At 71.2% G+C, this 115,343-nt stretch carries 101 protein-coding genes and 2 pseudogenes (2 of these 103 cut by a window edge); 62 read left to right on the top strand and 41 right to left on the bottom strand.

Annotation, left to right across the window (positions count from 1 at the left end; genetic code table 11):
• The 3 genes from QRX50_RS41945 to QRX50_RS41935 form a co-directional block, all read left to right on the top strand.
• Positions 1–749, top strand: partial view of a mandelate racemase/muconate lactonizing enzyme family protein gene (locus QRX50_RS41945; RefSeq protein WP_285968630.1) — the 3' portion only. Its footprint begins 361 nt before the window's first position; the window shows 749 of its 1,110 coding nt (coding positions 362–1,110); its start codon lies off the left edge, out of view; the stop codon is at positions 747–749.
• 93 nt (positions 750–842) lie between these two features.
• A complete protein-coding gene (locus QRX50_RS41940) occupies positions 843–977 on the top strand; it encodes an aldehyde dehydrogenase family protein (protein ID WP_285968629.1) in 135 nt (44 codons plus the stop codon).
• Between the two features lie 39 nt (positions 978–1,016).
• Positions 1,017–2,111: an iron-containing alcohol dehydrogenase family protein gene (locus QRX50_RS41935; protein ID WP_285968628.1), complete on the top strand. Its 1,095-nt coding sequence runs from the start codon at positions 1,017–1,019 to the stop codon at positions 2,109–2,111.
• Between the two features lie 446 nt (positions 2,112–2,557).
• On the opposite strand, the gene QRX50_RS41930 is transcribed toward QRX50_RS41935, so the two are convergent.
• Positions 2,558–8,029, bottom strand: coding sequence for an ATP-binding protein (locus tag QRX50_RS41930; RefSeq protein WP_285968627.1), 5,472 nt, complete (start codon positions 8,027–8,029; stop codon positions 2,558–2,560).
• A gap of 260 nt (positions 8,030–8,289) precedes the next feature.
• Here QRX50_RS41930 and QRX50_RS41925 point away from each other — a divergent pair, with 260 nt between their 5' ends.
• The 7 genes and pseudogenes from QRX50_RS41925 to QRX50_RS41900 form a co-directional block, all read left to right on the top strand.
• Complete coding sequence (locus tag QRX50_RS41925) at positions 8,290–8,721, top strand: hypothetical protein (RefSeq protein ID WP_285968626.1); 432 nt, start codon at positions 8,290–8,292, stop codon at positions 8,719–8,721.
• A gap of 585 nt (positions 8,722–9,306) precedes the next feature.
• Positions 9,307–9,885, top strand: a complete 579-nt coding sequence (locus QRX50_RS50155; protein WP_353074056.1) for an ATP-binding cassette domain-containing protein — start codon at positions 9,307–9,309, stop codon at positions 9,883–9,885.
• 50 nt (positions 9,886–9,935) lie between these two features.
• Complete coding sequence (locus tag QRX50_RS50150) at positions 9,936–10,850, top strand: ATP-binding cassette domain-containing protein (RefSeq protein WP_353074055.1); 915 nt, start codon at positions 9,936–9,938, stop codon at positions 10,848–10,850.
• The gene (locus tag QRX50_RS41915; protein WP_285968625.1) at positions 10,847–11,848 is read left to right on the top strand and encodes an ABC transporter permease; all 1,002 of its coding nucleotides are present in this window, start codon (positions 10,847–10,849) and stop codon (positions 11,846–11,848) included. Before QRX50_RS50150 ends, QRX50_RS41915 begins: the two co-directional genes overlap by 4 nt.
• Before the next feature lie 28 nt (positions 11,849–11,876).
• Entirely contained in the window at positions 11,877–12,890 is a 1,014-nt protein-coding gene (locus QRX50_RS41910) for a substrate-binding domain-containing protein (RefSeq protein WP_285968624.1), read from the top strand.
• Complete coding sequence (locus tag QRX50_RS41905; RefSeq protein WP_285968623.1) at positions 12,887–14,293, top strand: L-fucose/L-arabinose isomerase family protein; 1,407 nt, start codon at positions 12,887–12,889, stop codon at positions 14,291–14,293. The genes QRX50_RS41910 and QRX50_RS41905 overlap by 4 nt, the downstream gene beginning before the upstream one ends.
• Before the next feature lie 184 nt (positions 14,294–14,477).
• Positions 14,478–15,203 (top strand): annotated as a pseudogene (locus QRX50_RS41900) (S8 family serine peptidase); the annotation flags it as partial.
• 217 nt (positions 15,204–15,420) lie between these two features.
• On the opposite strand, the gene QRX50_RS41895 reads toward QRX50_RS41900, so the two are convergent.
• Positions 15,421–16,107, bottom strand: a complete 687-nt coding sequence (locus QRX50_RS41895; protein ID WP_285974692.1) for an EsaB/YukD family protein — start codon at positions 16,105–16,107, stop codon at positions 15,421–15,423.
• Between the two features lie 305 nt (positions 16,108–16,412).
• On the opposite strand from QRX50_RS41895, the gene QRX50_RS41890 reads away from it, so the two are divergent.
• Positions 16,413–16,826 (top strand): SsgA family sporulation/cell division regulator, encoded by a 414-nt coding sequence (locus QRX50_RS41890; RefSeq protein ID WP_220238926.1) that lies wholly within the window; start codon positions 16,413–16,415, stop codon positions 16,824–16,826.
• Between the two features lie 205 nt (positions 16,827–17,031).
• On the opposite strand, the gene QRX50_RS41885 is transcribed toward QRX50_RS41890, so the two are convergent.
• A complete protein-coding gene (locus QRX50_RS41885) occupies positions 17,032–18,243 on the bottom strand; it encodes an MFS transporter (protein WP_285968622.1) in 1,212 nt (403 codons plus the stop codon).
• Between the two features lie 82 nt (positions 18,244–18,325).
• Here QRX50_RS41885 and pdxR point away from each other — a divergent pair, with 82 nt between their 5' ends.
• From pdxR to QRX50_RS41845, 8 genes are all read left to right on the top strand, one after another.
• Positions 18,326–19,726 (top strand): MocR-like pyridoxine biosynthesis transcription factor PdxR, encoded by a 1,401-nt coding sequence (pdxR, locus tag QRX50_RS41880; RefSeq protein ID WP_285968621.1) that lies wholly within the window; start codon positions 18,326–18,328, stop codon positions 19,724–19,726.
• Between the two features lie 97 nt (positions 19,727–19,823).
• Complete coding sequence (locus QRX50_RS41875) at positions 19,824–20,192, top strand: STAS domain-containing protein (RefSeq protein WP_285968620.1); 369 nt, start codon at positions 19,824–19,826, stop codon at positions 20,190–20,192.
• A 39-nt stretch (positions 20,193–20,231) separates the two neighbouring features.
• Positions 20,232–21,071 (top strand): aldo/keto reductase, encoded by an 840-nt coding sequence (locus QRX50_RS41870; RefSeq protein WP_285968619.1) that lies wholly within the window; start codon positions 20,232–20,234, stop codon positions 21,069–21,071.
• Between the two features lie 74 nt (positions 21,072–21,145).
• Complete coding sequence (locus QRX50_RS41865) at positions 21,146–21,601, top strand: hypothetical protein (RefSeq protein ID WP_285968618.1); 456 nt, start codon at positions 21,146–21,148, stop codon at positions 21,599–21,601.
• A 46-nt stretch (positions 21,602–21,647) separates the two neighbouring features.
• Entirely contained in the window at positions 21,648–23,150 is a 1,503-nt protein-coding gene (locus tag QRX50_RS41860) for a CYTH and CHAD domain-containing protein (protein ID WP_285968617.1), read from the top strand.
• A gap of 154 nt (positions 23,151–23,304) precedes the next feature.
• Positions 23,305–24,414 carry a glycosyltransferase family 4 protein gene (locus QRX50_RS41855; RefSeq protein WP_285968616.1) on the top strand — a complete coding sequence of 370 codons (1,110 nt, stop codon included), beginning with the start codon at positions 23,305–23,307 and terminating at the stop codon, positions 24,412–24,414.
• Positions 24,414–25,436, top strand: coding sequence for a lysylphosphatidylglycerol synthase transmembrane domain-containing protein (locus QRX50_RS41850; RefSeq protein WP_285968615.1), 1,023 nt, complete (start codon positions 24,414–24,416; stop codon positions 25,434–25,436). Before QRX50_RS41855 ends, QRX50_RS41850 begins: the two co-directional genes overlap by 1 nt.
• A 30-nt stretch (positions 25,437–25,466) precedes the next feature.
• Positions 25,467–25,718 carry an ATP-grasp domain-containing protein gene (locus QRX50_RS41845; protein ID WP_285968614.1) on the top strand — a complete coding sequence of 84 codons (252 nt, stop codon included), beginning with the start codon at positions 25,467–25,469 and terminating at the stop codon, positions 25,716–25,718.
• Between the two features lie 5 nt (positions 25,719–25,723).
• Here QRX50_RS41845 and QRX50_RS41840 read toward each other — a convergent pair whose 3' ends face one another.
• Both QRX50_RS41840 and QRX50_RS41835 read right to left on the bottom strand, forming a co-directional pair.
• Positions 25,724–26,128 carry a VOC family protein gene (locus tag QRX50_RS41840; protein WP_285968613.1) on the bottom strand — a complete coding sequence of 135 codons (405 nt, stop codon included), beginning with the start codon at positions 26,126–26,128 and terminating at the stop codon, positions 25,724–25,726.
• Positions 26,129–26,155: 27 nt separating this feature from the next.
• Positions 26,156–27,115 (bottom strand): helix-turn-helix transcriptional regulator, encoded by a 960-nt coding sequence (locus tag QRX50_RS41835; RefSeq protein ID WP_285968612.1) that lies wholly within the window; start codon positions 27,113–27,115, stop codon positions 26,156–26,158.
• A gap of 148 nt (positions 27,116–27,263) precedes the next feature.
• Here QRX50_RS41835 and QRX50_RS41830 point away from each other — a divergent pair, with 148 nt between their 5' ends.
• Positions 27,264–27,743: a DinB family protein gene (locus QRX50_RS41830; protein WP_285974691.1), complete on the top strand. Its 480-nt coding sequence runs from the start codon at positions 27,264–27,266 to the stop codon at positions 27,741–27,743.
• Positions 27,744–27,788: 45 nt separating this feature from the next.
• Here QRX50_RS41830 and QRX50_RS41825 read toward each other — a convergent pair whose 3' ends face one another.
• The gene (locus QRX50_RS41825; protein WP_285968611.1) at positions 27,789–28,256 is read right to left on the bottom strand and encodes a nuclear transport factor 2 family protein; all 468 of its coding nucleotides are present in this window, start codon (positions 28,254–28,256) and stop codon (positions 27,789–27,791) included.
• Positions 28,253–29,923, bottom strand: coding sequence for an FAD-dependent oxidoreductase (locus tag QRX50_RS41820; RefSeq protein WP_285968610.1), 1,671 nt, complete (start codon positions 29,921–29,923; stop codon positions 28,253–28,255). The genes QRX50_RS41825 and QRX50_RS41820 overlap by 4 nt, the downstream gene beginning before the upstream one ends.
• Positions 29,924–30,058: 135 nt before the next feature.
• Between QRX50_RS41820 and QRX50_RS41815 the strand changes: the two genes are divergently transcribed.
• A complete protein-coding gene (locus tag QRX50_RS41815) occupies positions 30,059–31,753 on the top strand; it encodes a sigma-54-dependent Fis family transcriptional regulator (RefSeq protein ID WP_285968609.1) in 1,695 nt (564 codons plus the stop codon).
• A gap of 69 nt (positions 31,754–31,822) precedes the next feature.
• On the opposite strand, the gene QRX50_RS41810 is transcribed toward QRX50_RS41815, so the two are convergent.
• Together QRX50_RS41810 and QRX50_RS41805 are read right to left on the bottom strand one after the other, a co-directional pair.
• Positions 31,823–32,266 (bottom strand): hypothetical protein, encoded by a 444-nt coding sequence (locus QRX50_RS41810; protein ID WP_285968608.1) that lies wholly within the window; start codon positions 32,264–32,266, stop codon positions 31,823–31,825.
• A 15-nt stretch (positions 32,267–32,281) separates the two neighbouring features.
• Complete coding sequence (locus tag QRX50_RS41805; protein ID WP_285968607.1) at positions 32,282–32,779, bottom strand: MarR family winged helix-turn-helix transcriptional regulator; 498 nt, start codon at positions 32,777–32,779, stop codon at positions 32,282–32,284.
• Positions 32,780–32,957: 178 nt separating this feature from the next.
• Here QRX50_RS41805 and QRX50_RS41800 point away from each other — a divergent pair, with 178 nt between their 5' ends.
• From QRX50_RS41800 to QRX50_RS41760, 9 genes are all read left to right on the top strand, one after another.
• Entirely contained in the window at positions 32,958–34,481 is a 1,524-nt protein-coding gene (locus QRX50_RS41800; RefSeq protein WP_285968606.1) for a carboxylesterase/lipase family protein, read from the top strand.
• Between the two features lie 143 nt (positions 34,482–34,624).
• A complete protein-coding gene (locus tag QRX50_RS41795; protein ID WP_285968605.1) occupies positions 34,625–35,242 on the top strand; it encodes a maleylpyruvate isomerase mycothiol-dependent enzyme family protein in 618 nt (205 codons plus the stop codon).
• Between the two features lie 125 nt (positions 35,243–35,367).
• Complete coding sequence (gene metH, locus QRX50_RS41790) at positions 35,368–38,982, top strand: methionine synthase (RefSeq protein WP_285968604.1); 3,615 nt, start codon at positions 35,368–35,370, stop codon at positions 38,980–38,982.
• A 167-nt stretch (positions 38,983–39,149) separates the two neighbouring features.
• Complete coding sequence (locus QRX50_RS41785; RefSeq protein WP_285968603.1) at positions 39,150–40,730, top strand: FMN-binding glutamate synthase family protein; 1,581 nt, start codon at positions 39,150–39,152, stop codon at positions 40,728–40,730.
• Between the two features lie 219 nt (positions 40,731–40,949).
• Positions 40,950–42,158, top strand: coding sequence for a PP2C family protein-serine/threonine phosphatase (locus QRX50_RS41780; RefSeq protein WP_285968602.1), 1,209 nt, complete (start codon positions 40,950–40,952; stop codon positions 42,156–42,158).
• On the top strand, positions 42,155–43,753 hold the full coding sequence (locus QRX50_RS41775) for a sensor histidine kinase (protein WP_285968601.1): 1,599 nt from the start codon (positions 42,155–42,157) through the stop codon (positions 43,751–43,753). Before QRX50_RS41780 ends, QRX50_RS41775 begins: the two co-directional genes overlap by 4 nt.
• On the top strand, positions 43,750–44,187 hold the full coding sequence (locus QRX50_RS41770; RefSeq protein WP_285968600.1) for a response regulator: 438 nt from the start codon (positions 43,750–43,752) through the stop codon (positions 44,185–44,187). Before QRX50_RS41775 ends, QRX50_RS41770 begins: the two co-directional genes overlap by 4 nt.
• 47 nt (positions 44,188–44,234) lie before the next feature.
• Positions 44,235–44,609: an STAS domain-containing protein gene (locus tag QRX50_RS41765; protein WP_285968599.1), complete on the top strand. Its 375-nt coding sequence runs from the start codon at positions 44,235–44,237 to the stop codon at positions 44,607–44,609.
• Positions 44,610–44,611: 2 nt separating this feature from the next.
• The gene (locus QRX50_RS41760; RefSeq protein ID WP_353074054.1) at positions 44,612–45,064 is read left to right on the top strand and encodes an ATP-binding protein; all 453 of its coding nucleotides are present in this window, start codon (positions 44,612–44,614) and stop codon (positions 45,062–45,064) included.
• A 15-nt stretch (positions 45,065–45,079) separates the two neighbouring features.
• Here QRX50_RS41760 and QRX50_RS41755 read toward each other — a convergent pair whose 3' ends face one another.
• Positions 45,080–46,714 carry an AMP-binding protein gene (locus QRX50_RS41755; RefSeq protein ID WP_285968598.1) on the bottom strand — a complete coding sequence of 545 codons (1,635 nt, stop codon included), beginning with the start codon at positions 46,712–46,714 and terminating at the stop codon, positions 45,080–45,082.
• A gap of 99 nt (positions 46,715–46,813) precedes the next feature.
• Between QRX50_RS41755 and QRX50_RS41750 the strand changes: the two genes are divergently transcribed.
• Entirely contained in the window at positions 46,814–47,791 is a 978-nt protein-coding gene (locus QRX50_RS41750) for an AraC family transcriptional regulator (RefSeq protein ID WP_285968597.1), read from the top strand.
• 61 nt (positions 47,792–47,852) lie between these two features.
• On the opposite strand, the gene QRX50_RS41745 is transcribed toward QRX50_RS41750, so the two are convergent.
• Genes QRX50_RS41745 through QRX50_RS41715 form a run of 7 tightly spaced genes read right to left on the bottom strand, consistent with a single transcriptional unit; the run spans position 47,853 to position 56,952 of the window.
• Complete coding sequence (locus tag QRX50_RS41745; protein WP_285968596.1) at positions 47,853–48,842, bottom strand: cyclase family protein; 990 nt, start codon at positions 48,840–48,842, stop codon at positions 47,853–47,855.
• On the bottom strand, positions 48,839–50,077 hold the full coding sequence (locus QRX50_RS41740; protein ID WP_285968595.1) for an MFS transporter: 1,239 nt from the start codon (positions 50,075–50,077) through the stop codon (positions 48,839–48,841). The genes QRX50_RS41745 and QRX50_RS41740 overlap by 4 nt, the downstream gene beginning before the upstream one ends.
• Positions 50,078–50,111: 34 nt before the next feature.
• Positions 50,112–52,205 (bottom strand): acetate--CoA ligase family protein, encoded by a 2,094-nt coding sequence (locus QRX50_RS41735; RefSeq protein WP_285968594.1) that lies wholly within the window; start codon positions 52,203–52,205, stop codon positions 50,112–50,114.
• 22 nt (positions 52,206–52,227) lie between these two features.
• Positions 52,228–53,868: an L-lactate permease gene (locus tag QRX50_RS41730; RefSeq protein WP_285968593.1), complete on the bottom strand. Its 1,641-nt coding sequence runs from the start codon at positions 53,866–53,868 to the stop codon at positions 52,228–52,230.
• A gap of 35 nt (positions 53,869–53,903) precedes the next feature.
• A complete protein-coding gene (locus QRX50_RS41725) occupies positions 53,904–54,686 on the bottom strand; it encodes an enoyl-CoA hydratase/isomerase family protein (RefSeq protein WP_285968592.1) in 783 nt (260 codons plus the stop codon).
• 1 nt (position 54,687) lies between these two features.
• On the bottom strand, positions 54,688–55,905 hold the full coding sequence (locus QRX50_RS41720) for an acyl-CoA dehydrogenase family protein (protein WP_285968591.1): 1,218 nt from the start codon (positions 55,903–55,905) through the stop codon (positions 54,688–54,690).
• On the bottom strand, positions 55,906–56,952 hold the full coding sequence (locus QRX50_RS41715; protein WP_285968590.1) for a phosphotransferase family protein: 1,047 nt from the start codon (positions 56,950–56,952) through the stop codon (positions 55,906–55,908).
• A gap of 159 nt (positions 56,953–57,111) precedes the next feature.
• Here QRX50_RS41715 and QRX50_RS41710 point away from each other — a divergent pair, with 159 nt between their 5' ends.
• Together QRX50_RS41710 and QRX50_RS41705 are read left to right on the top strand one after the other, a co-directional pair.
• A complete protein-coding gene (locus QRX50_RS41710; protein ID WP_285968589.1) occupies positions 57,112–58,707 on the top strand; it encodes an IclR family transcriptional regulator in 1,596 nt (531 codons plus the stop codon).
• A gap of 143 nt (positions 58,708–58,850) precedes the next feature.
• Entirely contained in the window at positions 58,851–60,329 is a 1,479-nt protein-coding gene (locus tag QRX50_RS41705; RefSeq protein ID WP_285968588.1) for an aldehyde dehydrogenase family protein, read from the top strand.
• An 11-nt stretch (positions 60,330–60,340) separates the two neighbouring features.
• On the opposite strand, the gene QRX50_RS41700 is transcribed toward QRX50_RS41705, so the two are convergent.
• From QRX50_RS41700 to QRX50_RS41670, 7 genes are all read right to left on the bottom strand, one after another.
• Entirely contained in the window at positions 60,341–60,550 is a 210-nt protein-coding gene (locus QRX50_RS41700) for a hypothetical protein (RefSeq protein ID WP_285968587.1), read from the bottom strand.
• 9 nt (positions 60,551–60,559) lie between these two features.
• Positions 60,560–61,216, bottom strand: a complete 657-nt coding sequence (locus QRX50_RS41695; protein ID WP_285968586.1) for a hypothetical protein — start codon at positions 61,214–61,216, stop codon at positions 60,560–60,562.
• A 108-nt stretch (positions 61,217–61,324) separates the two neighbouring features.
• The gene (locus QRX50_RS41690; RefSeq protein WP_285974689.1) at positions 61,325–63,373 is read right to left on the bottom strand and encodes a transglycosylase domain-containing protein; all 2,049 of its coding nucleotides are present in this window, start codon (positions 63,371–63,373) and stop codon (positions 61,325–61,327) included.
• A 126-nt stretch (positions 63,374–63,499) separates the two neighbouring features.
• Positions 63,500–64,321, bottom strand: a complete 822-nt coding sequence (locus QRX50_RS41685; RefSeq protein ID WP_285968585.1) for an ABC transporter permease — start codon at positions 64,319–64,321, stop codon at positions 63,500–63,502.
• Complete coding sequence (locus QRX50_RS41680; protein ID WP_285968584.1) at positions 64,281–65,102, bottom strand: ABC transporter ATP-binding protein; 822 nt, start codon at positions 65,100–65,102, stop codon at positions 64,281–64,283. The genes QRX50_RS41685 and QRX50_RS41680 overlap by 41 nt, the downstream gene beginning before the upstream one ends.
• Positions 65,099–65,548: a MarR family winged helix-turn-helix transcriptional regulator gene (locus tag QRX50_RS41675; RefSeq protein ID WP_285968583.1), complete on the bottom strand. Its 450-nt coding sequence runs from the start codon at positions 65,546–65,548 to the stop codon at positions 65,099–65,101. Before QRX50_RS41675 ends, QRX50_RS41680 begins: the two co-directional genes overlap by 4 nt.
• Before the next feature lie 72 nt (positions 65,549–65,620).
• Positions 65,621–66,229, bottom strand: coding sequence for a LysE/ArgO family amino acid transporter (locus QRX50_RS41670; RefSeq protein WP_285968582.1), 609 nt, complete (start codon positions 66,227–66,229; stop codon positions 65,621–65,623).
• A gap of 70 nt (positions 66,230–66,299) precedes the next feature.
• On the opposite strand from QRX50_RS41670, the gene QRX50_RS41665 reads away from it, so the two are divergent.
• Together QRX50_RS41665 and QRX50_RS41660 are read left to right on the top strand one after the other, a co-directional pair.
• The gene (locus QRX50_RS41665; protein WP_285968581.1) at positions 66,300–67,160 is read left to right on the top strand and encodes a LysR family transcriptional regulator ArgP; all 861 of its coding nucleotides are present in this window, start codon (positions 66,300–66,302) and stop codon (positions 67,158–67,160) included.
• Between the two features lie 79 nt (positions 67,161–67,239).
• Positions 67,240–67,860: a TMEM175 family protein gene (locus tag QRX50_RS41660; RefSeq protein WP_285968580.1), complete on the top strand. Its 621-nt coding sequence runs from the start codon at positions 67,240–67,242 to the stop codon at positions 67,858–67,860.
• A gap of 32 nt (positions 67,861–67,892) precedes the next feature.
• On the opposite strand, the gene QRX50_RS41655 is transcribed toward QRX50_RS41660, so the two are convergent.
• The 3 genes from QRX50_RS41655 to QRX50_RS41645 all read right to left on the bottom strand — a co-directional run bounded on the left by QRX50_RS41655 (position 67,893) and on the right by QRX50_RS41645 (position 72,254).
• Complete coding sequence (locus QRX50_RS41655) at positions 67,893–69,965, bottom strand: AMP-binding protein (RefSeq protein ID WP_285968579.1); 2,073 nt, start codon at positions 69,963–69,965, stop codon at positions 67,893–67,895.
• Between the two features lie 135 nt (positions 69,966–70,100).
• Complete coding sequence (locus QRX50_RS41650; RefSeq protein WP_285968578.1) at positions 70,101–71,006, bottom strand: hydroxymethylglutaryl-CoA lyase; 906 nt, start codon at positions 71,004–71,006, stop codon at positions 70,101–70,103.
• A gap of 36 nt (positions 71,007–71,042) precedes the next feature.
• Positions 71,043–72,254: a CaiB/BaiF CoA transferase family protein gene (locus QRX50_RS41645; protein WP_434533189.1), complete on the bottom strand. Its 1,212-nt coding sequence runs from the start codon at positions 72,252–72,254 to the stop codon at positions 71,043–71,045.
• A 118-nt stretch (positions 72,255–72,372) separates the two neighbouring features.
• On the opposite strand from QRX50_RS41645, the gene QRX50_RS41640 reads away from it, so the two are divergent.
• The 7 genes from QRX50_RS41640 (at position 72,373) to QRX50_RS41610 (ending at position 78,386) form a co-directional block, all read left to right on the top strand.
• On the top strand, positions 72,373–73,164 hold the full coding sequence (locus QRX50_RS41640; RefSeq protein ID WP_285968576.1) for an IclR family transcriptional regulator: 792 nt from the start codon (positions 72,373–72,375) through the stop codon (positions 73,162–73,164).
• Positions 73,165–73,766: 602 nt separating this feature from the next.
• On the top strand, positions 73,767–75,152 hold the full coding sequence (locus QRX50_RS41635) for an MFS transporter (protein WP_285968575.1): 1,386 nt from the start codon (positions 73,767–73,769) through the stop codon (positions 75,150–75,152).
• 23 nt (positions 75,153–75,175) lie between these two features.
• Complete coding sequence (locus QRX50_RS41630; protein ID WP_285968574.1) at positions 75,176–75,661, top strand: universal stress protein; 486 nt, start codon at positions 75,176–75,178, stop codon at positions 75,659–75,661.
• A 79-nt stretch (positions 75,662–75,740) separates the two neighbouring features.
• Positions 75,741–76,865 carry an acyl-CoA dehydrogenase family protein gene (locus QRX50_RS41625; RefSeq protein WP_285968573.1) on the top strand — a complete coding sequence of 375 codons (1,125 nt, stop codon included), beginning with the start codon at positions 75,741–75,743 and terminating at the stop codon, positions 76,863–76,865.
• Positions 76,862–76,990, top strand: coding sequence for a hypothetical protein (locus tag QRX50_RS41620; protein WP_285968572.1), 129 nt, complete (start codon positions 76,862–76,864; stop codon positions 76,988–76,990). Before QRX50_RS41625 ends, QRX50_RS41620 begins: the two co-directional genes overlap by 4 nt.
• Entirely contained in the window at positions 76,987–77,940 is a 954-nt protein-coding gene (locus tag QRX50_RS41615) for an LLM class F420-dependent oxidoreductase (RefSeq protein WP_285968571.1), read from the top strand. Before QRX50_RS41620 ends, QRX50_RS41615 begins: the two co-directional genes overlap by 4 nt.
• Positions 77,937–78,386: a winged helix-turn-helix transcriptional regulator gene (locus QRX50_RS41610; RefSeq protein ID WP_285968570.1), complete on the top strand. Its 450-nt coding sequence runs from the start codon at positions 77,937–77,939 to the stop codon at positions 78,384–78,386. The genes QRX50_RS41615 and QRX50_RS41610 overlap by 4 nt, the downstream gene beginning before the upstream one ends.
• A 19-nt stretch (positions 78,387–78,405) precedes the next feature.
• Here the strand turns inward: QRX50_RS41610 and QRX50_RS41605 are convergent, their stop codons facing one another.
• Positions 78,406–79,791 carry a hypothetical protein gene (locus tag QRX50_RS41605; RefSeq protein WP_285968569.1) on the bottom strand — a complete coding sequence of 462 codons (1,386 nt, stop codon included), beginning with the start codon at positions 79,789–79,791 and terminating at the stop codon, positions 78,406–78,408.
• Between the two features lie 241 nt (positions 79,792–80,032).
• Between QRX50_RS41605 and boxC the strand changes: the two are divergent.
• The 4 genes and pseudogenes from boxC to fdxA all read left to right on the top strand — a co-directional run bounded on the left by boxC (position 80,033) and on the right by fdxA (position 84,556).
• Positions 80,033–81,741, top strand: a pseudogene (gene boxC, locus QRX50_RS41600) (2,3-epoxybenzoyl-CoA dihydrolase).
• Between the two features lie 2 nt (positions 81,742–81,743).
• A complete protein-coding gene (boxB, locus tag QRX50_RS41595) occupies positions 81,744–83,165 on the top strand; it encodes a benzoyl-CoA 2,3-epoxidase subunit BoxB (RefSeq protein WP_285968568.1) in 1,422 nt (473 codons plus the stop codon).
• Between the two features lie 23 nt (positions 83,166–83,188).
• Complete coding sequence (locus QRX50_RS41590) at positions 83,189–84,196, top strand: NAD(P)/FAD-dependent oxidoreductase (RefSeq protein ID WP_285968567.1); 1,008 nt, start codon at positions 83,189–83,191, stop codon at positions 84,194–84,196.
• A 21-nt stretch (positions 84,197–84,217) separates the two neighbouring features.
• Positions 84,218–84,556, top strand: coding sequence for a ferredoxin (gene fdxA / locus QRX50_RS41585; RefSeq protein WP_285968566.1), 339 nt, complete (start codon positions 84,218–84,220; stop codon positions 84,554–84,556).
• On the opposite strand, the gene QRX50_RS41580 is transcribed toward fdxA, so the two are convergent.
• Positions 84,553–85,329, bottom strand: coding sequence for a PaaX family transcriptional regulator (locus QRX50_RS41580; RefSeq protein ID WP_285974688.1), 777 nt, complete (start codon positions 85,327–85,329; stop codon positions 84,553–84,555). The genes fdxA and QRX50_RS41580 overlap by 4 nt on opposite strands.
• Positions 85,330–85,946: 617 nt before the next feature.
• Here QRX50_RS41580 and QRX50_RS41575 point away from each other — a divergent pair.
• The 4 genes from QRX50_RS41575 to glgC all read left to right on the top strand — a co-directional run bounded on the left by QRX50_RS41575 (position 85,947) and on the right by glgC (position 89,880).
• Positions 85,947–86,732, top strand: coding sequence for a putative protein N(5)-glutamine methyltransferase (locus QRX50_RS41575; RefSeq protein WP_285968565.1), 786 nt, complete (start codon positions 85,947–85,949; stop codon positions 86,730–86,732).
• A gap of 61 nt (positions 86,733–86,793) precedes the next feature.
• Complete coding sequence (locus QRX50_RS41570) at positions 86,794–87,438, top strand: hypothetical protein (protein ID WP_285968564.1); 645 nt, start codon at positions 86,794–86,796, stop codon at positions 87,436–87,438.
• Positions 87,439–87,508: 70 nt separating this feature from the next.
• Positions 87,509–88,666 carry a glycogen synthase gene (gene glgA / locus QRX50_RS41565; protein ID WP_285968563.1) on the top strand — a complete coding sequence of 386 codons (1,158 nt, stop codon included), beginning with the start codon at positions 87,509–87,511 and terminating at the stop codon, positions 88,664–88,666.
• The gene (gene glgC / locus QRX50_RS41560) at positions 88,663–89,880 is read left to right on the top strand and encodes a glucose-1-phosphate adenylyltransferase (protein WP_285968562.1); all 1,218 of its coding nucleotides are present in this window, start codon (positions 88,663–88,665) and stop codon (positions 89,878–89,880) included. Before glgA ends, glgC begins: the two co-directional genes overlap by 4 nt.
• Here glgC and QRX50_RS41555 read toward each other — a convergent pair.
• On the bottom strand, positions 89,877–90,971 hold the full coding sequence (locus tag QRX50_RS41555; protein WP_285968561.1) for an LLM class flavin-dependent oxidoreductase: 1,095 nt from the start codon (positions 90,969–90,971) through the stop codon (positions 89,877–89,879). The two genes, glgC and QRX50_RS41555, sit on opposite strands and share 4 nt — an antisense overlap.
• Positions 90,972–91,034: 63 nt before the next feature.
• Entirely contained in the window at positions 91,035–91,907 is an 873-nt protein-coding gene (locus QRX50_RS41550; RefSeq protein ID WP_285968560.1) for a DUF2382 domain-containing protein, read from the bottom strand.
• A gap of 263 nt (positions 91,908–92,170) precedes the next feature.
• Between QRX50_RS41550 and QRX50_RS41545 the strand changes: the two genes are divergently transcribed.
• Positions 92,171–92,950: an SGNH/GDSL hydrolase family protein gene (locus tag QRX50_RS41545; RefSeq protein ID WP_285968559.1), complete on the top strand. Its 780-nt coding sequence runs from the start codon at positions 92,171–92,173 to the stop codon at positions 92,948–92,950.
• On the opposite strand, the gene QRX50_RS41540 is transcribed toward QRX50_RS41545, so the two are convergent.
• Positions 92,874–93,764 (bottom strand): class I SAM-dependent methyltransferase, encoded by an 891-nt coding sequence (locus tag QRX50_RS41540; protein WP_285968558.1) that lies wholly within the window; start codon positions 93,762–93,764, stop codon positions 92,874–92,876. The genes QRX50_RS41545 and QRX50_RS41540 overlap by 77 nt on opposite strands.
• Before the next feature lie 194 nt (positions 93,765–93,958).
• On the opposite strand from QRX50_RS41540, the gene QRX50_RS41535 reads away from it, so the two are divergent.
• Together QRX50_RS41535 and QRX50_RS41530 are read left to right on the top strand one after the other, a co-directional pair.
• On the top strand, positions 93,959–94,693 hold the full coding sequence (locus QRX50_RS41535; RefSeq protein ID WP_285968557.1) for a GntR family transcriptional regulator: 735 nt from the start codon (positions 93,959–93,961) through the stop codon (positions 94,691–94,693).
• The gene (locus QRX50_RS41530; RefSeq protein ID WP_434533188.1) at positions 94,690–95,502 is read left to right on the top strand and encodes a sulfite exporter TauE/SafE family protein; all 813 of its coding nucleotides are present in this window, start codon (positions 94,690–94,692) and stop codon (positions 95,500–95,502) included. The genes QRX50_RS41535 and QRX50_RS41530 overlap by 4 nt, the downstream gene beginning before the upstream one ends.
• A gap of 40 nt (positions 95,503–95,542) precedes the next feature.
• On the opposite strand, the gene QRX50_RS41525 is transcribed toward QRX50_RS41530, so the two are convergent.
• From QRX50_RS41525 to QRX50_RS41495, 7 genes are read right to left on the bottom strand one after another with little or no spacing between them, the layout of a single operon-like run.
• Positions 95,543–97,405 (bottom strand): sialidase family protein, encoded by a 1,863-nt coding sequence (locus tag QRX50_RS41525; RefSeq protein ID WP_285968555.1) that lies wholly within the window; start codon positions 97,403–97,405, stop codon positions 95,543–95,545.
• 19 nt (positions 97,406–97,424) lie between these two features.
• A complete protein-coding gene (locus tag QRX50_RS41520) occupies positions 97,425–99,422 on the bottom strand; it encodes a beta-galactosidase (protein ID WP_285968554.1) in 1,998 nt (665 codons plus the stop codon).
• Positions 99,423–100,352: a dihydrodipicolinate synthase family protein gene (locus QRX50_RS41515; protein ID WP_285968553.1), complete on the bottom strand. Its 930-nt coding sequence runs from the start codon at positions 100,350–100,352 to the stop codon at positions 99,423–99,425.
• Positions 100,349–101,314 (bottom strand): oligopeptide/dipeptide ABC transporter ATP-binding protein, encoded by a 966-nt coding sequence (locus QRX50_RS41510; RefSeq protein ID WP_285968552.1) that lies wholly within the window; start codon positions 101,312–101,314, stop codon positions 100,349–100,351. The genes QRX50_RS41515 and QRX50_RS41510 overlap by 4 nt, the downstream gene beginning before the upstream one ends.
• The gene (locus tag QRX50_RS41505; RefSeq protein WP_285968551.1) at positions 101,311–103,293 is read right to left on the bottom strand and encodes a dipeptide/oligopeptide/nickel ABC transporter permease/ATP-binding protein; all 1,983 of its coding nucleotides are present in this window, start codon (positions 103,291–103,293) and stop codon (positions 101,311–101,313) included. Before QRX50_RS41505 ends, QRX50_RS41510 begins: the two co-directional genes overlap by 4 nt.
• Entirely contained in the window at positions 103,293–104,252 is a 960-nt protein-coding gene (locus QRX50_RS41500; protein ID WP_285968550.1) for an ABC transporter permease, read from the bottom strand. Before QRX50_RS41500 ends, QRX50_RS41505 begins: the two co-directional genes overlap by 1 nt.
• Positions 104,253–104,271: 19 nt before the next feature.
• The gene (locus tag QRX50_RS41495; protein WP_285968549.1) at positions 104,272–105,885 is read right to left on the bottom strand and encodes an ABC transporter substrate-binding protein; all 1,614 of its coding nucleotides are present in this window, start codon (positions 105,883–105,885) and stop codon (positions 104,272–104,274) included.
• Positions 105,886–106,096: 211 nt separating this feature from the next.
• Between QRX50_RS41495 and QRX50_RS41490 the strand changes: the two genes are divergently transcribed.
• The 7 genes from QRX50_RS41490 (at position 106,097) to QRX50_RS41460 (ending at position 111,441) form a co-directional block, all read left to right on the top strand.
• Positions 106,097–106,834 (top strand): FadR/GntR family transcriptional regulator, encoded by a 738-nt coding sequence (locus QRX50_RS41490; RefSeq protein WP_285968548.1) that lies wholly within the window; start codon positions 106,097–106,099, stop codon positions 106,832–106,834.
• 88 nt (positions 106,835–106,922) lie between these two features.
• On the top strand, positions 106,923–107,399 hold the full coding sequence (locus QRX50_RS41485; protein WP_285968547.1) for a DinB family protein: 477 nt from the start codon (positions 106,923–106,925) through the stop codon (positions 107,397–107,399).
• Between the two features lie 59 nt (positions 107,400–107,458).
• Complete coding sequence (locus QRX50_RS41480) at positions 107,459–107,974, top strand: GNAT family N-acetyltransferase (RefSeq protein ID WP_285968546.1); 516 nt, start codon at positions 107,459–107,461, stop codon at positions 107,972–107,974.
• 93 nt (positions 107,975–108,067) lie between these two features.
• Positions 108,068–109,075, top strand: coding sequence for a hypothetical protein (locus QRX50_RS41475; protein ID WP_285968545.1), 1,008 nt, complete (start codon positions 108,068–108,070; stop codon positions 109,073–109,075).
• Between the two features lie 30 nt (positions 109,076–109,105).
• Positions 109,106–109,813 carry a histidine phosphatase family protein gene (locus QRX50_RS41470; protein ID WP_285968544.1) on the top strand — a complete coding sequence of 236 codons (708 nt, stop codon included), beginning with the start codon at positions 109,106–109,108 and terminating at the stop codon, positions 109,811–109,813.
• An 80-nt stretch (positions 109,814–109,893) separates the two neighbouring features.
• Positions 109,894–110,688 (top strand): SDR family NAD(P)-dependent oxidoreductase, encoded by a 795-nt coding sequence (locus tag QRX50_RS41465; protein ID WP_285968543.1) that lies wholly within the window; start codon positions 109,894–109,896, stop codon positions 110,686–110,688.
• Positions 110,689–110,841: 153 nt separating this feature from the next.
• On the top strand, positions 110,842–111,441 hold the full coding sequence (locus QRX50_RS41460) for a TetR/AcrR family transcriptional regulator (protein ID WP_285968542.1): 600 nt from the start codon (positions 110,842–110,844) through the stop codon (positions 111,439–111,441).
• A gap of 3 nt (positions 111,442–111,444) precedes the next feature.
• Here QRX50_RS41460 and QRX50_RS41455 read toward each other — a convergent pair whose 3' ends face one another.
• A complete protein-coding gene (locus QRX50_RS41455) occupies positions 111,445–112,548 on the bottom strand; it encodes a Gfo/Idh/MocA family protein (RefSeq protein WP_285968541.1) in 1,104 nt (367 codons plus the stop codon).
• A complete protein-coding gene (locus QRX50_RS41450; protein WP_285968540.1) occupies positions 112,545–113,279 on the bottom strand; it encodes a sugar phosphate isomerase/epimerase family protein in 735 nt (244 codons plus the stop codon). Before QRX50_RS41450 ends, QRX50_RS41455 begins: the two co-directional genes overlap by 4 nt.
• Positions 113,280–113,456: 177 nt before the next feature.
• On the opposite strand from QRX50_RS41450, the gene QRX50_RS41445 reads away from it, so the two are divergent.
• Positions 113,457–113,684, top strand: a complete 228-nt coding sequence (locus tag QRX50_RS41445; RefSeq protein WP_285968539.1) for a three-helix bundle dimerization domain-containing protein — start codon at positions 113,457–113,459, stop codon at positions 113,682–113,684.
• 633 nt (positions 113,685–114,317) lie between these two features.
• Positions 114,318–115,343: the 5' portion of an MFS transporter gene (locus QRX50_RS41440; protein WP_285968538.1), read on the top strand. It continues 171 nt past the right edge of the window; 1,026 of the gene's 1,197 nt are visible here — the first part of the coding sequence; it begins with the start codon at positions 114,318–114,320; its stop codon lies beyond the right edge, outside the window.

Genomic DNA, 115,343 nt, shown 5'->3' with positions numbered 1-115,343 from the left:
ACGCGTCCTCGGCGGAGCTCAAGCCGCCGGCCGAACGCGTCGAGGCAGCGCAGCAGGCCCGTGAAGCAGGCTTCCGCGCGCTCAAGATCCGCATCGACCGCGACCGCGCCGACGAAGGTGTCGTGACCGTCGCAGCCGTGCGTGATGCTCTCGGTTCGAATTTTCACATCATGGTGGATCTCAACCAGTCGTGGCGCATGGCCGGGGACACCGCGCCCGCCACCGACCTCGCCGCGACCCGCCGGCTCGTGCGCCGGTTGGCCGAGCTCGACGTGTTCTGGGTCGAGGAACCCTTGCCCTACGCCGATGTCGAAGGTTTTCGCACGCTGCGTTCGGAAAACCCCGGAGTTCGCATCGCCGCGGGAGAAATGCACCACTCCGTGCCCGACCTGCTGTGCTATCTCGAACAAGACGTGCTCGATGTCTACCAAATGGACGCCGTGCTCGCGGTGGGAATGCACCGCGCCCGCACCCTCGCCGAGGTGGCGCAGCTGAAACACCGCGCGTTCACCCCGCACAGCTGGACCAACGGCATCGGCCTGCTCGCGAATCTCGCGCTGGCCGCGGGCGTCGGCGCCGGCCCGTATCTGGAGTTCCCGTACGACCCGCCGGGCTGGACTCCGGAACGACGCGACTTCATGCTGGCCGAACCCCTGACGATCACCCCGGGCGGCGAGCTCGCCGTGCCACAGCGGCCCGGGCTCGGCGTCGAACTCGACGAGGAGGCGGTGGACCGGTGGCGGATCTGACCCACGAAGGCTGGCCGGCCGCGGCTGTCGCCTCCGTCTGGACGCGCGACGTCGCCACGGCCCACCGCGTCGCTTCGCGCCGGCACGGTGTGGGTGAACACGTTCGACGCGAGCGACGTCATCACCCCGTTCGGCGGGTTCAAGGCGGCCGGTGTGGGGCGCGACAAGTCGCTGCACGCGCTCGACGCGTACACCGCGCTGAAGATCACCTGGCTCGACCTCACCTGAGTTGTCGACTTGTCCACCTCTCCCGGGAAAGGGGCACGCGTGGTGCGGACCGAGTTCGGGCCCGGCTTCGTCGAACGGCTGCCGGAGTTCGCCGCAGAGCTGGGCGGGTCGCGGGTCTTCGTGGTGACCGACCGCGGCCTGCGGGCGACGGGCATCGTCGGGCGCGTGGAGAAGATCTTCGCCGCGGCCGGCGTGGCCTGCGTCATGCACGAGGACATCGGCCCCAACCCCGCGACGACCGAGCTCGACCGCGGCGCCGCCCGCCTGCGTGAGAATGGGGCGCCCGTCGTGATCGCCCTCGGCGGCGGGTCCGCTCTGGACGCGGCCAAGGGTATCTCGCTGCTGGCCGGCAACCCCGGCTCGCTCGCCGCCGACGCGGACACCCTGTGGTCCGCTTCGGACGGGCTGCCGATCGTCGCCGTGCCCACGACGTCAGGGACCGGCGCGGAGACCAACGGTTTCGGCGTGGTGGAAGACACCCGCTTGTGCCAGAAAGTCTACATCGGACACGACTCGGTCCGCCCGCGCATCGCCGTGCTCGACCCGGAGCTCACACTCGGCCTCCCCGCCCCGATCACCGCCGCCACCGGCCTCGACGCCCTCGTCCACGGCGTCGAATCCCTCGCCTCCCTCGGCGCCGACGCCACGTCGCGGGCCGACGCCGCCCGCGCCGTCACCCTCGTCGGCGCCTGGCTCCCGATCGCCTACCGCGACGGTGCCAACCTGGAGGCTCGCTCCCAGCTCATGCTCGGTGCGCACCTCGCGGGCCAAGCCCTGACCCGCTCGGGCCTCGGCCTGGTCCACGGCCTCGGCCACGCCATCACCGCCCGCACCGGCATCCCGCACGGCGTCGCGCTGGCCGCGGTCCTTGAGGAGGTCATGACCTACACGGCCCCCTTCGCGGCCGCCGCCTACGCGCAGGTCGCCGACTCCCTCCGCGCCCCCGCCGCCATCGACGCCGTCCGCGCGATCTCCACGGCCGTCGACCTCAAACGCCCGCTCCGCACCTTCGGCCTCACGCGCGCCGACCTGCCCGCCCTGGCCACGGCCGCCCTGGCGGACGTGGTGACGAAGAACGCTCCCCGCGCGCCGCGACAGGCCGAGGTCGAGGAGCTGCTCGCGTCCGTCTACTGAGGACAAGGCCGACCGCCGAGCTGCCGGGCGAATCGCATCGGCAGCCCGGAGATCTCAGCCGGCTTTGTCCTCAGTAGCCGAGCGCGGCACCGCTGAGGCGCGAAGGCACGCGCCCGCGCAGTCGAGGCCTGGCCGCGCACGCGAGGCACCGCGCCTCGATGAGTTCGGGGCGCACGTCGCCAAGGCAATCCTCGCGCGGGGCGCCGGGCGTATCAGCCCGACAGCTTGGGGCCTCAGCCGTCCTTGTCCTCCGCCGAGGCGCGGCCTACGTGTGCGCGGCCGGGTCCTCGACCAAAACGCCTGCGTGCCTTCGCGTCCCAGTCGAGCCAACTCTGTCTACTGAGGACAAGGCCGACCGCCGAACTGCTAGTCCGATTCACCGGTCTGCGGAGGACAAAGACAAACGCCGGACCCCAGCAGGAGTCCGGCGTTTCCCGACACCGACCTCAGCGCTTCAACCCGTGCTCAATCGCCTCCACGATCCGCGGCCGCAGGTCCGCGACGCTGACGATCGCATCAACCGAGCCGACCTCCACGGCGCGCTGGATGCTGTGCACGCGGTCGAACTCGGCGGCCACCTCGCCCAGCTTCTCGGCGCGCACGGACGACTGCACCTCCGCCAGTTCGGCCGCGCAGGCCGCGCGCTCGGCGCCGCTGAGCTCGCCCAGACGCGCCTGCAGTGAGGAGACCCGCGGGTCGTTCGCCGTGCGCGTGTTGACCTCGCCCGAGAACACGACCGCGGCGGCCGGCGCCCCGCCCAGCACCGAGGCGAACGAGCCCTCCAGCGCGAGCACCGTCATGTTCGGGTTGAGGGCCTTGGAGAACACCACGAACGCCCCGCCGTGGTAGCGGGAGATCACGGTGAACACGATCGGGCCGTCGAAGTTGACGATCGCGCGGCCGATCTCGGCGCCGTACTCCAGCTGGAGCTTGCGCATGGACTCCGGGGAGCCGTCGAAGCCCGACAGGTTCGCCAGCACCACCAGCGGACGGTTGCCGCTGGCCGAGTTGATCGCGCGGGCGACCTTTTTGGACGAACGCGGGAACAGCGTGCCCGCGGTGTAGGTGTCCGGGCCGTCGGTGGGCGGGAAGCCTCGGCGCGGCACCGAGCGCGACTCGATGCCGAGCAGGCACACGGGGTGCCCGCCGATGTGCACGTCCTGCACGGCCGCCGTGTCCGCGTCGGCCATGCCGGCCCAGCGCTCCAGCACCGGGTGGTCCTGGTCGGACAGGGCGCGCATCACCGTGCGGATGTCGAACGGCTTCTTCCGGTCCGGGTTGTGCTCGGCCGAGAAGATCTGGCCCACCGTGGTGAAGTCGCTGCCGACGATCGCGTGCGGGAAGTCCGACATGTCACGGCTGACCGGGTCCGACGTCGCCGCGGTGCGCGGGCCGGGTTCGCCCGGCACGACGTAGGTGTGGTCGTAGTGGGACATCAGCACGTCGCGCGCGCCCGCCAGGTTCGGCGCCCAGTACTGCGCCTGGCCGTTGGGGCCCATCACGCGGTCGTAGCCGCCGATGCCGAAGTTGTCCTCGGCCGACACGCCACCGGAGAAGTCGAGCGACTGCTTGCCCGTGAGCACCATCGCGGAATCCGGCGTCATGACGAGGATTCCCTTGGTGTGCATGAGCATTGTGGCTTCGGCGTTCCAGTACGGCTGGCCGCCGACGGTGATGCCGGAGACGACGATGTTGATCTCGCCGCCGTCCTGCGTGAACTCGACGATCCGCTTGAGCGCCGCCGCGATCCAGTCCATGTTCTCCACGCCGGAGTCCATGGAGATCTTGGCGCCGGACGACAGCGCGAACCACTCGACGGGAACCCGCATCCGCTCGGCCAGATCGAGCGCGCCGATCACCCGCGCGCACTCCGGCTCCGCGAGCGCGCCGAGGGACTTCGTCGGGTCGCCCAGCAGCACCACCCGCGTGACGCCCTCAGGCACCCGCTCGGTCGGCGTGGAGACGACCCCCGCGACGATCCCGGCCTTGTTGCGCCCCTTCGGCCGCTCGACCGGCACGAGGGCGCCGGAGTCGTCGAGGTCGTGCTCGGTGAACGTGCCGCCGCCGGCGAGCAGGTTGGTGAGCTCGTACGGGTACACGGTGTCGCGCCGCGCCGCGCGCAGCACCTTCTGGCGGTAGTCGTCCAACGGCTGCACCGGGTCCTGCGACGGCTCGCCGACGGACAGGCGCACGCCGGAGCCGGCCTCGTTGCGGATCGTCACGGCCAGCTCGGTCAGCTCACCCGTCTCCGGCTTGCGCCGCCGCGCCAGGAACTGGATCTCCTCCACGCCCGCGCCCGCCGTCGACGGCAGCACGCGCCGGGCGAGCAGGTTCAGCTCGTCCATCGTGAGGTCGCTCGGCGGCCACACGTAGACGACGATCCGGTTGGTGTCGAAGCGTTTCCGGGCCGGGCGCTGCGCCTGCACGTTGCGGATCGCGTCGAGGCACGCGGCCAGCGTGTCCTCGGCCGCGGGCAGCGACACGAGCCGGCCGTCGGCCTCGCGCAGCGGCGTCAGGTCACGCACCTGCGCCATCGCGACCAGGCGCTCGTCGGCCGGGTTGGCCTGCGCGACGCACTTGAACAGGTACACCTCTTCGTCCGCCGAAGGCAGGCGCGTGAGGTCGAACTCCTGCAGCCGCTCCAGCTGCATGCGCTCGGCGACGCGCGGGTGCAGGCCGCGGATCAGCCGGTCCTCCGCGAAGCCGTCGGCACCGCGGCGGAACGTGAAGTGGTGGTGCATCACGGCCCCGCCGCCCCCGGCGACGGTGGTGGTGATGCGCGTGATCGCGTCCGGCAGCGGCTGCGCGGCGAGGACCTCGCCGAGGCTCGTGGCCATCGTGTCGGAGTCGGGCTGGTCGGCCCACGTCACGTAGATGTCGGCCACGGCGTAGGTGCCGGCGTCGCTCGCCAGCTCACCCGCGGCGCGGACGGCGGCGGGCAGCCGCGTGAAGTCGACGGCCGTGGTGACCACCCGCGCGGGCTCGGCGTGCTCCGCGGTGACGAACACACACTCGGCGACCTCGCGCCGTTCGATTTCGGACAGGCTCTTGTTGCCGTAGTAACGCCGGGTGAGAACTTCCAGCAGCGGCGCGGGATCCGTGCCGGGCCGGTCGATGCGCTGACCGAGCAGCCGCACCAGCGGCTCCGAGCTCGACACCATGCCGGCGATGAGCTCCGCGCGGTCAGCCGCGTCCGGGTTGCGGTCGAGGTACTTCAGGCTCTGGCGGACCTCGGCGTAGACCTCCGCGCGGGCGCGGCGCAGCAGCGGCTGGGCGAACCAGCGGAACACCACACCGCGCGCGAAGTCGCTCACGGCCGGGTGGCGCACCTGCGTGGCGGCGACGAGGTGCTCCAGCGCCAGGCCGGCCTCCTCGCGCAGGTCGCCGGTGGGCGGTGCCTCCGTGAGCCACTGCCGCAGCAGCGCCGTGACGATCGCGACGTCCGACGAAGACCGTTGCTGCGCAAGGAAGATGCGGAAGACCGCCTCCTCCAGCTCCGGCGTGCGCTCCAGGTCGGCCACGCCGTAGTGGCCGAGGACGCGGCGCAGGCGGGCCTGGAACGTCTCGGGCAGCCCGGCGCGCTCCACGTCGAGGCTCTGCAGGTAGGTGTGGAAGTACTCGCGGGCGCTGTGCACCGGGCTCGCCGGGCTGGCGTCTTCGCCGGCCGGCTTGTTGCGCGTGAGCTCCGACAGGTCGGCGAACACGCCCAGCAGCTCCACCTCGCCCGCCAGCGGCCGGGAAGCACCCTGCTCGGCGCGCGCGGCGAGGTAGCCGGCGAGCGTGCGGCGCTGGTCGTGCGGGTCGACGTCGAACCCGAGCAGCAGGCCGCGCAGATCCTGCAGCCCGCGCGCCGCGCGGTCGGCGGCGGAGGCGGCCGTGGGCTCGGCGGGCAGCTCGATCTCGACGGTCTCGGCGACGTCGGCGGCTTCCGCCGCGTCATCGTCGTCGGCCAGCGGCTCGAGGCGCATCAGCGCGGCGCCGGTCTCGACCTGGCTGCCGATCGACACGGGCAGCTCTCGCACCCGAGCGCGGAACGGTGCGCGCAGCACCGTCTCCATCTTCATGCTCTCCAGCACGAGGATCGGCGCGCCTCCGTCGACCTCGTCGCCGACGGACAGCGGGGTCGCGACCACCAGCGCGGGCGCGGGGGAGCGGACGACACCGCCCTCGTCGCGGCTCACGCGGTGGGTGATGCCGTCGACCTCGACCAGGTGGATCGGGCCGTGGGTGGCGGCGACGAGGCGGAACCGCGTGCCGTTCACGGTGATCTGGCCGCTGTGGGAGTCGAAGCGCTCGATCTCGACGTCGGCCGGGTGCACGTCGCCGCCGCCGCTGATGCCGACGCGGAAACGCTTCGGCCCGATGCGCGCGACGCTCACCCGGTATGCGACGCCGCGCAGCTTCAGGTCGAGCGGGCGGCCGCTCTCGAACTGCACCTGCGGACGGCCGCCGTGCGCGGTCGACAGGAGCCGGACGCGGGCGATCTCTTCCTCGTCCTCGTAGGCCTCGATGGCCGCGGCGGCGAGCGCGATCGCGGAGTGCTTGCTGGTGACCAGGCGGCCCTCGCCGCGGACGCGGTCGATCCAGCCGGTGTCGGCGCTGGCGTCGATCACCTCGGGCTGGTCGAGCAGGTCGAGCACGAAGCTCTTGTTGGTGGCGCCGCCCTCGATGATCACGGTGGTCTCGGACATCGCGCGGCGCAGGCGGGCGAGCGCCTGGTCGCGGTCCCGGCCGTAGGCGATGATCTTCGCGATCATCGAGTCGAAGTCGGCGGGGATCGTGTCGCCTTCGCTCACGCCGGTGTCGACGCGGATGCCGGGGCCGGCCGGCAGCAGCAGCCGCGCGATGTGGCCGGGCGACGGGGCGAAGTCGCGGTCGGGGTCCTCGGCGTTGAGCCGCGCCTCCACGGCGTGGCCGAGCTCGGCGGGCTGCTCGCCCTCGAGCTTGCCGCCCGCCGCGACGTGCAGCTGCAACTGCACGAGGTCCGTACCGGTGGTGATCTCGGTGATCGGGTGTTCCACCTGCAGCCGGGTGTTCACCTCGAGGAAGGCGAACAGCTTCTCGCCCGGGTGGTAGAGGAATTCGACGGTGCACGCGCCGCGGTAGCCGACCTTGACCGCGAGCCGCTCGGCCGAGGACTTCAGCTCGGCCGTCTGCTCCGGCGCGAGGACCGGCGACGCGGACTCCTCGATGATCTTCTGGTTGCGCCGCTGCACCGAGCAGTCGCGCACGCCCAGCGCCCATGCGGTCTCGCCGTCGGAGATCACCTGGACCTCGACGTGACGGGCGCCCGTGACCAGGCGCTCCAGGAAGACGATGCCGCTGCCGAACGCGCGCAGCGCTTCCTGGCTGGTGCGCTCGTAGGCGTCGGTGAGCTCGTCGGCCGAGGACACCTTGCGGATACCGCGCCCGCCGCCGCCCGCGGTCGCCTTGAGCATGAGCGGGTAGCCGATCTTGTCGCCGGCCGCCAGCGCGTCTTCGAGCGTGGCCACCTCGCCGCGGCTCCACGGCGCCACGGGGACGCCGACCTCTTCGGCGATCAGCTTCGCGCCGATCTTGTCACCGAGCTGGCGCATGGCCTCCGCGCTCGGCCCGATGAAGGTGACCCCCACCTTCTCGCACAGCTGGGCGAACGCCGGGTCCTCGGCGACGAAGCCCCAGCCGACCCATGCGGCGTCGGCCTTCGTCTCGACCAGCGCCTTCTCCAGCTTGTCCAGATCGAGGTACGGGCGCGCCGAGGCCGGCCCCAGCGAGTAGGCCACGTCGGCCTCCCGCACGAACGTCGCGGACCGGTCCGCGTCCGTGTAGAGGGCGACCGTCTCGATCCGGGCACCGGTCTCCGCGGAAAGATCTCGGACAGCGTGGATCAACCGCATAGCGGCTTCCCCGCGGTTCACGATGGCGACACGACTGAACACCGGACTGAGCCTCCCAAGTACCCACGCGCAGCAGGCGACGTCCGTATCCGGAGCGTCGCCTGTCTTCGCTTACACCCTGCTCCCTTACCGGCGGGTACACCAATGTCGTGCATGGCGCATGCCGGAGCCGTTGCATTGTGGGAACCCGCCAAAAAGTTGCCCAGGCCACACCGCCGTGGACACGTTTCGCGCGAGGTCTGCCACAAACCACCCGGTAAACGTACGGCGCCCGCACTGGGGAAACCGCGAGAGTGCGGAGCGTGGCCGAGGTTGTCGCTCCGACGGTGCGTGATCGTCACCCGCTGTTCAACCTTCGATGTGGTTTGTCTCCGAATAGTTTGACGCAGTACTACCTTCTTGTGGGCTTTGAGGAGGTCGGGATGAATCAGGACGTGGTGGTCCTGACCGCCGGCGCCTACCTGCTGGTGCCCGCAGGCGTGGTGCACGCATGGGGCACCGTGGCCGAGTCCGGCGCCGACGTGCTGATCGTCAAAGCGCCAGGCGAGAACCGCTTCGGCTACTTCCGCTTTGGCGACCGCATCCGCCGCGGCGCGGCGGACCCCGCGGAGGTCCTGGCTACGCGGGCGAACTTCGACAACCACTTCACGACGAGTCCGGTGTGGACGCGGCTGCTGGCGAGGGAGTCGGAGCGGGCCGCGGTGGTGGATTTTCCGGGTGGCGCAGGGGATTGATCTCGCGGTGGTAGGGAGGATTGACGGGTGCCGCCCGGCACGCTTCGACGGAGGTGACGGCGGCGGTCTTGGGCTGAGGGCTTGAGGCTTCGGTCCTGGCTTCGGGTATCGGGTCTTTGGTCTCGGGTACGGGCCCGGGGTGCGGCTTGGGGCCCTCGGGTTTTCGAGTGTCGAAGATTTGCCGCGGCCTCGAACCTCGGCTGCGGACTTAGGCTTCGGATTGCGGCGTGTGGGCTGCGGGGCCGCCTCGCTTGTACTGAGCGGCGGACTTCGCTGCGGTGCGATTGGCCGACTCAGCCGGCCGATCGCACGGGCGGGGCTATAGGCCGCGTGGGTAACGCTGCGTTTCTTGGCCGATCTGTGTCCCAGCGCAGCGCGTTGAATGAGCTCCGGACTCGCTGTCGTGCGATCAGCCGACCTGGCCGGCAGTGGACGGAGCGGAGTAGCGGGTTGCCCCGCTCGGCCGAGGCTTTCCGCACATTCGCGCTCCACCTGGTCCGGTTTCCCTCGTTTTCGACCGGTTGTCCAGTGACCCTTGACACACCTCGTCGGCCCCCTTACCTTCGCTGGTAATCGATTTCTCGAATGGTGGGATCGAGGGGGATGGGCGACGACGGCGTCGCGCTGGTCGAGCTGGCCGGCGTCAGCAAGACCTACGGCGGAGTGCGTGCAGTTCGTTCGGTGGATTTCACCGTGTGGGCGGGGGAGGTGCACGCGCTCCTCGGGGAGAACGGGGCGGGCAAGTCCACCCTGATGAAGGTTCTCTCCGGAGAGGTGGCCGCCGAGGAGGGGGCGATCCGGATCGGCGGGGTGCCGGCCCGGTTCGCCCGCCCGGCCGACGCGCAGCGGGCCGGCGTCGCGATGATCCACCAGGAGCTCGACCTCGTGCCGGCGCTTTCGGTGGCGGAGAACGTGTTCCTCGGCCGCGAGCCGCACACCCGCTACGGGGTGCTCGACCGCAAGCGGATGGTCCGCACGACAAAAGCCTTGCTCGAACAATCCGGTGTGGACCTCGACGCCACCGCTCCGGTCGAGCGGTTGCGCACCGGCGAACAACAATTGGTGACCATCGCGAAAGCGCTGTCGCTGAACGCGCAGATCCTGATCATGGACGAACCGACCTCGGCGCTTTCCCCCGTGAAGTCGAGCGATTGTTCGCAGTGATCGACCAGTTGCGCACAGCCGGTGTGGCCCTGGTGTACATCTCCCACCGCATGGCAGAAATCGGACGCGTCGCGGACCGGGCAACAGTGCTGCGCAACGGCGAAGTCGTCGCCGAGTTCGCCGCGCGCGAGCTGACGGCGGCGCAGGTAGCCGAAGCGATGGTGGGCCGGCCGGTGCAGCAGATGTTCACGACCGAAACCAAGCCGTTCGAAGGCGAACACGTTTTGGTGGTAGACGAACTCGTAGTCACACCGCAGGCCGGCCGCCGCGAACCGGCGGGGGTCAGCCTGAAGGTCGGCGCCGGAGAGATCGTCGGGGTCGCCGGACTGCTCGGCTCAGGCCGCACCGAACTCCTCGAAACCCTCTACGGCGCGTCCCCAGGAACCATCACCGGCGGCCAAATCCGGCTCAACGGCAAGGAATACCGGCCGAAATCCCCGCGAGACGCGCTTCGCAACGGCGTGGCGTTCGTCCCCGAGGACCGCCGGATCTCCGGCCTCTCGCTGGACCACTCGACCCTCGCCAACACCGTCCTTTCCGTCGTCGACGCATTGGCCCGCTTCGGCATCGTCTCCGCCGGCCGAGAGCGCGAAACCGCCCGAACCTCGGCCGAACAGCTCGGTGTCAAACTTCGCACACTCGCCGACCCGGTCGGCGCGTTGTCCGGCGGCAACCAGCAAAAGGTGGTTCTCGGACGCGCTCTGCTCACAAAACCACAGCTGCTGTTACTCGACGAACCAACCCGAGGCGTCGACGTCGGCGCGAAGGCCGAGATCTACCGAATCCTGGGAGAAGTCGCACAAACCGGGGTGGGAATCCTCCTCGCGTCGTCCGAACCCGCCGAGCTGGTGGGAGTCTGCGACCGCGTGGTGGTGCTGCGCGGCGGCAAGACCGTGCACGAGCTCGACACCGCCCTCGCCGGCGAAGGCGAGCTGCTCGCCGCCTCGATGGGAGACGTCCGGTGACCGGCCGCACGGTGCTCGCCACGCTGTTCCGGTTCCAGAGCGTCTTCGGGCTCGTCGTGGTGTTCGCCGCCGCGATCGTGTTCTCGCCCTCGAACGACGGCGAACTCGTGTTCCTCGGCGCGGACAACCTGCTCAACGTCGTCCGCGCCATCTCCGAGATCGGCATCCTCGCCGTCGGCATGACGCTGGTGATCCTCGTCGGCGGCATCGACCTGTCCGTGGGCTCCGTGCTGGGCCTCGCGTCCGTCGGCGTCGCCGAGCTGCTGACCACGAACGACTGGGCCCTCGTGCCCGCCGTGCTCGCGATCCTCGCGCTCGGCCTCGGTTTCGGCCTGGTACAAGGAGTCGCGAGCGCGCGGTTCCGCATCCAGTCGTTCATCGTCACCCTCGCCGGCATGCAGATCGCCCGCGGCCTCGCCCGCATGTGGTCCGGCGGCGAAGGCGTGTCGATCACCTACGGCGACGGCCCCGGCCAGGCGCCGGTGCCGTTCTCGCTGCTGGGGGAGCGGACGTTCAACGGCACCGTCCCGATCCCCGCGCTCATCTTCGTCGTGGTCGCCGCCCTCGCCATGGTGCTGCTGCGGGTGAGCGCGTTCTCCCGGCACATCTACGCGATCGGCGGCAACGAGAAGGCCGCGCGGCTGTCCGGCGTGCCTGTGGTGCGTGTGAAAGTGCTCGTGTTCGGCATTTGCGGCCTGCTCGCCGCGCTGGCCGGCATCGTCCACGCGGGACAGCTCAACTTCGGCGGCCCCAACGACGGCAGCGGCTACGAGCTCAACGCGATCGCCGCCGTGGTCATCGGCGGCACCAGCCTCTCGGGTGGGCGCGGGACCGTGCTCGGCACCGTGGCGGGCGCACTGCTCGTCGGCGTGCTCGACAACATCCTCCAGCTCAACAACATCGACTCCAACGTTCAGCTGATCGTGGTCGGCGTGGTGATCGTGTTCGCCGCCGGGCTGCAACGGCTGCGTCCGGGCCGCGCGCAGGCCGGCCCGTAGAGACGTTGGCCAGGGAAGGGGAGCTCACATGTCCATCACCACCCGCCGCGGGCTGGCGCTCGCGGTCGCCGGGGTCGCGTTCGTGGCCACGGCCTGCGGCACCACGCACGAGAACGCGCCAGGGGCGTCGTCCGGCGCCGGACCCGCCACGCAGGCGTGCAAGGGGCCGGGCGGGAAGTTCACCATCGGCATGAGCCAGGCGAATCTCGGTGAGCCCTACCGCGTGCGGATGGACGACGACATCCGCAAGGCGGCCGCGTCGATCCCGCAGTTCACCGTCAACTTCGCCGACGCCGCGCAGGACAACTCGAAGCAGGTGGAGCAGGTCAGCACGTTCCTCACACAGAAGATCGACCTGCTCATCATCAGTCCCAACGAGGCGACGCCGCTCACCAGCGTCGTGAAGAAGGCCTACGACCAAGGCATTCCGGTGCTGGTGCTCGACCGCAAAGTGGACGGTGACGCGTACACGTCGTTCATCGGCGCGGACAATGTGGACATCGGGCGCCAGGCCGGCCAGTACTTCAAGCAGCACGTCCTGCCCCAAGGCGGGAAGATCGTGGAGCTGAAAGGCCTCGCGGGTTCGACGCCGGCGAAGGAACGCGCCGACGGCTTCGACGAGGGCATCGCGGGCTCGGGCATCACGATCGTCGGGACCGCCGACGCCGATTGGTTGCGCGACAAGGGTCAGCAGCAGGCCGACGCGCTGCTCAAGGCCCATCCCGACGCGCAGGCGATCTTCTCCGAGAACGACCCCATGGCCGAAGGCGCCCGGCTCGCGGCGCAGAACGCGGGCAAGGCGACGCTGCCGATCGTCGGGATCGACGGGCTCCCCGTGCCGGAGGGCGGGATCAAGGCGGTGGAGGCCGGGCGGCTGTCGGCCACGTTCATCTACCCGACCGGCGGGGCGGAAGCCGTTGCCGCGGCGAAGAAACTGCTCGTCGACTGCGGGCAGGTCCAGAAGGCGCAGACCCTGCAGACACGGCTGATCACCAAGGACAACGCCACGCAGGTCTACGCCGAGCTCAACCAAGGCTCATGACACGCATCGGGGTCATCGCGATCTCCGACGGTCGCGATCACGTGCACCGGCGCAACACCGGGTTCATTCGGTCCAAAGTGGACTCTTTTATCGCCGCCCTCACGGCCGCCGGCCACGACGTGATCAGCGGCGGGCTCGTGGCCACCAACACCACGGCGACCGCGGCCGCCCGGTCCGTCGCCGCGGCTTCGGTGGACGTGACAGTGTTCTACTACGGCGTCTGGAGCTTCCCGCACTTCACGATGCTGGCGGCCGACGCGACGACCACACCGTTGCTGCTCGTCGCGTCCACCGATCCGGCGGAACCGGGGCTCGTCGGGATGCTCGCCGCGGGAGGCGCCCTGGACCAGATCGGCCGGCGCCACACTCGGTTGTGGGGCGCGCCGGACGACCCGGCGCTGGCCGACGACGTCGGCGCGCACGCGCGGGCGGCCGGCGCCGTGGCGTCGCTGCGCGGCTCGACGTTCGGGCGGTTCGGCGGGCGGCCGATGGGAATGAACACCGCCGTCGCCAACACGGACCAGTGGATGCGGCAGTTCGGCGTGGACGTCGAGGAGATCGACCAGTACGAGCTCGTGCTGCGCGCCGAGAAGGCCGACGCCGCCGAGGCCGCGCGTGGGCGCGAGTGGCTGGAGCGGCTCGCGACTGTCCACTATGACGGGGCGAAGCTGACGCCTGAGTTGCTGGAGCGGCAGATCCGGGCGTACCTGGCCGTGCGGGAGCTCGCGGCCGAGCGGCACCTGGACTTCTCCGGCATCAAGTCGCAACCCGAGCTGACGGAGAACTTCGCGACGATGGACGTGGCGGAGGCGTTGCTCAACGACCCGTACGACTGGAACGGGCCCAAGACCGTCCACGTCACCGCCACGGAGTCCGATATGGACGGTGCGCTGACGATGCAGCTGATGCACCGCATCACGGGCACGCCGGTGCTGTTCGCGGATGTCCGGCACCACCATCCCGATCGTGACGTGTGGGATTTGTGCAATTCCGGACAACACGCCACGTGGTTCGCCGCCCGCAGCGGCGACCCGGCGGAGAACCTCGGCCGCGTGCACCTGTATCCGTCGGTGTTCTTCTTCCCCGCCGGTGGGGCGTCGGTGGCGCACTTCGCGGCGCCGGGGCGGATGACCCTCGCGCGGCTGACCCGGCTCGACGGGGCTTACCGGCTGCAGCTGGTCATGGGCGAGTTCGAATGCTACGACGACGCCACGAACACGGCGTTGGCCGCTCGGTCCACACCGGAATGGCCGCACGCGTTCACCCGGCTCGACGTCGAGGCGACGGTGTTCCTCCGGGGGTTCGGTGCCAACCACATCCACGCCGTCCCGGGCGATCGACGGCGGGAACTGCGCGTGGCGGCGGAGCTGCTCGGGGTGCGCGTGGAGGAGTGGACGCGCTGACCGCTTCCGGCCAGTGGCCGTCACTTTCGTGAGCCAGGAGCGACCATGCCCCGGTGAGACTTCTGCGTGTGGTGCTGGCCGTGGGTTTCGTGCGGACGACCGTGCCCGGGGTGGCCGAGGCCGTGCCGCCGGCGGGCGCGTGTGCGAGCCCCGAGGCGGCGCACGCGACCGTGCCGGCGGTGCCATGGGCGCAGCGGATGCTGGACCCGGCGGCGGTGTGGCCGCACAGCACGGGCGCCGGGTGCTGGTGGCGGTCGTCGACTCCGGGGTGGACTCCGACCGTCCGCAGCTGCGCCGCGCGGGCAAAGTCCGGTGGGGCGAGGACTTCTGTCTGGTGGGTTCGCTGCCGGGGTCGTTCGACTGCGACTCGCACGGCACGGCCGTCGCGAGCATCATCGCCGCCGACGCGGTGCCGGGTGTCGGGTTCGCCGGGCTGGCGCCCGGGGCGAGCATCCAGCCCGTGCGCGTCACCGAGCGCGCCGCGAACTCCGACGGCACGCTGGAGGGCATCGACTTCGCCATCCTCGCGCAGGGGGTGCGCTACGCCGCCGACCAGGGCGCCAAGGTGATCAACCTGTCGCTCGCCGGGCGGACCGACAACGCCGACCTGCGCGCGGCCGTCGCCTACGCCCGCGCCAAGGACGCGCTCGTGGTCGCCGCCGTCGGCAACATGCAGCAGGGCGAGCACCCCGGCCAGCCCACCTACCCGGCCTCCTACGACGGCGTGCTCGGCGCCGTCGACCAGACCGGCCGGCGCCCGGCCGACTCGCAGACCGGCCCGCAAGTCGACCTCGTCGCTCCCGGTGGGGGCGTCGTGGCCGCCACCCGCGCCGCCGGCCACGACTACTGGCAGGGCACGAGCTTCGCCGCGCCGTTCGTGTCGGCGACGGCCGCCCTCGTCCGCGCCGCCTGGCCCACCCTCACCGCCGACCAGACGGCCCGCCGCATCCTCGCCACGGCCACCCCGTCTCCCAGCGGCCACGGCCCCGGCTACGGCGCGGGCCTCGTCAACCCCTACCACGCCGTGACGGACCAGCTGGCCACCGCACCACCCCGCCGGCTGCCGACTGTCCACAAAGTACAGCCGGACGCCGCGCAGCTCAGCCGCGCTGCTTGGGCGCAGTCGATCAACGGGTTGGCTTCGCTGGTGATCGTCGCGGCGATGGGTGCCGCTCTGCTGGTACTGCTCGCGGTGGCCGTCGCGGCACGGCTCGCGCTCGCGGTGGCGGGTCCGCCGTGCAGCACCACCAGGGGACCGCTGACCCGCGTCGCGACCGGGCCCCGCCCGAGCCGGTGCGTTGAGCGCACCCAACGCCACATTGGGGTGCGGCCGCAAGCGCGGCGCCCGCACCGGAATCACCCAGCGCGCGCGATAGCACCGTGGCCGCCGCGAGCACCAGCACAGCGACCCCGTCGGCCGCCAACGAGGCCGCGCCCCACGGCGGGCCCGAGCGCAGCGCGGCGACCAGCGTCAGCAGCACAGCCGCGCCGGCGCCCGCCAGGCCCAGCGCCCGCGGGTGGCGGGGAGCCCACAGCCGCCCGGTGCGCGCGGCGCCGGCCGCGACCGTGGCCGCGAGGTCGTCGTACTCGAGTTCCGGCCAGTCTGTGCCCCTCGGCACAAGGTGAAGCACCTCACCGTCGCGCACGCGCTGGGCGCCGAGGGCGCTCGCCTCCGTGACGGGGCTGCCGTCGAGGCGGCGCAGCATCCAGCCACCGTCCTGCGCGCCCTCGTCGGCGAGCGCGTCGCCGGTGCGGCGCACCAGGCCGGGCAGCAGCTCCGCGATCGGCGACCGGTCCGGCAGCGCCAGTTCCATGCGGCGGGCCGGCGCGTCGATCGTCACCCTCACCAGGCCTGTGGTCATCGTCCGACCTCCCCGGGCTCGTGCGGCCCACGATGACGGGGGAGCGCGGCCCGCGGGGGCCCTCGGCAGCTTGCGGTCATCGATCGGGGACACCCTTCATGCCGATGAGTGAGCGCATGAGACGTCCGTCTCCACCAAAGGGGTGAAAGATCGCTTGTCGGGCAGCTCGTACTCTTACGGGGCGTTACTCATAGAGGAACATTCACGTTGAGTCGTGAGTTGCTTCCACCCAAGAACGAGATGAAGGAGGTACCGCCATGGGCACCGAGCCCCCCGTCGTCCACGCGACGATCGTCTTCGGGCTGCGCACGTTCGGGAGCGTTCCGCTGCCGGTGCGCGCTGACCTCGAGTACGACCCGTCGGACCCGTACGCCATTTCCGTCGGCTACCACGCCGGCCCCGGTGTCGTCCGCTGGCTCTTCGGCCGCGACCTGCTCGCAGACGGCCTCATCGCCCCCGCCGGCGACGGCGACGTGCGAGTGCGCCCCGCCGCCGACGACGCCCGCGTGGTCGTCGAGCTCAACGCCCCCGACGGCTCCGCCGTGCTGGAAGCCCCGGCCGACGAGCTCGCAGACTTCCTCGACCGCACCTACGACGAGGTCCCGGCCGGCGACGAGGCCCTCTGGTTCGACTTCGACCAGGAACTCGCGAAGCTGGCCCTGCGCGACTGAGCTCCCCGGCAGCATCGGGGACTTGGCGTGATCGGGTGGTTTGGACCGCCGAGGTGCCTGTGTCACAGGCTGGTCGTGTCACCGGCGCTTCATCGCCGCCAAGGTCAGTGCCATCGGGGGCGTCGCGCAGCCAGGTGGCTCGCACCCCTGAGCCGTCGGCGGCCGCATAGCCGAGTTTCGCGGTGGCCCCGCGCCACTCGTGACATCAGCCTCGCTGCCCGGCCCACCGGACGGCGGGACCCATCGCCCACCCGGCGGCGGCGAACACCGCGCCGACCAGCAGCCAGCCGGGGGTGCCCCACTGGACGAGCGCCGTGCTGAGCAGCGCCGGGCCCGCCATGCGGGCCACGGACGTGCCGGTGCCGAAGAAGCCCTGGTACTGGCCCTGCCGCGCGGCGGGCGCGAGGGCGAAGCCGATTTCCCAGGTGCCGGCCGACTGCAGCATCTCCCCGAGTGCCTGTAGCAGCGCTCCGGCGACGAGGACCGCGACGGCCACCGTCGCCGATGAGCCCGTCGCCGAGAGTGCGAAGGTGACGCACGAGGCGGCCAGCAGCACGCCGGAGTGCCGCACCAGCCGCTTCGCCGAGGGCAGGCCGGTCACGCGCGTCGCCACGCGGACCTGGCCCAGCACGACCACGATCGTGTTCAGCACGAACAGGGCCGACACCGTCCACTCGGGAGCGGCGGTCCGCGAGACGATCCACAGTGGAATCGCGAAGCTCAGCAACGGCATGCGCAGCAACAGGATCGCGTTCAGCAGCGTGACGAGCGCATACGGCCGGTCGCGCAGCACGGCCAGCGCCGGCTCGCCCTCTACTCGCGGCACCGGCGCGACGGCCGGCAGCAGGCGCAGCAGCACGGCCGACACCACGAACGCGGCCGCGTCGAGGGTGAACGCGGCGGCGTACGCGCCGGGCGTATCCGCCAGCAGCGCGAGACCGCCGAGGCCCGCGCCGACGGCCAGCCCCGCGTTGCCGGCCGACTGCAGGTGCGCGCGGACCCGCGTGCGCTGCTGCGGCTCCGCCACGGCGGCCAGCAGGGCCTGGCGCACGGCGCTGACCCCACATTGCCCGGTGGCATAACAACAAGCGGCGAGCGTGAACGTCCACGCCGAACCCGCGAACAGGAACGCCGTGATCGCCAGCCCGGTCGCCACCGACAGCAGCACCGCCGCACCCCGCGCGCCCCTGCGGTCGGCCGCGTGCCCAAGCGGCACGCCGGCGACCGTGCCCACCGCCCAGCCCAGCGTGAGACCCAGCCCCACCTGGCCTGGTGTCAATCCGACAACGCGCGTGAAATACAGCACCGCGCACGTGAGAAAAGCACCATCGCCCAGTGAGGCGGCGAGCTGCGCACCCGCGAGCAAGCGGCCGGGCCGCGAACCGGCCACGGAGGCGGGGCGCTCGATCGTCGTCATGCCGTTGACGCTAGAGCTGCGTTTGGCCCTGCACCAGATCCAATTCTGTGCACCCAGACCGGGCCAATGTAGGCTGCCGGAGGTGGACTTCCACGTGACGCTCGCCGGGCGCGGCGACCTCGGCACGCGCATCTACCGCGAGCTGCGCGACGCGATCCTCGACGGCCGGCTGCGCTCCGGCGAACGCCTCCCGCCCACCCGGGAGCTGGCGAAACGCCTGTCGGTCTCCCGCAACACCGTCGCCGTGGCCTACGACCGGCTCACCGCGGACGGGTTCCTCGCCGGCCGCGTCGGCTCCGGCACCTACGTGTCCGCCGAGCTGCCCGCCGGCCGGACGAGACAGGCACCTGCCGGTTCGGCCCGGCCGCGCGAGGTGTGGCGGACGCTGCCCCCGCTCGAACCGGCGGGCACCGACCCGGAGTACGACTTCCGCGTCGGCATTCCCGACGCGCGGCTCTTCCCGATGCAGGCCTGGCGCCGGCTGCTGTCGGCGGAGCTGCGAGGAACCGGTTCCGCGCACTACGGCGACCCCGCGGGCCACGCCGGGCTGCGGGCGGCGATCGCGCGCCACGTCGGCGTTTCGCGGTCCGTGCGCGCCGACGCCGGCGACGTCCTCGTGACCCAGGGCGCGCAGCAGGCGCTCGACCTGCTGTGCCGCGTGCTGGTCGAACCCGGCGACCGCGTCGCGATGGAAGAACCCGGCTACCGCATGGCGCGGCTACTGTTCCGTTCGCACGGCGCCGAAATCGTCGGCGTGCCCGTGGACGGTGAAGGATTGCAGGTCTCGGCCCTGCCCCCGCGCACGCGGCTGGTGTACGTCACGCCGTCGCACCAGTTCCCTCTGGGCACGCCGATGTCGCTCGCGCGCCGGACCGCGCTGCTCGACTGGGCCGAGCGCACCGGCGCGATCGTGATCGAGGACGACTACGACAGCGAGTTCCGCTTCTCCGACCGCCCGCTCGAACCGTTGCAGAGCCTCGACCGCGCCGGCTGCGTCGCGTACGTCGGCTCGTTCTCCAAAACCCTGCTTCCCGTGCTGCGCCTGGGTTTCCTGGTCGCGCCGCGCTCGTTGCGCGACGCGTTGCTCTACGCCCGGCAACTGGCTGACTGGCACGGCGACCACCACGCGCAGGCCGCGCTCGCCCGGTTCCTCGACGAGGGCCCGTTCGCCCGCCACATCCGCAAGGCGACCCGCGAATACGCCGCGCGCCACGAGCACATCACGAAGTTGCTGCACGAGGAGTTCGCGGAACTGCTCACGCCGGTGCCCTCGGCCGCCGGGCTGCACCTCTGTGCACTGTCCGATGTGGACGTGGAACTCGTTGCGGCGCGGGCGAACCAAGCCGGTGTCGGGGTGCAGTCTCTGGCGGGACTGTGCGGGGAACCCGCGCCGTCCGGGCTGGCCCTCGGCTACGGCGCCGTGGCCCCGGAGAAGATCGAGGCCGGCCTCGCCGTACTGAGACGCGTGTTCGACGAGGGTTGACCTCACGGCCCACCGGCGTACGGTCGAAGGTGTTGGCTGTTGTTCAGAGACGTGCTCCGGTCAGCGCCCCTGCAGGTTCCTGCGAGAGGAGCGCTCCATGAACACCCCGTTTCCCGCGGTTTCGGTACCGGCGGAGCTCACCATCACCACCACCGACCACGAAGGCGCTCGTGTGCTCACCCCGGTGGGTGACCTCGACGCCGCCACCGCCCACGTTTTCGCCGAAGCACTCACCGACGCCGTCGAGCTCGGCAGGCCCGTGGTGGCGGATCTCTCCCGCGTCGAGTTCCTCGGCTGCGCCGGTATCCGCGCGTTGTTCACCGCGCACGATCGGGCTGTTTCGTTCACCGTGGTGTGTGACGGTGCGCGCAGCCTGCGCCGCTGCCTCGACGTGACCGGTGCGTCCGCCATGGTGGCCGTGCACCCGACGCTGAGCCGAGCGCTGGCGGCCGCGGTCGCGTCCTGAGCGAGTTTCGGGGTCCGGAGCCTCGGGTAGGCAGAGATCATGGCTGCTCACACGACAAACGTCCCGGACCTCGAGCTGAACAACGGCGTGCGCATCCCGCAGTTCGGGTTCGGTGTGTTCCAGATTCCGGAGGACGACACCGCCGACGCCGTGCGAACCGCGCTCGAGGCGGGCTACCGCCACATCGACACCGCGCAGATGTACCGCAACGAAGCCGGGGTCGGCGAGGGCATCGAGAAGTCAGGTGTGCCTCGTGAGGAAGTCTTCGTCACCACGAAGCTCGCCAACGACGCCCAGGGCCACGACAACGCGATCAACGCGCTCGAAGGCAGCCTGCGCCGGCTCGGCCTCGACTACGTGGACTTGTACCTGATCCACTGGCCGTTGCCGCACCAGGACAAGTACGTGCGCACCTGGGAAGGCTTCGAAGAGCTGCTGCGCGCCGGGAAGGCGCGCTCGATCGGCGTGTCGAACTTTCAGGTGGAGCACCTCGAAGAGCTCGCCCGCCGGACCGGCACGGTGCCGGCGGTGAACCAGATCGAGCTGCACCCCGCGTTGCAGCAGACCGAACTCCGCGCCTACCACCGTGCGCACGGCATCGCGACCGAAGCGTGGAGCCCGCTCGCGCAGGCGGCCGTGCTCTCCGACCCGGTGCTGACCGGGCTGGCGGACAAGCACGGCAAGACCGCGGCCCAGGTGGTGCTGCGCTGGCACCTGCAGCTGGGCAACATCGTGTTCCCGAAGTCGGCGACGCCCGCGCGCATCCGGGAGAACATCGACGTGTTCGATTTCGAACTCGCCGACGAGGACCTGGAAGCGATCGGCAAGCTCGACGCCGACCACCGCACGGGTCCGCATCCCGACACCTTCCGCGGCTGAACCTGCGCCGCACGGGTTTTCCCCCGCTGGTCCAGGGGTACTTCTTCGGGAGAGGCCGGAAGGAGTGTGCCGGGATGAGCACAGAAGCGTACGTCTCGTTCCTCGCCATCGGTGTGGTGCTCGTGCTGATCGACGGGCAGATCATCTACCGCAGCGGACGCGGGTACCTGGAGAGTTCCTACGGCGACCCCGCCGCGGGTGCGTCGATGACCCGGCTGGTGACGGTGCTGTTCCACCTGGTGACGCTGGGGCTGCTGGCGTTGCTGTCCACGATCCCGCTCGGCGACAGCGATCTGCCCGGGGTGGTGGGCCGCGTCGGCGTGCTGCTGCTGGTGCTGGCGATCGTGCACGCCCTCACGCTCGCCGTGCTGGGCCGCATCCGCGGCGAGCAGGTGGGCGAAGCCGTGGTGAACCGCAGGATCTCGCGCCGAGAGGCCGAGCAGCGGGGCACGGCGGTGACCACGGCGGTGCCGGCCCAGGAGGCGAGCTACCCGGACGTGAGTCCGCCGCTGGAGCACCGCGCGCCGTGAGTAGCCGTGCCTCAGACTTTCGTGAACGAACCTGAGGAGTGACCGGATGAACAGACCGGTGGTCGAAATCGAACGCGAGCGCAAGTACGAGGTCGCGCAGGACGCGGTGGTCCCCGACTTCGTCGGCGGCGGGACGGTGCAGGGCCAGGACGCGCCGGCCGAGGAGCAGCTCGACGCGACGTACTACGACACCGCCGGGTTCTCCCTCGCGCGTGCCGGGATCACCCTGCGCCGCCGCGTGGGCGGGCACGACGCCGGGTGGCACCTGAAGCTGCCGGTCGGGCCCGACGAGCGCGAGGAGCTGCAGGTCCCGCTCGGCGTCGACGACCGCAAGGTGCCCCGTGAGCTGAACCAGCTGCTGCGCGCCCACACACTGGGAGGCAAGCTCCTGCCCATCGCGCACCTGAAGACCGACCGGTTCTCCCACCGGCTCACCGACTCGTCGGGCCAGATCGTCGCGACCGTGACCGACGACCACGTGACCGGGGAGGTCGGCGGGAAGACGGCGCGGCTGGACCGGTGGCGTGAGCTCGAGATCGAGCTCGCGGGCGACGCCGCGCCGGAACTGCTCGACGAGCTGGAGAGCACGGTGGTCGACGCCGGCGCCCGGACGTCGCGGTGGCCTTCGAAGCTGCGGCGCCTGATCGACGACCGCGTGCCCAACGGACAGGTGGTCGGCGAGCGGCCTGACGGGGGCGAGGTCGTCGGGGCCTACCTGCGGGAGCAGTTCGCGGCGCTGCAGCGTGCCGACGTCGGGGCGCGGCGCGACGTCGAGGACTCCGTGCACCAGCTGCGCGTGGCCTCGAGGAAGCTGCGGAGCGCGCTGCGGACGTTCTCGTCCATTGTGGACGACGACCGGATCCCGAGCGTGACGCGCGAGCTGAAGTGGCTGGGCGGCGAGCTGGCCCCGGCCCGCGACGGCGAGGTCGTCGAGGCGCTCGTGCGCGAGTGGGTGGACGGCGCGTCGGCCGAGCTCGTGGTCGGGCCGGTGGACCAGTTCCTGACGCGGCGGTTCTCCCGCGAGGCCGTGGACGCGCGGGAGAAGGTGCTGGAGGCGTTGCGCGGCAAGCGGTACCTGGCTCTGATGCAGGAGCTCGACGCCGTCGTGTCGGGTGTGCCGACCGACGCCGGCTCCGCGAAGAAGGTGCTGCGCAAGCCGGTGCGCAAGGCTGCGGGGAAACTCCGGAAGGCGGAGAAGGCGGCGCACGGGCTGTCCGGCCGGGAGCTGGAGCACGCGCTGCACGACGTGCGCAAGAAGGCCAAGCGCGCTCGCTACGCGGCTGACGTGGTGCGGCCCGTGTTCGGCGGCAAGGTGCGCGGGTGGCGCAAGAACGTGAAGAACGTGCAGCAGTTGCTGGGCGAACACCAGGACTGGGTGGTGGCGGGCCCAGTCGTGTACCGCCTCGGCGTCGACGGCCACGACGAAGGCGTCGGGTTCACCTTCGGCGTGCTCTACGGGACCGGCGGGGGAGTGCGCGCCGGGATGCGGCGGGAGTTCGTGAGCCGGTGGAAGCGGCTCGAAAAGGGGGACGCGCCGAAGTGGCTGTAGGCCGCGCGGCGAGGTGACCGACAAAGGTGGCCGGGTGCCGGGGGAGTTGCCTCGGTACCCGGCCATCGCCCGTTCGTGGGGTGGGAATTCCGGGCGTGATTGAACCGCCGGCCCGTGTCGTCCGTGTTGGATGAGAGCGGCGTGAGGAGGCAACGTGCGGAGTCAGCGGGCGGGGGACGTGGTCGCGTTCGTGCTCCCGGGCAACGTGGACGACGTCACGGAGCCCAGCGGGGGCAACACCTACGACCGGCGGATGTGCGAGAGCTTGCCGGGCGCGGGGGTGCCCGTGCTGCAGGTGGCCGTGCCCGGGTCGTGGCCCGAGCCGGGGCCGACGGGGCGCGCGCGGCTGGCGCGGGCGCTCGCGGCGCTGCCGGACCTCACGACCGTGCTGATCGACGGCCTGGTCGCGTGCGGAGTGCCCGACGTGGTGGTGCCGCACGCGCGGCGGCTGCGCCTGGGCGTGCTCGTGCACCTGCCGCTGGCCGACGAGACCGGCCTCGACCCCGTGCACGCCGCCGAGCTGGATGCGTGCGAACGCGAGACGCTGCGGGTGGTGCGCCAGGTCGTGGCGACGAGCCCGACGGCCGCGCGCACGCTGATCAGCCGCCACGGCCTCGGGCCGTCGACGGTCGCCGTGGTGGAGCCGGGCGTGGACCTGGCGCCGCTGGCGTCGGGGACCGACGGGGTTTCGCGGCTGCTGTGCGTGGCGGCGGTGACCCCGCGCAAGGGCCAGGACGTGCTCGTCGAAGCGCTGGCCCAGCTGCCTGACCTCGATCTCACCGTGGATTTCGTCGGCTCGCTGACGCGCGCGCCGGAGTACGTCGACGAGCTGCGCTGGTCCGTCGACCGCCTCGGCCTCGGCGACCGCGTCACCTTCGGCGGGCCGAAGGCCGGCGCCGAGCTCGACGCGGCTTACGACCGCGCCGACCTGGTGCTGCTGCCCTCGCACGCGGAGACCTACGGCATGGTTATCACCGAAGCCCTGGCGCGCGGCATTCCCGTGGTGGCCAGCAATGTCGGCGGGGTGCCCGATGCGCTCGGCCGCTCGTCGGACGGCGCGGTGCCCGGCCTGCTCGTCCCGCCCGGAGACCCGGGCGCCCTCGCTTCCGCGCTGCGCGGCTGGGTCACCGACGCCGAGCTGCGGCGCGACCTGCGCACGGCGGCGCTCGGCCGCGGCAGCGCCCTCGAAGAGTGGGACGGCGCGGCCCGCCGGCTCACCGAAGTACTTTCCCGCTGGCGTTCGATCCCGATCAAGGTGGCCTGATGCGTACGTTCTGGTCGTGGTTCCGAATCCTCGCCGGGTTCGCGATCATCGGGGTGCTGGCGTGGCGCCTCGGCACCGACGCCTTCCTCGACGGCCTGCGGGTGATCGGCCTGTGGCCGGTGCTGGCCGCGCTGACGATCGGGCTGCTGACCACCGTCGTGAGCGCTTGGCGGTGGCGCGTGGTCGCTTCGCGGCTGGGACTGCGCCTGCCGCTGCGCCAGGCCGTGGCGGATTACTACCGCGCGCAGTTCCTCAACGGTGTGCTGCCGGCCGGGATCCTGGGCGACGTGCACCGCGCGGTGGACCATGGCCGCAAGGCCGGTGACGTGGCGCGCGGCGTGCGAGCTGTTGTTCTGGAACGCACAGCCGGACAGGTCGTGGTGGTGGCGGCCGGACTCGCCGTGTTGTTTTTCCGACCTGCCGTGTTGCCTGCGTTCGCCCACGATGTGCTGACTTTCGCAGGTGCTGGTGTTCTTCTGGCCGCGATCGTGGTGCTGACCGTCGCGTGCAGCACGGGCGACCGCTGGCTGCACAGCGCGTCGAAGTGGCAGCGGGGGTTCGCGGAGTCGATGGCGGACGTTCGCGCCGGGCTGCTGGGGCTGCGCACGTGGCCGCGGGTCACGGCGTTGTCGCTGGTCGCGCTGGCCGGGCACCTCACGCTGTTCGTGGTCGCCGCGCACGCGGCCGGTGCCACCGCTTCGCTGATGACGCTGCTGCCGCTGCTGGTGCTCGCGCTGCTGGCGATGGGGCTGCCGATCAACGTCGGCGGGTTCGGGCCGCGCGAAGGTGTCGCGGCCCTGGCGTTCGCCGCCGCGGGGCTGGGTGCGCAGCAGGGGGTGACGGTCGCCGTCGTGTACGGGTTGCTCGGCCTGGTGTCCACGGCTCCGGGCGGGGCGGTGCTGCTGGTCCAGTGGCTCGGCTCGCTGCGTCGCCGGCCGCTCGTGTCGGCCGCGCCGACCGCGTTGCCGGCGCGTACTGCGGCTCCCGCGCCGGCCCGGGTACCTGCGCGGTCCGCCGCCTGACGATCACCGCGTCTCCTCGGCTTCCCGGTGGTGCTGAAAGCGCTCTCACCGCAGGTCACGCACCGTGCGGCGGTCGGCTTGGTGCGCCTGGGTGTCGGCGACCGGGCCACGGCGGAACAGACGTATCGCGAACTGGCGGCGCGGACGGAGGCGTTGGGCGCGGATCTGCTGGGTGTCGTGCCCGTGCTGACCGTGCGCGCCGGCGCGGTCGTGGAGCCGGGGGAGGCGCCGCATTCCTGGGGCTGGGCCCCGACTCCGACGGAGCCCGCGAAGGTGTGCTGACCGGCTCAGCCGGCGTCGAGGCGAGCTTCGGCGCGGGTGGGCTGGAAGAGTTCGACCGGGTTGGTGGACGGATCTTCGATCAGCACCTGCCGTCCGCCGACCCCGTCGACGACCGGGCCACGAAACGCCACCCCGGCCGCGCGCAGCCTCGCGACCTCGGTGTCGAGGTTCTCGACCTGCAGCGCGAACCGGTTCCAGCCTCCCGGCTCGGGAACCCGGCCGTCCGGCAGGGCCTGGCCGCCGCCGGGCCCGCCTCCCGGCGCGCTGAGCAGCAGCCGGAGTTCACCGCGGGCGAGCATCGCGAAGGCCGGAGCGGGGTGCATGACCTCGGTGAAGCCGAGATGGTCGCGGTAGAACCCGATCGCGGCATCGACGTCGTCCACGAGGTAGCGGACGCTGACTGTGGCCATGGCAGCCTCCTGAAGGAGTCACGATACCTACGCCCGGCTGAACCGCGCTCCCCATTCGTGCACACGCTCCTGCAGTTCCGGCGGCGTCACCACCCGGAAGTCGGCGCCGACGACACCCAGCGCGAGTGTCGGCCAGTCCAGGGAGTCGGCGGTCATCAGTACCCGGCACTGGTCACCGGCCAGCTCCTCGACCGTGCTCCACTGGCCGATGCGCTCGCGCACGGTGGTGGCCGGCGCGTCCACGACGACCTCCACCCGGTATGGGCGCGCGACGTTGTCCAGACCGGCGCGGACGAACTCGGCGGCGTCGGCCGCGGGCAGCTCGCGCGGGCGGAACGGGGCGCCGGTGCTGCGCGGGTCGGTGAGGCGGTCGACGCGGAAGCTGCGCCAGTCGTGGCGGGTGAGGTCGTAGGCGACGAGGTACCAGCGGCGGCCCACCGGGACGAGGCGGAGCGGCTCGACGTGTCGCTCGGTCTGCCGGCCGTCGGCAGACCGAGCGGTGTAGGAGAACCGCAGCCGTTCGCTGTCGCGGCAGGCCAGGGCGATGGCCGTAAGCACGCCGGGGTCGACGCTGGGGCCGGGAGCGCCGTTCCAGCCGAGGGGGACGGTCATCGCGCGCAACGCGTCGACGCGCCGCCGCAGCCGGGCCGGCATCACCTGCACCACCTTCGCCAGCACGCGCAGCGACGACTCCGCGACGCCCTCGACCGAACCCTGCGCGGCCGCCTGCAGGCCCACCGCCAGCGCCACGGCCTCCTCGTCGTCGACGACCAGCGGCGGCAGCGTCGCACCCGGCGCGAGCTGGTAACCACCGTCGACGCCGCGCTGCGCCTCGACGGGATATCCCAGCTCCCGCAGCCGGTCGACGTCGCGGCGCAGCGTGCGGATCGACACCTCCAGGCGGCCGGCCAGCTCCTGGCCGGGCCAGTACCGGTGCGTCTGCAGCAGCGACAGCAACCGCAGGGTTCGCGAGCTCGTGTTGGCCATGAACCCAGATTCTCTCCTATTGAGGTCACAAAGTGGCCGGAATGGGTTTTACCTTAGGTTCAGACGCAGACACCGACGAGAGGACGAAGCCGTGAACGAGACGTGGCCGACCGACGTGACCACGGGCGAACGCGCCGACCTGCTGGCGATGCTGGGAAAGCACCGCCACTTCCTGCGGTTCACGACGCGTGACCTCACCGACGACCAGGCCCGCCTGCGGACCACGGCCAGCGAGCTGTGCCTGGGTGGCCTCATCAAGCACGTGACGTCGGTGGAACGCGGTTGGGTGGAGTTCATCGGGCAGGGCCCGTCGGCCATGCCGGACTTCTCGGAGCTGACCGAAGCCGACTTCGCCGAGCGCGCCAACGACTTCACCCTGCTGCCGGGCGAGACGCTGGAAGGCGTGCTGGCCGCCTACGCCGACGTGGCCGCCAAGACCGACGAGCTCGTGGCCACGCTGCCCGACCTGGGCGCGACCCAGCCGCTGCCGAAGGCGCCGTGGTTCGAGGAGAACGCGAGCTGGTCGGCGCGGCGCGTGTTCATGCACATCATCGCCGAGACCGCGCAGCACTCCGGCCACGCCGACATCATCCGCGAGTCGCTCGACGGCGCGAAGAGCATGGGCTGAGCGCCCGTCGGCGGGCGCCACGTCCTCGGGCGCCCGCCGGCCGCGCTAGTTCTCCTCGGCGAGCCACGGATAGCGAGCCGTGTCCTGCCCGGCGTAGTCCGGATCGAGGTAGATGAAGCAGCGGTGGATCTTCCAGTCCCGGATCTCGAACACGTCGCACCACCGGCCGGCCGCCCAGTCGGGCGCGCCGGCGCGCCACGGGCCGTCGCGGTGCTCGCCGTGGCTGGTGCCTTCGACGACGACCAGGTCACTGCCGGAGAAGATCCAGTTCAGCTCGGAGTAGTGGTGCTTGATGGCCTTCAGGGTGCCGCCGACGTCGGCGAACATCCGGCCGATCTCGTCGTGGCCGTCCGCGAGACCCCACTTCGGGAAATAGACCTGCGCGTCGACGGAGAACAGGTCGAGAATGCTGCCGCCGCTTGAGGTGACGCCGCCGTGATCGAACGCTTTGAGGTATTCCAGCGCCACGGACTTGCGCTGCTCATCGGTCATGATCTGGGTGCTCAACGTCATTTCGGCTCCTGCCCCCAGGCGGGTCCGGGGGCGCGATCGACGGCGCCTGCGGCCCGGTAGGCGAACGCGATGATCGGGCCGAGCGTAGCGCCGCCGGCCCAGTAAGCACGGCCGGAAGACGAGGCCACGCAGTTGCCGACACCGAAGAGGCCGGGGACCGGCACACCGAGGTCGTCCAGCACCCGTCCGTCCGGGTCGGTCCGCGGGCCGCCCTTGGTGTCGAGCAGGCCGCCGGTGACAAGCGCCGCGTAGTAAGGACCGGTGTCGCTGATCGGCCACATCGTCGGGTTGTCGCGGCCGGGCTCCTCCTTGACCGGACCGTTGAACACCAGCTGGATCGCGGTCTCGCCGCGGGCGAAGTCCTCGTCCTTGCCCTTGGCGGCGAACCCGTTGAACCGGTCGATCGTCCGTGGCAGGTTCTCGGCGAAATCGTCGGCGAGGGTGAAACCCCCGGTTTTGGCGGCGTTGGCCGCGAGCCGCTCGCGGATCTTCACGGTGAGCTCGTCGAGTGTCCGTGCGCTGATGACGTGGGAGTCGTCGGTGCCCGGCGGGACGATCAGGCGGCCGTATTCGTCGCTGGCGGAATGGTCCTGGCTGCGCTGGTCCCACACCTGGACGAGCACCAGGTTCGGGTAGTTGCCCGCGGCCGGGTCCCACTGGAAAAACGTCCGCGCGGACTCGTTGTAGGGCTGCTTCTCGTTGGCCACGCGCATGCCCCGCCGGTTCACGAGGATCATCGAGTCGCCGGCCACCGAGAACATGCCGACCAGGTCGGGCCGCCCGGATTTCTCCAGCGGCACCGGGCACATCCAGGCGTGGTTCATGGTGGCGAACTGTGCGCCCATCGACGAAGAGATCCGCACGAAGTCGCCCTCGTTGGTCACCGCCGCGCAGCCCGGGTAGGCGGGGACCCCGAGGTAGTCGCGGCGCAAGTCGTCGTCGTGCGAGAAGCCGCCGGTGGCGAACACGACACCCTTGCGGGCCAGCACCCGCACGGTCTGCCCGGCGGCGGTCGTGGCCTCGACGCCGGCGACGCGGCCACCGTCGACGACGAGCCGCTGGACCCGGTGCCCCGTGCGCACGTCCACACCGTCGCGCGCGGCCGCCGCGGACAGTTGCGCGATCGCTACCTCGCCGCCGTCGGACATCGATTCCCGGGCGCCTTCCGGCACCAGCACGCGCCCCTTCGGAGCCTTGTCCTCCGCCAGTTCCGACCAGTAGTCCGGCACGTCCGGGCAATGCCGGTACGTGAGCGCGCCCTGCTCGGCCAGCCACTCGGCGGCGGGGCTCGCGCTGTCGTAGAACGCGCGGGCCATCGAGGCTTCCCAGTCGGTGAGGCCGGCAGTCGGGCTCACCGGGTCGAACCTGGTCGGCTGGGACAGCCGCGCGACGTAGCGGAGGAAGTCCTCGAACCGGTCCTCGATGCCGAGCGCGCGCATGGGCTCGTTGTTCGGCACCCAGTACCAGAACGCGGCCTTCTTGGCCGTGCCGCCGAGTTCCGGTGCCTTCTCCAGCAGCACCACCTCGTTGCCCAGCCACCGGCTGAACAGCGCGGTGGGCAGGCCGGCGCCGCCGCCGCCGACCACGACCACATCGGTTTCGACGTCCGCGGACGCGAGTGTCGCGGGGCGGGCGCTCTCTCGCGGCGCGACTGAATCGTTCGTCATGCGCACACCTTGCGGTTCTCCCGCGGAACGCGGTTGTCTCACAATGAGACAGCCGTCGCACCTGGTAAGTGGCCCATGATGGTGCTCCGGGTGAGACTGGGGGTTCGGTCCGTGAACACAATGGAGTGACAACGGATGGGCTACGAGATCGACACGCGCGACGGGCTGGCCCGCCTGCGCCACGCCAGGGAAGTCTTCCTGACCGAGCGACGGCTGCCGGAAGACCTCCCGGCCTGGTTGTCCGCCGCCTGGCGCCGCTCGTGTTTCGCCGAGCTCGACGTCACGCGGGACCACGTGCCGGAGGTGCCCGTGCCGCTGGAGACCCCCTTGGTCCGCGCCGCGACCCCGGTCCTGGCCAAACTGGCCGACGACCTCGTCGGGCTCGGCGCCGCGGTGGTGCTGAGCGACCGCCACGCGCGGGTCGTCGGCTGCTGGGCCGACGAGGAGGCGGTGGGCGCCCACCTCGCCCGGATCGACACCCGGCTGGGTGCGGACCTGTCGGAGCGCTCCACCGGGACCAACGGGATCAGCCACGTCCTGGACACGGGCGGGCCGGTCGTGGTCGGGGGACCCGCGCACATTTTCGAGCTGTACCAGAGCACGGTGTGCGTCGGCGCCCCGGTGACCGACCCGGTCACGCGCAAGGTCAGCGGCGCGGTCGCGGTGGTGTGCGAGCTCGACGCGCCGGCGCGGGTGCTGCACGCACTCGCGACCACGGCGACCGGTGCGATCGAGCGGGAGCTGCTGCACGCCGCGTCGGCGCACGAACACCGCCTGCTCGAGGCCTACCTGCGGGCCGGCCCCGGCCGGTACCCGATCGCCGTGCTCGACGGCCGCACCAGGCTCGTCAGCGACGCCGCCGCCGGACTGCTGCGACCCCGCGACATCGAAACGCTGGAGTCGTATGCGATCGAGGCGGCGCGGGACGGCTGCCTGCCCACGACCGAACTGATCCTCGACGACGGCCTGAAGGTCCGGCTCCGGCCCGCGCTGCCGGGCGACAGCCGGGGCTTGCTCGTGGTCGTGGAGCCACCGCTGCGGCGTCCGGGACGCCGCAGCACCAGGCTTACGCTCTTCGCCGACGCCGGGCTGGCGGGTGGCTCGCCGGCCTGGCGCTCGCTCGAGCGGTCGGTGGCGCGGGCGGGTACCCGGCCGCTGTTGCTGCTGGGCGAACCGGGGGTGGGCAAGACCGGCGTCGCGCGAGCGGCGCTCGGTGATCCCGTCGTTCTCGAGGCCGCAGACGAGGACGGCTGGCTGGCGGAAGTCGCGGACGCGCTGGCGGCGCCGGCGGTGCTGCTGCGTCACGTCGAGCGACTGGCGCGTGGCCGGGCCGCGCGGCTCGCCGCCCTGCTGAGGGCCGGGCATCCCGCACAGGTGATCGCGACGCTCACGACCGGCACCGAGTCGGATTGCGCGAACGTGCTGCGCACGGAATGGTCGCCGGTCGAGATCCTGGTACCGAGCCTGCGCGAGCGGACGGCCGACATCCCGGAACTCGCGCAACGGTTCGGCCGGGGCGTGCACTTCACCCAGGACGCGCGGTCGACGCTGCAGCGGCACGACTGGCCCGGCAACCTCGTCGAGCTGAAGGCCGTGGTCGCGGCGGCGGAAGCGGAGGCCGCCGGGCCGACCGTCAGCGCACGCCACCTGCCGGGACGCTTGCGCTCGTCACCGGCGCACCCGCGACTGACGGAACTGGAGAAGGCCGAACGCCTGGCCATCTCCGACGTGTTGCGCACCGCGAACGGCAATCGCATGCGGGCGGCCGCCCTGCTCGGGATCGGCCGCGCGACGCTCTACCGCAAGCTGCGGCGCTATGGCCTGGAGTGATCGGGTTGGAGTGTTCGGGGCTGGAGTGATCGGGCTCGCGTGATCGGGCTCGCGTGATCGAGCCGGCTCTCAGGTGGTTCTCGTGTAGCGCATTGCGAAGTCGTGCTTCCAGTCTTCGCCCGGCATCGCCATCTCCCACGCGCCGTCGATGCGGTTGCCGTCCGCGCTGAAGGTGCCGGTGAAGCGCTGACGGAAGTGCAGAGGTGAGAAGTCGGCGGCTTCGCGCAGCAGCGCCCAGACGCCGTCGCGGAAGGTCATCGCGTAAAGGCGGCTCACGCCGCGGGCGTCGTAGTAGTGCTGGGTGAACGTGCCGTCCTCGTGGGCGGCGATGACGGAGTAGCTGTCCGGGGCCTCGGGCACCGGGACTTCGATGCGCTGGGTGAGGTAGCGGCCGTCGAGGATCCGCTCGAAGACGCACCGGGCGACGGGCGGGGGCTGGTCGGCGGGCGCGTGGGGGAACAGGACGCTGACGGTCCACTCGCCGAGGAACGGGTCCAGGCCGTCGGTGCTCAAGCGGTGCCTCCAGGGTCAGCCGGTGCGGTCGCCGAAGGATTCGAGGAGCACGCGCAGAGCGTCGGCGAGGGCGGCCTGCTCGGACGGGTCGAGGGCGTCGAGCACCCGGTGCTCCGTGTCGAGGTGGTCGGGCAGGGCGCGGTCGATCAGCGCCCGGCCTTCGACGGTGAGGGCGACGAGAATGCCGCGGCCGTCGGTTTCGCTGCGGCTGCGGGCGATCAGGCCGCGGTCTTCGAGGCGGTCGAGCCGTTGCGTCACGGCGCCGGAGGTGACCATGGCCGTGCGCATGAGCTCGGTCGGTGTGAGGCGGTGGGGCGGGTCGCTGCGGCGCAGCGTGGCGAGCACGTCGAACGACGCCGCGTCGAGGCCGTGTTTGGCGAACGTGCGGCCCAGCTCGGTGTCGATGAGGCGCGACACCCGCTTCAGCCGGCCGATCACGGCCATCGGGGACACGTCGAGGTCCGGGCGCTGCGCAGCCCACTGCGCGAGCACGGAGTCCACGTGGTCGGCCATGACGTCAGCCTAATGGGTGGCTTAGCCATGAGGTACGTCAGCGATCCGTCGAAGTTGCTTAGTGGTGAGCTACTTTGGCCAGGTGGCCGTCTCCCGGACCAGCGCGGACGCCGTTTACGGCTCTGGTGAGGGGATCCCGGACCGTGAAAAAATCTTGGTCCCCGGTATCGTCCGCGCGGTGGCGGAGGCAAGGGTGCGGCGGCGCGGGCTGGCGGTAGTGCTGCTCGTGCTCGCGGTGGCCGCGACGGCGTGCGCGGCTTCGGACGCGGCGATCGGGCGGCTGGGCGAGGTCGTGCGCACGGCGTCGGGCCCGGTCCGCGGCACGGTGACGCCGGATCACCGCGTGTTCCAAGGAATTCCGTACGCGGCGCCGCCGGTCGGCGAACGTCGTTGGCAGCCGCCGGCCCCGCCCGCGTCCTGGACCGCCGAGCGCGACGCCACGGCACCCGGGCCGCGTTGTCCGCAGGGCACCGCGCCCGGCACGAGCGAGGACTGCCTGTACCTCAACGTCTGGACGCCGCCCGTCGCCACGGCGAAACGTCCGGTGCTCGTCTGGATCCACGGGGGCGCCTTCCTCGACGGCGGCGGCGACCGCTACGACGCGACCCGGCTGGCAGTGCGCGGCGGCGCGGTCGTCGTCACGATCAACTACCGCTTGGGAGCACTGGGTTTCCTCGCCGACCCGGCACTGGGCGCCCAGCCCGGCAACTACGGTTTCCTCGACCAGCAACAGGCCCTGCACTGGGTCCACGACAACATCGCGGCCTTCGGCGGCGACCCCGGCGCCGTGACCGTCGCCGGCGAGTCCGCGGGCGGCATGTCGGTCTGCGACCACCTCGTCGCCCCGGGCTCCCGTGGGCTCTTCCGCGCGGCGATCGTCCAAAGTGCTCCGTGTCAGGCACAGGCCACCCTCACGGCGGCGGAAAAGTCCAGTGTGGACTATTCGGCGGCCCACGGCTGTGCCGACCGCGCCACGGCCGCCGCCTGCCTGCGCGCGCTTCCGGGGGCGAAGCTGGCGACCGCTCCCGTCTACTACTCGCTGGCCGGCATCGGGATCCCCGGCCCGGTCACCGGCGGCACGGTCCTGCCGGCCGACCCGGTCACGGCCGTCCAGCACGGCTCCGCCGCCCCCGTCCCGGTGCTCATGGGCACGACCCACGACGAGTTCACCTACTTCCTCGCCCAGCAGCTCGCGGCCGGCGCTCCACCGATCACCCCGGCCGGCTACCCCGCCGCCCTGGCGCGCTACTTCCCGGACGCGGCCGCCGTCGCGGCCGAATACCCGCCGTCCGCCTTCGCGGGCAACGCTTCCCGCGCCTACGCCGCAGCCGTCACGGACTCGTCGTTCGCCTGCGTCGCCGACCAGCTGTCGCACTCCCTGCCGTCGGTCTGGCGTTACGACTTCACCGACGCCACCTCTCCGGCCGCCACCGGCGTCCCCGCTCCCTTCCCGCTCGGCGCGGCGCACACGTTCGAACTCCCGTACTTGTTCGACCTCGACGGACACCCGCCCGCCCTGACCCCGGCGCAGAAGTCCCTGTCCGACCAGATGATCGACGCATGGGCGGCCTTCGTCCACGGCACTGCGGTCCCGACGTGGCCGGCCGGCTCGGTCGTCTCCCTCGCGGCCGACGGTCTCCATCCGGACCCCGGTTTCGCCGCCGACCACCACTGCCCGTTCTGGCACCGGAACACCCCGTGACCCGCTGACGCATCTGCTCTGCGACTGCTCTGCGACGCGCGGGTGTTTTCGGGCCTCACCGCGGGTGCGGTCCGCGTGCAGCAGCACCGAGCGCTCAGCCGGTTGCGCGAGGAGCTCGACCCCGGCTGAGGCACCATGGGCCCATGACCGTCACCGCCGCCGATCTCGGCCGGGCCCTGGAAAGCGTCGACCGCGCCCTGCGGCCCACCGTCACCCAGGACTGGACCCGCAAAGCCGGCGAGCTCGACTGGGACTGCCGCCAGACCGCGGAGCACGTCGGGGACGTCCTGATGTCCTACGCCGCCCAGGTGGTCAGCCGGCCGCAGGACCACTACGTGCGTTTCCTCGCCAAGGCCGACGAAGGCGCCACGCCACAAGAACTCCTGGAGCTCGCCCTCACCGGCGCCCGCCTCCTGAAAGCGGCGGTCAGCACAAGCGCGGAAGACGTCCGCGCCTACCACCCCACCGGGAAAGCCGACCCCGAGGGCTTCGCCGCCATGGGCTGCGCCGAACTCCTGCTGCACGGCGAAGACCTGGCCACCGGCCTGAACACCCGGCTCGACCCGCCCCGCGAAGTCTGCGCGAACGTCGTCGCGCGGCTGTTCCCCGGCGAGGCCCCGGCGTCCGATCCGTGGGACGGCCTCCGGTGGCGCGCGGGCCGGATCGCGCTGCCGGGCAGGTCACGGCAGACGGAGTGGAAGTGGCAGGGCGCACCGCTCGGGGATGAGGCGTCCCGGAGTGTGAACGGTGTCTGCCTGTAACAGGGGGATCCGGTAGTCTCGACTACCAAGGTCGAGAGGCGCTGCAACGGACCACGTGAGTCCGCCACGCTCGGCCGGCTCCACCGTGATCCGAAGGGCGCCTCCGTGACTACGACGGAGGTGGCATGACCCAGCAGCGCAGGATTCAAAACGTGCGGGACCTGCTCGACCAGCGCATTGCCGTGCTCGACGGCGCGTGGGGCACGATGCTGCAGGGCGCCGGTCTGACCCCCGAGGACTACCGCGACGAGTGGCTCGAGGGGCACCCCAAGGAAGTCACCGGCGACCCGGACCTGCTGAACCTCACCCGGCCCGACGTGATCCTCGACGTCCACCGCCAGTACCTGGCCGCGGGCGCGGACATCACGACCACGAACACCTTCACCGCCACCAGCATCGGCCAGGCCGACTACGGCCTGCAGGACCACGTCCGCGAGATGAACCTGCGCGCGGCCGCGCTCGCGCGCCAGGCGGCCGAGGAGTTCGGCGGACGCTTCGTGGCCGGCTCCATCGGCCCGCTCAACGTCACGCTCTCCCTCTCGCCGCGCGTCGAGGACCCGGCGTTCCGCGCGGTGACCTTCGAGGAGGTCAAGGCGTCCTACGCCGAGCAGATCCAGGCGCTCGCCGACGGCGGTGTCGACCTGCTGCTCATCGAGACGATCTTCGACACCCTCAACGCCAAGGCCGCCATCACCGCCGCCCGCGAGGTCGCCCCGCACCTGCCCCTGTGGATCTCCGTGACGATCGTGGACCTGTCGGGCCGCACGCTGTCCGGGCAGACGGTGGAGGCGTTCTGGAGCTCCATCGCCCACGCGGAACCGCTGATCGTCGGCGTGAACTGCTCGCTGGGCGCCGCCGAGATGCGCCCGCACGTGGAGGAGCTGGCGAAGATCGCGGGCACCTACACCGCGTGCCACCCCAACGCCGGCCTGCCCAACGCGTTCGGCGGCTACGACCAGACGCCCGGCGAGACCGGCGGCATGCTCGGCGAGTTCGCGGGCGAGGGCATGGTCAACATCGTCGGCGGCTGCTGCGGCACCACGCCCGCGCACATCGCGAAGATCGCCGAAGCCGTGCGGGGCCTGGCGCCGCGCGAGGTGCCCGAGCCGGCGCACCGCTCGCGCTTCAGCGGGCTGGAGCCGTTCACGATCGGCGAGGACACCGGCTTCGTGATGATCGGCGAGCGCACCAACGTCACGGGGTCCGCGAAGTTCCGCCGCCTCATCGAGGGCGACAACCACCAGGCCGCGGTCGACGTCGCGCTGGAGCAAGTGCGCGGCGGCGCCAACCTGCTCGACGTGAACATGGACGCCGACCTGCTCGACTCCGAGCAGGCGATGACCACGTTCCTCAACCTCATCGCCACCGAGCCCGAGGTCGCGCGCATCCCGGTGATGATCGACAGCTCGCGCTGGAGCGTGCTCGAAGCCGGCCTGCGGTGCGTGCAGGGCAAGGGCGTGGTCAACTCCATCAGCCTCAAGGAGGGCGAAGGCCCGTTCCTGGAGCAGGCCCGCCGCATCCGCGACTACGGCGCCGGTGTCGTGGTGATGGCCTTCGACGAGAAGGGCCAGGCCGACACCGCGCAGCGCAAGGTGGACATCTGCGCCCGCGCCTACGACCTGCTCACGCAGCAGGCCGGGTTCGCGGGCGAGGACATCATCTTCGACCCCAACGTGCTGGCCGTCGCCACCGGCATCAGCGAGCACAACGGCTACGCCAAGGCGTTCATCGAGGCCCTGCCGCGGATCAAGGAGCGCTGCCCCGGCGCGCACACCTCCGGCGGCATCTCGAACCTGTCGTTCTCCTTCCGCGGCAACGACGTGGTGCGCGAGGCGATGCACTCGGCGTTCCTGTTCCACGCCGTGCGCGCGGGGCTCGACATGGGCATCGTCAACGCGGGCCAGCTCGCCGTCTACGAGGACATCCCGAAGGACCTGCTGGAGCTCGTCGAAGACGTGCTCTTCGACCGGCGCGAAGACGCGACCGATCGGCTCGTGGAGTTCGCCGACACGGTCAAGGGCAGCGGCACCAAGCGCGTTGTGGACCTGTCGTGGCGCGAAGGCCCGGTCACCGAACGGCTTTCGCACGCGCTCGTGCACGGCATCGTCGACTTCATCGAGGCCGACACCGAAGAGGCGCGTCAGCAGTTCGACCGGCCGCTCGAGGTCATCGAGGGCCCGCTGATGGACGGCATGAAGATCGTCGGCGACCTGTTCGGCTCGGGCAAGATGTTCCTGCCGCAGGTCGTGAAGAGCGCCCGCGTGATGAAGCGGTCGGTGGCCTACCTCGAGCCGTACATGGAGGCGGAGAAGGAGAAGATGCGCCTCGAAGGCCGCATCGACACCTCCCGCGGCCAGGGCAAGGTCGTGCTCGCCACGGTGAAGGGCGACGTGCACGACATCGGCAAGAACATCGTCGGCGTGGTGCTGGGCTGCAACAACTACGAGGTGATCGACCTCGGCGTGATGGTCCCCGCCGCGCAGATCCTCGACACGGCGGTGGCCGAGAGCGCCGACGTGGTCGGGCTGTCCGGGCTGATCACGCCCTCGCTCGACGAGATGGTCAGCGTGGCCACGGAAATGCAGCGGCGCGGGCTGAAGCTGCCGCTGCTCATCGGCGGCGCCACCACGTCGAAGCAGCACACGGCCGTGAAGATCGCGCCGGTCTACGACCACACCACGGTGCACGTGCTCGACGCGTCGCGCGTGGTCGGTGTGGTGTCCGACCTGCTCGACACCGACCGTTCCGACGTGCTCGACGCCGCCAACCGTGTCGAGCAGCAGCGGCTGCGCGAACAGCACGAGAACCGCCACGCGACGCCGTTGCTCACGGTCGAGCAGGCCCGGGCCAACCGAGAGCAGGTGTCGTTCGACGACGTGCCGGTGCCGGAGTTCACCGGCGTGCGCGTGGTCGAGCCGTCGATCGCCGAGCTGCGCGAGATGATCGACTGGCAGTTCCTGTTCCTGGCCTGGGAGCTCAAGGGCAAGTACCCGGCGATCCTGGAGCAGCCCGTCGCGCGCGAGCTCTTCGACGACGCCACCTCGCTGCTCGACGAGATCATCGCCAACGGCTCCTTCACCGCCCGCGGCTCGTACGGCTACTGGCCCGCGCACGCCGAGGGCGATGACATCCTGCTCGACGGCGAGTACGCCGGCCGCGGTTTCCCCATGCTGCGCCAGCAGACGAAGAAGCCCGAAGGCCGCGCCAACCGCTGCCTGGCCGACTACGTCGCACCGGCCGGCGACCACCTCGGCGGCTTCGCCGTGGCGATCCACGGCGCGGAAGACCTGGCGCACCACTACGAAGCCGAGCACGACGATTACCGCGCCATCATGGTCAAGGCCCTGGCCGACCGCCTGGCCGAAGCATTCGCCGAGTACATCCACCTGGAGGCCCGCCGCCGCTGGTTCGAGCCCGACGCGCAGCCGAAGCTGGAAGACCTGCACGCCGAGCGCTTCCGCGGCATCCGCCCGGCGCTGGGCTACCCCGCGAGCCCCGACCACAGCGAGAAGAAGGACCTCTTCGACCTGCTCGGCGCCCGCGAGCTCGGCATCGGCCTCACCGAGTCGTACGCGATGACCCCGGCCGCCGCCGTCAGCGGCCTGATCTTCGCGCACCCCGGGTCCCGCTACTTCACCGTCGGCCGCCTCGGCCGCGACCAGGTCGAGGACTACGCCCGCCGGCGCGGCCTGGAGCTGGACGAGGTCGAGCGATGGCTGCGGCCGAACCTGGCGTACTGACTCGGAACCACGGCCGGCGTGGGTCGCACCACGTCGGCCGTGTCCGGTTCCGGTAGTCCGAACGGGCGCGAACGGGACGAAACGACCTGGCCTGGCGTCCCGAAAGGCGGCCCGGACCTGCGCAAAGTCGGTGCTGCGGCTACCTTTCCCTCGTGCGTGGATTGAGCGTGGTGAGGTTCGGAGCGGTGGTGCTCCTCGTGGTGATCGCGGCGGGCGCGGTGGTGCTGGCGGCCGGCAACGCTTGGTGGTGGTTCCTCGCCGGGCCGCTGCTGGTGCCGGCGGTGGTCGGGGCGTACGACTTGCTGCAGAGGAAGCATTCGGTGCTGCGCAACTACCCCGTGCTCGGCCACGCGCGGTTCCTGCTGGAGGCGATCCGCCCGGAGCTGCAGCAGTACTTCATCGAGCGCAACTTCGACGGGCGCCCGTACGACCGCGACGTGCGCAGCATCGTCTACCAGCGCGCGAAGGGCACCGACGCGGAGGAGCCGTTCGGCACCGAGCGCGACGTGTACGCCGACGGCTACGAGTTCCTCGTGCCCTCCATGGCGCCGGTCAAGCAGGTCGAGACGCCGCCGCGCGTGCGGATCGGCGGGCCGGACTGCACGAAGCCGTATGACATGGCGTTGCTGAACGTCTCGGCGATGAGCTTCGGCAGCCTGTCGGCCAACGCGATCCTCGCGCTCAACAAGGGCGCCGCGCTCGGCGGGTTCGCGCACGACACGGGCGAGGGTGGCCTGTCGGAGTACCACCTGCGCGGCGGGGGAGACGTGATCTGGGAGGTCGGCACCGGCTACTTCGGCTGCCGCACCTCCGACGGCGACTTCGACCCGGCGGTGTTCGCCGACAAAGCGCAGCACGACAACGTGAAGTGCGTGTCGCTCAAGCTTTCCCAGGGTGCGAAGCCCGGCATCGGCGGCGTGCTGCCCGGCTCGAAGGTCAACGCCGAGATCGCGCGGGTGCGTGAGGTCCCGATCGGGCAGACCGTGATTTCCCCGCCGTACCACCGCGTTTTCTCCACCCCGCGCGAGCTGGTGCACTTCGTCGCGCGCATGCGCGAGCTCTCGGGCGGCAAGCCCACCGGCTTCAAGCTGTGCGTCGGCTCGCGGCGGCAGGTGCTGGCGCTGTGCAAGGCGATGGCGGACGAGAACGTCACGCCCGACTTCATCGTCGTCGACGGCTCCGAAGGCGGCACCGGTGCCGCGCCGCTGGAGTTCGCCGACCACCTCGGTACGCCCCTGACCGAAGGCCTCATCACCGTCCACAACGCACTCGTCGGCACCGGCCTGCGCGACCGCATCCGCCTGGGTGCCAGCGGAAAGGTCGCCACGGGCGCCGACCTCGTCAAGCGGCTGATCCAAGGCGCCGACTACACCAACGCGGCGCGGGCGATGATGTTCGCCGTCGGGTGCATCCAGTCGCAGCGCTGCCACACCAACAAGTGCCCGGTCGGTGTCGCCACGCAGGACCCGCGGCGCGGGCGCGCGCTCGACGTCGGGGACAAGTCGCAGCGCGTGCAGCGCTACCAGCACTCGACCGTGGCCGGGGCCCTGCAGATCATGGCCGCGATGGGGGTGTCGGACCCGGCCGACCTCGCGCCGCACCAGCTGCGCCGCCGGCTCGACTCGCACGTGGTGCGCTCCTACGCAGAGCTGTACGACTGGCTCGAGCCGGGGCAGCTGCTCGCCGAGCCGCCCGAGGAGTGGGCTGTCGACTGGAAGGCCGCGGACCCCGACCGGTTCACCGTGTAGCGGGACACTCCGGCCTGTCCGGCATAGGCCGCACACCGCGGTCGGGCTAGGGTGAGCGGAGGTTGAAAAGACAGCCTCGGGGCCCGGGTACGGATTCGTCCGTGCCAGGGCTCTCCTACGTGTTGCCTTGACCCTGCGCACGAGGGTGGTGTCGGGCACGGCACGCGTCCCGAAAGGCTGGTTGTTCTGTCGAACGCATTGGAGCGGGACACCTCCCCGGTGGTCCCCAGAGCCGATCCGGCCGCGCCGGGTTCGCGGTTGCGCGTGCTCCTGATCGAAGACGACGACGGCGACGCCCTGATCGTGGAAGAGCTGCTCGCCGACGCCGCGGTGCCGGCCACCCTCGCCCGGGCGCGCACGCTCGCCGAGGCGCTCAAGGGCCCGGTCGTGGCCGACTGCATCCTGCTCGACCTCCAGCTCCCGGACGCCATGGGCCTCACCGGGCTCACGCGGCTGCGCCAGCACGCGCCCGGCACCGCCGTGGTGGTGCTGACCGGGCAGAACGACGAGACCACCGGGGTCGCCGCCGTCGCCGCGGGTGCCCAGGACTACCTCGGCAAGAACCAGGTCGACGGCCCGCTGCTGGGCAAGGCGCTGCGCTACGCGTGGGAACGCAAGCGCACCGAGCAGGTGGAGCATCAGTTGCTGCAGCAGCAGCTGCTGGCCAGCGAGAACTCGCGCCTGGAACGCGGCCTGCTGCCCACCCCGCTGCTCGCCGACCCGCACCTGGAGCTGGCGTCGAAGTACCGCCCGGGCCGCAACGGCTCACTGCTGGGCGGCGACTTCTACGACGCCGTGGAGCTCACCGACGGCACCGTGCACCTGATGATCGGCGACGTCTGCGGCCACGGCCCGGACGAGGCCGCCCTCGGCGTCGCGCTGCGCATCGCGTGGCGCGCGCTGGTGCTCGCCGGCCTGCCGATGGCCGGCGTGCTCGCGACGGTCGAGCGCGTCCTCGTGCACGAGCGGATCCGCCCGCTGTTCGCGACGCTGTGCGCGGTCGTCGTCGCCCCCGACCGCCGGTCGGCGCGGATGAGCCTCGCCGGCCACCCGCCCCCGCTGCTGATCAGCCGCGACGGCATCGGCCGTCTGCTGCCCGGTGACAAGCTGGGCGTGCCGCTCGGCGTGGTCCCGGACGCGCGCTGGGACCCGCTGGACGTCGACCTCGAGCCCGGCTGGTCGCTCGTGCTCTACACCGACGGCATCTTCGAGGGCCGCGTCGGTGGCGGAGCGGAGCGCCTCGGGCACGAGGAGATGGCGCGCTTGCTCGTCGCGCTCCTGCGCGAGGCCGGCCCGGACACCGGCCACGGCGTGGTGCTCGACCGGCTCATCACCCGCGTCGAGGAGCTCAACGCCGGCCCGCTCGACGACGACGTCGCCCTCACCATGCTCACGCACCTCCAAGGTCGTGAGGGGGCCGTGCGATGAGCCGGTCCGTCCGAGCACAGCCGCACTGGCCGATCCGCCGCTGGGTCTCGGTGGTCGGCCTCGTCGAGGTGGTGCTCCTGCTGGCGGCGGTCGCCGGCGGCGTCCTCGCGGTGGGCAACCTCAACGACGCCCGCACACGCCTGCTCGACCAGAGCGGCCCGCAGCTGCTGCAGGCCAACGCGCTGTCGCAGGCGCTGCTGAACCAGGAGACCGGCATCCGCGGGTTCCTGCTCACCGGGCAACGCGATTTCCTCGACCCCTACCTGGCGGGCCGCGCGCAGCAGGCCGCCGCCGTGGCCGAGCTGCGCCGCCTCGGCGCGCTGCCTGGTACCCGGATCGGCGACGACCTCGAGTCCGTGCTGCGGGCGGCGGGCGCGTGGCAGGACGCGGTCACGAAGCCGGCGTCACCCGGAGCTCCGCCGCCCGGGCCCGGCGCGGCCGACGCCGGCAAGACGTTGTTCGACCAGGTCCGGGCCACCCTCGACACGCTGTCCGCGCACCTGTCCGCCGCGCGGGACTCCGGCCGGGTCGACCTGAACGGCGCCGCCACCCAGCTCACGGTGCTGCTGCTCGTGATCGCCGGGCTAGTGGTGATCCTGTTCGTGCTGCTGTGGGTCTGGCTGCGCCGTGTGATCACGGGGCCGATCACGCGGCTGGCCTCCGAGGTCCGCGCGGTGTCCGACGCCGACGACATCCACCGGCCCGTGCACGGCAGCGGTCCGCGCGAGCTGGTGGAGCTCGGCGCCGACGTCGACGCGATGCGCCTGCGGATCGTCGGCGAGGTCAGCGAACTGGAACACGCGCACGAGCTGCTCGACACCCGCACGCAGGAGCTCGAACGGTCCAATTCGGACCTCGAGCAGTTCGCGTACGTCGCTTCGCACGACCTGCAGGAGCCGCTGCGCAAGGTGGCGAGCTTCTGCCAGCTGCTCGAACGTCGTTACAAGGGCCAGCTCGACGAACGCGGCGAGCAGTACATCGCCTTCGCCGTCGACGGCGCCAAGCGCATGCAGAACCTCATCAACGACCTGCTCTCCTTCTCCCGCGTGGGCCGCCGCGCGGGAGAGCTGACCGTGGTGGACACCGGGAAGCTGCTCGCCGACGCGCTCGGCAACCTCGAGCCCGTGATCGAAGAGACCGGCGCGCGCGTCGAGCGCGGCGAGCTGCCCGAGGTGCGGGGCGAGGGGCCGTTGCTCACGGCCGTGTTTCAGAACCTGGTCAACAACGCGCTCAAGTTCCACGGCGAAGCCCCGCCCGTCGTCCGCGCGACCGCCGAGCGCCAGGGCGAAGAGTGGGTGTTCTCCGTGTCGGACAACGGGATCGGCATCGAAGAGCAGTACGCGGAGCGGATCTTCGTGATCTTCCAGCGGCTGCACAGCAAGTCGGCCTACGGTGGCACCGGGATCGGGCTCGCGATGTGCCGCAAGATCGTGGAGTTCCACGGCGGCCGCATCTGGCTCGACACCGACGTGACCGAAGGCAGCTGCTTCCACTTCACCCTGCCCGTGCTCGATCCGGCGCCCGAGGCGGAAACCGGGGAGACCGAGCAGACCGAGCCCCTGATCGAGACCCGAACCGGGAACGAGGACGCATGACCGAAACCATGGCCCCCATCGACATTCTGCTCGTCGAGGACGACCCCGGCGACGTGCTGATGACGCAGGAGGCCTTCGAGCACCACAAGATCCGCAACGCGCTCTACGTGGTGGCCGACGGGGTCGAGGCCCTGCAGTTCCTGCGCCGCGAGGACCAGTACGCCGACGCGCCGCGCCCGGGCCTGATCCTGCTGGACCTCAACCTGCCCCGCAAGGACGGGCGCGAGGTGCTCGCCGAGGTCAAGGCGACGCCGGAGCTGCGCAGCATCCCGGTCGTCGTGCTGACGACGTCGGAGGCGGAGGAGGACATCCTGCGCAGCTACGACCTCCACGCCAACGCGTACGTGACCAAGCCCGTGGACTTCGACCGGTTCGTGGAGGTCGTGCGCCAGATCGACGACTTCTTCGTCACCGTCGTGAAGCTGCCGCGCTGAGCGCCGGCAGTGGCGCGCTCGGCGGCGATCCTGCACGATGGGATCTCGTGACGTCTTCTCCCCGGGATGTGCCCGAATCCGGCGACCTGCTGGTCACGGTGCGGTGGCACGAGCGGGCCGCCGTGGTGACCGTCGCGGGCGAGATCGACCTCGTCACCGCGCCCGAGCTCGACGAGATCGTGACCGGCGTGGTCGACGAGAGCCCCGAGGCGCTCGTGGTCGACCTGCGCAAGGTCACCTTCCTCAGCTCGGCCGGGCTCCAGGTGCTGGCCGCGGCGCACCAGCGGCTGGGGGAGCGGGGGCTGCGCGTGGTCAGCACGTCGCACATCACGACGCGGCCGCTCACCAGCACCGGGCTCGACACGTGGATCGGCCTGTTCACCACCGTCGACGAGGCGCTCGCTTCGGGAACGGAGGTCTGAGCGTGGCCCTGCCCGAAGACAACCCGTCCGAGGACATCCAGCCGGGCGGGACCCCGCTGAGCTGCCGCGACGTCGTGGCCGAGCCGGGTGCCCTGCGGGCGCTGCGCCACCGGCTCACGGCGTGGGTGCGCGCGGCGGGCGTGCCTGAGGACCGGGCCCAGGACATCGTGCTCGCCAGCTACGAAGCGCTGGCCAACGTCGCGGACCACGCCTACGGCGGCGACGGGCGGGGTCTGCTCGACCTCGAAGCCGTGGTGCGGCCGGACCGCGTCGAGGTCGTGATCACCGACCACGGGCATTGGCGCGCGCCGGTCGACGACCCGAACCCCGTGTCGCTGCGCGGCCGGGGGCTTCTGCTGCTGCGGGCGAGCGCCGACCACGCCGACATCACGCCCGGCGCGGACGGCACCGTGGTCACCCTCGGGTGGAACCTGATCCCCGCCCGGTCGCACTGACGGGCTCGGCCCCGCTCAGGGGCTGGCGGGCTGCGGTTGCGTGGACTGCCCGGCCGCCCGGCGGCGCAGGAGGAACCGTTGCACCTTGCCGCTGGGGTTGCGCGGCAACTCGGTCACGAACTCGACCCGCCGCGGGTACTTGTACGGCGCCGCAACGGATTTCGCGAAGTCCTGCAGTTGTTTGACCATCGCGGCGCCGCTGTCCGCGCCTTCGCGCAGCACCACGTAGGCCGCCACGATCGACCCGCGCGCCTCGTCCGGCGCGGCGACCACCGCGCACTCCAGCACGTCGGGGTGGGCCAGGAGGACTTCCTCGACCTCAGGGCCGGCGATGTTATAGCCCGAAGACACGATCATGTCGTCGCTGCGAGCGCGGTAGTGGAAGTAGCCGTCGGTGTCGCGCACATACGTGTCGCCGGTGAGGTTCCAGCCGTCCTCCACGAACACGGTCTGGCGGTCGTCGGCGAGGTAGCGGCAGCCCGTGGGGCCCTGCACGGCGAGCCGGCCGGGCGTGCCGTCGGGCACCGGGCGGCCCTCGTCGTCCACGATCCGCGCGCGGAACCCCGGTACGGCGCGGCCGGTGGAGCCCGGGCGGGTGTCCTCGTCGGCCGCGGAGATGAACACGTGCAGCATTTCCGTGCTGCCGATGCCGTCGATGAGCCGGCGGCCGGTGGCCTCGTGGAAGTCGACGGCCACGCTCTCGGGCAGCGCCTCACCCGCCGAGACCGCGCGGCGCAGCGCTGAGAGCGAGGCTCTTCGGTCGGAGGCGAGGATCGCGCGGTAGGCCGTGGGGGCGGTGAACAGCACCGTGACGCCGTGGGCCGCCGCGAGGTCGGCCAGCTCCAGCGGGGTCGCGCGCTCGACCAGCAGCGTGGCCGCGCCCGCGTGCAGCGGGAACACGAGCAGCCCGCCGAGGCCGAACGTGAACGCGAGCGGTGGCGTGCCCGTGAACAGGTCGGTGGGCTCGGGCTTCACGAGGTGGCGCGAGAACGTGTCCGCGATGGCGATGAGGTCGCGGTGGAAGTGCATGGTGGCCTTGGGCCGCCCGGTGGTGCCGGAGGTGAAGGCCAGGATCGCCACGTCGTCGGCGGCCGTCTCGACGTCGGCGAACGTGGGGGGCTGCGTCTCGCACCGGGCCGCGAGGTCGTCGGGGGAGTCGCCGCCGAAGGCGAGCAACGGCAGGGCGAACGGCAGCAGGTCCTCGGTGTAGCGGTGGTCGGCCAGCGCGAGGGCGGGAGAGGACGCGTCGACGATCTTGGTCAGCTCGTGCGTACGCAGCATCGGCATCGTGGTCACGGCGACCGCGCCGGCCTTGAGCACACCGAGCCAGCACGCGGCGAGCCACGGCGTGTTCGGGCCGCGCAGCAGCACGCGGTTGCCCGGCACCACGCCGAGGCTGACCAGCGTGCCCGCGATCTGGTTGGCGCGGGCGAGCAGCTCGCCGTAGGTCCAGCTGCTCGTCGGCGACAGCACCGCGGGCCGGTCGGGGCCCCATTGCGCGACCGCTCCGTCGAGCAGGCGGGTTGCGGCGTTGAGCCGATCGGGGTAGTGCAGTTCGGGAAGCTCGAAGAGCAGGTGCGGCCACTGGTCGAAGGGAGGCAAGTTGTCCCGGCAGAACGTATCCGAGTGGGCACTGGGCGTGAGCTGCACGGCTGACCTCATCTCCCGTGGCGGCCGTCAAGAGAACGCCACTGTAATACAATTTACGATCGTCAGGAAGACGCTAGAGCGGCCGAAGGGGGCCGGGCCATGGGTGCGGTCGTGAAACCCGAGGTCGACACGCGCGATCCGGACGAGGCGCGGTCGCGGCTCAGCGACGTCTACTGCCCGCACCGGCTCGACCTCGTCGGCGGCGCGCGGGGGTTCGTCTGCCGGCAGAGCTCGCGCGGCTTCGCCAAGGTGCGGCTGTTCGACCTCGTGTACGGCGGGGCGGAGGTGCGCGTGGACCCGGTGCCCTTCGACGACTTCGTGCTCGTCACGCGTCCGCTCAAAGGCCGCTTCGCCGTCCGCTCGACCGCCGAGGGCCTGGTCGGCGCCGGATCGGGCGCGCTGGTGATGGACGCGTACGGCTCGTACCAGCTGCGGTGGTACGACAGCGCCGAGGTGCTCAACACCGTGCTGGACCGCGACGGGCTCGAACGGATCGCCGCCGAGCTGCGCGGGTGGGACGAACCGCGGCCGGTCCGCTTCGCGCTCGGTGCCGCCGCGTCGGCCGCCGCCGCGCGCCGGTGGGATACCGCGACCCGGCTGCTGCTGGAGGAAACGCGGTCGGACGACGGGATGGCGGGCAGCCCACTGCTCGCCGCGCAGCTGTTCCGGCTCGCGGCGACCGCGCTACTGGAGGCGTACCCGAACACGGTCGGCGAACCGGAAACCGAGCCGGCGGGCCGGGTGTCACCGGCGGCCGTGCGGCGCGCCGAGGCGTTCATCGAGCTGAACGCCGCCGAGGACATCGGGCTGCTCGAGATTGCGGCCGCCGCGCGGCTGAGCGTGCGCGGGCTGCAGGCCGCGTTCAGCCGGGCGGGGCGGCCGTCGCCCGTGGCGTACCTGCGGGAGACACGGCTGCGCCGGGCGCACGCCGAGCTGCGTGAGCGCTCGCCGGAGGAGACGACGGTGGCGTCCGTCGCGGCGCGGTGGGGCTTCGGCAACGCCGGGCGGTTCTCTGCCGAACATCGCCGTCTCTACGGCTGTGGCCCGTCGGAAACCTTGCGCGGTGAAGGCCTGTGAAGGACTCCTCGAGGGAATCAGAGTCTCTGAAGGAGTGCTTTACGAACCGTCGGGAAACGCGTCAGCAGATCGCGACCGCGTTGGCCGGCGAGCCGACGCCGCCGACGAGGTTCAGCGGTTTGACCACCACGAGGAACGTGTGGCGACCAGTGCCGGCGGCGTGGGCGGACAGCGCGTCGAGCTTCCACTGCTCGCCGATGGGCAGGCCCAGGAGCCCGATGAGGTCCTGGTGCACCATGCCGGACTCGTGGGGGCCGCCGAACCGCGGGTCCGGCGGCGGCGGCATTGCCTCCAACGCGAAGGTGTCGGAGGCGACGAGGGCCAGGCGGTGGTCCCAGAACCACGCGAGGAGGTCGCGGGACTGCGCGAGACCCGTGCAGCGGCTCGCCTTCCCGATCGCCTCGCGGCCGGCGGTGTCCAATTCGGACAGATACCATTCGGCCCAGCCGGTGCGCAGCAGGAGGAGATCGCCCTCGCGCAGGGTCACGCCCTGCCAGGCCAGCGTTTGCTCGACGAGACCCAGCGGCAGCGGTTCACCGGCCGCGTGGTCGATTCCCGAGCCCTGCGACTCCCGGAACCGCGCGAGGTCCACCAGCACCCCGCGGCCGATAATCGGATCCTCGGCCCACCGCTGGACACCCAGCGCTGGGGTGCCGGCAACGATCTCGGCGTCGGGAACGCCCTGGTAGAAGCCGGCTTCGTGGTGGCGGCGGTGGCGCAGTCCGTCCACATGGGAGCTCGCCTGCAGCCACAGGTGGTCGACGTAGTCGTCTCGCTGGTCGGCGTGCGAGGACGTGATCGTCTGCTCCGGCGGCCTCCGCCAGACCACCGACGGGTCGAACGCGTCGAGCGGGTAGTCGAGGTTGAACACCGTGCCGTGGCGCACGAGGCCCGCTGCCGACACCACTTGCGACGCCTGCGCGAAGTTCGCCATCCCGCGTTCGGGCGTCCGCTCGAACACACCCCAGCTGGAACCGGCCGGGGCGTCGGTCCTGGCGCACAGGTCGCGGTAGCTCGGGACGGGCACGTCGTTCTCCTTCCGCGCGCTCACGCGAGCTCCCGGCCGCGGGTTTCGGGCAGGAACACCAGCGCGATCAGGAACAGACCGTAGGCGCTGGCCGCGAACACCGAGATCCCGGTCCCCAGGCCGTAACTGCCGGCCAGCGCGCCGACCACGGCCGGTGCCAGCGCGGCCACGCCGCGGCCCACGTTGTAGCAGAAGCCCTGCCCGGCGCCGCGCATCTCGCTGGGGAACAGCTCCGCGAGGAACGGACCGAAGCCGCTGATGATGCCGGACCCGAAGAACCCCAGTGGGAACCCGACGTAGATCACCAGCCCCGCCGGGATGTTCGCGTAGGCGTAGACCACCACCGTCACCGCGCTGAGGACCCCGAACACGGCGAACGTGGGTTTGCGGCCGAACCGGTCGTTGGCGAAGCCTGCGGCCACGTACCCCAGGAAGGACCCTGCGATCACGAACACGAGGTAGCCCGCCGCGCCGACGGCACTCAGGCCCCGGCTCTCCGACAGGTAGGTCGGAAGCCAGGTGAAGATCGCGTAATACCCGCTTTGCATGCCGATCGACAGCAGCGTCGCCAGGATCGTGTACCGCAGGATCCTGCGCTTGAAGATGAGCCCGAGGCTGATCGGCGTCTTGGCCGCGCGGGTCCGGCGCGCCTCCAGCCACACCGGGGATTCGGGCACCTTGCGCAGGATGTAGATCACGATCACCGCCGGGATCAGCCCGACCCAGAACATCATGCGCCAGCCGAGCTCACCGAAGTTCGGCAGGATCAGCACCGACGCGATCACCGCCAGGGCCCAGCCGAACGACCACGCGCCCTGGATGAACCCGGCTACCGCACCGCGTTTCTTCGCCGGGATGGCCTCCGAGATGAGCACCGCACCGACGGCCCACTCACCGCCGAAACCCAAGCCCTCGACGGCGCGGTACACGAGCAGTTCGGGAAAACTGCTCGCGATTCCCGACAAGGCCGTGAACAACGAGTACAGGAAGATCGCCGCGGCCAGGATGCGGACGCGCCCGAACCGGTCGGACAGCGTCCCGGCGACGATGCCGCCGAACGCGGAGAACAGCAGCGTGACCGTGCCGATGAGGCCCGCTTGTTCGTGGTTGAGGCCGAACGCGATGCTCACGGCGCCGATGGCCAGCGTGTAGAGCATGTAGTCGAACCCGTCGAGGCCCCAGCCCGCGAACGTGGCCCAGAAGACCCGGCGTTGCGGACGGTCGAGGGTGAGTGGGGGAACTTTGGTGAGGACGGACATCGTTGACCATTCCTTCTCGAAGCGTCGGGGCGGATCAGTCGGTGAAGCGCAGCACCAGGTCGGCTGCGCTGACCCCGTTCGGGTGCGCGATGAGCGGGTTGATCTCGAGCTCGGCGAGCCGGTCGCCGAGACCGGCCGCGTAGCGGGAGAGCGCCGACACGGCGGCGGCCACGGCATCCACGTCGGCTCCCGGCCGTCCGCGGTAGCCGCGAAGCAGCGGTGCGCCGCGCAGCCGGGTGAGCAGCTCCCGCGCGTCGGGTGACGACAGCGGGGCCAGCGCGGTGACCACGTCCTGGTAGACCTCGGCCGTCACCCCGCCGAAGCCGACGGTCACGACGGGCGGGTAGCCGTCGGCGGCGCCTTCGACGCCGACGAGGAGCTCGATCCCCGGCGGAACCATGCGCTGCACGAGGATTCCGTCGAGCACGGCGTCCGGCCGCGCCGCGTGCACGGCGTCGACCATTTCCCGGTACGCGCTCGCGGCGTCCGTGACACCGACCCGCACTCCGCCGACCTCGGACTTGTGCGTGATGGCAGGGGACTGCGCCTTGAGCACCACGCGGCCGCCGAGGCGTGCCGCCGCTTCGGCGGCTTCTTCCGCGCTCGTCACGAGCACGCCTTCGGGCCGGGGCACCCCCAGCGCGTCGAGCAGGGGTGCGCCCGCGGCTTCGGTGAGCACGCCCGTGCCCGGGACGACGCCGGTCAGCGGCGCCGGCCGCACCGGCGACCGGGCCGTGTGGGCCCGGTACAGCCGGGCCCACACATGGGCCTTGCGCCCGATCGAATCGTGGAGCGGAACGTGGTGCTCCCGCAGGATCTTCGTCGCCTCGGTGATCTGGTTGCCGTCCGCGAGCCACGCCACGCCCAGGGGTTTGGGCGAGCTCTCGGCCGCCGCCACGAGCTGGCGGGCCACGCGTGCCGCGCGGGCGCCCGTCACGTTCGTCATGATCATCATCAGCACGTCGGTGCCCGGATCGTCGAGGATCGTCCGGCACACGTGGAACACCGAGTCGTCGTCCTGTGCGAACAGCTGAGCGGTCACGTCCACGGGATTGCTCGTGGAGCCGTACGCCGGGATGAACTTCGCGATCTCCCGGCGCGTCTCCGCGGCCAGTTCACCGGTCTGAAGGCCGGCCCCGTCCAGCCAGTCGGCCGCGATCCCGCCGGCCCCGCCGGAGCTCGTGACGACGGTGACGCCCGGCCCGCGCACGGGTTTGCGCGCGGCCAGCTCCACCACGGTGTCCAGCAGCTGATCGACGTCGGTCACGCCGATCACGCCGTGCTCGGCCGACACCAGCTCGAACGCCGTGTCCGGCCCGATCATGGCGCCGGTGTGTGACGCGGCCGCGCGCCGCCCGGCGTCGGAGCGCCCGGAACGCAGCACCACGAGGTTCTTGCCGAGCTGCCGGGCCCGCGCGGTGAGCTGCCGCCACTGCGCACCCGGCGGGATCGCCTCCAGGTACATTGCGACGACGCGGATCTCGTCCTCCTCCAGGAATCCGGCGGCGAGGTCGGCCACGCCGAGGTCGGCCTGGTTGCCGCTGCTCGCCCACGCGGTGAGCCCGATGCCGCGTTCCCTGGCGAGCCCGAGGAAAGATCCGCCGATCGCACCGCTCTGGCCCACGTAGGCGATACCGCTCGAGTCGCCGAGCCCCGCTTGCGCGGCCTCGCTGAAGGTCGCGACCAGGCCGGCGGGCCGGTAGATCAGCCCCTGGCAGTTCGGCCCGAGCAGGCGCACGCCTCCGGCCCGCGCGGCCTCGGCCATCAGCCGCTGGACTTCGAGCCCTTCGGCGCCGAGTTCGCCGAAGCCCGACGAGAACACCACCGCCGTCCCGACGCCGGCGCGCACGCAGTCGTCGATCGCGCCCGGCACCGCGGCCGCGGGTACCAGGATCAGCGCGAGGTCGACCGGGCCCGGCGCGGCGTCGAGCGACGGGTAACACAGCAGGCCGTCGAGCTCGCCGTACTTCGCGTTCACGGGCAGGATGCGGCCCCCGTAACCGAAGTCCCGCAGGTTGGCCAGCGCCTGCGCGGCGAGGCTCCCGGCCCGCGCGGACGCGCCGACGATCGCGACCGAGCGGGGGTGCAGCAGGCGGCACGCCCAGTGGCCACCGGAGTCAACGGGCATCAAAAGGGTCCTTTCAGGCCGGTCAGGGAACCAGCCAGCCGAGCACAGGGGTGGATTGCAGGTAGACGAGGACGGACAGCACCACGACCATCACGACCGTCCAGCCGATCGTCCGGCGGAAGAGCACGCCCTCCTTGCCGCCGAGCCCGACGGCGACCGCGGCGATCGCCAGGTTCTGCAGCGAGACCGCCTTGCCGACGACCCCGCCGCTGCTGTTGGCGGAGGTGAGCAGCACGTCGGACAGGCCCGCATGGTGGGCGGTGGTGTACTGCAGCAGACCGAACAGGGTGTTGCTGGAGGTGTCGGACCCGGTCAGCACGGTGCCGATCCAGCCGATCACCGGCGACACCAACGGGAACGCCGCCCCGGCGCCGGCGAGCCAGACGCCGAGCGTGGTGGTCTGGCCGGACAGGTTCATCACGTAGCTCAGCGCGATCACGCAGCACACGGTGAAGATCGCCCAGCGCAGCTGCCACAGGTTGGCCAGCCACACGCGCGCCGCGCGCCCGGGCCCGACACCCAGGATCGGCAGGCTCAGGAGCCCGGCGATGAGCACGAGCGAACCGGGCGCCCCGACCCACGCGAAGCTGATTTTCGAGATGGTCAAGGGCTTGCCTTCGGAGCTGAGCACGTCGGCTCCGGGCCAGTGGACCTTGGTGGTGAGCGACGCGATCAGGTCCGATATCCCGGGCAGGTTCGCGATGACCACCACGGCGACGATCAGCAGGTACGGTGCCAGCGCGGCGAGCACGGGCGGTTCTTTGTGGTCCACAGTGGACTCATCGGCCGGCGGGGTGGCGAAGCCGCCGGCACCCGCCGGCACCGTCGCGCGCTGCCGGACCGCGGTGGTGGTGACCCGGCCTGCCCGCGCGGCGAGCACCGTGACCACACCGGACACGACGGCCGCGACGGTGTCCACGAGCGCCGGTGTCAGGAACACCGATGCCGCGCACTGGACCGCGGCGAACGAGGCACCGGCCGCGAGCGCGACGCCCCAGCGCTGCTTGAGCCCGGTCTTCCCGTCGACCACGAACACGAGGACCAGCGGGATGAACAGCGCCAGCAGCGGTGTCTGGCGGCCGATCATCACCGCCAGGTCGTGCACGGGCAGGCCGGTCTGCGTGGCGAGCACGTCGATGGGCTGGCCGAGTGCCCCGAACGCGACGGGTGAGGTGTCCGCGATGAGGCACGCGGCGGCGGCCTTGATCGGCGACAGCCCCAGCGCCATGAGGATCACGGCGCAGATCGCCACCGGCGCACCGCCGCCGGCCAGGCCTTCCAGTGCGGCACCGAAGCAGAAGGCGACCAGGATCGCCTGCACGCGGCGGTCGTCGCTGACGCGCGTGAAGGCCGTGCGCAGTGCCTCCGAATGCCCGCGCAGTTCAGTGACTTTGTGCAGCCAGATCGCGTTGATCGCGACCCAGAGGATCGGGAAGATCCCGTAGACGATGCCTTCGGCGGCACCGGAGAGTCCGACGGACGCCGGGAGGCGGAACGCGACGATGCCGACGACCAGCGCCGCGACGAGCGAGATCGGCGCCGCGATCCGCGCGGGCGTTTTGAACACGCCGAGGAGCACGATCAGGAGTAGGAGGGGGATCGCCGCCAGGAGGGCGGACAGGGTCAGCGAGCCGCCGACGGGGACGAGGAGCTGTGTGAACAACGTTGTTCTCCAGAAGGGGACCGGGGCCGGTGGGATCAGCGGCCTTCGAAAACCGGGGTTCTCTTCTCCCGGAAGGCGGCCAGGGCCTCCGCGGAGTCGCGAGTGGACTGGATCACGGCCTGGTGGGACGAGATGAGGTCCAGTGCGGTCCGCAGGTCCGTGCGGCTGCTCTGGTAGGTGGCGCGCTTGATGGTGCGCAGGGCGAGCGGGGGCCCGGCGGCGAGCTTGGCGGCGAACTCGCGGGTCCGCTCGGCGAACTCGGCGTCGGGGTAGACGTGGTTGACCAGGCCGATGCGTTCGGCTTCGTCGGCGCCCACCCAGTCGCCCGTCCACAGCAGTTCCAGCGCGCGGGACATTCCGACGAGCCGGGGCAGCAGATAACAGCCGCCGTCGCCGGGCACGAGGCCGACGCGCACGTAGCCTTCGGAGAACCGCGCCGACGCCGACGCGACGCGGATGTCGGCCATGAGCGCGAAGTCCATGCCCGCGCCCACCGCGACGCCGTCGACCGCGGCGATCACCGGCTTGTCGAAGTCCTCGAGCGCGTACGCGATCCGGTGCACGCGATCGGTGAGCAGCGTCTTGTCCTTGAGCGGGGTGCGGGTCTCGTCGTCGAACACGCCGAGGTCCACACCCGAGCAGAACGCGCCGCCGGCGCCGGTGACCACCAGCACGCGGATCGCGTCGTCGGTGCGCGCGTCCTCGATGATCCGCACCCACTGCTCGAGCATGGCGAGCGTGAACGCGTTCTTGCGCTCGGGCCGGTTCAGCAGGATGGTCCCGACGCCGTCGGTGACCTCGAACTCCAGATCCGCCACGTCAGTGTTCCTTCGTCTGGTAACGCTTGAGCTCCTGGCGGGCGACGGTGCGGACGTGCACCTCGTCCGGGCCGTCGACGATGCGCAGCGTGCGCGCGCGGCTCCAGATCTCGGCGAGGGGCAGGTCGTCGGTCACGCCGGCGGCGCCGTGGATCTGGATCGAGCGGTCGAGCACACTCAGCGCGGCCCGCGGCGCGACGACCTTGATGGCGGCGATGTCCGAGCGCGCGCCCCGCACGCCCACCTCGTCGATCAGCCACGCGGTGCGCAGCACCAGCAGCCGGGCCTGGTCGATCTCCATGCGTGACTCGGCGATCTGCTGGCGGACCACCCCCTGGTCGGCCAGCGGGCCGCCGAACGCGGTGCGCGACAAGGCGCGTTTGCAGGCGAGCTCCAGCGCGCGCTCGGCCATGCCGATCGCCCGCATGCAGTGGTGGATCCGGCCGGGGCCCAGCCGGGCCTGCGCGACGGCGAACCCGCCGCCCTGCTCACCGAGGAGATTGCTCACCGGCACGCGGACGTCGGTGTAGCTGATCTCGCAATGTCCTTGCTGGTCCCGGAAGCCGAACACCGGCAGCGCGCGTTCGACCTTCACGCCCGGGGTGTCGATGGGCACGAGGACCATGGAGTGCTGCCGGTGCTTCGGCGCGTCGGGGTCGCTCTTGCCCAGCACGATCAGCAGCCGGCAGCGCGGGTCGGCGGCGCCGGTGGTGAACCACTTGCGGCCGTTGATCACGTACTCGTCGCCGTCACGCACGATCGAGGTGGCGATGTTGGTGGCGTCGGAGGAGGCCACGTCGGGTTCGGTCATCGAGAAGCCGGAGCGGATGGTGCCGTCCAGCAAGGGGTTCAGCCAGCGTTCGCGCTGCTCTTCGGTGGCGAACAGGTGCAGCAGCTCCATGTTGCCGCTGTCGGGCGACAGGCAGTTCATGGCCGCGGGGGCGATGAACGGCGAGCGGCCGGTCTCCTCCGCGAGCACGGCGTAGTCCACATTGGTCAGGTGGGACTCGTCGGGCAGGAACAGGTTCCACAGCCCGCGCTCCCGCGCCGCCGCGATGAGGTCTTCCAGGACCTGGGGCACGTCGTGGGTGCGGCCTGCGGCGATCAGCTCCTCGCGCTGCTGCGCGTACACCGGCTCGGCGGGGTAGACCAGCTCCGCCATGAAGGCGCGGACCTGGGCCAGGCGCTCGGTCGCCTGCGGGGACAGCGAGAAATCCATTCAGTGCTCCGGGGTTCGGTTTGCGGGGGCCAGTGACCGCAGCGCTTCGGCCAGCTGCCACTCGACTTGTTCGTCGAGCGCGGCCAGGTCCAGTTCCTTGTCGCCCATCACGCCGGCGACGAAGCGCGCGCGGGTCGTGGTGTTGATGCACGACAGGCGCCAGTAGGAGAACGCGACGTAGTACGGCAGCTCGGAAACGTCGAGGGGGGACCGCGCGGCGTAGGCGCTGACGAGGTCGGCGTGGCCGGGGAAGCCCCCGGCGAGCGTCGCGGGCGGGGAGATCCACTTGCCGGGGTTGTCCGGAAGGGCCCACCACACGAGCAGCCAGCCCAGGTCGGCGAGCGGGTCGCCGACGGAGGCGAGCTCCCAGTCGAGCACTGCCGCCACGTCGCCTTCGGCGGTGAGCAGCACGTTCTCCGCCTTGTAGTCGCCGTGCAGCAGCGAGGTGCCCTGCGGCTTCGGGACGCGGGCGGCGAGCCGGTCGGCGACGGCGCGCAGCGGGCTGGCGGAAGGGAGGTCCAGCGCGTCGAACTGCCGCTGCCAGCGGCGCAGCTGGCGTTCGACGTAGCCGCGGTCCCGGCGCAGGTCACCCAGGCCGATCTCGGTGACGTCCAGGGCGTGCAGCTGGGCGAGGACCTCGGGCAGGCGGCGGCCGATCGTGCGCTTGACCTCGGGGGACAGCGCCGCGGCGGTGTCCGGGCTCAGTGTCCGGCCGGGCACGAAGTCCATCAGGAAGAACGGCGCGCCGAGCACAGCGGGATCGGTGCACTCCGCGACAGGTGCCGGGACCGGGACCGTGGTGGTGCTGAGCGCGGAGAGGATGTGCCGCTCGCGGCCGACGTCGTGTGCGCCGGACTCCAGCGCACCCAACGGCGGCCGGCGCAGCACGTAGTGGGCGCCGGCGGCGTCGCGCACGGAGTAGGTGAGGTTCGACCGGCCGGCGGAGATCGTCGTCACCGCCAGCGGTGGTTCGACGGTGCTGCCCTGGCCTTCCAGCCACCTCGTGAGCGCCGGTATGTCGACGCCCGGCGGCTCCTGGTTCGCCACGTTCAACCTCCTGACCACTGAGGGCGATAAAATCGGGACAATGTCCCGAACTTGTGGAGGATCCTGGACCCGGCGGGCGCGGGTTGTCAAGGTGGTCGACGGGTGGCTCGTTACAGTGGCCGCGGAGGGAGACAGGTGAGTGGTGCACGGGGACAGCGCATGAGCGGACCGGGCGTGGCCGTCGAGGCGGAGCCGCGGTTCCGTTCGCTCGGTATGACCGGGCGCGTCTTCGCGGTGCTCGACGCGGTCATCGCGCGCCAGGACGGCGACACGGGCGTGCGGGAACTCGCGGCGCACCTGGACGTGAGCCGCAGCGCGGTGCACCGGATCCTGCAGACGCTGGGTGACCTGCGGGTGGTCCGCGGGCAGGCGAGCGGCCGCTACGACCCGGGGCCACGGCTGCTGGCGTGGGCGAAGTTCCTCGGCGAGCGCAATGCGCTGCTCACGCGCGGTCACGACGAGCTCCTGGCCCTCGAACGTGAAGCCGGCGAGACGGCACTGCTGCTCACGTACACGGAAGGGGACGAGTCGGCCAGCGTCGTGAGTTCGGTCGAGTGCGGCAAGCCCGTGCGCTACACCGTCCGCATCGGCTCGAAGTCGCCGCTGCACGCCGGGTCGGCCGGAAAGGCGATCCTGGCGAACCTGCCCGACGAGTTTGTGGCCACTTTGGACCGTCCGGCGCTCACGGGCTCGACGATCGGTGACCTCGAGCTGTTGCGCGCCGAGCTCGAGCGGGTGCGCGAGCAGGGCTTCGCGACGAGTGTGGCCGAGCGTATCCCCGAGGCCGCCGGTGCCGGGGCCGCCTACTTCCGCGACGGCAAACCGGCCGGAGCCTTCACCATCACGGTGCCCCGGCACCGGCTGTCCGATGTGGACGAACTGCGCCGGCTCGGCGAGCTCGTGCGCGGCGCGGCCGACCGGCTGACCGCGGCGTTGGCCGTGCCGGCCCAGGGCTCGGGCGTGCCGGCGGCCCGCGCCGGGGAACCCTCGGGGGTCTCGGCCGAACGGCGCTCCATCGTGCGCGTCGCCGCGGCGCTCGACGCCCTCGCCCGCTCGTCCGCCGACGGCCTTTCCGTCGACGACCTCACCGCGGGCATCTCCAGCGGCCGTGCCACCGCCGCCCGCCTGCTCGGTGCGCTGGCCGAGCTCGGTCTCGCCCGCCCCCACGGCGGCGACCGCTACGAAGCCGGTGCCGAACTCCTCGTCTGGGCCGCGCGTCTCGGTCGCGGCACCGGCATCGGCCCCGTCGCGGCAGACCTTCTCGCCGAGCTCGTCCGGGACGTCGGCGAAAGCGCCTACCTGGCCCGCTACGACCCGATCGCCGAGGGGGTCGTCTTCGAAGCCGGCCGCACCAGCGACAAACCCATCCAGTACGTCGTCCCGCTCGGCTCGACCGCCCCCCTCCACGCCGGTGCGGCCGGCAAAGCCGTTCTCGCCTGGACCGGCCCGGAGTCCTTCGCCGCCCAGGACTTCGCCCGCTTCTCACCCACGACGATGGTCGATCGCGCGACGGTGCAGGCCGACCTGGCCCGCATCCGCGAGCGCGGCTATGCCGTCAGCGACGGCGAGCGCATTCCGGAAGCCTCGGGCATCGCCGCGCCCTTCTTCTCCGACGGCGCGGTCGCGGGTGCCATCACGATCACCATCCCGCGTTACCGCTTCGACCCGGCACGCACGGAGGACTACGCGACCCGGGCCATCGCCGCGGCCACGGAACTCACGCGCCTGCTGACGGCCGGGACGCTGTTCGCCTGAACCGCGCACCCGCGCCGCGCTTCGGCGGACAGCCGGTTCGCGCACGGCGGGGGCCGGGGAACGCACGGTGCGTTGACTGTCCGTTCCGGTGCCGAATACTCCGCAGCAGAGGTAAGCCACGTCACTGCCGGAGGAGGACGCCCGTGACCGTCGACCAGCTCGAACCGGCGCTCGCTGCCCACTACGAACCACTGATCAACGGTGAGTTTCGCTCGATCTCCACCGAGACCTTCCCGGCGGTGGACGCCGCGACCGGCGCGCGGCTCGCGACGATCACCCGAGGCGGCGCGGCCGACGTCGACGCCGCCGTGGCCGCCGCTCGCGCGGCTTTCCCGAAGTGGGCCGCCACGCGGCCCGAGGAGCGCTCGCTGCTGCTGCACCGCCTCGCCGACTGGATCGAGGCCAACGCCGAGCGCCTCGCCGCCATCGACACGATGGACATCGGCCGCACGATCTTCGAAACGCCGCTGGACCACCGGATCGCGGTGGGGCAGTACCGGTTCTTCGCCTCGGCTGCCGTCACGCACGACGGCTGGAACCACCCCGTCGCCGGTGGCTGGGCCATCGCGAAGCGCGAGCCGATCGGCGTCGTCGGCCAGATCATCCCGTGGAACGTGCCCGCGATCATGACCGCGTTCAAGCTCGCCCCGGCGCTCGCGGCCGGCAACACGGTGGTGCTCAAGCCGGACGAGAACGCGTCGCTGTCCACTTTGGAGCTGTGCACCAAGCTCGCCGAGCTCTTCCCGCCCGGCGTGGTCAACGTGGTGCCGGGCTTCGGCGACGAGGCCGGCGCCGCGCTCACGGCGCACCCGGACGTGGACAAGCTCGCTTTCACCGGCTCCGCGGAGGTCGGCCGGCTCGTCGCGCACGCGGGCGCCGAGCGGCTCGTGCCAGTGTCGCTGGAGCTGGGCGGCAAGAGCCCGAACATCGTGTTCCCCGACATCGAAGACCTCGACCGCGTCATCGACAACGCGACGTTCGCCGCCACCTACTGCAACGGCCAGTCCTGCCTCGCCGGCACCCGCCTGTTCGTGCACGACGACCTGTACGACGACTTCCTGGGCAAGCTCTCGGCGAGCTTCCAGGGCGTGCGGGTCGGCTCCCCGCTCGACCCGGCCACGCGGCTGGGCTGCCTGGTGTCGGAGAAGCAGGGCCGGCGGGTGCTGGACTACATCGCCTCCGGCCGCTCCGACTCCTCGCTCGTCACCGGCGGCGGCCGCGCGGCGGTGTCCGGCAGTGAGCACGGCTGGTTCATCGAGCCGACCGTGTTCGAGACGGAGAACTCCAGCCGCATCGCGCAGGAGGAGATCTTCGGCCCGGTGCTGTCGGTCATCCGCTGGAAGGACTACGACGCGCTGATCGACCAAGCCAACGACGTCGAGTACGGCCTCGCCGCCGGCGTCTACACCACCAACCTGAAGAACGCGATGCGCACGGCCGACCGCCTCCACGCCGGCTCCGTGTGGGTCAACCAGTACTTCAACCTCGTCGACGGCTCGCCCTTCGGCGGCTACAAGGGCAGCGGCCTCGGCCGGGAGTACTGCAAGGAAACGCTGGACATGTACACGCAGCTGAAGTCGATCGTGCTGGCGGAGGAACTGCCGCCGCCGCTGTTCGGCTGAGAGTTCGCGGCTCAGCCGCGGACGACGGGTTTCCACACGTCGTCGTCCGCGGTTTCGGCCGGTGCGGTTTCCGGCTCGCCGTAGTGCCCCGGCGGCAGTTTCCGCCGCGACTGCGTGATCAGGCCCACGCACTGGAGCGCGAGGCTCAGCGCCACGTAACCGATCAGCAGTCCGGTGAACGCGGGCGGCTGACGGCCTTCGCCGAAGACGTCGAACAACACCGGCAGCGTCTACGTCGCGGGCGCCGTGGACTGAACCGCCTCGCGGCGCAGCAACTCGCCGGCGGCGAGCGAAGCGTCGTCCTCGGCGAGTACGGGCTCGCGCAGGGTGGCGACCACGATCACCGCGGTGCAGATCGCGCCCACGGCGAGCAGCCCGAGCCAGCTCCACGCCCACGTCCGCGTTTCGGGCACGGCGGCGAGCATGGCCAGCGCCAGGAACGCGCCGCCGGCGAAGGTGATGGCCGTCGTCGTGCCGAACCAGGCGTCGACCACGCCCTTCGGCCGCGCGACGCCGGTGAGCCGGTGGGGCACCAGCGCGGCAAGGTTTCGCTCACGGAGTCGGCGGGCGCGCCACCAGCTGACCTGGAACCCGGCGATCACGAAGAAGATCGTGACGGCCGAGGTCATTTCCCGGCCCGCTACACCCGGGAGCTCCTGCAGGCTCTGGTATCCCACGGCGCCGCCGATGGCGAGCACGACGTAAGTCGGGACCGTGCGCAGCCACGTCGAGGGTGCCACGGAGTGGGCGCCGATCCGGATGCACAGCAGCCGCGTCGGCAGGGACACCGCGACGCCACGGCGCGCCAGCCACCGGCGGGCGAAGTCGATCTCGCGCGTCGACGGTTCGGCGGGTGGTCTTCGGCGATACGCCAGGAATCCGCTCATGGCCTCACTCCCCCTGAAATCGGCCATCGGAACCGGAATCGTGACACGACGTGCGAAACGGTGTCAACGACCGGCCCCGGCCGACGCCAGGGGGAGTGCGGCGGGGGTTCAGTTCCGCGCGTCGAGGTACTGCGGGTCCGGCGGCGGGATCGGGGTGTCGGGGACGCCCGCCAGCAGCGTGCTCATCGCGTGGAAGTACGGCGGGGCGGCGACCGTGCCACCGAACGCGCCGTGGCCGCAGCGGCCGAGGTGCACCGGGGTGCCCGGGCAGATCTCCTCCGGGTGCGGACCGTCGGCGAACACCATGGACGACACGGCGAAGTTGTCCACACCACCGACGAACGCGACGGACTCCGACAGCTGAGTGGTTCCCGTCTTGCCGATGTCCGGGCGCGTCCAGCCGGCCGAGTGCGCGGCGGCGGCCGACGTACCCACCGTGGTGTCCTGGGAAAGCCCGGCCTCCAGTGTGCTGGCGACGCCCGGCGGGATCACCTGCTCGCACCCCTGCTGCTTCACGGGCACAGCCTGGCCGTTGCGGTCGGTCACCGACAGGATCGGGTTGGGTGGGCACCACGTGCCGCCGCTCATCAGCGTCGCCGAGACGTTCGCCATCTCCAGCGGGCTCACCGGGCTGTTGCCGAGGGTGAACGAGAGCAGGTTCTGGAAGTACTGCGACTGCGGCTCGTCGTACTGCGGGTTCTTCGAGCGCGCGTCCGACGGGTCGGTGATCGGCGGGTTGCCCGCGTCGTTGGTCGCGAGCGTGTTGCGCAGCCCGAGTTTGCGCGCCATGTCCAGCACGGCGGGCATGCCGACCTGCGACTCCAGCCCCACGAACGCGACGTTCGGCGACGTCGCCAGGCCGCTGGCGAGCGAGATCGGGTCGGGGTAGCTCGTGCCGTCGTTGCTCACCGAGTAGCACGGCGTGTACTTGTTCGCGTTCGGCGGCGTGAAGCAGTTGCTGAACGGGTTGGGCAGCGGCGTGTTCAGCCCCGCCTTGCCCGCCACCATCGCGGCGGCCGAGGTGAAGATCTTGAACGACGAACCGGCGCCGAACTTGTTGCTGGCGTCGGCCACGATGTTCGTGGACGTCTCACCCTGGGCGGGATCGGTGCCGTAGTTGCGGTTGGCGACCATCGCGAGCACCTGGTGCCCGTTCGCGCCCGGCTGCACCACGGCGAACGTGTTGGCCACGCCGTCCTGCGTCGTCGGCACGTTGGCGTCCACCGCATCCTTCACGACCTGGCTCACGTGCGGGTCCATCGTGGTCTTCACGACGTAGCCACCGGTGTCGAGCTGATCGACGGTGAACCCGGCCTGCTTGAGGTAGTTCACCGCGTACGCGCAGAAGAACCCGGCGTCGGGTGCCGAGCCCAGGCAGGTGCTCGACGGCGCGGCCGGGCGCGTGCCGACCACGCCGAGCGGGGTCGCTTTCGCGGTGGCGGCGAAGGAAGCGGGGATGGACTTCGCCGTGACCATGGAGTCGATGACGGTGTTGCGCCGCTTGAGCGCGTTGTCCGGATGCGTGTACGGGTTGTAGACGCTGGGGTTGTTCACCATACCCGCCAGCAATGCGGCCTGTGGCACGGTCAATTTGTCCGCTGTGGTCCCGAAATACGCTTCCGCCGCCGCGCCGATGCCGTAGACGGTGCCGGTGTACTCGACCACGTTCAGGTAGTCGGCCAGCACGTCGTCCTTCGACACGGTCTGGCTGAGCTGCACGGCCATCTTGGCCTCGCGCAGCTTGCGGGCCAGCGAGTCTTCGCGGTCCTTCTCCTGCGCCGTCTTGTCGTCGCGGTCGACGACGTTGATGAGGTAGTTCTTCACGTACTGCTGCGTGATCGTCGACGCGCCCTGCAGGTCTCCGCCCGAGCTGTCGTTGACCGCCGCGCGCAGCATGCCCTGCGGGTCGACGCCGCCTTCGGTGTAGAAGCGGCGGTCCTCGATGTCGACGATCGCGGCCTTCATCGCGGGTGAGATCTGCGCCGCGGTGACCGGAACGCGGTACTGCGCGTACAAAGTCGCGATCGTACTGCCGTTCCGGTCCGTCACCGTTGTCACGAGTGGCGGGTCCGCGTGCTCCAGATCGGCGGAGATCGCGTCGACGGAGTCACTGACCTGATTGGACAAAACACCCGCGCCGATGGCGACCGGTGCCATCGTGCCCGCGACGAGAACGCCTGCCAGCACGCACAATCCGAGGAACGGGGCTACCCCCTTGCCTTTTCCCACGGTCCCCAACCTACGACCGGGCTCGTGTGAATACGGTGGGTAAACAAGAACGTGTCATCGAGCCAACCTCCCGAGCAGAGCCGATGCGACGCCGATCGCCACGGCGGTCGCACCCACTAGGACGCCGAAGTCCAGCCCGAGGTTGGCCGGAGTGCCGATGAGAAGTCCGCGAAGGGCGTCGACCTGGTAGCTCAACGGGTTGATGTGGCTCAGCACCTTCAGCCAGCCGGGCATGAGGTCCACCGGATAGAGGGCGTTGGACCCGAAGAACAACGGCATGGTGATGGCCTGTCCGATCCCCATCAGCCGCTCGCGCGAAAGCACGATGCCGGCGATCACGATGGAGAAGCAGCAGAAGAACGCCGAGCCGAGGATCACGATCACGACCATGCCGAGCAGCCGCAGCGGGTTCGCGGTGAGGCCCACGCCGAGGATGGCCGAGAGCGCCAGCACCATCAGCGCCTGCACGAGCGCGCGAAGCCCGGCCGCGAACGCCTTGCCGGCCACGAGCGCCGCGCGCGGCGTCGGTGTGACGAGCAGCTTGGCGAGCACGCCCGCGTCGCGTTCCCAGATGATCTGGATGCCGTAGAAGATCGCGATGAACAGCGCCGACTGCGCGAGGATGCCGGGCGCGAGGTAGTCGAGGTAGGGGATCGAGCCGGTCGGGATCGCGTGGATCCGTGTGAACGTCTCGCCGAAGATCAGCAGCCACAGCGCGGGCTGGATCGCCCGCGTGATGAGCTCCGACTGGTCGCGGCGCAGCTTCTGCAGCTCCACCAGACACATCGCGCCGATGCGCGAGAGCAGGATGCGGAGTTGCTCCAGTGGTCCCGGGTCAGCCGAGACGACGGGCGGTGCGGCGAGTGGCGCGGACATTGCGCATCCCTCCTGTATCACTGCGCAGCGCGTCGCCGGTCACCGACCGGAACACGTCGTCCAAAGTGGAGTCCGGGCCGAGCTCCGCCTCGAGCTCGGCGGGGGTACCGAGTGCGCGGACGCGCCCGGCGTGCATCAGGGCGACGCGGTCGCAGTACTGCTCGGCCTCGTCCATGTAGTGGGTGGTGACGAGCACGGTCATGCCCGTGCGCGCGCGAATCTCGGTGATGCGGTCCCACACCGCCGAGCGCGCCACCGGGTCGAGGCCGACGGTCGGCTCGTCGAGCACCAGCAGCCGTGGGGAGCTCACCAGCGCCTGCGCGAGCTCGAGGCGGCGGATCATGCCGCCGGAGTAGCCGCCGACGGGCCGGTCGGCTTCGTTGAGCAAGCCCACCAGGTCGAGCGCGCGGTGGACCTCCTCTGCGCGGCGGGAGCGGGGGACGTCGAACAGCCGCGCGAACAGCGACACGTTCTCGCGCCCGGTGAGCGCGCCGTCGGCCGAGAGCTGCTGGGGCACGTACCCGATCAGGCGGCGCACGGCCATGCGGCGGCGCGTGACGTCGACGCCGAACACGGTGATGGCGCCCGCTTCGAGCGGCAGCAGCGTGGTGATCATGCGGATGGTGGTGGTCTTGCCGGCGCCGTTCGGGCCGAGCAGGCCGAAGATCTCACCCGGCACGATCTCCAGGTCGACCCCGTCGACGGCCTTCGTGGTGCCGAACGAGTGGTGCAGGCCGGTGCACCTGACGGCGGGCTCGGGCTCGGCTTGTGCGGCGGTCATGCCTCCTCCTTCAGTGCGTCCATCAGCTTCTCCAGTGCGGGCAGAGCCGCGGTGATCGCCACGGTGTCCTTTTCGGACAGCTGCGTGAGCGCGGCCGAGACCAGCCCGGTCCGCGCCTTGCGCCAGATCGCCATGCGCTCGCGCGCGGCCTCGGTCACCTCCAGCTGTGCGGCGCGCCGGTCGGCCGGGTCCACCTCGCGGCGCAGCAGCCCGGCTTCGACGAGGAGGTTCACGAGCGTGCTCACGGAGTTGCCGGCGAGGCTCAGCTCGCGCGCCGCCGCGGCGACGCCGATGCCGGGCCGGCGGTCGACCACCCGCAGCAGCTCGACCTGCGCGCCGGGCAGGGGCGGGCCGGGCACTTCCGCGCGCACCCGCCGCCGCACGACGCGGCGGATGCCCTGCACGGCGGACATCAGCTGCTCGGCGAGGTCGGGAGGTGGGGTCATGCCGCCGACGTTAGCTCTGAGTCAGAGGTATTGGCAATACCGATTGTCTTGTTTGTCGGGATTTTGCGGGCTTCAGGCGAGTTGGCCGACGACCATCGAGACGCCGAGCGCGGTCATCGTCACGGCGATCAGCCCGTCGAGGACCCGCCAGGCCGCGGGGCGCGCGAACACCCCCGCGAGCCGGCGCGCGCCCAGGCCCAGCGCGCTGAACCAGACGGCGCTGGCCAGCGCGGCGCCGACGCCGAAGACCCAGCGGCCACCGCCCTGGCCGGCCGCCACGGAGCCGAGCAGGAGCACGGTGTCGAGGTAGACGTGGGGGTTGAGCCAGGTCAGCGCGAGGCCGGTGAGCACCGTGCGCCGCGGGGACACTGGCTCGAGCGCGGCGGTCGTCAACGCGCTGGGCTTCACGGCGCGCCTCGCCGCGAGGAACCCGTACGTCACCAGGAACGCCCCGCCGACGACCCCGATCGCCGTGATCGCTGCCGGCCAGCGCCGCAGCACCGCGCCGATCCCGCTCACCCCCACGGCGATCAGCACGACGTCCGACAGCGCGCACACCACGATCAGCCGCTTGATCGCCCCACCGCGCAGCCCTTGCTGCAGCACGAACGTGTTCTGCGCCCCGATGGCGACGATGAGCGAAAGGCCGGTACCGAAGCCGGCGGCGAGTGCGGGAACCACGCCGCCGACCGTAAGGCGGAGCTCTCGGATTAGGCCAGCTAAAGATTCTTACGTAACATTAGCTGTCGTGATGTCGGATCTCCCTCTCGACCAGGTCCGGACGCTCCTCGCCGTGGTCGACGAGCAGTCCTTCGACCGCGCGGCCGCCGTGCTGCACGTGACGCCGCCGGCGGTCAGCCAGCGTGTGAAGGCGCTCGAACAACGCCTGGGCCGCGTGCTGATCCTGCGGACGAAACCCGTGCGGCTCACCGACTCGGGACAGGTCGTCGTGCGCTTCGCCCGCCAGCTCACGCGTCTGGAGGAGGACACCCGCGCCGAACTCGGCCTGGTCGGCGCTGCCGGTCCCACCACTCTCCCCATCGCCGTCAACGCCGACTCCCTGGCCACCTGGTTCCTCCCCGCGCTGGCCGCCGTGCCGGGCGTGTCGTTCGACCTTCGTAGCGACGACCAGGACCACACCGCCACCCTCCTTCGCGAGGGCCTCGTGATGGCCGCCGTGACCTCCGCGCCCCACCCCGTGCAGGGCTGCACTTCGACGCGCCTGGGCCTCATGCGCTACCGCGCCATGGCTTCCCCGGCTTTTGCCGCGCGCTGGCTCGCGGACCGCCCCCTGGCCTCCGCGCTGGCCGAGGCGCCCGCCGTGCTCTTCGACCGCAAGGACGACCTCCAGGACCGCTTCCTGCGCACCCTCACCCGCCGCTCGCTCCCGCTCGGCGCCCGCCACTACGTGCCTTCGTCGCAGTCCTTCGCGGACGCCGTCACCGCCGGTCTGGGGTGGGGGATGGTGCCGGAGCTGCAGACGCGGGGGTCCTCTTTGGTGGATCTGGCGCCGGACCGCCCCTCCGACGTGCCGCTGTACTGGCAGCAGTGGAAGTTGGACTCACCCGCCCTGGCCGCAGTGGCCACGGCGGTCGGCACGCTGCGGCAGTGACTGTCCTGAATAGACAGTACTTGCTCGGACAACCTTGCCCGACCTTCACGCACACACCCTGAGGTGGTTGGATCACAGCGTGGAAAGCAGCGGAACGAGGACGAAGTCACCCGAGCGGCTCGTGTTCTTCAGCGACGCCGTGGTCGCCATCGCGTTGACGTTGCTCGTGCTGCCGCTCACCGATCTCGTGCCCGAACTGGCGGCGGAGCACCAGGACGCCACCGACGCCGTGCTGGAGCACTGGAACCAGATCTTCAGCTTCGTGCTGAGTTTCGTGGTGATCGGGCGCATGTGGTGGGGCCACCACCGCATCTTCGAGGAAGTCCGCGCCTACAGCGGGGCGCTGGCGCTCACGAACTTCTGCTGGCTCTTCACGATCGCGGTGCTGCCGTTTCCGACGGAGCTCACCGGCCAGTACGGCACGGACCGCTTCACCACGCTCTTCTACATCGGCACGATTCTCGCCAGCAGTGCGTGCCAGATGGTGCTCGTGCTGATCGTCCGGCGGGATCCGAACGTGGCCGTCCGCGAAGGGGCCGTGACGGATCGCTGGCTGGCCAACAACGTGCTGTCCGTCGTGGCGCTGGCGATCGCGTTCGTGATCGGCGCGATCCGGCCGGCGTGGGGGTACTACGCCCTGCTGCTGCTCATCGTCCCGCCGATGATCGCCCGCCGGTTCAGCGGGCGCGACGACGACTGAGGCCCTGCCGGTGACTCAAGCCTGCCGACAAGTCAAGCCTGCGGCAACGGCCACAGGTCGTCGTTGAGCATCCGCTTGAGGATCTTGCCCGTGGCGTTGCGCGGGAGTTCCGCCACGAAGTACACATCGCGTGGCACGGCGAAGCGCGCCAGCTTCTGGTGGATGTAGTGGCGCACGTCCTCGGCGTGCATGCGCGCGCCGCGGCGGAGCACGACGTAGGCGGCCAGGCGCTGGCCGAACTCCTCGTCCGGCACGCCCACCACGGCCGCCTCGTAGACGCCGGGCAACGCGACCAGTGCCTCTTCCACCGGGCGCGGGAACACGTTCTCGCCGCCGGACACGATCATCTCGTCGGCGCGGCCGGTCACGAACAGCCGGCCCGCGGCGTCCTGGTAGCCGACGTCGCCAGTGGCCATCAGGTCTTTCGACCGGGGCACGCTGGAGCCGTTGGTGTAGCCGTCGAAGAGCATGTCGTTGCCGACGAAGATCTGGCCCTCGTCGCCGGGCGGCACGGGGCGGCGCTCGTCGTCGAGGATGGCGATGCGGGTGCCCGGCGGGCAGCGGCCGGCGGTGGTCGGCGCGGCGCGCAGATCGACCGGGTCGGCGATGCTGGCCCAGGAAACCTCGGTGGAGCCGTAGAAGTTGTAGAGGACATCGCCGAAGGCGTCCATGAACGACGTCACGAACGAGCCCGACATCGCCGAACCGCTGCTGGCCACGATCCGCAGCGACGACAGGTCGTAGCGGCTGCGCACGCGCTCGGGCAGCTCGTGGATGCGCTGCAACATGATCGGCACGGCGAACAGCGCGTCGCAGCGGTGCTCGGCGATCATCCGCAGCGTCTGCTCCGCGTCGAACCGGCGGATCAGCGACAGCTCCGCCCGCACCGACATCCCGACCTGCAACGCGGCCAGGCCCCAGCTGTGGAACAGCGGCGCCGCGACGGCGATCTTGTCCCGCGCCCGCAAGGGAATCCGCGCGAGGATGCTCGCCGCCGTGCTCAGGCCCTTCGGCGTCGGCCGGCGCGCGCCCTTCGGGGTGCCGGTGGTGCCGGAGGTGAGCACCACGATCTGGCCCGGCCGCTTCGCCGGCTTCGGCCGGGCGGCGGAGGCGTCCTGGATGAGCTCGTCGACGGTGCGGTAGCCCTGCTCGGCGTCGTCCCAGGTGCTCACGCGGGGGAAGTCGCCCTGCACGCCGGCGATCGTCTGCGCGAACTCGTCGTCGGCCAGCACCGCGGCGGGCTGGTGCTCGGCGAGCACGTCCTCCACCGCCGAGGGCGACAGGCCGGTGTTGAGCAGCACCACGTCCACGCCGAGCTTGCTGCAGCCGACGAACGCCTCGACCATCGCTGCGTGGTTGCGGCACATCAGCGCCACGCGCTGGCCCGGCCGTACGTCCAGCTTCGCCAGGGAGTTGGCCAGCTGGTTGCTGCGCTCGTCGATGTCGCGGAACGAGCGGCTGTTGCGCTCGTCGTGCACGGCGATGTCGTCGGCGCCGCGCGCGGTCGCCGCGAGGTAGCCGCCGGCGATCGTGGCGCCCCACTGCGAAAGCGAGTTGAGCTGCTTCGCGACCTTGTCCGGCCGGCCCGCGACCAGCACACCCGCGCGCACCAGCGTGTTGGCCGTGCGCAGTGTCGTCGCGCGGTCGTACTCGGGCGGCTCGGCGGCTTCGCCGGACAGCTGAAGCTCGATCCGCCGCGTCAGTTCCTTCAGCATGCTCTTGACGGCGGAGCGCGAAAGCAAGTCGTGGTGTTCGGGCGGCAGCGACGGGAGCATCAGGCGCAGCACGATCTCCGTCGCCTCGCCCGCGAGCGCGCGCAGCTCGAAGGAGATCCAGTTGCGCTCGTCGGGCAGCCCGCACCACACCACGTGTTCGCCGGGGCGGTACACCACCGCGTGGATGGTGCCTTCCACCAATGTATCCCGGTCGGGAGCCAGCCTGATCAGGCAGCGCGGGCCGCGACCACGCGACGGGGCCTCGGTCACCTCGCACCAGCTGATCGCCGGCACGAATCTCGGGTAGAGCTCGGGGGAGCCGATGATCTGCCACACCGCGTCGGGCGGGTGCCCGACGGTCGAGCTCGCCTCGACCACATCGTCTCGCATTGCGATCCGCCTCACCGCCGCGCGCGTTGCGCTCCCCGGTACGTACCGGACACGCGTTCAGGTGCGGGCACGCTACCAGCATTCGGCCCAGCTTCGGTACTGCGAATGACCGGCAATCCGGCGGGATGGGAATTTTCAGACGAGCGCGGCGGGCACGGCAGGAACCGACGAGAGCGCCGAGCCGAGCTCGTGCCCGACGGCGAGCCGGACGTCGTCGCGCAGGCTGGCCAGCTTCGCGACGTCGATCCCGGTGGCGATGCCTTCGCGGTGAAGCAGGTGCACGAGGTCGTCGGTGGCGATGTTGCCCGAGGCCCCGGGCGCGAAGGGGCAGCCGCCGATCCCGCCGAGCGACGAGTCGAAGCGGCGGATGCCGAGCCGCAGGCCCTCCCACGCGTTGGCGGCGGCGAAGCCGTAGGTGTCGTGCAGGTGCAGGCCGAGCGGCAGGTCGGGCACGGCGTCGCGCACGGCTTCGATCCCGCGGCGCAGCAGGCTGGGGTTGGCCGCGCCGATGGTGTCGGCGAGGTGCAGCACACCGGCGCCGAGCTTGGCCAGGCGTTCCGCGGTGGCGGCGGTGCGCGCGGGGTCGGTGTCGCCGTCGAACGGGCAGACGAAGGCCGTCGCGATGGTCGCCTCGATGGCCACACCCGCGGCGGTGAGGATCTCGGCGCAGCTCTCGAGCCGGGTGAGCGCGCCTTCGGTCGGCACGCCGGCGTTGGCCGTGCTGTGCCCGTCGCTCGCGGAGACCACGAGCCGCACGGAGCGGGCGCCGGCGGCCACGGCCTGCTGGGCACCGCGCTCGGTGAAGACGAGCGTGTGGAGGGTGGCAGGGCTGGTCGCCGGGTCGAGCGTGCGCAGGACCTCGTCGGTGTCGGCCATCTGCGGCACGCGGCGCTTCGAGACGAAGGAGCCGACCTCGAGCGCGCGGAACCCGGCGTCGACCAGGCCGCGGGCGAGGCGGAGCTTGTCGGGGGTGGGCACGATGCGGGCTTCGTCCTGCAGGCCGTCGCGCAGCACGACCTCGGTGATGAGGACCTCGTCCATGGTGGGTCTCCTTTGTTGTTCGTCTGTGCGGAAGGGTCAGATCACGCCGTCGGCCCGCAGGCGCGCGCGGGTCTCGTCGTCGAAGCCGAGCTCGGCCAGCACGTCTTCGGTGTGCTCACCGAGCTCCGGCCCGAGCGTCCGGACGCTGCCCGGGTGCTCGCCGAGCGCGGGGACGACGCCGGGGAAGGTGACCTCGACGTCTTCGTCGTCGATGCGCACGGTTCGGCGCTGATGCATGCCGCGGGCCTCGAAGTGCGGGTCCTTGGTGATGTCCTCGGCGGTGAGGATGGGGCCGCAGGGCACGTCGGCGGCGCGCAGCGTCGTCTCGGCGGCTTCCTGCGAACGGCCCTGCGCCCAGTCGCCGATGACCTGGTCGAGGCGGGCGGTGTTGGCGACGCGGCCGGCGTTGTCGGCCAGCGCCGGGTCGTCGGCGAGGTCGGGGCGGCCGATGGCGTGGGCGAGGCGGCGGAAGATGGCGTCGCCATTGCCGCTCACGACGATGTACTTGCCGTCGCCGCAGCGGTAGGTGTTCGACGGCGCGATGCCCGGCAGTGCGGAGCCGGCGGGCTCGCGGACCACGCCGAACGCGTCGAAGTCCGGGACCAGCGACTCCATGAGCGAGTAGACGGCCTCGTACAGCGCGACGTCGACGGTCTCGCCTCCGCCGCCCTCGCGTTCGCGGCGCAGCAGGCCCATCAGCGCGCCGATCACGGCGTAGAGACCGGCGACGGAGTCGGCCAGGCTCACACCGACGCGCGTCGGCGGACGGTCGGGGTAGCCGGTGAGCGCGCGCAGGCCGCCGACGGCTTCGGCGACGCCGCCGAAACCGGGGCGGTCGCGGTAGGGCCCGGTCTGGCCGTAGCCGGACACGCGCACGAGGACGAGGCCGGGATTGAGCCGCTTGAGCTCTTCGGGGCCCAGGCCCCAGCGTTCGAGGGTTCCGGGGCGGAAGTTCTCGAGGACGACGTCGGCCTTCGCGATGAGCTTGCGCGCGACGTCCTGGCCCTCGGGCGAACGCAGGTCGAGGGTGACGGACCGCTTGTTGCGGCCCAGCGCGCGGAAGAGCAGGGAGGTGTCGCCCGCGTGCAGGCGCCAGCGGCGCAGCTCGTCACCGCTGCCCGGGCGCTCGACCTTCACGACGTCGGCGCCGAAGTCGGCCAGCAGCCGGCCGGCGGTGGGCGCGGCGATGAAGTTGCCCAGTTCGACCACCCGCACCCCGGCGAGAGGGCCTCGATTGCTCATGATCACGCTCCAACCACATAGTGAGTTGCAAACCCAGAATACGGGTGCGCGGGTCGCCGTCAAGACGATCGAGGCTGACTACACTCGGCGAAACAGTCGGGTGGGTCACAGAAGCGGGGCGGCGATGGCGGAAGAGCGGGGCGGCACCGCGCCGGTGCTGGTGCTGCGGAAGTTCAAGCAGATCCTCGAATCGTTCACGATCGAGGAGCCCGAGCTGACCCTGCAGCAGATCACCCGCGCCACCGGCCTCCCGGCGAGCACGTGCCAGCGGCTGGTGCACAACCTCGTGCGCGAAGGCTTCCTCGACCGCTACGACGACACCTACCGCGTCGGGCTCGGCCTCGTGCGCTGGGCCGCGCCGGGCACCTTCGGGTTGGATCTGGTGCGCCTCGTGCGTCCCGTGCTGCACAAGCTGCGCGACGATTCGGGCGAGACGGCCTGCCTGTACGTGCGCGACGGGGCCTTCCGCACTGTGGTGTCGCTGGCCGAGTCGCGCCACCCCGTGATCCGGCTGTTCGTGGTCGGCATGGTGATGCCGCTGCACGCCGGCTCGGCCGGCAAGGTCTTCCTGGCGTGGGACCGCCTGGCGCTGCGCGACGCCGTCGGGCACGGCCTGGCGCGCTTCACCGAGCACACGATCGTCGACATCGACCTGCTCAACCAGCAGCTCGCTCAGGTCCGCGCCGACGGCTACGCCAGCAGCTTCGAGGAACGCGACCTCGGCGCGGCCTCCCTGAGTGCCCCGGTGTTCGGGCTGACGGGCGAGCTGAGCGCCGTGATCGGCATCGGCGCGCCGACCCAGCGGATGACGTCGGCGGACGTGCCCCGGCTGGCGCCGCTGGTGCTCGACTCGGCGGCCGCGGCGTCGGAACGACTGGGGTACCGCGCGGGGATGGCCCGCGACGTCACCGGCTGACTTCGAGGTGCGGCCGCGGCGGCTGTCTTCAGTGGAAGCGTCGTCGTTGGTGGAGTGCGGGCTGCGGCGTAGGACGGCCTGGGTTCCGCGCGGGGGATGACCTGCGAAGCCCTCGGCTGAGGCGTCGGGGCGCACTGCGGCGGCTGTCCTCGGCAGAGGCACCGCGGTCGGCGGCCGTGGTGGAGCGGTTGCTGCGGCGTGGAGCCCCAGCGGGGCCGGCCCGCGATGCAACGTCATCGGCTGAGGCCGCCGCCGGGCTCGAGAAGGGCGACTTCGGACCGCGCCGCCCCTGGGGTGAGTTCGCGCTGGTCCGCGTGCAAAAGAGCAGCCTCGAAGTCCGTTGTGGTCGGTTCGCCGGGTTCGTCGCGGAGTGAAGATTTCTTGCCGGGTGATCCGACCGCGTGGCTCGCCACCCTTCGTGCTGGTGAGCGGCGTGTCGGGGGCGGATCCGTCCCGATCGGTGGACCCCTCAGGCTGTTCCCCGACGCTCAGCGACTCTTGACGCCCGCGCGCATCCCGCCACATCATGGGGGCACGAATCACATAGTGGATCCTGCTTCACGCTTGATCCGCGCGGCCATGACTGTCAAAGGAGACGACGGATGGCGAACCCCCTCGACACGGCGGAGCCGGGGACGGCCGCGGTCGCGGCGCGGCTCGACCGGCTGCCGGTCACCCGCACCCACCGGCGCGCGACCGTCGCGGTCGGACTCGGGCTCTTCTTCGAGTTCTACGAGGTGTTCCTGACCGGGACGATCAGCGCGGTGCTGGTCAGCGAGTTCAAGCTCAGCAAGGCGGCGCTCCCGCCGCTGCTGGCCTCGACGTTCCTCGGCATGTTCTTCGGCGCGCTGCTGCTCGGCCGCCTGGCCGACCGCTTCGGCCGGCGCGGGGCGTTCCTGCTGAACCTGGCGCTGTACTCGTTCTTCTCGCTGCTCGGGGCGTTCAGCGGCAACGCGATCATGCTGCTGATCACCCGGTTCTTCGCCGGTGTCGGCCTCGGTGCCGAACCGCCGCTGGCCGACACCTACCTCACCGACCTGCTGCCCGCCCGCAAGCGCGGCAAGCTGATCGCGTGGGCGTACACGCTCGCGTTCTGCGGTGTGCCGGTCGTCGGGTTCCTCGCCAAGGGGCTCACGGAGGGGTCATTCCTGGGCATCGCCGGCTGGCGGTGGCTGTTCGTGATCGGCGCGCTCGGCGCCGGCGTGGTGTTCCTGCTGCGCCGCGGGCTGCCGGAGTCGCCGCGCTGGCTGCACTCGGTGGGGCGCACGCAGGAGGCGGAGACCGTGATCCGGGGTCTCGAGGCCGAGGCGGGCCAGACCCCGGCCGCGGAACCCGTGCCCGCACCCGCGCCGGCCGGGAAGCCCGTGCGCAAGGCCGCGCCGATCCGCGACCTGTTCGGGCCGACGTACCGCCGTCGCACGATCATGATGACGGTCTTCCACGTGCTGCAGACCATCGGCTACTACGGCTTCGGCACGATGGTCCCGCTCGTGCTCGCCGCGAAGGGCTACCCGGTTTCGCAGTCGCTGCTGTTCACCGCGCTGACGTTCCTCGGCTACCCGGTGGGTTCGGCGTTGTCGCTGCCCCTCGTGGAACGTTTGGAGCGCAAGCACTTGGTGATCGGCTCGGTGCTCGCGATGGCGGTGTTCGGCCTCGCGTTCGGGCTCGCGAACTCCATCGCGCTCGCAATCGTGTTCGGCTTCATCTACACGGCGATCAGCAACGTGTTCTCGAACGCGTACCACATCTACCAGGCCGAGATCTTCCCGACGGCGCTGCGCTCCACGGCGTCGAGCGGCACGTACTCGATCTCGCGCCTGGCGAGTGGCGTGATGCCGTTCGTGCTGGTGCCGCTGCTCGACAGCTCCGGCGCGACCACGCTGTTCGTGGTGATCGGCGCGGCACTGGTGCTGGTGGCGCTCGACATCGCGCTCCTCGGGCCGCGCACCACGGGCCGTTCGGTGGAGAACGTGGCCGGGGAAGGCTGAGCGCTCCCGGACATAATGGGCTCGTGGAAGATCTGGTCGAGGAGTACGGCCCGCGGTGGGAATCCGGGCCGTACGAACGGGGAACTGACGGACCGCGCGTGATCCTGGTCGGCACGGACACATCGCCGACGGGGTTGCGCGCGGCTTCGTATGCGGCGGGTCTGGCCCGGCGCGAGCGCGCGCGGCTGGTGGTGGTGTACGTCGCGGCGCCGTCGATGTGGGCCGGGCTGGCCGCGGCCTCCGTCGCGGACATGGAGCAGCGGACCTTCGAAGAGGAGATCGAGCAGCTGCGCACCCAGCTGCGCGGCCGCGCCGACGAGCTCGGCGTGCCGGTCACGTTCGTCGTCCGCCGTGGGGAGACCTTCCCGGAGCTGCGCGAAGCCGCACAGAAGGTGAGCGCCGACCTGGTGGTGGTCGGCGCGTCCGAGCAGGGCGGGCACCGGCTCGTGGGCTCGGTGGGCAACCGCCTGGTGCGGGCCGCGGTCTGGCCCGTGGTCGTGGTGCCCTGACCAGCGGACGTTGACAGGTGCGCACGAGTCGGTAAAAATTCTGAACCGGTAAGATTCCTGAACCGGTCGGAGGACGACAGTGGGCACTCGCGACGACCTGCTCGACAAGGCGCAACCGGTGGCCGCGGCGGCCGCGGAGCACGCCGGCGAAACCGAACGGCGTCGCGCGCTGGCGCCCGAGGTGGTGTCCGCGGCTCGTGCTTCAGGCCTGTTCCGCGCCGGGCTGCCCGCTGCGCTCGGCGGTGCGGAGCCGTCGGCGGCGGCGGTCCTGCGGGCCGCCGAGCGCGTGGCCGAGGCCGACGCGTCGGCGGGCTGGTGCGTGTCGATCGCGGCCACGAGCAGCCTGCTCGGCGCGTACCTGCCGGAGAAAGGCGGCCAGGAGGTCTTCGGTGACCCCGACACCGTGGCCGCCGGCGTGTGGGCGCCGCGCGGCAAGGCCGTGGCCGTCGACGGCGGGGTCACGGTTTCGGGGCGCTGGTCGTTCTGCAGCGGCGTGACGCACGCGGACTGGATCTTCCTGGGCGTCGTGCTCGACGGGAAGCTCGTGGTCGCCGCGATCCCCACGGCCGAGCTGGAAATCCACGACACCTGGCACACGTCGGGCCTGCGCGGCACCGGCAGCAACGACACCAGCGCCGACGCGGTGTTCGTGCCGGACCACCGGCTGTTGTCCGTTGTGGACGGTCCGCCCGCCGGTGCCGGGCAGCTGCACCGGTTCCCGCTGTTCGGGTTCTTCGCCGCGTCCATCTCCGCCGCTGCCCTGGGCAACGCGCGGGGTGCGATCACGGAGTTCGTGGAGCTCTCCGGGGCCAAACACCCCAGCGGTTCGCGCCGCTCGCTCGCCGAACGCACGGCGACGCAGAGCGCCGTCGCCGAGGCCGAGGCTTCGCTGCGCGCGGCCCGCGAGTTCTACTACCGCGCAATCGACGACGCTTGGCAGTCGGCTGTCTCCGATTCCGTGGTGCCCGAAGACCTTCGCCTCGCCTTGCGCCTCGCGTGCACCCACGCGGTCCGCACGTCGGCCGCCGTCACGCGCTCCCTCTACGACCTCGGCGGCGGCTCGGCGATCTACGAAACGTCCCCGTTGCAACGCCGCTTCCGCGACGCCCACACCGCCACGGCGCACTTCCAGGTCAATCCGGCGACGTTCGAGCTGACCGGCCGGCTGCTGCTCGGCCTGCCCACCGAAACGGCGCAACTGTGAGCGCGGTCGGTGTGGCGAAGCCGGTGTCGGCGGGCGGCTCGGCGACGGCCGCCGGTGTCGAGGTGGTTCGCCTGGTGATCGGGCCGGTGTTGCTCGCCTTGGTGAATGGAGGCGTGCGGCGGTGAGCGCGCTGGGAGTTGTCACGCCGTTCTGGCTGGATCGGCCGGCAGCGGAGGCCGTGGACATCGCCGTGGAGGCCGACCGCTACGGGTTCGGGGAGTTGTGGGTCGGGGAGATGGCGACGTTCGACGCGTTCGCGCTCGCGACGGCTGTCAGCCTGCGGACGGAGCGGATCGGGGTGAAGATCGGGCCGTTGCCGCTCGGGGTGCGCACGCCGGTGGCGCTGGGGCTGGGCGTGGCGTCGGTGGCGACGCTGGCGCGCCGGCCCGTGGGGCTGGCGCTGGGCGGGTCGAGCCCGGCGATCGTGAGCGGCTGGCACGACCGGCCGTGGGACCACGCGGCCCTGCGGATGCGGGAGACCGTGGCCGCGGTCCGGACCGTCCTCGAGGGACAGCGGCTGTCGGTCCACGGGAAACATGTGCGCAGCAACGGGTTCCGCCTGCGGGAGCCAGCGCCCGTGCCGATTACGGTCGCCGCGTTCGGGCCGGCGATGACAAGGGTGGCCGCCGAGATCGCGGACGAGGTCGTGCTGAATCTCGTGCCGCCTTCGCACGTTTCGCGCGTGCGCAAGGAGATCGACGGCCAGGCGCACGCCGCGGGCCGGACGCCGCCGCGGCTGGCGGTGTGGGTGCCCGTCGCGGTGGACCCGGGGGAGGCGACGCTGCGGCAGCTCGCGGCGCAGGCCAGTGTCTACCTGAGTCCGCCCGGGTACGGCGAGATGTTCGCCGAGCTGGGGTACGGCGAGCTCGTCGCCGCGGCCCGTTCCGGCGCCAAGCGCGCCTCGCTGGCTGTGCCGCCTTCGCTGGTCGCCGACGTCGGGGCGATCGGGTCCGCCGCCCAGGTGCGCGAACGCATCGCGGCCTACCACGCGGCGGGCGCGGACCACGTCGGCCTCGTTCCGGCCACGGCCGAAGACCCGGCCGGCCGCACGCTGCTGCGCGAGCTGGCCCCGTGACGGCCGGGTCGCACCGCTTCACCGCCGAGTCCGTCGGCCGGGCCCTCGACGTCCTCGGCGAGCGCTGGACGCTGCTGATCCTGCGCGAGGCGTTTTTCGGCGTCCGGCGCTACGCCCAGTTCGCCCGCAACCTCGGCATCCCCCGCCCGACGCTGTCGGCGCGGCTCAAACAGCTCGTGGACCAGGGCGTGCTCGACCGCGTGGTCTACGCCACCGAACCGGACCGCCACGAATACCGCCTCACCCCGACCGGCAAGGAGATCTTCCCGGCGCTGGTCATCCTGATGCAGTGGGGCGACGACCACCTGCCGATGCCCGACGGCCCCCCGCTCGTGCTGCGCCACTCCTGCGGCGAACCCGTCGCGCCGCGCCTGTCGTGCACCCACTGCGGCGACGAGATCACCACTTCCAGCGTGACGCCGGAACCGGGCCCGGGGTATCAGTGACCCGGGCCCGGCCGGGGGCTCAGCCGCGGGTGTAGACCTGCGACCATTCCCAGACACAGCTCTGGCACGTTCCCGCCTGGACCTGGAAGCCGCCTGCGTCGGCGGGAACCCAGCCGTCGGCCTTCAGTTCGTACCGTCCCGCAGGCACCGACGCGAAGGTCACATACCCGTCGGCGTCGGTGGTTCCCGTCGCGGTGGTGCTGCCGGAGATGATGTCGACCAGGCTCACGGCGGTGTCGCCGATGGCCTCGCCGGGATCCTGGGTGAAGTTCTTGTTGTCATCGTGGTAGATCGAACCGCTGGTGGTGCCCGGCGCGCCCGGCACTCGCGCCCACAGCCGGACTTCCGGATTGCTGTCGGGGTTTCCGAGTTCGGGACCGAAGTCGCAGTCGACCGCGAACCCGCCGTACTGGTCCGCGAGGGGCGGAACCGTGCCGGTCTCCGTGAAAGTCCGCGTCTCACCGGGTGAGAACGTCAGCGAAGCCGGGTACACGAGGTCGGTCCACGACTGCCAACCCGTGAGCTGGTACTGGCTGCCGCCGATGCGGTCACAGTTCCCGCTGATCCCGGACAACGGTTGGGATCCGGTATTGGTCAGCGTGAAGGTCACCTGCGCCTGGTCGCCAGGTGCATAGGTGTCACGGTCCACCGACGCGGTGGCCTGTAGCTGGTCCGACAAGGGCCGCACCGCGCGCACCTCGACGTCCTGGTCACCACCGGTGACGCCGAACCCGCCGTTGGTTTCGGCGAGCAGCCAGCCATCGGGCAGTGTCGTCGAGAACAGCTGGTAGTACCGCGCGGGCAGGTCGGCGAAGGTGAAGGTGCCATCGGGTCCGGCCACGGTCTCGAGCGTTGTCTCGCCGTAGATCCGCACGGGCGCACCGGCGAGGCCTTCTCCGGGATCGAACGCGTTGTCGCCGTCGCGGTCGCCGTACACGACTCCGTGCAGCGTGCCCGTCGTCGTGGTCGGGTCCACGAAGGGCACGCTCAGGTGTGCGGGCTGCACGTCCCACGACGGGATGCTCGTGCTGGTGATGTCGAGCTCCGGCGAACCGCCGCCCCAGGTGTAGACGGTCGCGTTGAGGGTGAGGTTCCGAGTCTCGTCCGGGGCGAGTGTGGCGCCGGGATAGCCGAAGTCGCCCCAGCCGTCGAAGGACAGGTACGAGCCGGAGTTCTGGTCGGTGTACAGGGTGATGGCGGTCAACGCCTCAGCCGAGGCGTTGTGCACCGTCACCGTGATCGGGAACGGCTTCCCGACGAGGCGCACCCCACTGTCGACGGAAGCCGTGATCACCAGCTTCGCCGGGTCCGCGGAGGCCGCGGGTGTGAGGAGGGCACCGAGGGTCAGCGCGGCGGTCAGTCCGGCGAGCAGCCGGAAGACCCCGCGCGGGGATCTGCGGGACAAGATTTTCCCCCTGGAAACGGGCCGTCCGTGGGCGTCCCCCGACGCACGCTTGCCGGGCCGGCGTGGTTGCGCAGTTGCGACTGCGATCACGGGAGAAAGTAGCGCCACCGAGGAGGGCCGGGCCAGGGGATTTGCCCGGACGGAGCAGCGTCGGCCAACGCCAATGTGCTACATAAGCTTGACGAACATGTTGAGTTATGTAGAAACTATCACCATCGACCCGAGTGAGGAGGCGTTCGCCATGACGGTTGTCGCGCAGGGTGCCGAGGTGGAGGGCCCCGTCGCAGGGGAGGGTGTGAGCTTCGATCGGCGCCCGGAGAAGTACCGGCATTGGCGGCTGCGCGTCGACGGGCCCGTGGCGTGGCTGGAGCTCGACGTGGCCGAGGACGGCGGGCTGGTACCCGGCTATGAGCTCAAGCTGAACTCCTACGACCTCGGCGTGGACATCGAGCTTTACGACGCCACGCAACGGCTTCGCTTCGAGCACCCGGGCGTCCGGACGGTCGTGGTGACGAGCGGCAAGGACGGCGTCTTCTGCGCCGGCGCGAACATCCGGATGCTGGCGGCTTCGGAGCACGCGTGGAAGGTGAACTTCTGCAAGTTCACCAACGAGACGCGCAACAGCATGGAGGACGCGACCGAGAACTCCGGCCAGACCTACCTCGCGGCCGTCAACGGGGCGTGTGCGGGTGGGGGTTACGAGCTCGCCCTGGCATGCGACAAAATCATCCTCATCGACGACAATTCGTCGACTGTCGCGCTGCCCGAGGTGCCGCTGCTGGGCGTGCTGCCCGGGACCGGCGGGCTCACCCGGGTGGTCGACAAGCGCGGCGTGCGCAAGGACCGCGCCGACGTGTTCGCCACGCGAAGTGACGGCGTGAAGGGGAAGACGGCCGTCGACTGGAAGCTCGTCGACGAGCTGGCGCCGCGCCGCGGCTTCCTCCAGGCGGTCGAGACGCGGGCGCTGGAGCTGGCCGAGAACAGCACGCGGCCCGCCGATGCCCAGGGCGTCGAGCTGACGCCGCTGGACCGCAGCGTGACGGAATCGGGTCTGACCTACCCGCACGTCACCGCGGTGTTCGACCGCCCGGCCGGCACCGTCGAGATCACCGTGCACGGACCGAAGACGCAGCGCCCAGGACTACCCGGGAGATCCACGAGCAAGGCGCCGAAAACTGGTTGCTGGCCGTCGCCCGTGAGCTCGACGACCTCATCCTCCGCTTGCGCACCAACGAATCGAGCCTCGGCACCTGGCTCCTGCGCACCAGCGGCGACGCCGAGAAGGTGCTGGCCCACGAGCGCGCTGTCCTCGGCCGGGCCGGCGAAGACTGGCTGTGCAACGAGATCCGCCACTACACCAAGCGTGTCCTCAAGCGGCTCGACGTCACCAGCCGCAGCCTCATCGCGCTCATCGAACCGGGCAGCTGTTTCGCCGGCGTCCTGCTGGAGCTCACTCTGGCCGCCGACCGGCAGTACATTCTGGACGGTGCGCCCCTCGACGACGAAAACTCCGAAGAACGCGCCGCGATCACCTTGTCGGAAGCCAACTTCGGCACCTTCCCCATGGGCAACGGGTTGCCCCGCCTGGAATCTCGCTTCTACGGCGAACACGACCACCTCGACTGGCTCCGCCGTGAGCAGGACCGCGCGCTGACGCCCCAGGAGACCGTCGAGCTCGGCCTGGTCACCGACGCGCCGGACGACATCGACTGGGAAGACGAGATCCGCATCGTCGTGGAGGGCCGCGCCGCGCTGAGCCCCGACTCCCTCACGGGCATGGAGGCGAACCACCGGTTCGTCGGCCCGGAAACGATCGAAACGAAGATCTTCGGCCGCCTCACCGCCTGGCAGAACTGGATCTTCACCCGCCCGAACGCCTCGGGCCCCGAAGGCGCGCTGCGCCGCTACGGCACGGGCCAGAAGGCGACCTTCGACCGGAAGCGAGTCTGACCGTGCCCGAGAAGATCGACTACTCCAGCAAGATCCCCAACAACGTCGGCCTCGCCGACGACCGCCGGCTGCAGCGCGCGCTGGAGGGCTGGCAGCCGAAGTTCCTCAACTGGTGGGGCGAGATGGGCCCGACCTTGGAGACGCAGGGCGTGTACCTGCGCACGGCCGTGAGCGTCGGGCGTGAGGGCTGGGCGCACTTCGGGCACGTGAACGTGCCGGACTACCGCTGGGGCATCTTCCTCGCCGAGCGCGACCCGGACCGGCGCATCGCGTTCGGCGAACACGCGGGAACCGAGGTGTGGCAACAGGTTCCGGGGGAGTACCGCGCGGATCTGCAACGTCTGATCGTGATCCAGGGTGACACCGAACCGGCGTCCGTGGAGCAGCAACGCCTCCTGGGCCTCACCGCACCCAGTCTGTACGACCTGCGCAACCTCTTCCAGGTCAACGTCGAAGAAGGCCGCCACCTCTGGGCCATGGTCTACCTCCTGCACGCCTACTTCGGCCGCGAAGGCCGCGAGGAAGCCGAAGGCCTGCTCTTCCGCAACTCCGGCAGCCCCGACACACCGCGCATCCTCGGCGCGTTCAACGAGGAAACGGCCGACTGGCTCGCGTTCTACATGTTCACCTACTTCACCGACCGCGACGGCAAGTACCAGCTCGGCACCCTCAAGGAATCCTCCTTCGACCCGCTCTCGCGCACCTGCGAGTTCATGCTGAAGGAGGAAGCGCACCACATGTTCGTCGGCACCACCGGCATCGACCGCGTGGTGACCCGCAGCGCCGAGCTGATCCGCGAGCACGACACGCTCGACATCGCCGCGCACGGTGGTATCCCGCTCGACATCATCCAGCGCTACCTCAACTTCCACTACACCGTCTCGCTCGACCTGTTCGGCAGCGAAACCTCCACCAACGCCGCGAACTACTACACCGCCGGGCTCAAGGGCCGCTGGCACGAGACCCGCCGCAAGGACGACCACCAGCTCACCGCCGACAGCACCTTCCTCGACCGCCCGCGCGCCGACGGCACGTGGGACACCGAGGAAGTGCAGACGCTGCTCGCGCTCAACCTCGACCTGCGCGGGGAGTACATCGCCGACTGCCGCAACGGCCTCAACCGCTGGAACAAGATCCTCGCCGACGCGGGCATCGACTTCCGCTTCGCCTTGCCGCACCCCGGTTTCAACCGGCAGGTCGGCCTCAACGCCGGGCACCACATCACGCCCGAAGGCACCATCGTCGACGAGGCCACGTGGGAAGCCAACCGCCGCAACTGGCTGCCGACGGCCGAGGACCTCGCGTTCGTCCGCTCGCTCATGCACCCGGTGTACGAGCGCGGCAAGATCGCGAGCTGGGTCGCGCCGCCGGGCAACGGGATCAACGGTCAGCCGTTCGAGTACGAGTACGTCCACCTTCCCTGAGGGTACCCACCGAGGAGCGCAGAATGTCCACTCCGGACACTCCGCCGGTCGTCAGCGCCGACGTGCTCGTGGTCGGCGCCGGGCCCACCGGCCTCTACGCCGGCTACTACGCCGGCTTCCGCGGCCTGTCGGTCGCCGTCGTCGACTCGCTGCCCGAGCCGGGCGGGCAGATCACCGCGATGTACCCGGAGAAGCAGATCTTCGACGTCGCCGGGTTCCCGTCCGTCCGCGGGCGCGACCTGGTCGAGCGGCTGCTGGAGCAGGCCGCGCCGTTCGGGCCGCGGTACCTGCTCGGCCACCGCGCCGACGTGCTGGAGCGCGGCCCGGACGGCTTCGCCGTGACCACGCACCTCGGCACGCGCATCGAGGCGCGCGCGGTGATCGTGACCGGCGGCATCGGCACCTTCACCCCGCGCCCGCTCGTGCCGGCGGCCGCGTTCGAGGGCGACGGCCTGGCCTACTTCGTGCGCCACCTCGACGACTACGCCGGCACCGACGTGGTGATCGTCGGCGGCGGCGACTCGGCGTTCGACTGGGCGCTCGCGCTGCACCCGGTCGCGAAGTCCGTGAAGCTCGTGCACCGGCGCGAAACCTTTCGCGCCCATCCGACGACCGTCGCAGCTGTGCGGAAGCTCGGCGTGGAACTGGTCGTCAACTCGGAAGTCTCGCGGGTCCTCGGTACCTCGGAGGTCGCCGGCGTCGAGGTCAAGAGCGGCGAAGGCGCGCGGACGTTGCCGTGCGGGCGGATCATCGCCGCGCTCGGGTTCACCGCCAACCTCGGGCCGCTGCTGCGGTGGGGCATCGACGTCGAGAACCGCCGCCACATCCCGGTCGACGCGGCCATGGCCACCTCGGTCCCCGGGATCTTCGCCGCCGGCGACATCAACGATTACCCCGGCAAGGTGCGCCTCATCGCCGTCGGCTTCGGCGAAGCGGCGACGGCCGTGAACAACGCCGCGCACCACCTCGACCCCGCCGCGCCGGTGTTCCCCGGCCACTCCACCGACGAGCCCGCCCCCGCTCGCGTCTGAAAACCGTTGGGAGAGAAGAACATGCCGTACGTCATCGCCGAACCGTGCATCGACATCACCGACCGCTCCTGCATGGAGGAGTGCCCCGTCGACTGCATCTACGAAGGCGAACGCAAGCTCTACATCAACCCATTCGAGTGCATCGACTGCGGCAACTGCGAACCCGCGTGCCCGGTCGAGGCGATCTCGCAGGACCGGCACGTGCCCGATGAATACGCCGCCTTCGCCGAGGACAACCGCCGCTTCTTCACCGAAGCCCTGCCCGGCCGCGACGCGCCCATCGGCCAGCCCGGCGGTGCGATGTCGTTCGGCCCGGCCGGCGCGGACACGGCGCTGGTGTCGGAATACGAGCCGCGCTAGCCGCCGTTCTCGACCAAGGAGTCCCAGTGCTCCTGGGCCTCGTCGCGCCACTCGGCATGGCGGGTGTGGAACAGCTCGGCCGCCTGCGTGCCGCTCCAGCGGTCGGGCAGGAGGTTGCGCGGCAGGTCCGGGTCGAGGAACGGGAAGCGGCGCCACTCGTGCACCAGCCGCGTCTGCGCGAGCAGCACGGCTTCGCCCGAACGCGGCGCGAGGCCGGTGAACTCGTCGATGAAGCGCTCGTAGTGGTGTTCGAGCTCGCGCAGGTCCCAGGCGCGCGCGACCATCTGCTGCTCGTCGCCGATCTCGGCGTAGCTCGCGACGAACGACATGGCCTGCCCGCCGTCGGTGAGCTCTGAAACGAGGCGGGCCGCCTCGGGCTCGGCGCCGACGTTCGGGCTGATCCACACGCCCGGCGCGGGGGAGCCGAAGCCCGCCCAGCTCAGCCGGGTGCGCATGCGGTGGCGCAGGTCGCGCTGGGATTCGGGCACGGACACGAGCAGCACCAGCCACGAACGGTCCCACTCGCCGGTCTGGCGGCCGAACCCGTAGATGCGCTCGGCGCCTTCGCTCAGCAGGCGGCGCCCCGGTGGGGTCAGCAGCCAGCGCACGCGCCGGCCGGCGCGTTCGGACTTCAGCCAGCCCTCGCCGGACGCGCGGGCGAGCGCCTGGCGGGCGGACTTCTCCTCGACCTTGAACAACGCGAGGGCGTCGACCAGCGACGACGTCCAGACCGGATCCTGGCGAGGCAGCACGTACTCGCCGAGCACCGTCATGAGCAGCGACCGCGCACTGGTGTGCGCCAGTTCGCGCCGCCGTGTGACGGTGGGCCGGGTGGCCGCCACCTGCAGATCACCGCCTTCCGGGAGCAAAACTGGTACAAGCGTCTGGTCAGATTACCCGGTTGGCGGTGCCCAGGCGTACGACCTACGGGAGAACGCCTGCTCTCCTCGCAAGGCCTCCTGCCTGAACTTCCCCGGACGTTTTCGTGCCGGTGGCCGGACGGTTTAGAGCATCGAGATTTCCAGTTTGGCGAGGCGTTCGGGTTCTTCCCCGCGTACGAGCTTGGCGACGTCGCTGTCGGCGCGCAGTACGGCGTCGGCCGGCGGGTTGCGTGGTGAGCCGGGTGAGCTCCGGGTGCGGCTTCGGAGGTGGGAATGGTAAGGGAGACGGCACCCCGAAGGTCGAGTGTCACTACGGTTCGGGGGCAGTTGTCAAGGCTGGAAAGAGTACGTTGACAACTGCCCCCGAACCGTGTGGAGGCTTCGGATCGGGGTGGGGGAGGGGCTGGGTGGATCCCCGGTCGGGTGTGTTCGTGGCGGTTGGTGGGGTGGCGGTCGCCGGCGGTCGGTTCGGTCGGGTTTTCTTGCGGTGGAAAGGTTTTTGGTTGCTGGTGTCCTGGGATGTCGAGTCGGTGGTCGCGCGGTTGAGGGCGGCGGGCTGTGTGTTCGCCGAGGAGGAAGCGCGGGTGCTCGGCGAGGCGGCGGCGGGGGACGCCGCGGCGCTGGAGACGTTGGTGCGGCGGCGCGTCGAGGGTGAGCCGCTGGAGTACGTGGTCGGCTGGGCGGAGTTCGCCGGGCGGCGGTTCGTGGTGGCCGAGGGCGTGTTCGTGCCGCGGCACCGCACGGAGCTGCTCGTGCGGCTGGCGGCGGGGTTCGCGCGGCCGGGCGCGGTGGTGCTCGACCTGTGCTGCGGGTCCGGCGCGCTCGGGGCGACGGTGGCGGCCGAGGTGCCCGGTGTGGAACTTCACGCAGCGGATGTCGATCCGGTAGCGGTGCGATGTGCGCGTTCGAACATCGACGGTGCGGTGTACGAAGGTGACCTGTTCGAACCCGTACCCGAGCGGTTGCGCGGCCGGGTCGAAGTGCTGATTTCGAACGTGCCGTACGTGCCGAGCGGCGAGGTCGCGCTGCTGCCGCCCGAGGCGCGCGAACACGAGCCGCTCGTGGCGCTGGACGGGGGAGCCGATGGGCTCGACGTGCTGCGGCGCGTCGTCACGGAGGCTCCGCAGTGGCTGGCGCCCGGTGGCCGCGTGCTGTTCGAGACGAGCGAGCGGCAGGCGGAGTCGGCCGTCGCGGCGTTGGCGCAGGTGGGGCTGCGCGCGTGGGTCGAGGAGTCGGAAGACCTCGGGGCGACGGTGGTCGTCGGCGAGCGGAAGCCGTTGCTGCACAAGGAGTAACCGTGGTTCGCCGGGCGACGGCCCGGGTAGTTGGCCGGGGCCGCGAGAGTGAGGGGCTCCGATGAAGGTCTACGCCGACCGCCCGGTCCGCCGCACCGCGCAGGTGCTCAGCGACGTGTTCGCGTTCGGGCTGCTCGCGTTCGCGGTGTGGCTGGCGGTGCGCGTGTACGACGAGGTCATGCGCCTGCGCGCGCCGGGCGACGGGCTCGTCGACGCGGGTTCCGGGCTGCGCGCCACGTTCGACGCGGCCGCGGACAAGGCCGGCCAGGTGCCGTTGATCGGCCACCCGCTCGCCGACGCGCTCCACTCGGGATCGGCGGCCGGCACCGAACTTGCCGACGCGGGCCGTTGGCAGATCACCGCCGTCGAGGACCTCGCGTGGTGGCTCGCGGTGCTGGTCGTCTCCGTGCCGCTGGTGTTCCTGCTGGTCTCGTGGCTGCCGCTGCGGTGGCGCTTCACTCGCGGCGCGACGGACGCGGCCCGGTTGCGCCGCCAGGGCGCCGAAGGACTCGACCTGCTCGCGTTGCGCGCGCTCGTCACGCGGCCCCTGCCGCGCAAGGTTCGCGCCGGCGACCTCACCACGGGCTGGCGCGAGCGCGATCCCGACGTCGTCGCCGGCCTCGCCGCCCGCGAACTCGCCCACCACGGGCTGCGCCTGCCCGCCGTCGACCGCGTCGGCCCGGTCACCGGGACGAGAGCTCGGTGAGTCGATCACGACACGGATTGGTCGCTTCCCCGTACTGCACTTCCCAGCCCGCGCCGTTTAGGGTCGGGGCATGAAGGTCGGCCTGCTCACCCGGGAGTACCCGCCGGACGTCTATGGCGGAGCGGGGGTGCACGTCGAGTTCCTGTCCCGCGAACTGCGGTCGCTGGTCGACCTGGACGTGCACTGCTGGGGACCGGACCGCGACGACGGCGCCCACGGCCACCGCGATCCGCACGGCTACGCCCAGACCGCGTTCGCGACCATGGACATCGCCGTGTCGATGGCCGACGCGCTGGCCGGGCACGACCTCGCCCACAGCCACACCTGGTACGCGAACCTCGGCGGCCACCTCGCGAAGCTCGCCCACGGCATCCCGCACGTGATCACCGCGCACTCGCTCGAACCGCTGCGTCCGTGGAAGGCCGAGCAGCTCGGCGGCGGCTACCGCGTGTCCTCGTGGATCGAGAAGGACGCGTATGAGGCGGCCGACGCGATCATCGCCGTGAGCGCGGGCATGCGCGAAGACGTGCTCACCGCGTACCCGGCCGTCGACCCCGCGCGGGTGCACGTGGTGCACAACGGGATCGACACCACGCTCTACCGCCCCGACCCCGGCCGAGACGTGCTGGCCAAGCACGGCATCGACCCGGACCGGCCGTACGCGCTGTTCGTCGGGCGCATCACGCGGCAGAAGGGCGTGCCGCACCTGGTGCGCGCCGGCTCCGAGCTCGCCGAGGACGTGCAGCTCGTGCTGTGCGCCGGCGGCGCCGACACGCCGGAGCTCGACGCCGAGTTCCGTGGTCTCGTCGCGGAGCTGCAGGAGAAGCGCACCGGCGTGCACTGGATTCCCGAGATGCTGCCGCGCCCCGAGGTGGTGCAGCTGCTGACGCACGCGACGGTGTTCGTCTGCCCGTCGGTGTACGAGCCGCTGGGCATCGTGAACCTCGAGGCGATGGCGTGCGGCACGGCGGTGGTGGCCAGCGACGTCGGCGGGATCCCCGAGGTCGTCGACGACGGCGCGACGGGACTGCTCGTGCACTACGACGAGAACGACACCGCGGCGTTCGAGGCGGGGCTCGCGCGGCGCATCAACGAGCTGGTCGCGGATCCCGCTCGGGCCGCCGCGCTGGGTCTGGCCGGGCGCGACCGCGCCGTGGGAGAGTTCGGCTGGGCGGCGATCGCCGCGAGGACGGTCGCGATCTACGAGGCGTGCGGGAGGGTTTCGTGATCGACGGATCGGATGTCCTGGGGATCGTGCTGGCCGGTGGCGAGGGCAAACGGCTCATGCCGCTCACGGCCGACCGGGCCAAACCCGCGGTGCCCTTCGGCGGCGTGCACCGCCTCATCGACTTCGTGCTCTCGAACCTCGTCCACGGCGGGATCCGGCGGATCTGCGTGCTCACGCAGTACAAGTCGCATTCGCTCGACCGCCACATCTCCACCACGTGGCGGCTCTCGTCGCTGACCGGCGAGTACGTGACGCCGGTGCCCGCGCAGCAGCGCCTGGGCCCGCGGTGGTTCCAGGGCAGCGCCGACGCGATCCACCAGAGCCTCAACCTGGTCTACGACGAGTCGCCCGCCTACATCGCGGTGTTCGGCGCCGACAACATCTACCGCATGGACCCGCGCCAGATGATCGACGAGCACATCGCGTCGGGCGCCGGCGTGACCGTGGCGGGCATCCGCGTGCCGCGGGCGGAGGCGAGCGCGTTCGGCGTGATCCAGACCGGCGACGGCACGAAGATCGACGCGTTCCTCGAGAAGCCCGACGATCCGCCGGGCCTGCCGGACTCGCCCGACGAGGCATACGTGTCGATGGGCAACTACGTGTTCACCACGCAGGTGATGCTCGACGCGCTGCACGCGGACTCGAAGAACGTCGGGTCCAAACACGACATGGGCCGCGACATCATCCCCGCTCTCGTGGACAAGGGCCAGGCCGCCGTCTACAACTTCAGCGGCAACGTCGTGCCCGGCGAGAGCGAACGCGACCACGGCTACTGGCGCGACGTCGGGACCATCGACAGCTACTACGACGCCCACACCGACCTGATCTCGACGTACCCGATCTTCAACCTCTACAACCGCAAGTGGCCGATCCTGTCCTACCCGGGCCAGCGCGCCGCGGCGAAGTTCGTGGAGGGCGGCAGCGCCGGGCAGTCGATCATCAGCAACGGCTGCATCATCTCCGGCGCCCAGGTCGTGGACTCCGTGCTCTCCCCGGACGTCGTCGTCGAAAACGGCGCGGTCGTCCAGGGTTCGGTGATCCTGGACGGTGCCCGCGTGGGCCGCGGCGCCGTGGTGCGCCGGGCGATCCTCGACAAGAACGTCGTCGTGCCGCCGGGCGCCCACATCGGCGTCGACCTCGCCCGCGACCGCGAGCACTACCACGTGAGCTCGGGCGGGATCGTGGTGCTGGGCAAGGGAGAATCGGCGATCTAGGCCGGCTGTTCGACGTCGGTCCGCGCGGCCGCCACGAGGGCGGCGTGCGTGGGCGCGTCCGGGACGTTCGCCGGGCGGTTCTTGGCGAACTCCGCGCGCAGGACGGGAACCACCTGCTCGCCGAGGATGTCGATCTGCTCCAGCGCCGCCTTGTGCGGGATGCCCATGCCGTCCACGGCGAAGAGCTGACGCTGGTAGTCGCCGGCGTAGTCGCGGAAAGCCAGCGTGCGCTCGATGACCTGCTGCGGACTGCCGACCGACAGCGGGGTCTGCTCCATCGTCTGCTCGAGCGACGGCCCGCCACCGTAGATGGGGGAGCGGTCGAAATACGGGCGGATCTCGCGGAGGGCGTCCTGCGAGTTCGGGCGCATGTACGTCTGGCCGCCGAGGCCGACGATGGCTTCCTCAGCCGTGCCGTGGCCGTAGTGCTCGAAGCGGGTGCGGTAGAGCTCGATCATCCGCTGGGTGTGGTCCTTCGGCCAGAAGATGTTGTTGTGGAAGAACCCGTCACCGTAGTAGGCGGCCTGCTCGGCGATCTGCGGGCTGCGGATCGAGCCGTGCCACACGAACGGCGGCACGCCGTCGAGCGGACGCGGGGTGGCGGTGAAGCCCTGCAGCGGGGTGCGGAACCTGCCTTCCCAGTCCACGAGCTCCTCACGCCAGAGCCGGCGCAGCAGGGCGTAGTTCTCCACTGCGAGCGCGATCCCGTCGCGGATGTCCTTGCCGAACCACGGGTAGACCGGCCCGGTGTTGCCACGGCCCATCATCAGGTCGACTCGGCCGTCCGCGAGGTGCTGCAGCATCGCGTAGTCCTCGGCGATCTTCACCGGGTCGTTGGTGGTGATCAGCGTGGTGGAGGTCGACAGCACGATCCGGCTGGTCCGGGCCGCGGTGTAGCCGAGCATCGTGGTCGGCGACGACGGCACGAACGGCGGGTTGTGGTGCTCGCCCGTCGCGAACACGTCGAGCCCGGCCTGCTCCGCGTGCACGGCCAGCTCGACCATCCGCTTGATCCGCTCGTGCTCATTGGGTGTCGTCCCCGACACCGGGTCGAGCGCCAAGTCGCCGACCGTGAAGATCCCGAACTGCATGAAAGCCTCCCGCTCCCGAGGTTGATGCATCAACTGAACCGGGAGCGGGAGGCGGGTATTCCGTCAGTGCTTGCCGCGCTTCTTGGCGTCGTCCTGCAGGTCGAACTGCTCCTTGCGGACCTCGCCCTTCACGGTCTGCTCCTCGGTGACCGTCTCGGTGTTCAGCCGCGCGCGCTCGACGGGCACGGTTTCCTTGCTGATCACCGGTTTCTCGGCGTGCAGCACCACGTCCTGCTCCTGCTCGCCGAGCTCGGCACCACCGGTCCCGCCGCGCGCGTCGGTGATGGGCTCGCGCTCGAGGCGGACCTCTTCGTGGCTCACTGGGACGGTGACCTGCTGCTCCTCGGTCACGACGTACTTGCGCAGCCGCACGTGCCCGGTCTCGACCTGTTCGGTGCCGACGTGCAGGCGCTCCTCGGACCGGATCATCTCCTCGCCGCGGGTTCCGGCGTCCGTGCGGCCCTCGGTCCTCGATCGCCCGTCACGAGCCATCGCCGAGCCCTGTGTGCCACGGCCGGCCGCGGTGTCCATTTTGCCCCGGCCGGTCGTCATGTCCTGCTTGCCGCGACCCGCGGCTGTGTCCTGTTTGCCCCGTCCGGCGTTCGCGTCCGGTGCCGTGCGCGGCATCGGCAGGCCGTAGTGGCGGTACAGGTCGGCGCTCTCCGTGGACGAGAGGTGCCCGTCGGCGTCGATCCGCGGCGCCTCCGAGACCTGGTCCTTCGCGACGTTCACGTGGATTCCGTCGTTGTCGACGTTCGCGCCCGAGAGCGGCACGAAGCTCTCCTTGCTGCCGAACAACCCGGTTTTCACGGTGATCCACTCGGGTTCCCGGGTGGCGTCGGCGAGGTAGACGTTGCCGACCTTGCCGATCTTGTTGCCGTCCGGATCAACCACCGCGCTGTCCATCAGTTGCTGGGGCTGCAGGGTGCCGGCCATGACACTCACGTCCTCTCTCGCTGGGATTTCCGCTGCTGATCTCCACCGTCGGACGTGTTGTCGATCACGGCAACTCCCCGTTGTGCCGGTGGGTGACCCCGGAAAGAAAACGTTTGGCGCACTTCGTTCGGGGTAACGCGCGGGCCTACCGGCTGCCCGGACAGTCGCGGTTCGCAGCCGAAGCTCACCTGGTCAGGTAACAACTGTCCGGTGTGGAGCGATTCAGGCGCAGACGCTCCCGCATCCCCGAAAGGTCCCCGACGATGCGCAAAACCACGATCGCGAGATTCACCGCGCTGCTGACGCTGGTGAGTCTCGGCCTCGCGATGTCCGCCACGGTCTCCGCCGACGCCGCCCAGGAAAGAAGCTGGTGCGCCCGTAAAGCCAACGTCGCCATCATCGGCACCTCGGCCGACACGGGTTACGGCTCGACCGGCTACCAGTCCACCACGGACACGTGGTCTTCCACCACCTACGGCTGGACCACGAAGTTCGCCAACGGCGTCCGCGCCGAGTGGGGGACCAACGTGCAGAACTACTCGCACAACGGCGCCCTCGCCGCCGACTACCTGCCCGGCGGCCGCTGGGCGGGCACGACCGGTGCGATGGCCGACATGGCCGCCAAGCAGCCCGACCTGGTCCTCGTCGACCTCGGCGGCAACGACCTGTGGGCGCAGAACGACCCGGCCAAGTTCCAGGCCGACCTGAACAACGTCATCGACGGCATCCGCGCCTCCCGACCGGGGGGCGTCGACATCCTCATGTCGATCTACGCCGAGCTCAAGTGGACGCCGAACCCGTACGGCGGCAACACCCAGAAGTACACCTGGGACCAATACGCGTCGGTGATCTACCAGACGGCGGTCGCGAAGGGCACCGCGCTCGTGGACCTGCGCCAGTACATCCCGTCGGCCGGCTCGGCGAACCTGCCCAACCCCAGCCCGTGGACGTCGGACAACATCCACCTCAACGACGCGGGCAACCTCGCCGAGTACGGCATGTGGTGGGGCTGGACCGCGAGCCTGGGCAGCATCTGCGGCTGAGGTTCCGCTGGACGGTCGCGTGGGCGAGCACGAACAGCTCCGCGGGACGTAGCGCGTCGGGGCGCGGCCACACGTCGTGGTCGCGCTGGTGGACGTGCCGGACGGTGCCGAAACCGTTGTCCCGCAGCAGGTGCGTGAGCTCGCCGGGGGAGAAGTAGCTGCGCCAGGGTTCGCCGGCCCGCTCGGCGACCTGGGAGACGGCGTCGGCGTAGTGCGCGCCGGCGTCGTCGCGCAGCTGCGCGGGGAGCACGTAGTCGGCGACGAGCTGCGTGCCCGGGGCGAGGCCGGCAACGGCGCGCAGCGTGCGGGTGATGGCGGCTTCGGTGAGGTACATCGTGACGCCGAGCCAGCTGACCAGGGTCGGCCGAGCGAGGTCGAAGCCGTGCTTGACGAGGGCTTCGACGAGGTCGCCGGTCGCGAGGTCCAGTGGGACGAAGGTGCGGTTCGCGGGTTCGGGGAGGTCCGCGTTCGTCAGCTGCGCGCGTTTCCACTCCTGCGTCCGCGGGAGGTCCACTTCGAACACGGCGGTGTTCGGCGCGCGGTACGCGGAGGTGTCGAGGCCGGCGCCGAGGACCACGCTCTGGGTCGCTGTCTGGGCTTCGGTGTAGCGGCTGCGGCAGAGCACCTGGGTGCGGCCGCCGGCGAGGATCGGGTCTTCGCGGTTGTCGCGGTGGTAGGCGAGGAGCTGGTCGCCGTAGTCGCCGAGCAGGGGCGCGGCGAACTCGTCGGCGAAGATCTTGGGCTCCACGTCGACGATCAGGTGCGCGGCGCGAGCGGCGGCCGCGGTGAGGGCCGTGAAGCTGGGTTCGCTCACGGGGGACGACCCTAGTCGACAAGCGTTCAAAGACAGCACAGATAGATCTTTTTCACAAGGTCCACGGGGTCACGACCCAGTGGCGGTGGCGGAACGCGGCGGGCTTCCGTCTTTGTCGCTGGTCACCGGGTTTGCACAGGTCAGGGCAGGTGGCGTAACCCTGGCGTAATGCGGATCCGGGTACGGTCGCGCAGGTGGAAACTTCGTCTCCCCGGCCCCGCGCCGAGCGCGCCCGGCAGGTCGCCGACGTCCTGCGCCAGCGCATCACCGCCGGCGCCTTCGACGACGGCCCGCTGCCCGACGAGCACACCCTCGGCACCCAGCTCGGCGCCACGCGCAACGCCGTGCGCGAGGCCCTCGGCCTGCTTCGCGCCGAAGGCCTCGTCGAGCGGCGCCAGGGTGTCGGCACCCTCGTGGTGCACCCGAAGTACGGCCACGGCCTCGACCGGCTCGTCGGCCTCGCCGAAGCCCTCGACGGCTACGGCGACGTCGTGAACGAGGTCCGCTCGGTCGGCATCGTCACGCCCCCACCCGCGACCGCCGAACGGCTCGGGCTGGTTCCCGGTGCACCCGCCGTCCACCTCGAACGCCTGCGCCGGCTCGGCGGCGTGCCGCTGTCGCTGGACACCACCTACCTGACCGCCGACATCGGCGTCCCGCTGCTCGACCACGACCTCGCGGGCCGCGACCTGTTCGCCCTCATCGAGGAAACCAGCGGCCGCCGCCTCGGCCGCGCCGACGTGGTGGTCCACGCCGTGACCGCCGGCCCGGACACGGCCGCGTTGCTGGACGTCGCCCCCGGCACGGCCGTCTTCGCTCTCGACCGCCTGACCCACCTCGACGACGGCCGCCCCGTGGACGCCGAAACCCTCCACATCCGCGCGGACCGGCTCACCCTGCGCGCGACACTGCACCGGGGCCCGGCATGACGAGCGTGACCACCGACGTTCTGCTCGCGCTTTTCGGGCTGGCAGGCGGGATCGGCATCACGGCGATCGGGCCGGGCGGGGTACTGCCGACGATCGCGTTGTTCCTGTTGACGCCGCTGGGACCGGCGCAGGTGGCGGGGACGGCGATCGTCACGCATGTGGCGACGGGGGTGGCCGGGAGTGGGGCCTATGTCAGGTCCGGGCAGTTGCGGGAGCGGCACACGAGGAGGGTCGCGGGGCTGCTGGCGGGGGTCGCGATGGTGGGGACGCCGGTCGGGGTTCTGCTGAACTCGCTGGTGTCCGCGCGGTGGTTCGGAGTGGTGCTCGGGGTGTTCGCCGTGGTGGTGGCGGCGTTGGTGGTGCTGCGGCGGCCGGTGGAGAAGCGAGAGCGGTCGATGGGCTTGATGCCGCCGGAGGGGCGGGAGCTGTCGGCGGGCTCGATGCCGGGGCGGGAGCCGTCGGCGGGCTTGGTGCTGGGGATCGGCGCCGGCGTGGCGGTCGCGGCCGGGTTGGTGGGGGTGGGTGGGCCGATGCTGACCGTGCCGGTGCTCGTGGTGGTGGGGTTACCGATGCTGGAGGCGCTGGCGGCGGCGCAGGTGCAGTCGGTGGTGATCGCGACGGCGGGGGCGGTCGGGTATCTCGCGAACGGGGCCGTCGACTGGCGGCTGGCGGCCGTTGTCGGGGTGCCGGAGCTGGCGGGGGTGCTCATCGGCTGGAAGATCGCGCACGCGTTGCCGACGAAAAAGCTGCGGATCGCGCTCGTGGTCGCGTTGCTGGCCGTCGCGCCCTACCTGGTGCTGCGGGGCTGAAGCCGTTTCGGGAGAGACCGGTTCCAGCCCCGCGGCAACCTCAGCGCACCCGGTCGAACGGCAGCCGCGCCACCGGACCCGGCCACACCGTCCGGCCGGCCGCGACCGCGTCCACTTCGGACTCCGGCAGCGCCCGGCGGTAGAGCCGCGCGTCGTCGAGGGAGCCGGCGAAGTGGTTGACGCCGTCGAGGCGTTCGCCGAGCTGGAGCTGGAACGACACGGTCTCACTGACCGAACCGGGTGAGTCCGGCCCGGACGCGGCGCGCACCCCGTCGACCCAGATCTCCAGCCGGCCGCCGGTGCGTTCGAGCGCGAGGTGGTGCCACTGCTGGTCGTCGTAGGCCTGTGCGGTGGTCACCGACTTGCTGCCCGCCGCCGTGGTCATCATGGCGATGAGCCGGTGCGAGGCGGGTTCACCGCGCAGCCACAGCTGCGGCGCCGTGGTGCCCATGCCGCCGAGCCACAGCAACGCCTGCGGCTCCTTCGAAGCGCCGTAGCTGAATGACGTCGTGAAGGTGAAGTCACCCGACCCCGGCAGCTGCGCCGGTGAGAACGGCACCCGCACGAAGTCGTCGACGCCGTCGAGCCGCAGTGCGCCGTGCGACACCGAAGCACCGCCGAGCACGTACGCGACGGCGCCCGGCCGGGAGACGTCCGGGGTCGTCGGGCCGGCGGAACGCCGCCACCCCAGGTAGTTCTCGTCGAGGCGCGCGAGGCGGATCTCGTCGCGGGCGTCGACCGCGCCGCCCTCGTACATCAGGCCGATCTTCGCGTCGCGGTCGGCCGGGCCGCTCAGCTGCACGAGGTCGGAGTAGCCGGACCAGTCGCCGGTCACCCGGGTGCCCTGCTCGGCGTCCTCCCACGTGCGGCCGTTGTCGTAGGACGAGCGGACCATCATCCAGCGCCGCCGGTCGGTGTCCGACGGCGAGGCGGACAGGATCCGCTCCCCGCCCGGCCGCTGCAGGCGCAGCAGGGAACCCTGCACCATCGGCGTCACCAGGTCGGGGATCGTGGTGAAGCGCTTGCTGACCGTCTGCCCGCCGTCGCGGCTCAGCGCGTAGTCGCGATTGCCGACGTCGGTGCCGCCCTGTTCGCGGCCGCCGGCGTAGATCGTGCCGTCCGGCAGCTCGACGACGCTGACCTCCGAAGGCTTCTGCGCATACGTGCCGCCCACCGGGTGGGGGTAGCTGTCGACGGCGCCGACGTGCCAGCTGCGCCCGGAGTCGTCGCTGTAGATCAGGGCCCCGTAGTTCTCGATGGAATTGGTGCCGTCACTGCGTTCCGCGTTCACCCCGAACACCAGCCGGCCCGCGTGGCGGCCCTTCGTGAGCTGGATGCCGTGCACCGGACCTGAGGCGTACCACGAGTCCCACGCCGGCAGCTTCGCCTGCGCGCTGATGTCCACTGGCGCCGACCACGTCAGGCCGTCGTCGTCGCTGTACTGCGAGTGCGGTGTCCGCGGGCACGGCACGTCGCAGGCCTTGTCGTCGTCACGGCCCTTGTTGTACGTGGTGATCAGCACGATCCGGCCCGTACGACTGTCCACAATGGGCACCGGGTTGCCGTGCGTGTCGCCGCCCCCGGGGTTGACGACCTGAAGCGGCGACCACGTCTGCCCGCCGTCGGTGGAGCGCTTGAGCACGAGGTCGATGTCGCCGGTGTCGCCGCAGTTGTCGCGCCGGCCCTCGGCGAAGGCGAGGAGGGTGCCGTGCGTGCTGCGGACGATGGCGGGGATGCGGAAACAGGCGTAGCCCGTCTCCTGATGGGGGTTGAAGAGTACCTGCTGGTCGAACTGCGGAACCGCGGCTTGCGATCGGACGGGCGCTGCCTGCGCGGCCGCCGGCACGAACACGCCGGACACCAGCACCGCGAACGCGAGTGCCCAGCGGATGATCGGTCTCATGTCCCGTTCTTCCCTTCGGCTAAGTGAAACTCCCCAGTAGAACGGCCACCCCACGCGGGGCCAGGAGCACCGCTTCCGTCGGGCGGCCGGGATCGGTGAGCAGATCGGGCGCGGGCGAGGGCAGTGTGACCGTGACCGCCTCGGCGCCGTGGTTGAGCAGGAACAGGTACTGGCCTTCGGCGCCGTGCCGGACCACGGCCTGGACGCCCTCGGGCAGGCCGGGCAGTACGGGCGACACCCCGGCCTCGGCGGTGATCCGGTCGAGCAGCGCACGCAGCGTGGCCGCGTCGGGCCGGGTGGCTAGGTACCAGGCGACGCCGTCGCCGAAAGTGTTCCGCGTCACGCCCGGGCGGCCCGCGAGCTCACCGTCGCCGAAGGTCGCGACCACCGAGGCCCCCTCGGTTTCCACCCACTCCGACCAGATCGTGGCGGAAGCCCCGGTCCCGTCGACGGAGAGCCCGATCGAGCCGCCCTCGGGCAACGGCCAGAACTCGTCGACCTTCAGGCCCAGCACGTCCCGCAACGGTGCCGGGTACCCGCCGAGGTACGCGCGGTCGTTCTCGTCGACGATGCCGGAGAAGAACGACACCACCAGGTGCCCGCCACCGGCCACATAGGACCGCAGATTCTCGGCGACACCGGCGTCCATCAAGTACAGATTCGGTACCACCACGAGCTTGTACCCGGACAGTTCCCGGGTCGGGCGCACGACGTCACACGTCACGTTGGCGTCGAAGAGCGGCGCGTAGTGCGCGAGGTGCGCGTCGAGCTGGCGCAGGTCGTCCGACGGGTGCGAGTCGAGCTCCAGGGCCCACCAGCTGTTCCAGTCGTGCAGGATCGCGACGTCGGCCTTCACGCGGCTGCCGGCGAGCTGCGGCACCGACGCCAGCTCCCGGCCGAGGTCGGCCACCTCGCGGTACGCGCGCGTGTCGCGCCCGCCGTGCGGCACCATCGCCGAGTGGAACTTCTCGGCGCCGCCGGCGGTCTGGCGCCACTGGAAGAACAGCACGGCGGCGGCCCCGCGCGCCACGGCCTGCCAGCTGCCGAGCCGCATCGCGCCCGGCGGCTTGGGGCTGTTGCGCGTGCGCCAGTTGACCGCGCTCGGTGCCTGCTCCAGCAGCAGCCACGGCTGGCCGTCCTTCGTGGACCGGACCAGGTCGTAGGCGAACGCCGCTTCGACGTGCCCGCGCGGATCGTAGGGATCGGGGTAGGAATCCAGGCTCACCACGTCCTCGTGCGGTGTCCAGGAATGCCAGTCGAGCGCTTTCTGCACCAGGCCGACGAAGTTGGTCGTCACCGGCACGCCCGGCGTCACCCGCGAGAGCACCTCGCGCTCGGTGAGGTAACAGCCGAGCGACGCGTCGGAGGAGAACCGGTGGTAGTCCAGCTGCTGCGCGGGGTTCGGGAACGTCGGCGCCACGCGCGGCGGCTCGATCTCGGCCCAGTCGCCGTAACGCTGCGACCAGAACGTGGTGCTCCAGGCCGCGTTCAGCGCTTCGATGCTCTGGTACCGATCGCGCAGCCAGTCGCGGAACGCGGCGGCCGAGACGTCGCAGTAGCACGCCCGGATGTGGCAGCCGAACTCGTTGCCGATGTGCCACATCTTCAGCGCCGGGTGCCCGGCGTAGCGCGTGGCCACCTGCTCCACCAGCCGCGCCGCGTGCTCGCGGTACACGGGGCTCGACGGGCAGAACTGCTGCCGCGCCCCCGCCGAAAGCCGGGTCCCGTCCACGCGCACGGGCAGGATTTCGGGATGCCGCTGGGAAAGCCAGGGCGGTGGCGACGCCGTCATGGTGGCCAGGCACGCGTCGACGCCACCCGCCGCGAGCTTGTCCATGACGGTGTCGAACCAGCCGAAGTCGTATTCGCCAGGCCGCGGTTCCACCTGCGCCCACGAGAAGATCCCGACCGTGACCATCGAGACGGACGCCTCGGCCATGAGCTTCAGGTCCTCGTCCCACACCTCGGGGGACCAGTGCTCCGGGTTGTAGTCGCCGCCGTAGTAGAGGCGATCCATCTAGAGCAGCCCCGCTTCCGCCAGCTTCTGCTTGATGCGCAGCAGCTCGTCGCCGTTGAGCGGCAGCTGCGGCGGCGCCATCACGGCGTTGTCGATGAACCCGCGCATCTTCATCGCCGCTTTGAACGCGCCGAGCGCCGCCGACCCGCGCCCCATCCGGCTCGGCGGCGCGACGTCGGTGATGGTGAACAGCGACAGCAGGCGGTCCTGCTCGCGGCGCGCGGCGTGGGGGTTGCCGGAGCGGACGTGGTCGTGGATCAGCACGTAGCCGACCGGGTCGACGTTGCCGAGCCCGGGCACCGCGCCGTCCGCGCCCAGCGCGAGCGCGGAGTCCACGAGCAGCTCCGAACCGGTGAAGACGGCGAGGGCGTCGAGGCCGCGTTCGCGGCGTTCCTTGAGCACGAAACGGAAGCCGGCCTCGTCGCCACTGGAGTCCTTCAGGCCGGCGATCACGCCGTCGGCCGCGAGGCTCAGCACGAGCTCGCGGTCGAGCTTCGTGTGCACGGCCACGGGGATGTCGTAGGCGAAGATCGGCAGCGCCGTCTTCTCGTGCAGCAGCCGGAAGTGCCGGTCGATCTCGGCCACGTGCGTGCGCGTGTAGTACGGCGCGGTGACGACGATGGCGTCGGCGCCTGCCTCCTCGGCGGTCTTCACGTGCTCGGCCACGCGCAGGGTCGTCATGTCGATACAGCCGGCCAGTACCGGCACACGGCCGGCGACTTGGTCCACGGCCGTCTCGATCGTCTCGCGGCGCTGCGCGTCGGGCAGGAAGGCGACTTCGCTGGACGAGCCGAGCACGAAGACGCCGTGGACGCCGGCGTCGAGCTGGAACTCGATGTGGCGCCGCAGCGACTCGGTGTCCACGGTGAAGTCGTCGTTGAACGGCGTGCACAGCGGGGGGATGATGCCGGCGAACTTCTTCGCGGTCATGAGGCGTTCACTCCGGTGGTGATCTCTGGGTGGATGCAGCGGTAGCTGTGCCCGGCCGCCTCGGTGAGCGGCGGCAGCGCCGACGCGCACTCTGCCGTGGCCTTCGGGCAGCGGGTGTGGAACGCGCAGCCGCTCGGCGGCGCGGTCGCCGACGGCACGGGTCCACTGAGGACGATTGGCTCGACCGGGTGCAGCAGGCTCGGCGTGGCCGAGAACAGGGCCCGCGTGTACGGGTGCCGCGCGTCGTCCGGCAGGTCCTCGGCGGCGGCTTCCTCGACGATCCGCCCGAGGTACATCGTCACGATCCGGTCGCTCATGCGCCGCACGGTCTGGATGTCGTGCGACACGAAAACCATGGCGAGACCGAGCTTCTCGCGCAGGTCGATGAGCAGGTTGAGGATCTGCGCGCGCACCGACACGTCGAGCGCCGACGTCGGCTCGTCGGCGACGAGCAGCGCCGGCCGCAGCGCGAGCGCCCGTGCGATGGCCACGCGCTGACGTTGTCCACCCGAAAGCTGCGCGGGCACCGCGTCCGCGACGCTGCTCGGCAGGCCGACCAGGCCCATCAGCTCTTTCACGCGCTCGGCGCGTTCGGCGTTCGTGCCCACGTGGTGCACGTCGAGCGGGTCGCGCAGGATCTTCGCGACGGGCAGGCGCCGGTTGAGCGCCGTGGCCGGGTCCTGGAAGACCAAACCGACGTGGCGGCCCAGCTCGGCCGGGCGCAGGCCCGACAGTGGCTTGCCGCCGTAGCGGACGGTGCCGCGGGTCGGTTTCTGCAGCCCGACGAGCACCTTGGCGAGCGTGGACTTGCCGCAGCCGGACTCGCCGACCACACCCACCGTCTCGCCGGCGGCGATCTCCAGGTTCGCTTCGGTGAGCGCGTAGACGTTGTCGCGCCCGAACAGGCTCGCCGCGCGCACGCGGTGCACCACGTGCACGCCGTCGACTTCGACCAGTGTCATACCTGTGCTCCTTCCACGACGGCCGGGGTCGTGCGTTCGGCGGGGTAGTGGCAGGCGACGAGGTGGCCCGTGCCCTCGGATTCGGGGCCCTCGGGTTCCGGCGCCACCTCGAAGCAATGGCCGCGCGCGGCCGGGCAGCGGTCGGCGAACCGGCACCCGGGCGGGAAGTCCGCCGGGGCGGGCACGACACCCTTGATCTGGGTGAGCGTGGCCTCGTTCTCCTCCAGCGACAGCACGGCGGACAGCAGCCCGCGGGTGTAGTGGTGCCGCGGCGAGCCGACGACCTCGGCCGTCGCGCCCGTCTCGGCCACCTGCCCGCCGTACATCACGACCACGCGGTCGGCGACGTCGGAGACCAGCGCCAGATCGTGCGACACGAGGATGAGCGCGAAGCCGAGCTCTTCCTGCAGGCGCAGCAACAGCTTGATGATCTGCGCCTGAACGGTCACGTCGAGCGCCGTGGTCGGCTCGTCGGCGACGATCAGCTTCGGGCTGCGCGAGAGCGCCATGGCGATCAGCACGCGCTGGCGCTGTCCGCCGGACAGCTCGTGCGGGTAGGACCGCAGCGTGCGGCCGGGGTCCAGGTTCACCAGCTCCAGCAGCTCCTGCGGCGTGCGCGTGCCGCCGCGGCGGGTGAACTGCTTGAGCTGCGCCCGGATCGTCATCGCCGGGTTCAGGGAGCTCAGCGCGTCCTGGTAGATCATCGAGATGTCGTGGCCGAGGTGGCGCCGGCGCGGGCCCGCCTTCATGGTGAGCAGGTCCGCGCCCTCGAACAGGACCTCGCCCGAGAGCCGCGCGGCCGCCGGCTGCAGGCCCATGATCGACAGCGCGGTGAGCGACTTGCCGCAGCCCGACTCGCCGATCAGTCCCAGCACCTCGCCGGAGCGCACGGTGAAGGACACGCCGTCGACCACGTTCACGCCGTTGTGGCGGTCGGGGAAGCTGATCGCGAGGTCCTTCACCTCCAGCACGACCCGGCGGCCGGTGAGGTCACGGGCCTTCGCCGCCAGCCGCTGCCCGGCCTCGAGCAGGCCCGCGAGCGGCAGCACCGGTGCGGTGTTCTCGGCCGCCTTCTCCGCCTCGATCTTCTTGGCGACCTCGCCGGCTTTCGCGTTGCGGGCCGACGGCGCGGCCCACGCATCGGAGATGCCTTCGGACAGGATGTTGAGCGCCAGCACCGTGATCAGGATCAGCAGGCCGGGGAACAACGTGGCCCACCAGCCGCCCGTCAGCACGAGGTCCTTGCCGTCGGCCAGCACCGAGCCCCACGACGGGTTGGGCGGCTGGATGCCCGCGCCGATGAACGACAGCGACGCCTCGAACACGATCGCGTCGGCCACCGTCACCGTGCAGTACACGAGGATCGGCGCCGCGCAGTTGACCGCGACGTGGCGGGCGAGGATGAACAGCCGTCTCGCGCCGAGCACGCGTTCGGCGGCCACGTAGTCCTCGCCGTACTGCGCGAGCACGTTGGCGCGCACCACCCGTGCGACGGGAGCCATGTTGAGGAACCCGATGGCGAGGATCAGCACGAGGATGCCGCGGCCGAACACGGCCACCAGCACCGCGGCGAGCGCGATGCCGGGGAACGCCATGATCACGTCCATCACGCGCATCACCACGGCGTCGGACTTGCGCCCGGACGTCGCGGCGAACGAGCCGATCACCACGCCCGCGATCAGCGCGAGCACCGTGGCGCCGAGGCCGATCGCGAGCGACCAGCGAGTGCCGGCCACCAGGCGCGAGAAGATGTCGCGGCCCGACTGGTCGGTGCCGAACCAGTGTTCGGCGCTCGGGCCGCCGGTGTCGGTGGACAGCGCGTCGGGGTTGTGCGTGGCCAGCAGCGTGCCGAGGATCGCGACGAGCGCGAGCACCACGAGCAGGCCGAGCGCGAACCACGACGTGGGCGGGAGTTTCCGGAACCGCACACCGGGCCGCGAGAGCCGATCGGTGAGGTTCGCGTGCAGGACGGGGCGCATCAGGAGTGGCTCCGCAGTCGGGGATTGGCGATGAGGTAGAGCACGTCGACGATGAGGTTCACGAGCACGAAGCCCACGGCGATGGTGATCACGAAGCCCTGGACCTTCGCCGTGTCGCCGTCCTGCACGGCCTGGATCATGTTCTGGCCCATGCCGGGCAGCGCGAACATCGTCTCGATCACCACCGCGCCGCCGAGCAGGTAGCCCACGCGCAGGCCGAGCACGGTGAGCGGGTTGACCAGCGCGTTGCGCAGCACGTTGCGGCCCACCACGACCACGGGCGGCAGGCCGCCGCCGCGGGCCGTGCGCACGTAGTCCTTGTCCAGCTCCTCGACCATTGACGTGCGGATCACCCGCGTGAGCTGCGCGGCGACCGGCAGCGACAGGGAGATCGCCGGCAGCGTCAGCGAGTTGAGCCAGCCCGACACCGAGTCGGCCGGGCTCACGTAACCGCTGGTGGGGAACAGGCCCTTGCCCACGGCGAGCCACTGCACGAGCAGCAGCGCGATCCAGAACGCCGGCGCCGCGACGCCCGCCAGCGTGACCACTCGGATCAGGTGGTCGGGCCAGCGGCCGCGGAACAGCGCCGACGTCACGCCGAGCACGACCGAGAGCACGAGCGCGATCAGCAGCCCGAGCAGCGTGAGCTGCACGGTGAGCGGGAGCGCGGTGGCGATGGTCTGGCCCACCGGCTCCTTGGTGATCACGCTGGTGCCGAAGTCGCCTTGCAGCAGGTGCCACACGAAGTGCACGTACTGCAGGGGCAGGGGATCGAGCAGCCCGTTGGCCTGGCGGAACTGCTCCAGCTGCGCCTCGGTCGCGTTCGCCCCGTTGAACGCGGCGAGCGCCGGGTCCACGGGGGAGAACTGCATCACGATGAACACGAACAGGATCACGCCGAGCAGCAGCGGGATCAGGGCGAGGATGCGAGAGGCCAGCATCCGCACGACGACGATCACGGTGGGTGGTCCTCCCGCGTCAGACCGGCTTGGCCTGGTTGAGGTAGATGCCGGGGTAACCCTGCGCGCGCACGCCGGTGATCGCCGTCGCGTCCCACGCCGTGCCGAGCTGGGTGAACACGATCGGGTAGATCACGGCCTGCTCGGAGATCAGGTCCAGCAGCTGTTTGTACAGCCCGTTGCGCTTGGTCTCGTCCGGCTCCGCGGCCGCCTGGTTCTGCAGCCCGAGCAGGGCCTGGGTGTCGGCGTTGTTCCAGCGCGCGTACTTCGTCATCATCAGCGACTGCGCGTCGTAGTAGTAGCGGATCAGCAGGTCGGGGTCGTTGCCGAACTGCATCGGGTTGTTCGTGGTGGACACGACCTGGAAGTCGTTGCCGTTGTCCAGTTTGGAGAACAGCGCCTTGGTGTCCTGGGAGTCCAAAGTGGTCTCCACGCCGATGGCGTCCCAGCCCTCCTTGATCACCTTCACGCAGTCGAGCACGAGTGAGGTATTGGTGGTGGACAGGGAGATCTTCAGGTTGCTGACGCCGGCCTCGGCCAGCAGCTGCTTGGCCTTCGCCGGTTCGTAGGTGAAGCTCTGCGACGCCGGTTGCGACTGCGGCAGCTTCGGGTTGATGAACGACGTGCCCGCGGTGCCGGTGCCGCGCAGGCCGATGTCGATCATCTTCTTCTTGTCGATGGCGTAGTGCAGCGCCTGGCGCACGCGCTTGTCGTCGAAGGGCGCGTGGGCGGTGTTGAACATCAGGTACAGGTTGTTGCCGCCGTCGGCGAACTCGACGGTGCGCCCGGCCTTGCGCAGCTGGCCGGCGTTGGCGGCCGGGATGTTCTCCACGATCTGCGCGTCGGGCTTCGCGCCGGAGATCGCGGCCACGCGCGGGGCGGAGTCCACAATGGACTTCCACAGCATCTTCTGGTACGCGGCGGGGCGGGGCCCGTTGTAGTCGGCGAACTTCTCGAACGAAGTGTGCGACAGCGGCGCCTGCTCGGTGACCTTGTACGGCCCGGAACCCACCACCTTGCCGCCCGCGGCGAGCGGCCAGTTGTTCTCGTACACGTGCTTCGGCAGGATCTTGCAGATCTGGATCCGCTGCAGCGCATACGGGAAGGGGAACTTCAGCACGAACTCGACGGTGTGGTCGTCGACCTTCTTGACGTCTTGCAGCCACTGGGCGAAGAAGCTGTGGATGAGCACGTTCTCCTTCGCGTCCAGGGCGCGGGCGTAGGTGAACACCACGTCGTCGGCGGTCACGGGCTGCCCGTCGTGCCACTTGGCGCCCTCGCGCAGCTCGAACTTGATGCTGGTGCCGCTCACGTCGGCGGGCAGCGCCTTCGCGAGGCCGGGGAACGGGGCCCGCGTGACGGGGTCGCCTTCGACGAGCGATTCGTAGCTGTGCAGGATGGCGGCCATGGAGAACGCCGAGGCGGTCTGCAACGGGTCCCAGGACTGGTTGTTGCCGTAGCCGATCACTGCGGTGAGGGAGTCGGTGGAGCTGCCCGTCTTGTTCGTCGACGCGGGGCCGCCGCACGCGGCCAGCGTGGAGGAGAAGGCGGCGGTGGCGCCCACGAGGCCCGCGTAGCGCAGCAGCGTGCGCCGGTCGAACGCGGGGCCGGTCCCCATGGCGGTTCGGGACATCGATGTCTCCTGACTGTGTGTTTCGCCCACCAGAAGTCATGAGAAGTAGGACGTGGGACGTCCTATGACCTCGCCGAACCCTAGAACTCCTCCGGGTGCCGGTCAAGGGGACGTGGCTTTTCGCCGCCGGGCCGAAATCGGTGAGGTATGACGTAGGATGTCCTCCGATGGCGACGTGCCAGCGAAGGAAAGAACATCCGGGGAGACTGTTTTGGCGCGCCCGCAACGCAGTGAAGAGATCACCAAGCGGATCATCGATCTGATCATCGACCGCGACCTCCCGCCGGGCGCGCCGATGCCCACGGAACTCAGCCTGATGGAAGACATCGGGGTGAGCCGCAACTCGATCCGGGAGGCGATCAAGGCACTGCAGGCGCTCGGCATCGTCGAGATCCGCCACGGCTACGGCACGTTCGTCGGCTCGGCCGGCTCCGAGGCCCTGCAGACGTGGCTGCTGTTCCGCACGCGCACCCGCGGCGCCAGCGACGCCGGGCGCCTGCGCGACCTGCTTGAGGTCCGCGAGATGATCGAGACGGAGCTGACCCGGCGGGTCGCCTCGGAGCACCGCCCCGAGCTGATCGCCGAGCTGGAGGCCTGCGTCGCGCGGATGCGCCGCAAGGGGCCCGACGCCGCGGCCGCCGACCGGGAGTTCCACGACCTCATCTGCGCGGAAGCGGGCTTCGACCTGGCGCGAGAGCTCACGGGGCTGTTCTGGGACGTCTACCGCGCGGCCGAGGGCGAGCTCGGCGGGCCGGTGTCGTCGGCGGCGAGCACGGCGAAGCGGCACCAGGTGATCGTCGACGCGCTGGTCTCGCGCGACGGCGACGCCGCGGCGGAGGCCGTGCACCGGCACTTCGACGAGGTGCGCAAGCGCGCGAAGGCCGGCCGGTACGGCGGGTTCGGCGAGGCGCGGCCGGTCGAGGCCGATTCCGCAGCGGTGACTTCGTAGCGTGGTTCTTTTGCCGGACTGGCAAGTTTCCGTGCCGAATCGGCGAAGACGTGGCAAGACTGGGGTGAAGCCGACGGAAGGAGCTCACTTGCCCGCCACCAAGCGCCGCGACGCGCCGCCGCCACGGACCGGGAACAGCGAGGCCGAAGTGCTGCGCGGGTTCCTCGACTACCTGCGCACCTCCGTCGCCGCGAAGGTGGCGGGGGCGCCGGAGCCGGCAGTGCGGACGGCGGCGGTGCCGTCGGGCACGAACCTGCTCGGGCTGCTCAACCACCTGACTTTCGTCGAGCGGGCGACCTTCCTCGGCGAGACCGGCATCCGCTGGCCGGCGACCTTCCGGGCCGCGCCGGCCGACAGCGTCGCCGACGTGGTCGCGCGCTACCGGGAGACGGTCGACCGCGCGAACGCCGTGCTCGACGCCTGCACCGACCTCGCCACACCGATCCAGGGGCGCCGCGGGCCGAGCGTGCGCTGGGCGCTCACGCACCTCGTCGAGGAAACCGGCCGGCACGCCGGTCACGCCGACATCCTCCGGGAACTCATCGACGGTGCGACCGGGCGGTGATCGGTTCGTACACTGGGCGGCCGACGAGGAGGTGCGCCCTGGACGCAGTCGAGGTCGAGATGCTGCCGCAGTCCGCTGCGGCCGACGAGGTGCTCGCGGCCGAGGTCGCCGCCCTGGTGAACGTCGTCTACGCGACCGCCGAGGCCGGCCTGTGGGCGGGCGCGGCGGGCCGGACGGGCGCGGCCGAGGTGGCCGGGCTCGTCGCGGCCGGCGAGATCGCCGTGGCGCGCCAGTCGGGTCGCGTGGTCGGCTGCGTGCGAGTGCGGACGGTCGCCGACGGCGTCGGCGAGTTCGGCCTGCTGGCCGCTGCGCCGCAGCGGCAGGGCGCGGGCATCGGGCGTGAGCTGGTGCGGTTCGCCGAAGACCGCTGCCGGGCACTGGGCCGGCGGCGGATGCAGCTCGAGCTGCTGGTCCCTCGGTCGTTCACGCATCCGTCGAAGGAGTTCCTCGCCGCCTGGTACACGCGGCTGGGCTACCGCATCGAGGAGAAGTCGACGATCGAAGAGGCCTACCCGCACCTAGCGCCGCTGCTGGCGACGGAGTGCGATTTCCTCGTGTACCGCAAGGACCTCTGACCGCCGCGTCGTGACACGTTGCGTGGCCTTCCGGATACACTTCGTTAGCTGCGGGTACCCGGGGATGTGGTGCGTGCGTAACGTCCGGTGATCATGGATCGTCGATTGCACTTCGTGGGGACGCTGCCGCAGTTCGCGGACGCGGACGAGGCGTTTCGGTGGCAGCGCGGTGAGCTCGCGGGGCAGCTGCGCCGGATCAGCGGCGGTGAGACGGGCAAGCGCCTGCAGTGGTTCGTGCCCGTAGTCAAGGAGCTCAAGCGATCCGGCGCGGTGCGCGTGGTCAAGGACGGCGACTGGACCGGCTACGACGACACCGATCGCCTCGCGGCCCGGCGGCTCGAACCCGGGCAGATTCCGTTGCACATCGCCGACGACGCGCTGGCGGAGTTCGAGCTGCTGCGTGCTTCGGGCAATCCCGCGACGGCGGGGGAGCCGTTGCAGGTGGGCGCGCCGGGATACCTCGACATGGCGCTGTTCATCTTCGGCCCGCTCGGCGTGGTCAAACACGCACGCGCGTTCCTGCGGGCCGCGCAGGCGCAGATTTCGCGGGTGCAAGCCGCGGAGGGCGACCGGGTGGTGTTCCAGCTGGAGCTGCCGCTGGCGTTGATCGCCGTGACCGCCGCGCCGCCGCCGCTGCGCCGGCTCGTCGCGGAGCTGATGGCGTTCCTGGTGCCCCGCCAGGCGGCCCGGGCACCGGAGGGCACGCGGTTCGGCGTGCACCTGTGCTTCGGCGACCTCGGCCACCGCGCTCTGCGGCAGCCCCGCTCGGCCGCGCCGATGGTCGCCCTCGCCAACGCGGTGGTGCGGCGCTGGCCCGTCGGCCGTCCGCTGGACTTCGTGCACCTGCCGATGTCCGGCGGTGACGAGCCGCCGCCCGCCGCGGCGTTCTACGCGCCGCTGCGCCGCCTGCGTCCGGGATCGGCTGTCGTGGTCGCGGGGATCGCGCACGAGCGGCAGGACGAGCGGGCCCAGCTGACGGTGCGCGACCACGTCGAGACGGCGCTGGGGCGCCCGGTGGACCTCGCCACGTCGTGTGGCCTTGGCCGGCGCTCGCCCGCGCAGGCCGAGGGCGCGGTGACCCGGATGCGGGCGTTGCTGTGAAATCGGCGCGTTTCGGGGTACTGAAGATCTGTGACGACACGACTTGAGCGGGTAGGCCTGCTGCGCCACGGGCAGAGCACCGGCAATCTCGCGCGCGAGGCCGCCGAAGCCGCGGGCCACGAGGTCATCGACATCGCCGAGCGCGACGCCGACGTGCCGCTGAGCGAGCTGGGCGTGCGCCAGGCGCGGGCAGCGGGGGGGTGGCTCGCGACGGACCCGCCCGAGCTCGTGGTGGCGTCCCCGTACCTGCGGTCCCTGGACACGGCGCGGCTCGCGCTGGCCGTGGCTAAGGAACGCGGCGTGGAGGTCCCCGGCGGCCTGCGCGTCGACGAGCGGCTGCGCGACCGCGAACTGGGGGTGCTCGACCTGCTCACCAGCCACGGCGTCGCCGAACGATGGCCGGACGAGCTGCGCCGCAAACAGCGCCTCGGCAAGTTCTACTACCGCCCACCCGGCGGGGAGTCCTGGGCCGACGTCGTCCTGCGCGTTCGGTCGCTGCTCGCCGAACTGAGCACCGAGACGCCGGGCCTGCGCGTGCTGTTCGTGGCGCACGAGATGACGGTGTTCGCGCTGCGCTACGTCCTGGAGTCCGTCCCGGAGCAGGAGCTGCTGGCCACGGCCGTGCGCACCGACGTGCCCAACGGCTCCGTCACGGCCTGGGAACGCGGCCACGACGGCGGGTTCCGGATGACGGTGGCGCAGGACGTCGGGCACCTCGTGGGCGTGCCGCTCGGGTGAAGGGACGCGTGCGGCATCGGGCGCGCAGCGGCCCGGCGCGGGAGGATGGGTACCAAGATCATCCGAGCGGAAGGAAATCCATGAAGCTCGACCTCGACGGCAGGACGGCGCTCGTCACCGGGTCCACGCAGGGGATCGGCGCGGCGATCGCCGCGGGGCTCGCGAAGGCGGGCGCGCGTGTGGTGATCAACGGGCGCAACGACGCCGGCGTCGCGAAGGCGATCGAGACGCTCCAGAGCCAGGTGCCGGACGGGGAGTTCGTGGCCGGGGCCGGCGACGTCACCACCGACGAAGGCGCGCGCCGAGTCCTCGACAGCGCCGGGCGCGTCGACGTCCTCGTGAACAACCTCGGCATCTTCGGCGCACAGGAGCCCCTGGAGATCACCGACGACGACTGGCGGCGCTACTTCGAGGTCAACGTGCTCGCGGCCGTGCGGCTGACGCGCCTCACGCTGCCCGCGATGACCGAGCAGGGCTGGGGCCGCGTGCTCAACATCGCCAGCGACTCGGCCGTGGTGATCCCCGCCGAGATGATCCACTACGGCATGTCGAAGACGGCGCTGCTGGGCGTCTCGCGCGGCTTCGCCAAAGCGGCGGCGGGGACCGGCGTCACGGTCAACTCCGTGATCGCCGGCCCCACGCACACCGGCGGCGTCGAGGACTTCGTCTACCAGCTCGTGGACAAGAACCTGCCGTGGGAGCAGGCACAGCGGGAGTTCATGAAGACCCACCGCCCCCAGTCGTTGCTGCAGCGGCTGATCGAGCCGGAGGAGATCGCGAACCTCGTGGTGTACCTGAGCTCACCGCTGGCCTCCGCCACCACCGGCGGCGCCCTCCGCGTCGACGGCGGTTACGTCGACTCGATCCTCCCGTAGCAGGTTGTATCCCGCAGGGTCGTCGCCACCTGCGGATCTGCCGACGTCGTGTCTCGTGGAGGTGTCCGGCATGTCTGCTCGCGGGGTATGCGGGGAACGTTCGTGCCTGCGGCATGATGGGCGGATGGGCCGCGCCGAACCGAGCACGCTCCCGTGACCGGGGGTTACCTGAAGGGCCGGATCCGCCGCGAGGACATCATTTCCGCGGCCGCCGTGGTGTACGGCGAGGCCGGCTACCACGGTTCGTCGTTGCGGGAGATCGCCAAGCGGGTCGGCATCAGCCACGCCGGGCTGCTGTACTACTTCCCCACCAAGGAGGCGCTGCTCGCCGCCGTGCTCGAACGGCGGGACGCCGAGGACTCCGAGCGCGAGCAGCTGACCGTGCCGCCCGGACTGGAGGTGCTGCGGCACTTCGTCGCGCTGGCCGAGCACAACGTGCGCCACCCGGGCATCGTCGACCTGTACTCGCGGCTGGCGGCCGAGGCGGTGGCGCCCGACCACCCCGCGCACGAGTATTTCGAGGAGCATTACCGGCAGGCGCGCGAAAGCGTGATCGGCTCGTTCCGGCTGCTGGCCACGACGGGCGAGCTGCGCGAGGGCGTCGACCCGGACTTCGCGGCGCTCACGTTCATCGCCCTCATGGACGGGTTGCAGGTCCAGTGGCTCACCACCCCCGCCGACGTCGACCTCGTCGGCTCCTTGCGGTTCTACCTGCGCACCCTGCTCGCCGTCCCCCTGGATCCCGAGGACTGACCGCTACAGGGTGGCCGCATAGGGGTCCCAGTCGACCGGCAGGGCGGGCGGGACCTCGACGGTGCTGGCCAGCTCCACGGACTGGCCGCGCGTGATCGACTCGTCGATGGCGAGCATCGCGTCGAGCACGTGGTAGGCCAGTTCCCCGGACGCGCGTTCCGGCTCCCCGGCCCGGATCGCGCGGGCGAGCTCCAGCGCGCCCGTGCCGCGCGAGGCCGCGTGTCCTTGCGGCGCAAGCTCTTCCGGCTCGGCGGCGCCCAGCAGGTGCAGCTTCGTGGCGCCGTCGAAGCGGTTGGGGTCGGGCAGCACCGCGGTGCCGAGCGCGCCCGACACCTCGACGAAACCGGTGCGCGCCAAGGCGGAATCGAAGCTCAGCACGACCTGCGCGCTGCCGCCGCGGGTGAACTCGACGAGCGCGGTCACCGTGGTCGGCACGGTCACCGCGAACTCCGTGCCGGCCCGCGGACCCGAGCCGATCACGCGCGTGTCCCGCGCGCGGCCGCCGGCGCCGGTCACCTTGCGGATCGGGCCGAACAGCTGAACGAGCTCCGTGAGGTAGTACGGCCCCATGTCCAGCAGCGGGCCGCCGCCGTGCTGGAACAGGAACTCCGGCGCCGGGTGCCAGCTCTCCGGACCCGGCGTCTGGAACAGCGCGAGTGCGGTGCGCGGTTCGCCGATGCGGCCGGCCTCGATCGCGCGCCGCGCGGTCTGCAGGCCGGCGCCGAGCACGGTGTCGGGCGCGCTCGCCACGCGCAAACCCTTCTCCCGCGCGCGATCCAGCAGCTTGCGGCCCGTCTGGCGGTCGAGCGCGAGCGGCTTTTCCGCCCACACGCTCTTGTCCGCCTCCAGCGCCGCGAGGCCGACCTCGACGTGCGCGGCCGGGATCGTGAGGTTCACGACCAGCTCGATCTCCGGGTTCGCCAGCAGCTCGGCGACGGTTTCCCCTTGTGGCACACCGTGTTTCGCCGCCTGCGCCCGCGCGCGAGCCACGTCGAGGTCGGCGACGGAGAGTACCCGCACGTCGGGGAAGCCCGTGAGGTTCTCCAGATAGGTGTCACTGATGACCCCCGCGCCGATCAGGCCGACGCCGACGGGGCCGCCGGTCACTTCGCGCCCTCGGTGAGGTAGGCGAAGCTGGCGGCAATGCCTTCGAAGATGTCGCCGTCGTAGCGGTCGAACTCCACTACCCGCAACGCGTCGGGCGCCGCGGCGAGGACCTCCGGCAGCGGAACACTGCCCTGGCCCGCCGGGACCTGACCGGACGCGTCGGTGGCGAGCGCGCCGTCCTTCACGTGGATGGCGTGCACGCGCGAGCCGAGCCGGGCGAGCAGCTCCGGCGCGTTCGCCCCGCCCGCCGTGGCCCAGTAGGCGTCGACCTCCAGCGCGACGGCCGGGTCGAGCTGGTCGGCGAACACCTCGAACGCGTGGCGCCCGTCGATCCGGGATTCCAGCTCCCACCAGTGGTTGTGGTAGCCGACCTGCACTCCGTGCTCCTCGGCGACCTTCGCGGCGGCGTTGAGCGCTTCCGCGGTGGCCGTGATGTCCGCGGCGTTCTGCCACTGCTCGGGCTTCACGAGCGGGTCGATGACCACGGCGATGCCGAGCTGCTTCGCCGCGGCGAACACGGCGTGCTGGTCCTCGCCGATGAGCTTCGCGTGGGCCGTGGGCGCGGTCAGCCCGTTGGCCGGCAGACCGGCACCGAGCGCGGCCACGTGCTCGACGACGCCGTACGGCTCGACCTGGGTGAACCCGATCGCGGCGAGGCGCCGCAGGGTGTCCGCCGGGTCGGCCGCGAATGCGTCGCGGACCGAGTACAGCTGCACGGAAGGCTTGCCCATTCCAGCTCCTTGGCTTCGCGGTTCGGCGCCCGGAGCGCCGCGTCGCCTGAATTTCTACCACCTGGTCAAAATTGACACCAGGCGTTTGCGGGAGGTCCACACGTTCGCCCGCCCGTTTGAGGAGGGCTCGTCGCGGGCAGCAGTCACCAGGGGCCGAAACCACGGAAAGGGACGGCGATGACCCACCAAGGCATGGACGACTTGATGGTGAAGGGCGAAGAGGAAAGCTTCTCAGCGCTGAAGTCACGGCTCGTCGACGAGTACGGCAGCGCGCGCGAACCCGAGATCAACCGCACGATCACCGCGCAGCGCCGCCACTTCGACGACGCCGGCGTGCGCAGCTTCCTGCCCGTACTCGTCGAGCGGCAGGTACGCGACCGGCTCGGTGAGCCCGAAGGGCGCTGAGCTACCGGAGGATCTGGTCGACGTAACCGCCGTCGGCCCTGTCAAGTCTCTACCGCGTGAACAGGAGCAACCTGGGGTAAGCCGGCCTTCGGGCACGAAGACGCCCCCAGCACCGTCGGGAATGCTGGGGGCGTCACGTTTTGCACGAGGCTCGTCAGGAGCCGCGGAAGGTGCCCTCCGCGACGGCGCTCATGGCGACGTCACCGACCCTATTGGACGCTGTCGCATAGCGATCCAAAGGTTGGCAGACCGTGACCGAGGAACACCAATGGGTTCGGCTTGACGTACCTGGCAGCGAACGACGCTGGCACGTGCCCAGCTGAACAGGCAGACCGTTGAAGGTGGCCGGCGGACGCAGCCGGCCACCTTCAACGCGTCATGTGGTCAGTGTGTCGAGATGGGCCGCGCCCGCGTGTTGCGCCTGCTCGCTCACCTCTCCCACCCGACCCACCAGTGAGATCCCCGGCTCAAAGGCGATCTCGCACGCCCTGGCTGAGCCGGGCCAGACACCACAGCGATCTCGGAAAATACAGTTCCGATCGTTCAGGGCGATCGTTCGAACAAAAAGATTGTGCGTTGGTGAGGTCACTGTGCGACGATTCGAGTGCCGAACCCGAGGAGGATCCGACCGCGATGACCGAATCATCCCCGCCCACCCGGTTGCCGCGGGCTGCGCGCGTCGCGACGTGGAGTTTCTTCGCGCTCAACGGGTTCGCCGTCGGCATGTGGGTGGTCCACATTCCGGTCGTCGAGCGCGCCACGGGGATTTCGCACACCACGCTCGGCGCGTTGCTGCTGGTGCTCGGCGGGGCGGCGTTCGTCGGGATGCAGGTGTCCGGGCCGCTCGCCGATCGGTTCGGCCACCGTCGCGTGGTGCCGGCGGCCGGGGTGCTGCTGGGGCTGGCGCTGTTCCTGCCCGGGCTGGCGGCCAGCTGGTGGTCGCTCGGGCTTTCGCTTCTCGTCTTCGGGTTCTTCAACGGCTCGCTCGACGTCGCGATGAACGCCCAGGCCGTGGTTGTCGAGCGCGCGTACCCGCGCCCGATCATGGCGGCGTTCCACGCGATGTGGTCGATCGGCGGCGCGCTCGCCGCCGTGGTCGGTGCGGCGGTGCTGGGTACGGGCGTTTCCACGGCCGTCACGTTGGGCGCGACCGGCGGGTTGTGCGTGATCGCTTCGCTGGCCGCGGGGCGGTTCCTGCTCGGTTCCGGACGTGCCGAGCCCGTCGAAACCACGCCGGTCACGCCGAGCCGCGGCCGCACTCCGGCACGGGTCGTCTGGCTGCTCGGGGCGCTCGCGTTCGCGTTGATGCTCGCCGAGGGCGTCGCGAACGACTGGGCCGCGCTGCACCTGCAGGACGTGCTCGGTACGTCGGCGAGCACCGCCGCGCTCGCGTACGGCTCCTTCGCCGTGGCCATGACCGTCGGCCGCTTCGCCACCGACCGCGTCGCCGCGCTGGCCGGCCCGGTCGCGGTGGTGCGTTACGGGTCGGCGCTCGCCGCCGTCGGCCTCGCCACCGCGTCACTGTCGCGCTGGGTGCCGCTCGCGCTCGTCGGCTGGGCGATCTTCGGCCTGGGTCTCGCGGGTGGCGTCCCGCAGCTCTTCACCGCGGCGGGCAACCTCGACACGCGGGCGTCGGGCGCGCTGATGGCGCGGGTCGTC

The sequence above is a fragment of the Amycolatopsis sp. 2-15 genome, from assembly GCF_030285625.1.
In the GTDB taxonomy this organism is placed as follows: Bacteria; Actinomycetota; Actinomycetes; order Mycobacteriales; family Pseudonocardiaceae; genus Amycolatopsis; species Amycolatopsis carbonis.
This window is presented reverse-complemented; position numbering and strand designations above follow the sequence as displayed.

Excerpts from the sequence above, each read along its gene's own strand:
- QRX50_RS50155 (WP_353074056.1), top strand. The coding sequence starts at position 9,307 with ATGGTGGGATCGAGGGGGATGGGCGACGACGGCGTCGCGCTGGTCGAG.
- QRX50_RS50150 (WP_353074055.1), top strand. The coding sequence starts at position 9,936 with ATGGCAGAAATCGGACGCGTCGCGGACCGGGCAACAGTGCTGCGCAAC.
- QRX50_RS41910 (WP_285968624.1), top strand. The coding sequence starts at position 11,877 with ATGTCCATCACCACCCGCCGCGGGCTGGCGCTCGCGGTCGCCGGGGTC.
- QRX50_RS41905 (WP_285968623.1), top strand. The coding sequence starts at position 12,887 with ATGACACGCATCGGGGTCATCGCGATCTCCGACGGTCGCGATCACGTG.
- QRX50_RS41895 (WP_285974692.1), bottom strand. The coding sequence starts at position 16,107 with ATGGAACTGGCGCTGCCGGACCGGTCGCCGATCGCGGAGCTGCTGCCC.
- QRX50_RS41890 (WP_220238926.1), top strand. The coding sequence starts at position 16,413 with ATGGGCACCGAGCCCCCCGTCGTCCACGCGACGATCGTCTTCGGGCTG.
- QRX50_RS41885 (WP_285968622.1), bottom strand. The coding sequence starts at position 18,243 with ATGACGACGATCGAGCGCCCCGCCTCCGTGGCCGGTTCGCGGCCCGGC.
- QRX50_RS41875 (WP_285968620.1), top strand. The coding sequence starts at position 19,824 with ATGAACACCCCGTTTCCCGCGGTTTCGGTACCGGCGGAGCTCACCATC.
- QRX50_RS41870 (WP_285968619.1), top strand. The coding sequence starts at position 20,232 with ATGGCTGCTCACACGACAAACGTCCCGGACCTCGAGCTGAACAACGGC.
- QRX50_RS41865 (WP_285968618.1), top strand. The coding sequence starts at position 21,146 with ATGAGCACAGAAGCGTACGTCTCGTTCCTCGCCATCGGTGTGGTGCTC.
- QRX50_RS41860 (WP_285968617.1), top strand. The coding sequence starts at position 21,648 with ATGAACAGACCGGTGGTCGAAATCGAACGCGAGCGCAAGTACGAGGTC.
- QRX50_RS41850 (WP_285968615.1), top strand. The coding sequence starts at position 24,414 with ATGCGTACGTTCTGGTCGTGGTTCCGAATCCTCGCCGGGTTCGCGATC.
- QRX50_RS41840 (WP_285968613.1), bottom strand. The coding sequence starts at position 26,128 with ATGGCCACAGTCAGCGTCCGCTACCTCGTGGACGACGTCGATGCCGCG.
- QRX50_RS41835 (WP_285968612.1), bottom strand. The coding sequence starts at position 27,115 with ATGGCCAACACGAGCTCGCGAACCCTGCGGTTGCTGTCGCTGCTGCAG.
- QRX50_RS41830 (WP_285974691.1), top strand. The coding sequence starts at position 27,264 with ATGCTGGGAAAGCACCGCCACTTCCTGCGGTTCACGACGCGTGACCTC.
- QRX50_RS41825 (WP_285968611.1), bottom strand. The coding sequence starts at position 28,256 with ATGACGTTGAGCACCCAGATCATGACCGATGAGCAGCGCAAGTCCGTG.
- QRX50_RS41820 (WP_285968610.1), bottom strand. The coding sequence starts at position 29,923 with ATGACGAACGATTCAGTCGCGCCGCGAGAGAGCGCCCGCCCCGCGACA.
- QRX50_RS41815 (WP_285968609.1), top strand. The coding sequence starts at position 30,059 with ATGGGCTACGAGATCGACACGCGCGACGGGCTGGCCCGCCTGCGCCAC.
- QRX50_RS41805 (WP_285968607.1), bottom strand. The coding sequence starts at position 32,779 with ATGGCCGACCACGTGGACTCCGTGCTCGCGCAGTGGGCTGCGCAGCGC.
- QRX50_RS41795 (WP_285968605.1), top strand. The coding sequence starts at position 34,625 with ATGACCGTCACCGCCGCCGATCTCGGCCGGGCCCTGGAAAGCGTCGAC.
- metH (WP_285968604.1), top strand. The coding sequence starts at position 35,368 with ATGACCCAGCAGCGCAGGATTCAAAACGTGCGGGACCTGCTCGACCAG.
- QRX50_RS41775 (WP_285968601.1), top strand. The coding sequence starts at position 42,155 with ATGAGCCGGTCCGTCCGAGCACAGCCGCACTGGCCGATCCGCCGCTGG.
- QRX50_RS41770 (WP_285968600.1), top strand. The coding sequence starts at position 43,750 with ATGACCGAAACCATGGCCCCCATCGACATTCTGCTCGTCGAGGACGAC.
- QRX50_RS41750 (WP_285968597.1), top strand. The coding sequence starts at position 46,814 with ATGGGTGCGGTCGTGAAACCCGAGGTCGACACGCGCGATCCGGACGAG.
- QRX50_RS41740 (WP_285968595.1), bottom strand. The coding sequence starts at position 50,077 with ATGTCCGTCCTCACCAAAGTTCCCCCACTCACCCTCGACCGTCCGCAA.
- QRX50_RS41735 (WP_285968594.1), bottom strand. The coding sequence starts at position 52,205 with ATGCCCGTTGACTCCGGTGGCCACTGGGCGTGCCGCCTGCTGCACCCC.
- QRX50_RS41720 (WP_285968591.1), bottom strand. The coding sequence starts at position 55,905 with ATGGATTTCTCGCTGTCCCCGCAGGCGACCGAGCGCCTGGCCCAGGTC.
- QRX50_RS41710 (WP_285968589.1), top strand. The coding sequence starts at position 57,112 with ATGAGCGGACCGGGCGTGGCCGTCGAGGCGGAGCCGCGGTTCCGTTCG.
- QRX50_RS41695 (WP_285968586.1), bottom strand. The coding sequence starts at position 61,216 with ATGAGCGGATTCCTGGCGTATCGCCGAAGACCACCCGCCGAACCGTCG.
- QRX50_RS41690 (WP_285974689.1), bottom strand. The coding sequence starts at position 63,373 with ATGGCACCGGTCGCCATCGGCGCGGGTGTTTTGTCCAATCAGGTCAGT.
- QRX50_RS41685 (WP_285968585.1), bottom strand. The coding sequence starts at position 64,321 with ATGTCCGCGCCACTCGCCGCACCGCCCGTCGTCTCGGCTGACCCGGGA.
- QRX50_RS41680 (WP_285968584.1), bottom strand. The coding sequence starts at position 65,102 with ATGACCGCCGCACAAGCCGAGCCCGAGCCCGCCGTCAGGTGCACCGGC.
- QRX50_RS41675 (WP_285968583.1), bottom strand. The coding sequence starts at position 65,548 with ATGACCCCACCTCCCGACCTCGCCGAGCAGCTGATGTCCGCCGTGCAG.
- QRX50_RS41665 (WP_285968581.1), top strand. The coding sequence starts at position 66,300 with ATGTCGGATCTCCCTCTCGACCAGGTCCGGACGCTCCTCGCCGTGGTC.
- QRX50_RS41655 (WP_285968579.1), bottom strand. The coding sequence starts at position 69,965 with ATGCGAGACGATGTGGTCGAGGCGAGCTCGACCGTCGGGCACCCGCCC.
- QRX50_RS41650 (WP_285968578.1), bottom strand. The coding sequence starts at position 71,006 with ATGGACGAGGTCCTCATCACCGAGGTCGTGCTGCGCGACGGCCTGCAG.
- QRX50_RS41640 (WP_285968576.1), top strand. The coding sequence starts at position 72,373 with ATGGCGGAAGAGCGGGGCGGCACCGCGCCGGTGCTGGTGCTGCGGAAG.
- QRX50_RS41635 (WP_285968575.1), top strand. The coding sequence starts at position 73,767 with ATGGCGAACCCCCTCGACACGGCGGAGCCGGGGACGGCCGCGGTCGCG.
- QRX50_RS41590 (WP_285968567.1), top strand. The coding sequence starts at position 83,189 with ATGTCCACTCCGGACACTCCGCCGGTCGTCAGCGCCGACGTGCTCGTG.
- fdxA (WP_285968566.1), top strand. The coding sequence starts at position 84,218 with ATGCCGTACGTCATCGCCGAACCGTGCATCGACATCACCGACCGCTCC.
- QRX50_RS41580 (WP_285974688.1), bottom strand. The coding sequence starts at position 85,329 with ATGACGGTGCTCGGCGAGTACGTGCTGCCTCGCCAGGATCCGGTCTGG.
- QRX50_RS41570 (WP_285968564.1), top strand. The coding sequence starts at position 86,794 with ATGAAGGTCTACGCCGACCGCCCGGTCCGCCGCACCGCGCAGGTGCTC.
- glgA (WP_285968563.1), top strand. The coding sequence starts at position 87,509 with ATGAAGGTCGGCCTGCTCACCCGGGAGTACCCGCCGGACGTCTATGGC.
- QRX50_RS41555 (WP_285968561.1), bottom strand. The coding sequence starts at position 90,971 with ATGCAGTTCGGGATCTTCACGGTCGGCGACTTGGCGCTCGACCCGGTG.
- QRX50_RS41550 (WP_285968560.1), bottom strand. The coding sequence starts at position 91,907 with ATGGCCGGCACCCTGCAGCCCCAGCAACTGATGGACAGCGCGGTGGTT.
- QRX50_RS41545 (WP_285968559.1), top strand. The coding sequence starts at position 92,171 with ATGCGCAAAACCACGATCGCGAGATTCACCGCGCTGCTGACGCTGGTG.
- QRX50_RS41530 (WP_434533188.1), top strand. The coding sequence starts at position 94,690 with ATGACGAGCGTGACCACCGACGTTCTGCTCGCGCTTTTCGGGCTGGCA.
- QRX50_RS41525 (WP_285968555.1), bottom strand. The coding sequence starts at position 97,405 with ATGAGACCGATCATCCGCTGGGCACTCGCGTTCGCGGTGCTGGTGTCC.
- QRX50_RS41520 (WP_285968554.1), bottom strand. The coding sequence starts at position 99,422 with ATGGATCGCCTCTACTACGGCGGCGACTACAACCCGGAGCACTGGTCC.
- QRX50_RS41515 (WP_285968553.1), bottom strand. The coding sequence starts at position 100,352 with ATGACCGCGAAGAAGTTCGCCGGCATCATCCCCCCGCTGTGCACGCCG.
- QRX50_RS41510 (WP_285968552.1), bottom strand. The coding sequence starts at position 101,314 with ATGACACTGGTCGAAGTCGACGGCGTGCACGTGGTGCACCGCGTGCGC.
- QRX50_RS41505 (WP_285968551.1), bottom strand. The coding sequence starts at position 103,293 with ATGCGCCCCGTCCTGCACGCGAACCTCACCGATCGGCTCTCGCGGCCC.
- QRX50_RS41495 (WP_285968549.1), bottom strand. The coding sequence starts at position 105,885 with ATGTCCCGAACCGCCATGGGGACCGGCCCCGCGTTCGACCGGCGCACG.
- QRX50_RS41480 (WP_285968546.1), top strand. The coding sequence starts at position 107,459 with ATGCTGCCGCAGTCCGCTGCGGCCGACGAGGTGCTCGCGGCCGAGGTC.
- QRX50_RS41475 (WP_285968545.1), top strand. The coding sequence starts at position 108,068 with ATGGATCGTCGATTGCACTTCGTGGGGACGCTGCCGCAGTTCGCGGAC.
- QRX50_RS41465 (WP_285968543.1), top strand. The coding sequence starts at position 109,894 with ATGAAGCTCGACCTCGACGGCAGGACGGCGCTCGTCACCGGGTCCACG.
- QRX50_RS41450 (WP_285968540.1), bottom strand. The coding sequence starts at position 113,279 with ATGGGCAAGCCTTCCGTGCAGCTGTACTCGGTCCGCGACGCATTCGCG.
- QRX50_RS41445 (WP_285968539.1), top strand. The coding sequence starts at position 113,457 with ATGACCCACCAAGGCATGGACGACTTGATGGTGAAGGGCGAAGAGGAA.